Annotated in this window: 107 protein-coding genes, 4 tRNA genes, 1 pseudogene and 1 riboswitch (1 of these 113 cut by a window edge); of the genes and pseudogenes, 51 read left to right on the forward strand and 61 right to left on the reverse strand. The window is 70.4% G+C overall.

All coding sequences use genetic code 11. The features are described from left to right. Window positions 1–106 precede the first annotated feature (106 nt). Window positions 107–619 carry a hypothetical protein gene (locus HNR57_RS08550; RefSeq protein ID WP_184558474.1) on the forward strand — a complete coding sequence of 171 codons (513 nt, stop codon included), beginning with the start codon at window positions 107–109 and terminating at the stop codon, window positions 617–619. 43 nt (window positions 620–662) lie between these two features. Here HNR57_RS08550 and HNR57_RS08555 read toward each other — a convergent pair whose 3' ends face one another. Beyond that, window positions 663–1,532, reverse strand: a complete 870-nt coding sequence (locus HNR57_RS08555) for a spermidine synthase (RefSeq protein WP_184558476.1) — start codon at window positions 1,530–1,532, stop codon at window positions 663–665. Window positions 1,533–1,599: 67 nt separating this feature from the next. After that, window positions 1,600–1,995: a hypothetical protein gene (locus tag HNR57_RS08560; RefSeq protein WP_184558477.1), complete on the reverse strand. Its 396-nt coding sequence runs from the start codon at window positions 1,993–1,995 to the stop codon at window positions 1,600–1,602. Between the two features lie 298 nt (window positions 1,996–2,293). Here HNR57_RS08560 and HNR57_RS08565 point away from each other — a divergent pair, with 298 nt between their 5' ends. Further along, on the forward strand, window positions 2,294–3,745 hold the full coding sequence (locus tag HNR57_RS08565; protein WP_184558478.1) for an NsdA family TPR-like regulatory protein: 1,452 nt from the start codon (window positions 2,294–2,296) through the stop codon (window positions 3,743–3,745). Window positions 3,746–3,761: 16 nt separating this feature from the next. Here the strand turns inward: HNR57_RS08565 and HNR57_RS08570 are convergent, their stop codons facing one another. Next, on the reverse strand, window positions 3,762–4,379 hold the full coding sequence (locus tag HNR57_RS08570; RefSeq protein WP_184558479.1) for a histidine phosphatase family protein: 618 nt from the start codon (window positions 4,377–4,379) through the stop codon (window positions 3,762–3,764). 201 nt (window positions 4,380–4,580) lie between these two features. Here HNR57_RS08570 and HNR57_RS08575 point away from each other — a divergent pair, with 201 nt between their 5' ends. The 7 genes from HNR57_RS08575 to HNR57_RS08605 all read left to right on the forward strand — a co-directional run bounded on the left by HNR57_RS08575 (window position 4,581) and on the right by HNR57_RS08605 (window position 11,059). Further along, entirely contained in the window at window positions 4,581–5,534 is a 954-nt protein-coding gene (locus HNR57_RS08575) for a phosphatase PAP2 family protein (protein ID WP_184558480.1), read from the forward strand. Then, window positions 5,485–6,624 (forward strand): hypothetical protein, encoded by a 1,140-nt coding sequence (locus tag HNR57_RS08580; protein ID WP_184558481.1) that lies wholly within the window; start codon window positions 5,485–5,487, stop codon window positions 6,622–6,624. Before HNR57_RS08575 ends, HNR57_RS08580 begins: the two co-directional genes overlap by 50 nt. Further along, window positions 6,615–8,207, forward strand: coding sequence for an amino acid adenylation domain-containing protein (locus tag HNR57_RS08585; protein ID WP_184558482.1), 1,593 nt, complete (start codon window positions 6,615–6,617; stop codon window positions 8,205–8,207). Before HNR57_RS08580 ends, HNR57_RS08585 begins: the two co-directional genes overlap by 10 nt. Then, window positions 8,204–9,535, forward strand: coding sequence for an AAA family ATPase (locus HNR57_RS08590; RefSeq protein ID WP_184558484.1), 1,332 nt, complete (start codon window positions 8,204–8,206; stop codon window positions 9,533–9,535). The genes HNR57_RS08585 and HNR57_RS08590 overlap by 4 nt, the downstream gene beginning before the upstream one ends. 358 nt (window positions 9,536–9,893) lie before the next feature. Further along, window positions 9,894–10,262 (forward strand): DUF8844 domain-containing protein, encoded by a 369-nt coding sequence (locus HNR57_RS08595; RefSeq protein ID WP_184558486.1) that lies wholly within the window; start codon window positions 9,894–9,896, stop codon window positions 10,260–10,262. A gap of 136 nt (window positions 10,263–10,398) precedes the next feature. Next, window positions 10,399–10,995 (forward strand): bifunctional DNA primase/polymerase, encoded by a 597-nt coding sequence (locus tag HNR57_RS08600; protein ID WP_184558488.1) that lies wholly within the window; start codon window positions 10,399–10,401, stop codon window positions 10,993–10,995. After that, window positions 10,986–11,059 (forward strand) — tRNA-Lys (locus HNR57_RS08605). Before HNR57_RS08600 ends, HNR57_RS08605 begins: the two co-directional genes overlap by 10 nt. A gap of 88 nt (window positions 11,060–11,147) precedes the next feature. Here the strand turns inward: HNR57_RS08605 and HNR57_RS08610 are convergent. Beyond that, window positions 11,148–12,413: a M6 family metalloprotease domain-containing protein gene (locus tag HNR57_RS08610; RefSeq protein WP_184558897.1), complete on the reverse strand. Its 1,266-nt coding sequence runs from the start codon at window positions 12,411–12,413 to the stop codon at window positions 11,148–11,150. A gap of 307 nt (window positions 12,414–12,720) precedes the next feature. On the opposite strand from HNR57_RS08610, the gene HNR57_RS08615 reads away from it, so the two are divergent. After that, window positions 12,721–14,586, forward strand: coding sequence for a putative bifunctional diguanylate cyclase/phosphodiesterase (locus tag HNR57_RS08615; protein WP_184558490.1), 1,866 nt, complete (start codon window positions 12,721–12,723; stop codon window positions 14,584–14,586). Here HNR57_RS08615 and HNR57_RS08620 read toward each other — a convergent pair. From HNR57_RS08620 to HNR57_RS08635, 4 genes are all read right to left on the reverse strand, one after another. Continuing rightward, the gene (locus tag HNR57_RS08620) at window positions 14,556–15,653 is read right to left on the reverse strand and encodes an LLM class flavin-dependent oxidoreductase (protein WP_184558492.1); all 1,098 of its coding nucleotides are present in this window, start codon (window positions 15,651–15,653) and stop codon (window positions 14,556–14,558) included. The genes HNR57_RS08615 and HNR57_RS08620 overlap by 31 nt on opposite strands. Before the next feature lie 97 nt (window positions 15,654–15,750). Continuing rightward, a complete protein-coding gene (locus HNR57_RS08625; RefSeq protein ID WP_184558494.1) occupies window positions 15,751–16,020 on the reverse strand; it encodes a hypothetical protein in 270 nt (89 codons plus the stop codon). A gap of 491 nt (window positions 16,021–16,511) precedes the next feature. Then, window positions 16,512–17,243 (reverse strand): maleate cis-trans isomerase family protein, encoded by a 732-nt coding sequence (locus HNR57_RS08630; RefSeq protein ID WP_184558495.1) that lies wholly within the window; start codon window positions 17,241–17,243, stop codon window positions 16,512–16,514. Next, complete coding sequence (locus HNR57_RS08635; protein WP_184558497.1) at window positions 17,240–18,055, reverse strand: maleate cis-trans isomerase family protein; 816 nt, start codon at window positions 18,053–18,055, stop codon at window positions 17,240–17,242. Before HNR57_RS08635 ends, HNR57_RS08630 begins: the two co-directional genes overlap by 4 nt. Window positions 18,056–18,252: 197 nt before the next feature. On the opposite strand from HNR57_RS08635, the gene HNR57_RS08640 reads away from it, so the two are divergent. Both HNR57_RS08640 and HNR57_RS08645 read left to right on the forward strand, forming a co-directional pair. Next, window positions 18,253–19,200 (forward strand): D-2-hydroxyacid dehydrogenase, encoded by a 948-nt coding sequence (locus tag HNR57_RS08640; RefSeq protein WP_184558499.1) that lies wholly within the window; start codon window positions 18,253–18,255, stop codon window positions 19,198–19,200. A gap of 18 nt (window positions 19,201–19,218) precedes the next feature. Beyond that, window positions 19,219–20,631 (forward strand): amidase, encoded by a 1,413-nt coding sequence (locus HNR57_RS08645; protein ID WP_184558500.1) that lies wholly within the window; start codon window positions 19,219–19,221, stop codon window positions 20,629–20,631. Here the strand turns inward: HNR57_RS08645 and HNR57_RS08650 are convergent. Beyond that, window positions 20,612–21,106 (reverse strand): DUF3830 family protein, encoded by a 495-nt coding sequence (locus HNR57_RS08650; RefSeq protein ID WP_184558502.1) that lies wholly within the window; start codon window positions 21,104–21,106, stop codon window positions 20,612–20,614. The genes HNR57_RS08645 and HNR57_RS08650 overlap by 20 nt on opposite strands. A gap of 107 nt (window positions 21,107–21,213) precedes the next feature. Between HNR57_RS08650 and ehuB the strand changes: the two genes are divergently transcribed. The 6 genes from ehuB to HNR57_RS08680 all read left to right on the forward strand — a co-directional run bounded on the left by ehuB (window position 21,214) and on the right by HNR57_RS08680 (window position 25,448). Next, on the forward strand, window positions 21,214–22,155 hold the full coding sequence (gene ehuB / locus HNR57_RS08655; protein WP_246554328.1) for an ectoine/hydroxyectoine ABC transporter substrate-binding protein EhuB: 942 nt from the start codon (window positions 21,214–21,216) through the stop codon (window positions 22,153–22,155). Beyond that, on the forward strand, window positions 22,152–22,868 hold the full coding sequence (gene ehuC, locus HNR57_RS08660; protein ID WP_184558504.1) for an ectoine/hydroxyectoine ABC transporter permease subunit EhuC: 717 nt from the start codon (window positions 22,152–22,154) through the stop codon (window positions 22,866–22,868). The genes ehuB and ehuC overlap by 4 nt, the downstream gene beginning before the upstream one ends. Beyond that, entirely contained in the window at window positions 22,865–23,515 is a 651-nt protein-coding gene (ehuD, locus tag HNR57_RS08665; protein ID WP_184558506.1) for an ectoine/hydroxyectoine ABC transporter permease subunit EhuD, read from the forward strand. The genes ehuC and ehuD overlap by 4 nt, the downstream gene beginning before the upstream one ends. After that, window positions 23,505–24,302 carry an ectoine/hydroxyectoine ABC transporter ATP-binding protein EhuA gene (gene ehuA, locus HNR57_RS08670; protein WP_184558508.1) on the forward strand — a complete coding sequence of 266 codons (798 nt, stop codon included), beginning with the start codon at window positions 23,505–23,507 and terminating at the stop codon, window positions 24,300–24,302. The genes ehuD and ehuA overlap by 11 nt, the downstream gene beginning before the upstream one ends. 208 nt (window positions 24,303–24,510) lie before the next feature. Next, the gene (locus HNR57_RS08675) at window positions 24,511–25,269 is read left to right on the forward strand and encodes an IclR family transcriptional regulator (protein ID WP_184558510.1); all 759 of its coding nucleotides are present in this window, start codon (window positions 24,511–24,513) and stop codon (window positions 25,267–25,269) included. 105 nt (window positions 25,270–25,374) lie between these two features. Continuing rightward, a tRNA-Lys gene (locus HNR57_RS08680) sits at window positions 25,375–25,448 on the forward strand. Here HNR57_RS08680 and HNR57_RS08685 read toward each other — a convergent pair. From HNR57_RS08685 to HNR57_RS08705, 5 genes and pseudogenes are all read right to left on the reverse strand, one after another. Beyond that, window positions 25,414–27,080: pseudogene (locus HNR57_RS08685) on the reverse strand (long-chain-fatty-acid--CoA ligase). The gene HNR57_RS08680 and the pseudogene HNR57_RS08685 overlap by 35 nt on opposite strands. A 40-nt stretch (window positions 27,081–27,120) precedes the next feature. Further along, on the reverse strand, window positions 27,121–27,585 hold the full coding sequence (locus tag HNR57_RS08690) for a DUF3592 domain-containing protein (RefSeq protein WP_184558512.1): 465 nt from the start codon (window positions 27,583–27,585) through the stop codon (window positions 27,121–27,123). A gap of 105 nt (window positions 27,586–27,690) precedes the next feature. Beyond that, a complete protein-coding gene (locus tag HNR57_RS08695; RefSeq protein ID WP_184558514.1) occupies window positions 27,691–28,296 on the reverse strand; it encodes a lytic polysaccharide monooxygenase auxiliary activity family 9 protein in 606 nt (201 codons plus the stop codon). A 101-nt stretch (window positions 28,297–28,397) separates the two neighbouring features. Next, window positions 28,398–29,531 carry an SPFH domain-containing protein gene (locus HNR57_RS08700; protein ID WP_184558516.1) on the reverse strand — a complete coding sequence of 378 codons (1,134 nt, stop codon included), beginning with the start codon at window positions 29,529–29,531 and terminating at the stop codon, window positions 28,398–28,400. A gap of 86 nt (window positions 29,532–29,617) precedes the next feature. Further along, a complete protein-coding gene (locus tag HNR57_RS08705) occupies window positions 29,618–30,931 on the reverse strand; it encodes a peptidoglycan-binding protein (RefSeq protein ID WP_184558518.1) in 1,314 nt (437 codons plus the stop codon). Window positions 30,932–31,131: 200 nt separating this feature from the next. Between HNR57_RS08705 and HNR57_RS08710 the strand changes: the two genes are divergently transcribed. The 4 genes from HNR57_RS08710 (at window position 31,132) to glxA (ending at window position 36,269) form a co-directional block, all read left to right on the forward strand. Further along, window positions 31,132–31,205 (forward strand) — tRNA-Lys (locus HNR57_RS08710). 86 nt (window positions 31,206–31,291) lie between these two features. After that, window positions 31,292–32,005: a FadR/GntR family transcriptional regulator gene (locus HNR57_RS08715; protein ID WP_184558520.1), complete on the forward strand. Its 714-nt coding sequence runs from the start codon at window positions 31,292–31,294 to the stop codon at window positions 32,003–32,005. Window positions 32,006–32,331: 326 nt separating this feature from the next. Further along, window positions 32,332–34,332, forward strand: coding sequence for a glycosyltransferase family 2 protein (locus HNR57_RS08720; protein ID WP_184558522.1), 2,001 nt, complete (start codon window positions 32,332–32,334; stop codon window positions 34,330–34,332). Then, entirely contained in the window at window positions 34,329–36,269 is a 1,941-nt protein-coding gene (gene glxA / locus HNR57_RS08725; protein WP_184558524.1) for a radical copper oxidase GlxA, read from the forward strand. The genes HNR57_RS08720 and glxA overlap by 4 nt, the downstream gene beginning before the upstream one ends. A gap of 70 nt (window positions 36,270–36,339) precedes the next feature. On the opposite strand, the gene HNR57_RS08730 is transcribed toward glxA, so the two are convergent. The 7 genes from HNR57_RS08730 to HNR57_RS08760 all read right to left on the reverse strand — a co-directional run bounded on the left by HNR57_RS08730 (window position 36,340) and on the right by HNR57_RS08760 (window position 42,404). Beyond that, complete coding sequence (locus HNR57_RS08730; protein WP_184558526.1) at window positions 36,340–37,377, reverse strand: glycoside hydrolase family 6 protein; 1,038 nt, start codon at window positions 37,375–37,377, stop codon at window positions 36,340–36,342. A 346-nt stretch (window positions 37,378–37,723) separates the two neighbouring features. Continuing rightward, entirely contained in the window at window positions 37,724–38,401 is a 678-nt protein-coding gene (locus tag HNR57_RS08735) for a class F sortase (RefSeq protein ID WP_184558528.1), read from the reverse strand. Between the two features lie 2 nt (window positions 38,402–38,403). Then, window positions 38,404–39,108: a hypothetical protein gene (locus HNR57_RS08740; RefSeq protein WP_184558530.1), complete on the reverse strand. Its 705-nt coding sequence runs from the start codon at window positions 39,106–39,108 to the stop codon at window positions 38,404–38,406. Between the two features lie 120 nt (window positions 39,109–39,228). Beyond that, entirely contained in the window at window positions 39,229–40,008 is a 780-nt protein-coding gene (locus tag HNR57_RS08745; protein WP_184558532.1) for an HAD-IIA family hydrolase, read from the reverse strand. A 108-nt stretch (window positions 40,009–40,116) separates the two neighbouring features. Further along, on the reverse strand, window positions 40,117–40,893 hold the full coding sequence (locus HNR57_RS08750) for an LPXTG cell wall anchor domain-containing protein (RefSeq protein ID WP_184558534.1): 777 nt from the start codon (window positions 40,891–40,893) through the stop codon (window positions 40,117–40,119). A gap of 97 nt (window positions 40,894–40,990) precedes the next feature. Next, window positions 40,991–41,137, reverse strand: coding sequence for a hypothetical protein (locus HNR57_RS08755; protein ID WP_184558536.1), 147 nt, complete (start codon window positions 41,135–41,137; stop codon window positions 40,991–40,993). Between the two features lie 82 nt (window positions 41,138–41,219). Further along, entirely contained in the window at window positions 41,220–42,404 is a 1,185-nt protein-coding gene (locus HNR57_RS08760; RefSeq protein ID WP_184558903.1) for an ROK family transcriptional regulator, read from the reverse strand. 96 nt (window positions 42,405–42,500) lie between these two features. On the opposite strand from HNR57_RS08760, the gene HNR57_RS08765 reads away from it, so the two are divergent. The 3 genes from HNR57_RS08765 (at window position 42,501) to HNR57_RS08775 (ending at window position 45,042) form a co-directional block, all read left to right on the forward strand. Beyond that, on the forward strand, window positions 42,501–43,568 hold the full coding sequence (locus HNR57_RS08765) for a Gfo/Idh/MocA family oxidoreductase (protein ID WP_184558538.1): 1,068 nt from the start codon (window positions 42,501–42,503) through the stop codon (window positions 43,566–43,568). Then, entirely contained in the window at window positions 43,565–44,086 is a 522-nt protein-coding gene (locus HNR57_RS08770) for a heme-degrading domain-containing protein (protein WP_184558540.1), read from the forward strand. The genes HNR57_RS08765 and HNR57_RS08770 overlap by 4 nt, the downstream gene beginning before the upstream one ends. Window positions 44,087–44,175: 89 nt before the next feature. Continuing rightward, complete coding sequence (locus tag HNR57_RS08775) at window positions 44,176–45,042, forward strand: LLM class F420-dependent oxidoreductase (RefSeq protein WP_184558542.1); 867 nt, start codon at window positions 44,176–44,178, stop codon at window positions 45,040–45,042. Between the two features lie 37 nt (window positions 45,043–45,079). Here the strand turns inward: HNR57_RS08775 and HNR57_RS08780 are convergent, their stop codons facing one another. From HNR57_RS08780 to HNR57_RS08810, 7 genes are all read right to left on the reverse strand, one after another. Then, on the reverse strand, window positions 45,080–46,348 hold the full coding sequence (locus tag HNR57_RS08780) for a hypothetical protein (protein ID WP_184558544.1): 1,269 nt from the start codon (window positions 46,346–46,348) through the stop codon (window positions 45,080–45,082). Beyond that, the gene (locus HNR57_RS08785) at window positions 46,345–46,875 is read right to left on the reverse strand and encodes a hypothetical protein (RefSeq protein ID WP_184558547.1); all 531 of its coding nucleotides are present in this window, start codon (window positions 46,873–46,875) and stop codon (window positions 46,345–46,347) included. Before HNR57_RS08785 ends, HNR57_RS08780 begins: the two co-directional genes overlap by 4 nt. A 1-nt stretch (window position 46,876) precedes the next feature. Next, window positions 46,877–47,161, reverse strand: coding sequence for a hypothetical protein (locus HNR57_RS08790; protein ID WP_184558549.1), 285 nt, complete (start codon window positions 47,159–47,161; stop codon window positions 46,877–46,879). A gap of 347 nt (window positions 47,162–47,508) precedes the next feature. Then, complete coding sequence (locus tag HNR57_RS08795) at window positions 47,509–49,305, reverse strand: serine/threonine-protein kinase (protein WP_184558551.1); 1,797 nt, start codon at window positions 49,303–49,305, stop codon at window positions 47,509–47,511. A 330-nt stretch (window positions 49,306–49,635) separates the two neighbouring features. Further along, window positions 49,636–50,493: a fumarylacetoacetate hydrolase family protein gene (locus tag HNR57_RS08800; RefSeq protein WP_184558553.1), complete on the reverse strand. Its 858-nt coding sequence runs from the start codon at window positions 50,491–50,493 to the stop codon at window positions 49,636–49,638. A 141-nt stretch (window positions 50,494–50,634) separates the two neighbouring features. After that, on the reverse strand, window positions 50,635–51,345 hold the full coding sequence (locus HNR57_RS08805; RefSeq protein ID WP_184558555.1) for a YidC/Oxa1 family membrane protein insertase: 711 nt from the start codon (window positions 51,343–51,345) through the stop codon (window positions 50,635–50,637). A gap of 89 nt (window positions 51,346–51,434) precedes the next feature. Continuing rightward, window positions 51,435–51,746, reverse strand: a complete 312-nt coding sequence (locus tag HNR57_RS08810) for a DUF6412 domain-containing protein (RefSeq protein WP_184558557.1) — start codon at window positions 51,744–51,746, stop codon at window positions 51,435–51,437. Window positions 51,747–51,976: 230 nt separating this feature from the next. On the opposite strand from HNR57_RS08810, the gene HNR57_RS08815 reads away from it, so the two are divergent. From HNR57_RS08815 to HNR57_RS08835, 5 genes are all read left to right on the forward strand, one after another. Beyond that, the gene (locus HNR57_RS08815; RefSeq protein WP_184558559.1) at window positions 51,977–53,452 is read left to right on the forward strand and encodes a glycoside hydrolase; all 1,476 of its coding nucleotides are present in this window, start codon (window positions 51,977–51,979) and stop codon (window positions 53,450–53,452) included. Between the two features lie 124 nt (window positions 53,453–53,576). Next, window positions 53,577–54,593 carry an SEC-C domain-containing protein gene (locus tag HNR57_RS08820; RefSeq protein WP_184558564.1) on the forward strand — a complete coding sequence of 339 codons (1,017 nt, stop codon included), beginning with the start codon at window positions 53,577–53,579 and terminating at the stop codon, window positions 54,591–54,593. A 415-nt stretch (window positions 54,594–55,008) separates the two neighbouring features. Then, entirely contained in the window at window positions 55,009–55,410 is a 402-nt protein-coding gene (locus HNR57_RS08825) for a very short patch repair endonuclease (protein WP_184558905.1), read from the forward strand. Then, window positions 55,407–56,402 (forward strand): DNA cytosine methyltransferase, encoded by a 996-nt coding sequence (locus HNR57_RS08830; protein ID WP_184558565.1) that lies wholly within the window; start codon window positions 55,407–55,409, stop codon window positions 56,400–56,402. The genes HNR57_RS08825 and HNR57_RS08830 overlap by 4 nt, the downstream gene beginning before the upstream one ends. 11 nt (window positions 56,403–56,413) lie before the next feature. Continuing rightward, window positions 56,414–57,751, forward strand: a complete 1,338-nt coding sequence (locus HNR57_RS08835) for a DNA cytosine methyltransferase (RefSeq protein ID WP_184558566.1) — start codon at window positions 56,414–56,416, stop codon at window positions 57,749–57,751. A gap of 16 nt (window positions 57,752–57,767) precedes the next feature. Here the strand turns inward: HNR57_RS08835 and HNR57_RS08840 are convergent, their stop codons facing one another. Genes HNR57_RS08840 through HNR57_RS08850 form a run of 3 tightly spaced genes read right to left on the reverse strand, consistent with a single transcriptional unit; the run spans window position 57,768 to window position 61,785 of the window. Then, window positions 57,768–58,646 carry a DUF6339 family protein gene (locus HNR57_RS08840; protein WP_184558567.1) on the reverse strand — a complete coding sequence of 293 codons (879 nt, stop codon included), beginning with the start codon at window positions 58,644–58,646 and terminating at the stop codon, window positions 57,768–57,770. Further along, window positions 58,643–59,638 (reverse strand): hypothetical protein, encoded by a 996-nt coding sequence (locus tag HNR57_RS08845; protein ID WP_184558568.1) that lies wholly within the window; start codon window positions 59,636–59,638, stop codon window positions 58,643–58,645. Before HNR57_RS08845 ends, HNR57_RS08840 begins: the two co-directional genes overlap by 4 nt. A gap of 2 nt (window positions 59,639–59,640) precedes the next feature. Beyond that, a complete protein-coding gene (locus HNR57_RS08850; RefSeq protein ID WP_184558569.1) occupies window positions 59,641–61,785 on the reverse strand; it encodes a helix-turn-helix transcriptional regulator in 2,145 nt (714 codons plus the stop codon). A 521-nt stretch (window positions 61,786–62,306) separates the two neighbouring features. On the opposite strand from HNR57_RS08850, the gene HNR57_RS08855 reads away from it, so the two are divergent. The 5 genes from HNR57_RS08855 (at window position 62,307) to drmB (ending at window position 74,494) form a co-directional block, all read left to right on the forward strand. Then, window positions 62,307–62,510 (forward strand): hypothetical protein, encoded by a 204-nt coding sequence (locus HNR57_RS08855; RefSeq protein WP_184558570.1) that lies wholly within the window; start codon window positions 62,307–62,309, stop codon window positions 62,508–62,510. Between the two features lie 206 nt (window positions 62,511–62,716). After that, window positions 62,717–67,483, forward strand: coding sequence for a DEAD/DEAH box helicase (locus HNR57_RS08860; RefSeq protein WP_184558571.1), 4,767 nt, complete (start codon window positions 62,717–62,719; stop codon window positions 67,481–67,483). After that, entirely contained in the window at window positions 67,480–69,381 is a 1,902-nt protein-coding gene (locus HNR57_RS08865; protein ID WP_184558572.1) for a UvrD-helicase domain-containing protein, read from the forward strand. Before HNR57_RS08860 ends, HNR57_RS08865 begins: the two co-directional genes overlap by 4 nt. Then, the gene (locus HNR57_RS08870; RefSeq protein ID WP_184558574.1) at window positions 69,378–72,635 is read left to right on the forward strand and encodes a helicase-related protein; all 3,258 of its coding nucleotides are present in this window, start codon (window positions 69,378–69,380) and stop codon (window positions 72,633–72,635) included. The genes HNR57_RS08865 and HNR57_RS08870 overlap by 4 nt, the downstream gene beginning before the upstream one ends. After that, window positions 72,632–74,494: an MrfA Zn-binding domain-containing protein gene (gene drmB / locus HNR57_RS08875; RefSeq protein WP_184558576.1), complete on the forward strand. Its 1,863-nt coding sequence runs from the start codon at window positions 72,632–72,634 to the stop codon at window positions 74,492–74,494. Before HNR57_RS08870 ends, drmB begins: the two co-directional genes overlap by 4 nt. A 19-nt stretch (window positions 74,495–74,513) precedes the next feature. Here drmB and HNR57_RS08880 read toward each other — a convergent pair whose 3' ends face one another. Further along, window positions 74,514–75,179 (reverse strand): ATP-binding protein, encoded by a 666-nt coding sequence (locus tag HNR57_RS08880; RefSeq protein WP_184558578.1) that lies wholly within the window; start codon window positions 75,177–75,179, stop codon window positions 74,514–74,516. Window positions 75,180–75,377: 198 nt separating this feature from the next. On the opposite strand from HNR57_RS08880, the gene HNR57_RS08885 reads away from it, so the two are divergent. Beyond that, on the forward strand, window positions 75,378–76,223 hold the full coding sequence (locus tag HNR57_RS08885) for a helix-turn-helix domain-containing protein (RefSeq protein WP_184558580.1): 846 nt from the start codon (window positions 75,378–75,380) through the stop codon (window positions 76,221–76,223). A 35-nt stretch (window positions 76,224–76,258) separates the two neighbouring features. Next, window positions 76,259–76,438, forward strand: coding sequence for a DUF397 domain-containing protein (locus HNR57_RS39165; protein ID WP_313673232.1), 180 nt, complete (start codon window positions 76,259–76,261; stop codon window positions 76,436–76,438). 12 nt (window positions 76,439–76,450) lie between these two features. On the opposite strand, the gene HNR57_RS08895 is transcribed toward HNR57_RS39165, so the two are convergent. The 5 genes from HNR57_RS08895 to HNR57_RS08915 form a co-directional block, all read right to left on the reverse strand. Beyond that, window positions 76,451–76,795 carry a hypothetical protein gene (locus HNR57_RS08895; protein WP_184558582.1) on the reverse strand — a complete coding sequence of 115 codons (345 nt, stop codon included), beginning with the start codon at window positions 76,793–76,795 and terminating at the stop codon, window positions 76,451–76,453. A gap of 43 nt (window positions 76,796–76,838) precedes the next feature. Beyond that, window positions 76,839–77,213, reverse strand: coding sequence for a VOC family protein (locus HNR57_RS08900; RefSeq protein ID WP_184558584.1), 375 nt, complete (start codon window positions 77,211–77,213; stop codon window positions 76,839–76,841). Between the two features lie 72 nt (window positions 77,214–77,285). Then, on the reverse strand, window positions 77,286–77,771 hold the full coding sequence (locus HNR57_RS08905; protein WP_184558586.1) for a winged helix DNA-binding protein: 486 nt from the start codon (window positions 77,769–77,771) through the stop codon (window positions 77,286–77,288). A 95-nt stretch (window positions 77,772–77,866) separates the two neighbouring features. Further along, window positions 77,867–78,325, reverse strand: coding sequence for a DUF2267 domain-containing protein (locus HNR57_RS08910; RefSeq protein WP_184558588.1), 459 nt, complete (start codon window positions 78,323–78,325; stop codon window positions 77,867–77,869). A gap of 109 nt (window positions 78,326–78,434) precedes the next feature. After that, window positions 78,435–78,860, reverse strand: a complete 426-nt coding sequence (locus HNR57_RS08915; RefSeq protein ID WP_174569430.1) for an Hsp20/alpha crystallin family protein — start codon at window positions 78,858–78,860, stop codon at window positions 78,435–78,437. 163 nt (window positions 78,861–79,023) lie between these two features. On the opposite strand from HNR57_RS08915, the gene HNR57_RS08920 reads away from it, so the two are divergent. After that, window positions 79,024–79,335 carry a hypothetical protein gene (locus HNR57_RS08920; RefSeq protein ID WP_184558590.1) on the forward strand — a complete coding sequence of 104 codons (312 nt, stop codon included), beginning with the start codon at window positions 79,024–79,026 and terminating at the stop codon, window positions 79,333–79,335. Window positions 79,336–79,633: 298 nt separating this feature from the next. Beyond that, complete coding sequence (locus HNR57_RS08925; RefSeq protein WP_184558909.1) at window positions 79,634–81,049, forward strand: alginate lyase family protein; 1,416 nt, start codon at window positions 79,634–79,636, stop codon at window positions 81,047–81,049. A gap of 87 nt (window positions 81,050–81,136) precedes the next feature. Here HNR57_RS08925 and HNR57_RS08930 read toward each other — a convergent pair whose 3' ends face one another. Together HNR57_RS08930 and HNR57_RS08935 are read right to left on the reverse strand one after the other, a co-directional pair. Further along, window positions 81,137–82,657, reverse strand: a complete 1,521-nt coding sequence (locus tag HNR57_RS08930) for an MFS transporter (protein WP_184558592.1) — start codon at window positions 82,655–82,657, stop codon at window positions 81,137–81,139. Between the two features lie 66 nt (window positions 82,658–82,723). Beyond that, window positions 82,724–84,067 carry a DUF445 domain-containing protein gene (locus HNR57_RS08935; protein ID WP_221342317.1) on the reverse strand — a complete coding sequence of 448 codons (1,344 nt, stop codon included), beginning with the start codon at window positions 84,065–84,067 and terminating at the stop codon, window positions 82,724–82,726. Between the two features lie 194 nt (window positions 84,068–84,261). On the opposite strand from HNR57_RS08935, the gene HNR57_RS08940 reads away from it, so the two are divergent. Further along, window positions 84,262–85,593 carry an SGNH/GDSL hydrolase family protein gene (locus HNR57_RS08940; protein WP_184558596.1) on the forward strand — a complete coding sequence of 444 codons (1,332 nt, stop codon included), beginning with the start codon at window positions 84,262–84,264 and terminating at the stop codon, window positions 85,591–85,593. Between the two features lie 83 nt (window positions 85,594–85,676). On the opposite strand, the gene HNR57_RS08945 is transcribed toward HNR57_RS08940, so the two are convergent. From HNR57_RS08945 to HNR57_RS08960, 4 genes are read right to left on the reverse strand one after another with little or no spacing between them, the layout of a single operon-like run. Beyond that, a complete protein-coding gene (locus HNR57_RS08945) occupies window positions 85,677–86,402 on the reverse strand; it encodes a DUF1707 SHOCT-like domain-containing protein (protein ID WP_184558598.1) in 726 nt (241 codons plus the stop codon). A 33-nt stretch (window positions 86,403–86,435) separates the two neighbouring features. Next, on the reverse strand, window positions 86,436–87,437 hold the full coding sequence (locus tag HNR57_RS08950; RefSeq protein WP_184558599.1) for an ABC transporter ATP-binding protein: 1,002 nt from the start codon (window positions 87,435–87,437) through the stop codon (window positions 86,436–86,438). A gap of 1 nt (window position 87,438) precedes the next feature. After that, on the reverse strand, window positions 87,439–88,260 hold the full coding sequence (locus HNR57_RS08955; RefSeq protein WP_184558602.1) for an ABC transporter permease: 822 nt from the start codon (window positions 88,258–88,260) through the stop codon (window positions 87,439–87,441). Then, window positions 88,253–89,053, reverse strand: a complete 801-nt coding sequence (locus tag HNR57_RS08960; RefSeq protein WP_184558911.1) for an ABC transporter permease — start codon at window positions 89,051–89,053, stop codon at window positions 88,253–88,255. Before HNR57_RS08960 ends, HNR57_RS08955 begins: the two co-directional genes overlap by 8 nt. Window positions 89,054–89,532: 479 nt before the next feature. On the opposite strand from HNR57_RS08960, the gene HNR57_RS08965 reads away from it, so the two are divergent. Further along, complete coding sequence (locus HNR57_RS08965; protein ID WP_184558604.1) at window positions 89,533–91,947, forward strand: transglycosylase domain-containing protein; 2,415 nt, start codon at window positions 89,533–89,535, stop codon at window positions 91,945–91,947. A gap of 12 nt (window positions 91,948–91,959) precedes the next feature. Here HNR57_RS08965 and HNR57_RS08970 read toward each other — a convergent pair whose 3' ends face one another. The 3 genes from HNR57_RS08970 to HNR57_RS08980 all read right to left on the reverse strand — a co-directional run bounded on the left by HNR57_RS08970 (window position 91,960) and on the right by HNR57_RS08980 (window position 93,170). Beyond that, complete coding sequence (locus HNR57_RS08970) at window positions 91,960–92,280, reverse strand: DMT family transporter (RefSeq protein WP_031140108.1); 321 nt, start codon at window positions 92,278–92,280, stop codon at window positions 91,960–91,962. 34 nt (window positions 92,281–92,314) lie between these two features. Next, a riboswitch (guanidine-III (ykkC-III) riboswitch) is annotated at window positions 92,315–92,382 on the reverse strand. Between the two features lie 57 nt (window positions 92,383–92,439). Then, window positions 92,440–92,796, reverse strand: a complete 357-nt coding sequence (locus HNR57_RS08975; RefSeq protein ID WP_031140106.1) for a GroES family chaperonin — start codon at window positions 92,794–92,796, stop codon at window positions 92,440–92,442. Window positions 92,797–92,840: 44 nt separating this feature from the next. Further along, entirely contained in the window at window positions 92,841–93,170 is a 330-nt protein-coding gene (locus HNR57_RS08980) for a DUF3618 domain-containing protein (protein ID WP_184558606.1), read from the reverse strand. Between the two features lie 95 nt (window positions 93,171–93,265). Here HNR57_RS08980 and bcp point away from each other — a divergent pair, with 95 nt between their 5' ends. The 4 genes from bcp (at window position 93,266) to HNR57_RS09000 (ending at window position 95,126) form a co-directional block, all read left to right on the forward strand. Beyond that, on the forward strand, window positions 93,266–93,733 hold the full coding sequence (gene bcp / locus HNR57_RS08985; RefSeq protein ID WP_184558608.1) for a thioredoxin-dependent thiol peroxidase: 468 nt from the start codon (window positions 93,266–93,268) through the stop codon (window positions 93,731–93,733). A 154-nt stretch (window positions 93,734–93,887) separates the two neighbouring features. After that, entirely contained in the window at window positions 93,888–94,529 is a 642-nt protein-coding gene (locus HNR57_RS08990; protein WP_184558610.1) for an HNH endonuclease, read from the forward strand. Continuing rightward, window positions 94,526–95,023, forward strand: a complete 498-nt coding sequence (locus HNR57_RS08995; protein WP_184558612.1) for an HNH endonuclease signature motif containing protein — start codon at window positions 94,526–94,528, stop codon at window positions 95,021–95,023. The genes HNR57_RS08990 and HNR57_RS08995 overlap by 4 nt, the downstream gene beginning before the upstream one ends. Before the next feature lie 19 nt (window positions 95,024–95,042). After that, a tRNA-Leu gene (locus tag HNR57_RS09000) sits at window positions 95,043–95,126 on the forward strand. A gap of 47 nt (window positions 95,127–95,173) precedes the next feature. Here the strand turns inward: HNR57_RS09000 and rdgB are convergent. The 4 genes from rdgB to HNR57_RS09020 all read right to left on the reverse strand — a co-directional run bounded on the left by rdgB (window position 95,174) and on the right by HNR57_RS09020 (window position 97,536). Further along, window positions 95,174–95,776, reverse strand: coding sequence for an RdgB/HAM1 family non-canonical purine NTP pyrophosphatase (rdgB, locus tag HNR57_RS09005; RefSeq protein ID WP_184558614.1), 603 nt, complete (start codon window positions 95,774–95,776; stop codon window positions 95,174–95,176). A gap of 133 nt (window positions 95,777–95,909) precedes the next feature. Beyond that, complete coding sequence (locus HNR57_RS09010) at window positions 95,910–96,308, reverse strand: hypothetical protein (RefSeq protein ID WP_184558616.1); 399 nt, start codon at window positions 96,306–96,308, stop codon at window positions 95,910–95,912. Window positions 96,309–96,452: 144 nt separating this feature from the next. Beyond that, window positions 96,453–97,190, reverse strand: coding sequence for a ribonuclease PH (rph, locus tag HNR57_RS09015; protein WP_184558618.1), 738 nt, complete (start codon window positions 97,188–97,190; stop codon window positions 96,453–96,455). Window positions 97,191–97,302: 112 nt separating this feature from the next. Then, window positions 97,303–97,536, reverse strand: a complete 234-nt coding sequence (locus tag HNR57_RS09020; RefSeq protein ID WP_184558620.1) for a PTS sugar transporter subunit IIB — start codon at window positions 97,534–97,536, stop codon at window positions 97,303–97,305. Between the two features lie 161 nt (window positions 97,537–97,697). Between HNR57_RS09020 and HNR57_RS09025 the strand changes: the two genes are divergently transcribed. Both HNR57_RS09025 and HNR57_RS09030 read left to right on the forward strand, forming a co-directional pair. Beyond that, the gene (locus tag HNR57_RS09025; RefSeq protein ID WP_184558913.1) at window positions 97,698–99,011 is read left to right on the forward strand and encodes a PTS transporter subunit EIIC; all 1,314 of its coding nucleotides are present in this window, start codon (window positions 97,698–97,700) and stop codon (window positions 99,009–99,011) included. Window positions 99,012–99,188: 177 nt separating this feature from the next. Next, a complete protein-coding gene (locus tag HNR57_RS09030; protein WP_184558622.1) occupies window positions 99,189–100,451 on the forward strand; it encodes a PTS transporter subunit EIIC in 1,263 nt (420 codons plus the stop codon). A gap of 63 nt (window positions 100,452–100,514) precedes the next feature. On the opposite strand, the gene HNR57_RS09035 is transcribed toward HNR57_RS09030, so the two are convergent. Continuing rightward, window positions 100,515–101,267: an MBL fold metallo-hydrolase gene (locus HNR57_RS09035; protein WP_033308155.1), complete on the reverse strand. Its 753-nt coding sequence runs from the start codon at window positions 101,265–101,267 to the stop codon at window positions 100,515–100,517. 213 nt (window positions 101,268–101,480) lie between these two features. Here HNR57_RS09035 and HNR57_RS09040 point away from each other — a divergent pair, with 213 nt between their 5' ends. Beyond that, the gene (locus tag HNR57_RS09040; RefSeq protein ID WP_184558623.1) at window positions 101,481–101,930 is read left to right on the forward strand and encodes a type II toxin-antitoxin system PemK/MazF family toxin; all 450 of its coding nucleotides are present in this window, start codon (window positions 101,481–101,483) and stop codon (window positions 101,928–101,930) included. Window positions 101,931–101,991: 61 nt separating this feature from the next. Here the strand turns inward: HNR57_RS09040 and HNR57_RS09045 are convergent, their stop codons facing one another. The 7 genes from HNR57_RS09045 to clpS form a co-directional block, all read right to left on the reverse strand. After that, window positions 101,992–102,942 (reverse strand): PLP-dependent cysteine synthase family protein, encoded by a 951-nt coding sequence (locus HNR57_RS09045; protein ID WP_184558625.1) that lies wholly within the window; start codon window positions 102,940–102,942, stop codon window positions 101,992–101,994. Between the two features lie 6 nt (window positions 102,943–102,948). Beyond that, a complete protein-coding gene (locus HNR57_RS09050; protein WP_184558627.1) occupies window positions 102,949–103,227 on the reverse strand; it encodes a MoaD/ThiS family protein in 279 nt (92 codons plus the stop codon). Between the two features lie 116 nt (window positions 103,228–103,343). Further along, window positions 103,344–103,439 (reverse strand): putative leader peptide, encoded by a 96-nt coding sequence (locus HNR57_RS40550; RefSeq protein WP_311125941.1) that lies wholly within the window; start codon window positions 103,437–103,439, stop codon window positions 103,344–103,346. A 98-nt stretch (window positions 103,440–103,537) separates the two neighbouring features. After that, window positions 103,538–103,960, reverse strand: coding sequence for a M67 family metallopeptidase (locus tag HNR57_RS09055; RefSeq protein ID WP_031140077.1), 423 nt, complete (start codon window positions 103,958–103,960; stop codon window positions 103,538–103,540). A 130-nt stretch (window positions 103,961–104,090) separates the two neighbouring features. Further along, the gene (locus tag HNR57_RS09060) at window positions 104,091–105,518 is read right to left on the reverse strand and encodes an amino acid permease (RefSeq protein ID WP_033308160.1); all 1,428 of its coding nucleotides are present in this window, start codon (window positions 105,516–105,518) and stop codon (window positions 104,091–104,093) included. Window positions 105,519–105,882: 364 nt separating this feature from the next. Continuing rightward, the gene (locus HNR57_RS09065) at window positions 105,883–106,494 is read right to left on the reverse strand and encodes a DUF2017 domain-containing protein (RefSeq protein ID WP_184558629.1); all 612 of its coding nucleotides are present in this window, start codon (window positions 106,492–106,494) and stop codon (window positions 105,883–105,885) included. A 32-nt stretch (window positions 106,495–106,526) separates the two neighbouring features. Beyond that, a complete protein-coding gene (clpS, locus tag HNR57_RS09070) occupies window positions 106,527–106,844 on the reverse strand; it encodes an ATP-dependent Clp protease adapter ClpS (protein ID WP_184558632.1) in 318 nt (105 codons plus the stop codon). Between the two features lie 107 nt (window positions 106,845–106,951). Between clpS and HNR57_RS09075 the strand changes: the two genes are divergently transcribed. Both HNR57_RS09075 and HNR57_RS09080 read left to right on the forward strand, forming a co-directional pair. Further along, window positions 106,952–108,298 carry a nicotinate phosphoribosyltransferase gene (locus tag HNR57_RS09075; protein ID WP_184558634.1) on the forward strand — a complete coding sequence of 449 codons (1,347 nt, stop codon included), beginning with the start codon at window positions 106,952–106,954 and terminating at the stop codon, window positions 108,296–108,298. Window positions 108,299–108,409: 111 nt separating this feature from the next. Further along, complete coding sequence (locus tag HNR57_RS09080) at window positions 108,410–109,000, forward strand: isochorismatase family protein (protein ID WP_184558636.1); 591 nt, start codon at window positions 108,410–108,412, stop codon at window positions 108,998–109,000. A gap of 27 nt (window positions 109,001–109,027) precedes the next feature. On the opposite strand, the gene HNR57_RS09085 is transcribed toward HNR57_RS09080, so the two are convergent. Next, complete coding sequence (locus tag HNR57_RS09085) at window positions 109,028–109,372, reverse strand: hypothetical protein (protein WP_184558638.1); 345 nt, start codon at window positions 109,370–109,372, stop codon at window positions 109,028–109,030. A 122-nt stretch (window positions 109,373–109,494) separates the two neighbouring features. After that, complete coding sequence (locus HNR57_RS09090) at window positions 109,495–111,843, reverse strand: immune inhibitor A domain-containing protein (RefSeq protein ID WP_184558640.1); 2,349 nt, start codon at window positions 111,841–111,843, stop codon at window positions 109,495–109,497. Between the two features lie 427 nt (window positions 111,844–112,270). On the opposite strand from HNR57_RS09090, the gene HNR57_RS09095 reads away from it, so the two are divergent. Next, window positions 112,271–112,549 (forward strand): hypothetical protein, encoded by a 279-nt coding sequence (locus HNR57_RS09095; RefSeq protein ID WP_376772210.1) that lies wholly within the window; start codon window positions 112,271–112,273, stop codon window positions 112,547–112,549. A 33-nt stretch (window positions 112,550–112,582) separates the two neighbouring features. On the opposite strand, the gene HNR57_RS09100 is transcribed toward HNR57_RS09095, so the two are convergent. Further along, window positions 112,583–112,661 carry the 3' portion of an RDD family protein gene (locus HNR57_RS09100; protein ID WP_184558644.1) on the reverse strand. 608 nt of this gene lie beyond the right edge of the window, so only the last 79 of its 687 coding nucleotides appear in the window; its start codon lies off the right edge, out of view; it ends in the stop codon at window positions 112,583–112,585.

Genomic DNA, 112,661 nt, shown 5'->3' on the forward strand with positions numbered 1-112,661 from the left:
CAGCCGGGTACGGGCCTGTGGACAACTCCCCGGCTGGGGACAACGGACCACCGCACGAGCCGGTTTGCGGACAACGCGTGGGGCGCGTGAGGCAGTATGGCCCGCGATGCGCAGAGGACTCGTACACGTACTGGCTTGGCTGCTCGCCACGGGCGCGGCGGTCACGCTGTCGTGGTGGGGCGTCCACACGGTGATGGCGGGGACGGCCTACGATCCGCCGCGCGCTCTGCCCATCAAGGCCGCAGACGCGGCCACGCGGGAGCCGAAGGCGCCGGCCACACCGCCGGAGCGGACGCCTCCGCCGAAGCGGCGGGCGCCGAGCACGCCCCCGGCGTCCGCGTCCGGGAAACCGAGCCCCGCCCCCACGCCCTCGCCCCGCACCGCCCCCGCCGCCTCGGGCCGGGTGAAGAGCTACGACACCGACGGCGGCCGGGCGGTCTTCGATCTCGGGAAGACGTCCGCGTCGCTCGTTTCGGCGACGCCCGGGGCGGGTTGGTCGATGCAGGTGTGGAAGACGGAGTCGTGGATCCGCGTGGAGTTCTCCTCGGGTGCGGACCGGGTGTCGGTGTTCTGCACGTGGCACGACGGGCCGCCGCGGGTGGAGATCGGCACCTACTGAGTGCCGCGGGCGGCCATCGGCGCCTTGCGGGCGCCGTGGCCGGTCACCTGAACACCGAGGCCGGGGGCGCCGGCGACGCCACCGCCGCGATGTCCGTGACGGGCGCGGCCCCTCCGGTGAAGTCCGTGAGCGTCCTGCCGTGCTCGACCCGGGCGGGATGCGGGTCGGAGGCGGCGAGGCGGGTCAGCTCGGCGGTCGGCAGCGGGTGGTCGGAGGCGACCAGGACGGCGTTTCCGAAGCGCTTGCCGCGCAGCACCGCCGGATCCGCGACCAGCGCGAGCTGCCCGAAGCGGGCGGCGGCGGTGGCGATCTGGCCGCGCAGGTGGGTGAGCGGCGGCCCGTCGGCGAGGTTGGCGGCGTAGACACCGCCGGGCTTGAGGGCCCTGCGCACGTCGTCGAGGAATTCGGTCGAGGTCAGGTGCGCCGGTGTCCGGGCCCCGCTGAACACGTCGGTGATGACGAGGTCGGCCCAGCCGTCCGGCACTTTGGCGAGGCCCTCGCGGGCGTCGGTGGAGCGCACCCTGATGCGCGCGTTCGGATCCAGCGGCAGCTCTCGGCGGACCAGTTGGACGAGGGTGCCGTCCCGTTCGACGACCTGCTGGGTGGAGCGGGGCCGGGTGGCGGCGACGTAGCGGGCGAGGGTGAGGGCGCCGCCGCCGAGGTGCACAGCGTCCAGGGGCCGGCCGGGCGGGGCGACGAGGTCGATCACGTGCCCGAGGCGGCGCTGGTACTCGAAGGACAGGTATGCGGGGTCGTCCAGGTCGACGTGCGACTGCGGGGCTCCGTCGATCACCAGGGTCCAGGCCCGGGCCCGATCGCGGTCGGGTATCAGCTCGGCGAGCCCGCCGTCGACGCTCTCGACGACGGTCTCCGCACCGGCCTGTCTGCGCCGGCCGCCCCTGGACTTTCCCATGGGGTCATTATCGGGGTGGCCTGTTAAGCGGGGCGTACGCTCCCACGACCCGGCGCCCGGGGGCGCTTCAGCGGCAGCTGTCCGCCGCCTTGATCATCCGGGCGGCCTCCCCCAGGGCCTCGCGCAGCACCGCGGGGTCCGTCGCGAGGTCGGCCTCGCCCGGCGGCAGCAGCCAGTCCGGTCCCGCGCCGGGAGGTTCGGGCGCCAGGGGCAGTCCGCGTCCGTCGGTCTCCGTGCAGGTGCTCCCGGGCACGTCCCACGCGGCGGCCGTCCCCGGCGGCACCAGGAAGCCGAGGGTGTCGCCGCCGTCGTCGTGCAGCACGGGGCCCACCGCGTCCCCTGGCCCGCGCCGCAGGATGTCGACCGCCTCCAGCCCTTGCCGTGCCGGCACCGTCACCACATCGCAGCCGGCCGTCGGTGTGCCCGGCGGCGTACGAGGATCGTTGATCCGGCTGGTTCTCATCCCGGCCTCCACCACGAAAACCCCTGCTTGGACGAGCGGTCGGGAGTCGGGGGCCTCCCGGTCCGCACAGTTCAACGCGGAAGTCCGTCAAGGGCTACGCCGGAAGTCAGCCGCAAAGGATGGCACTTCATGGCAGATCACGGATGAGATATCCGGTTTGTAGCCAAACCCAGCGTGGCGACTCCATCACAGCAGGTACGTTCTTGCTCGCCGGACACGGGGTAGACGATACGGATACATCGCATCAAGTCGCCCCATGTTCGGCATGGTTCGACGGTTCGCACGGGAGGACCCGGCCATGGCGTCGTCATCGGTGACCTCGTCCCAACCCCACCGGCCGCCACGGCCGAACCTCGTCTTCCGGCGACTGCGCGGACAGCGCTCACCGGCCGAGTTCGCCGCGGCGATCCGCCGGGCCGGGCTCGAGATCGGCGAGCGGGTCAGCTGTGACGCGCGATACATCGGCCGGGTCGAGGCGGGCGAGATCCGCTGCCCCAACTACGCGTACGAACGGGTGTTCCTGCACATGTTCCCAGGCCGCACGCTCACAGACCTGGGGTTCGCGCCCCGCTCGTCGGTACGCGGACGCCGGGCGCGCGAAACCGAGGGCGCGCCCCTGACGCGCACCGCGAACCCGGCGAACGTCACGAGTGAGACCAGCGGGGCGGGCGAGCCGTATGAAACGCAGAACCCGTACGACCCGCACCACCCGCACGACACCTACGAGGAGAGCGACGTGCTACGTCGCGCGTTCATGACCGGCGGAGGCGCCACGGTGGCCGCCGCCTCACTGGGGCCTGTCGGCCTCGCCCTCGACGCCGCCGCGGCGCAGCGTCCGGTGCACCGCGCCGGGGCGAGCGACGCGGGCGCCCTGGAAGAAGCCGTCCGCCGGATCCGGCTGCTGGACGACCGGCACGGGGCCGACGGCCTCTACCGTCGAGCGGCCGCCCCGCTGCGCGCCGCCTACGCCCTGCTGGACGCCGGCGCGACCCGGCAGACGACGGCGGACCGGCTCTACTCGGGCGCCGGTGAACTGGCCATCTCCGTGGGCTGGCTGGCCCACGACTCCGGGCGCTTCGACGACGCCCGTTCGCACTACGCGGAGGCCCTCGCGACCGCCCGGATGACCGGTGACCCGGGCCTGGAGGCGCACGCCTTCTGCAACACGGCGTTCCTCGCGCGCGATGCGGGCCGGCCGCGCGAGGCGGTCCGGGCGGCCCAGGCCGCGCAGCGCGTCGCCCGGCCGCTGGGCTCGGCCCGGCTGATGTCGCTGCTCGCGCTGCGTGAGGCGGGCGGCTGGGCGGGGCTCGCCGACCGCGTCGGCTGCGAACAGGCACTGGCCCGGGCGCAGGCCTTCTTCGAGCGGGGCCCTTCGGACGCCGACCCCGAGTGGATGAGCTTCTACGGGGAGGCCGAACTCGAAGGCCTGGAGGCGCAGTGCTGGTCCACGCTCGGCGACTGGCCCCGGGCGGCGCGGCACGCGCGCCGGGCCGCCGCTCTGCAGGATCCGCACTTCACGCGGAACATCGCCCTCTACACCGCGGAGCTGGCGGACGACCTCGCGCGCGGGGGGCGGCCGGACGAGGCGGCGGTGGCGGGGATGCGGGTGCTGGATCTGCTGGAGGAGGTCCAGTCGTCCCGCGTGCAGACGATGCTGGCGGCGACGGCCCGGGTGCTGCTGCCGCACCGCAGGGCCTCCGGGGTGTCGGCGTTCCTGGAGAGGCACGCCTCGGCCCCGCGCATGACCTGAGGGGCTGTGGCGAACGTCACGCCTGCCGCGCGACTCCCGGCACGCCCAGGTGCCCCAGGTCGTTCCAGCTCTCGATCGCCGGCTCCCCGTAGGCCCATCCCAGCACCGACAGCGATGTGGGGTTCAGCCGTATCCGGGCCGCGAAGTCGATCGGGAGGCCCAGCCACCGCGCCCCGATGGAGCGCAGGATGTGCCCGTGGGCGAAGACCAGGACGTCGCGGTCCTCGGAGCGGGCCCAGGAGACCACTTCGTCGGCCCGGGCGGTGACCTCGGCGAGCGACTCCCCGCCCGGGACGCCGTCGCGCCATATCAGCCAGCCGGGCCGGATGGCCTGGATGTCCGCGGGGGTCATGCCCTCGTACGTGCCGTAGTCCCACTCCAGCAACGCGTCCCAGGAGCGGGCGCGGTCGCCGAAGCCGGCCAGTTCGCAGGTCTCACGCGCGCGTGCCAGCGGGCTGGTGCGGACCTCGACGCCGGCCAGACCGTCGTACGGCGCCCGGTGCAGGCGTTCGCCGAGCCGCTCGGCGCCGCGCCGGCCTTCCTCCAGGAGCGGCACGTCCGTCCTGCCCGTGTGCTTGCCGGACAGGGACCACTCGGTCTGTCCGTGGCGGGCCAGCAGGATGCGCGCGGCCATGGGGCTCCTTTCCGGAAGAACAACGCGAGAAGTACGACGTAAGGGGAACTCCTCCATCATCGCGCACGCCCCCCGCGGGCAACCCGGGGGGCGATCTCTGCGTCTTTGAGGGCCGAAGGCGCCCCCCGGGGCGCGGGTCCACACCGTAAAGTGGCACGGCCGAACGGGCTACGCGTGATGACGAAGGGGGAGGACGATCGGATGCAGCACACCGAGACACCGGGCACCGAGGCGGCCCCCGCGCCCAGGCTGCGCTGGTGGACCGAGCTGCCGCTGATCCTTCTGGTGTACGGGTTCTACTCGGCCGGCCGGCTCCTCGCCCGCGGTGACGTCTCCGGTGCCGTCGACCACGGTCTGGCGCTCCTGCGCTTCGAGAAGGCGCTGTACCTCAATTTCGAGCACCCGCTCAACCGCCTCTTCACGCGCGAGGCCTGGATAGGCATACCCGCCGACTTCTGGTACGCGTCGCTGCACTACCTGGTCACACCGGCGGTCCTGGTGTGGCTCTTCCGTTCCCGGGCCGTGCGCTACCGCGCCGCGCGCACCTGGCTCATGACGTCCACCCTCATCGGTCTGATCGGCTTCACCCTGCTGCCGACCTGCCCGCCCCGGCTCCTCGACGCGAGCCACGGCTTCGTGGACACGATGGCGCAGTACAGCTCGTACGGCTGGTGGGGCGGCGCCGCGAGCGCGCCGCGCGGCATGGGGGACATGACCAACCAGTACGCGGCGATGCCGAGTCTGCACGTGGGCTGGGCCCTGTGGTGCGGAGTGATGCTGTGGCGCTTCGGCGGTACGCGCATGACGAAGACGGCCGCCGTCGCCTACCCCCTGATCACGACGATCGTGGTCATGGGCACCGCCAACCACTACTTCCTCGACGCGGTGGCGGGCGCGGCCGTCATGGGTGCCGGACTGCTGCTGACCCCCGCCGTGATGCGCACCGCGGACCGCGTCAAGTCACGGTTCGTGCCGCGCGTCGCACCGGTCGCGGCGGACTCTTCCGCCGCGGGTTCCTCGATTGTCAGTGCCGGATGCCAGACTTCCGCGGGTGAGCGAATTCCACGGCAGCGCGAGTCGCGGTTCGAAGACGGAGCCGAGCCGGGTGCCTCTCCCAAGGACGCGGGGGACGGCGCTCCGGCAGCGGCTCGCTGAGCTGCGCGGGCCCGACGTACCCGCGAAGGCACTGGACGCGCGGGCCCTGGCGGCGCTGGCCGCCAACCCCGGTTGTGCGCGGCGCGCGATCCTCGACGGCGCCGGGGTGAACAAGACGGCCCTGGCGAGCGCGCTGGGTTCGCCGTCGGCGTTCGGGCAGTCGCAGTTCGCGCTCACCAGAGGCAACGCCTTCGAGGCGAAGGTCAAGGCCGACGGTGGCGCGGAGCTGCTGCGGCTGGTGCACGAGAAGCTCGACCGGTCCGCCGAGCCGCCCTCCGACGCGCGCGTGCCCGACCTGACGGCGACCGGCCCCCAGGGACGCACGGCCCGTACGGAGCTGGAGCTGCGCGAGGCCGCCGCGCATCCGGGCGCGTGGACGCTGCTCGACCATCCGATGCTCGCGCTGGACGTCGCGGGCTCCCCCGCGTTCCTGGAGCCGGACGCGGTGGTGGTGCATCCGGACGGCGGCTGGACGGTCGTGGAGATCAAGTCCTTCCCCCTGCTGGACGGTTCGGCGGACCCGGCGAAGGTCGGGGCGGCCGCCCGGCAGGCGGCGGTGTACGTGCTGGCCCTGGAGGAGGTCGCGGCACGTCTCGGCGCGGAGCGGGGCGGGGCGCCGGCCCCGCAGGTGCGGCACCGGGTCCTGCTGGTGTGCCCCCGGGACTTCTCCAACCTGCCGGCCGCGTCCGCCGTCGACATCCGCAAGCAGCGGGCGGTCACGGCCCGTCAGCTGGCCCGGCTGACCCGCATCGAGGACATCGCCGACGCGCTCCCCGAGGGCACCTGCTTCTCGCCCGAGCTGCCGGCCGAGGAACTGACGGCGGCCGTGGAGTCGGTCCCGGCGACGTACGCACCCGAGTGCCTGTCCGCGTGCGAACTGGCCTTCCACTGCCGGGCCCGGTCCCGCCAGGAGGGCGCGGTGACCACGCTCGGGCGTCCGGTCCGGGCGGAGCTGGGCGGGCTGACGACCGTGGAGCAGGTCCTCGCGGCCGCGCGCGGCGAGGCGGGCGATCCCGACGACCCGGCCGTGGCGGCCCTGCGGCGGGCGGCCGCCCTGCGCGCCGAGGCACTGGAGGCGGCGTGTCGCTGATCTCCACCCTGGCCCGCCTCGAAGCCGTCAGCACGGGCCGGGCCCAGCCCGCCGCCACCGTCCGGCACCGCCACCTCGGCGACCGCCCGCTGGTGTTCGTGCCGCTGATCACCGCCGGTGAGGCCGGTGCCCCGCTCGGCGCGCTGGTCGGCACCGACCGGGACGCGCCGCGCCTGCTGGCCGTCCCGCAGCCCCGCGACCGCGACCTGAGGTTCGCGTTCCTGGCCGAACTGGCCGACATCGTGCTGCCGTACGTGGACGGGTACGCCGAGACCGTGGAGGCCGCGGAGCGCACCGAGACCGACCCGGAGACCGGCAAGCGCGTCAAGGTCGAGGTCGATCTGTGCGCGGACGCGCCGCAGCTGATCGTGCCGAGCCGTGCCGGCATCGACCTGGTGCGGCTGCTCGGGCGCTCGATGCGGTTCCGGCGGACGGCCGAGCAGGACCCGGAGGCTCCCTATCCGGCGCCGCCCCGGGTACCGCTGCTCGGGCGGTGGCTGACGCACTTCGGGGAGCGGGCCCGGGTGCCCGGCTCCTCGCTGCTGCTGGCGATGACCGACGTGCTGGGCCGGCACTGGGTGACTGGGCAGTCCACCCTGGAGGACCAGCACCTGGGGGCGCTGCTCGCCTGGATCGACCCGCCGGAGGGCGTCACCGGCGCGGAGGCAGCGCTGCGGGCCGAGCTGGAGCGGGACGAGCAGGGCCAGCTGACGTGCCCGCCGGCCGGCCCGGCCACCGACCCGGCGTTCGACAACAAGCTGCTCGCCCCGGCCATCGAGCGCTACGACCGGGCCCGCACCGCCCTCGCCGCCGCGGAGGACGGTCTGGAGGCGGACGACCGGCTCGGTGCGCTGACCGCCGCCGAGCGGGAGATCCGCGACCTGGTGCTCAGCCGCACCCGGCCCACCTGGGACGCGGTCTGGCGGGGCCTGGACCTGCTGCGGGAGCTGCCCGAGGGGGCGCGGGTCGAGGAGCGGTGGACCCGCGACCGCTGGTCGTTCACCGGCCACCGCGACCGGGTGCTGGCCGGTGAGCCCCCGCAGCCGCGCCGCGACGACGCGGTCACCGCGGCGAACAAGCTCGCCACGCGCGAGCGCGAGCAGGCCCGGCTGGAGGCGCAGGAGGCCCTCGACGATCCGCTGGTGATGGCGGGCCGGCGGCTGTCCGGGGAGGCGTTCGCGGGTGAGGTCACCGATGTCGTGATGGCGTACAGCGACGGCAAGCGGCCGAGCCCGCGCCCCCTGGTCACGGTCCGCACGGACGACCGGCCGCAGCTCGGCGAGCGGACGAAGGTGTACCGGTCGCTGGGCGGGAAGCCGCAGTCGGCGGAGTTCGTGGCGGCCGAGGAGGACGGCGCGTGCGTCGTGCTGCGGGTCCTCGACAAGATGGGCCGCGGCAAGGAGCCCGAGCCGGGCTCGGTGCCGGAGAAGGGCGACCGGGTGTGCTTCACGCTCTTCGAGCACGAGCAGCGGGGCGGCGCGAAGCTGCCCGACCCGGAGGAGACGCCGTGGACGCACGGCGGTCCGCCCGGTGAGGCGGCCCTGGAGGCGGCCGACCCGGTGACCGAGGAGGATGTGCTGTGACCACGGTGTTCGACCCCTCGGCCGCCGCGGCGCAGGCCACCGACGCGATCCTGCGCGACACCCTGCACGGCACCGCGCGCGGGGTCGTCGTGGACTCCCCGCCGGGCGCGGGCAAGTCCACGCTGGTGGTCCGCGCGGCTCTGGAACTGGCGGAGGCGGGCCACCCGTTGATGGTGGTCGCGCAGACCAACGCCCAGGTCGACGATCTGGTCCTGCGGCTCGCCGAGAAGAACCCGGAGCTACCGGTGGGCCGGCTGCACAGCAGCGACGCCGACCCGTACGACAAGGCGCTCGACGGCCTGGAGAACGTACGCAAGTCGGCCAAGGCGGCCGACCTCGCCGGGCTGTCCGTGGTGATCTCGACGGCGGCGAAGTGGGCGCACGTCAAGGTCGACGAGCCGTGGCCGTACGCGATCGTCGACGAGGCGTACCAGATGCGCTCGGACGCGCTGCTCGCGGTGGCCGGGCTGTTCGAGCGGGCGCTGTTCGTGGGCGATCCGGGGCAGCTCGATCCGTTCGCGATCGTGGGCAGCGAGCAGTGGGCTGGCCTGGCGTACGATCCGTCGGCCTCGGCGGTGACGACGCTGCTCGCACACAACCCGGAGCTGCCCCAGCACCGCCTGCCGGTCTCCTGGCGGCTCCCGGCGTCGGCGGCGCCCCTGGTCTCGGACGCGTTCTACCCGTACACGCCGTTCCGCAGCGGCACCGGCCCCGGCGACCGGACCCTGGCCTTCGCTGTGCCGTCGGACGGCTCGGGCCCCGACCGGGTGATCGACGAGGCGGCCGCCTCCGGCTGGGGCCTGCTGGAGCTGCCCGCCCGGCACACGCCGCGCACGGACCCGGAGGCGGTGCGGGCGGTGGCGACGGTCGTACGGCGCCTGCTGGACCGGGCGGGTGCGGCGACCTCGGAGCTCCCGGCCCCCTCGCCCCTCACCGCCGACCGGATCGCCGTCGGCACGGCCCACCGGGACCAGGCGGCCGCGGTCCGCGCGGCCCTGGCCGGCCTGGGCGTCACCGACGTGGTCGTGGACACGGCGAACCGGCTGCAGGGCCGGGAGTACGACGTCACGGTGGTCCTCCACCCCCTTTCCGGCCGCCCCGACGCCACGGCCTTCCACCTGGAAACGGGCCGCCTCTGCGTCCTGGCCTCCCGCCACCGGCACGCCTGCATCGTGGTCTGCCGGGCGGGGGTGACCGACCTGCTGGACGACTATCCGTCGACGGAGCCGGTGCAACTGGGGACGGTGGTGAAGTTCCCGGACGGCTGGGAGGCGAACCACGCGGTGCTGGCACACCTGGCGGAACACCGAGTGACCTGGCGACCATGACCGGCACCACAAGCTGCGCCCTCCCCACCGCCGGCCGGAGGCCGGCACGCCGCCGGAGGCGGCCGATGAAAACAGCCCGGACGGCTGGGAGGCGAACCACGCGGTGCTGGCACACCTGGCGGAACACCGAGTGACCTGGCGACCATGACCGGCACCACGGGCTGCCCCCTCCCCACCGTGATCTGGCCGGAACACGGCGCCTCCCCGAAGCCGTGACGAACACCGGGTGGTGGGGCGGCCGTACCCACTACCGCGATGCCCACTTGCGCGCCCGCGAGACAATGGACGGTGGCCCACTCCACCTGGGAGTCCCCCGCCCGCGGGGGAGGGCCAGCGCGACGTACGAGGAGGAGAAGACATGGCGGAGCCCACGCCGCGTCGGAACGAACCGCGGCTACGCCCCGCGCCCCTGCTCTTCGAGCCCGCGGAGGCGGCCTCCGACCCTGAGCACTTCTTCGACCTCGAGTCGATCGACGACCCCCGGGCCCTGCTGGCCCGGGCGACGGAGCTGACGCTGGCGTTCCGGGCCGCGGCGGACCGGGCGGTGGAGTTCCAGGCGATGGCGGCGGCCCAGCTGGCCGACCCGCGGAGGTTCGACCGGCTGACGACGGCGGACATCGCCGAGCGGGCCGAGTGGACCGAGGACTACGCCAAGAAGATGGTCGAGTTCGGGCGGGATCTGATGCGGGGCGGCGCCGAGGGCCGGGGGCCCGGCGAGACCGAGTAGAACAAGCCCTTCCCGATACCCTTCCCGATCACCTGGCATATGCCAGGCGGGCAAGATACTCCCTCCCACCCCCTCCTGTCCCGTTTTCCCGCAACCCTCGGGAACCGGGCGCTCACGGCGGGTAGACCTGGGTGCCATGAGCAGCTCATGGAACGCCTCCGATGTCACCCCGCACGGGGCCGCCTGGCTCGCCTCGGCAGGAACGTATCCGCGAAGCACGCTCGCCCTGTGGGAGGAACGGCCGGACGCACCGGTCGTGCTGCCCTGCGGGGCCGTCTTCGACGTCGTCAGCGCTCCCGCGATGTTCGGCCGGCGGATGCTCGACCGGCTGTGGGACGACGGCCCGGGCTCGGGCCCGGTCGCGGAGTTCCGCGGGCGGATCCTGCTGTTCGCCGCCCCGGGGACGGCTCAGCGGCTCCCCGCGCTGCTGGAATGGGAGGAGTGGGGCGCGCGGGACCGCCGGGAAACCACCCGTACGGACGCGGTGCCGCTGCTGCTCTGCCACGGCACCGGCGACGCCGTGACCGTCCCCGCGCCCTCGGGGAGCGTCTCCCCCGTCCGCCGCTCGGCGTCCCGCTGGCTGGTCGCCCCCGACACCCGTCAGCCCTGGCTCCCCGGCCCCGAGGTACTGCTCTGGGCGGCCGTCCGGGCGGCCCGCTCAGCGGTTCGGATTTCGATTTTTCCTCCCGCCGACCAGGATGCTAAGGTCTACGACGTCAGCAGGCGCCGCTAGCTCAGTTGGTTAGAGCAGCTGACTCTTAATCAGCGGGTCCGGGGTTCGAGTCCCTGGCGGCGCACAGACGGTGAAAGGCCCCTCGCGAAAGCGAGGGGCCTTTCGCGTGCCCGCGGAACTCCGTACCACGGCACTCCGCGCCCCGAAACCCGTCAGCGCCCCACCGCGATCTTCACCGTCCACGCCCCGGAGACCGTGCGCCCCTCCACCTTCACCCGCACGTCCTCCCCCGGCACCGTGAAGCTCTCCCCGATGCCGATCGGTGCGTCCGCCAGGGGCGGGTAGACGGAGTCCTCCCAGCACGCGTCCGTACGCGGATGGGCGTCGATCACTTCGATGGGCCCGCCCCCGGACTGCGCCCCGTTCCGCACCCGGTACACGAGCACCCCCTGCCGGCACGTGGCCACGTCGTTGCCCACCGGCCCGCGCGCCTCCAAGGCGAGCACGCTGTCCGGCCCGGTCCGCACCACGGCGAGCTTGGCGCCCCGCCCGAGGCCGAAGGCCGGCGCCCCCGCGGTCCCCGTCGCCGGCACCCCCGGCCCCGCCGCCAGCGGCTCCAGGGTCAGCCGGGCGCGCCCGGCACCCTGCACGCACCGCACCTGCCGCAGATCCAGCCAGCCCAGCTTCCACTTGTGCCAGGCGAAGAGGTCCGGGGCGAGTCCGAACTGGCTGCCCATCAGGTCCCAGTCGCCGACGTGCGTGTCCCAGTCGCCCTTGCCGTCCGCGGGCCGGTGATACAGGTCGGGCAGGTCGAACACGTGCCCGGTCTCGTGGGCGAGGACGAGCCGGTCCGGCGGGTGCTGCTCGAACACCGTGACGATCCGCCGCAGGTCGGTGCCGTCGGCCCGCAGCGGGCTCGTCAGGTTCACCACTTTGGTCGCGTCGGAGTCCACGCCGGGCGCGTCCGGGTCGGCGACCAAGTACACGACGTCGTAGCGCGAGAAGTCCACCTGCGGGTCGGCCACGGAAAGGGCGTCGCGCAGGTAGGCGGACCGATGCCGGGGGCTCCAGTCGCGCCGTATGTCGTACGCGGTGGACGACTGCGGCATCTGGATCCAGTGCCGCATCGCGTGCGGGCGCAGGGTGAAACGGCCGTAGGAAGCACGTTCGAAGAAGCGGGTGGTGGCCGGGAAGTGGTCGGCGGTCAGCTCCTGCGGCGTGGTCAGCGGATGGGCGTCCGGGAAGGACAGGAAGACCATCACCGCGTCCAGGGTCCGGGCCGGACGCGGATAGGCGGCGTTCCAGGTGTCCAGGCCCTCCGAGTGGTGGGCGTCGGTCCGGGTCAGGGCGCAGGGCGCGGCCGAGTCTTGCTCGGCGGCCGAGAGGCCGGTGCCGAGGGAGGTGGCGGCGAGCGCCGACATGGTGGTGAACACGGCCGCGGTGCTGCGCAGTCGGGCGCGCGGAAACGGATGCGGCACGAGTACCTCCGGGTGAGGATCGCGGGACACCGCACCCAGCCTGTGGCGATTTGTCGTACTGCGCCCTGTTTGCCTGCACCGGTCGGGTGAAGGGGGCGAAAAATCGCGGAAGCCGACACCCCCGAAGCACTCACAGAACGTCACAACTGGTCGGCGGCCTGAAGAAGCCGTCCAGGCGCGTGCAGAAACGATCTGGCAGAAGGGCCGGTTGGCCGGGAAGACTGGACACCGGCTGGAAGGCCCACGGGCCAGCCTCTATGATCGGCACACTTTCCTGACCTTTCCTGCACGGACAGAGATCGAATACATGCGGGAGCGAGCGGTGAGCGGAACCTTCGAAAGGCCGGCGCCCGCGGCAGACCTGGACCGGCCGGTCGTCACAGAGAGTGAGATCGACACGTCTCCCCGTACCGAGCCCCCGTCCCGGCTGCCCTACCGCTCCGTCTTCGCGGCCGCCCCGCTCGCCATGGCCGTCGTGGACCGCGAGGGCACGGTCGTCAGCGCCAACGACTCGCTCGCCACGCTGCTCGGCGGCAGTCCGGACGGGCTCGCCGGGTCGGTCGCCGCCGACCTGGTCGACCTCACCTCCGACGCCCGCACCTGGCACGCCTACCGCGAGGTGCTGCGCGGACGGCAGTCCCGGCTGCGCTGCACGCGCCGGCTCAAGCACCCCGACGGGCGCTCGCTGTGGGTGCAGGTGACGGTCGCCCCGCTGTCGGCCGAGGACGACGGTGTGCTGCTGTCCGTCGCCGACATCAGTGCCCGCCGGGAACTCCAGGCCCGGCTGCGGCACTTGCAGATGCACGACCCGGTGACCCGGCTGCCCAACCGCACGCTGTTCTTCGAACGGCTGTCGGCCGCGCTGGAAGCGGAGTCGTACGAGCAGAGCGGCACGGGCCGGATCGGGCTGTGCTACCTGGACCTGGACGGCTTCAAGGCCATCAACGACACCCTCGGCCACCGCGTCGGCGACCGGCTGCTGGCCGCCGTCGCCGAGCGCCTCATGCGCTGCGCGGACGAGGCCGGCCACTCACGCACGAGCATCCCCCTGGTGGCCCGGCTCGGCGGGGACGAGTTCGCACTGCTCGTCGAGGACTCCACGGGCACCGAACAGCTGGCCGAACTGGCCGAGTCGGCGCTGCGCGCGATCCAGGACCCGTTCGACATCTCCGGCCAGCGGCTGTCGGTCTCGGCGTCGATCGGCGTCGTCGAGCGGCACGCGGCCGGCACCACCCCCACCGCGCTGATGCAGGCGGCGGACACGACGCTGTACTGGGCGAAGACCGACGGCAAGGCCCGCTGGACCCTGTTCGACCCGGAGCGCAACGCGCACCGCATGACCCGCCAGGCCCTCGCCTCCACGCTCCGGCCGGCCATCGAGCGGGGCGAGTTCCAGCTGGAGTACCAGCCGCTGGTCGGCATGGAGGACGACCGGCTGCACGGCGTCGAGGCGCTCGTCCGCTGGAACCATCCGCAGTTCGGCGTCCTGACGCCGAATCGGTTCATCGGACTTGCGGAGGAGGACGGTTCGATCGTCCCGCTGGGCCGCTGGGTGCTGCGCACGGCCTGTGAGCAGGCCCGCCGCTGGCAGCTGGACCACCCCGGCGAGCCGCCGATCTTCGTCAGCGTGAACGTGGCGGTACGTCAGGTCTGGGACTCCGACCTGGTGGCGGACGTCGCGGAAACCCTCGCCGGGACGGGTCTGGAACCGCACCTGCTCCAGCTGGAGCTCACGGAGTCGGCGGTGATGGGCTCGGCGGGCCGCCCGCTGCAGACCCTGAAGGCCCTCAGCGACATGGGCGTCCGCATCGCCATCGACGACTTCGGCACCGGCTACTCGAACCTCGCGTACCTGAGCCGGCTGCCGGTTTCGGTGCTGAAGCTGGACGGATCGTTCGTGCGCGGCTTCCAGTACGACGACCGCGACGCGGCCGCCCGCGCCAACCCGGCCGACGAGGTGGTCGTCGAGGCGATGATCCAGCTCGCGCACCGGCTCGGGCTGACCGTCACGGCCGAGTGCGTCGAGACCTCGGCCCAGGCGACCCGGCTGCGCAGCATCGGCTGCGACACCGGACAGGGCTGGCTTTACTCCCGCCCGGTGCCGCCGGACCGTATCTCCGAGCTGCTGGGCACGCCGGACGTTCAGGCGGAGGCGGGCGTCGGCAAGCCGTAGGCGTCGGCGATGAGTTCGTAGGAGCGCAGGCGGACGTCTCCGCCGTGCGCGTTGGCCGTGATCATCAGCTCGTCGGCGCCGGTGCGCTTGGCGAGGTCGTCCAGGCCGGAGCGGACCTCGTCCGGGGTGCCGTGGATGACGTTGGCGTTCCAGGAGTCGACGAAGTCGCGCTCCATGGGGCTGAACTCGTGGGCCTCCGCCTCCTCCGGGCTGGGCACGAGGCCGGGGCGCCCGGTGCGCAGCCGGACCATGCTGAGGGCGGCGGCCAGCACCTGCCGGCGGGCCTCCTTCTCCTCGTCGGCGGCGAGCGCGGAGACGCCGATGAGGGCGTACGGCTCGTCGAGCACGGCGGACGGCCGGAAGGACTCCCGGTACAGGTCCAGGGCCGGGACGGTGTTCTGCGCGGAGAAGTGGTGGGCGAAGGCGAAGGGCAGCCCCAGGGTCCCGGCCAGCCGGGCGCTGAAGCCGGAGGAGCCGAGCAGCCAGAGGGGCGGGCGGTGCGGGGACTGGACGCCGCCGGGGGACGTGGCCTGGACCGGGCCGGGGACCGCGTGGATGCGGCGGTAGGGGTGCCCGTCGGGGAAGTCGTCGTCGAGGAAGCGGGTCAGCTCGGCGAGCTGGTGGGGGAAGTCGTCGGCGCCTTCGTTCAGCCGTTCCGTTCGGCGCAGGGCGGCGGCGGTGGCGCCGTCCGTGCCCGGGGCGCGTCCGAGGCCGAGGTCGATCCGGCCCGGGGCCATGGCCTCCAGCGTCCCGAACTGCTCGGCGATCACGAGCGGCGCGTGGTTGGGCAGCATCACGCCGCCCGAGCCGAGGCGGATGCGGTCGGTGTGGGCGGCGAGGTGGGCCAGGATCACGGCCGGGGACGAGGAGGCCACGCCCGGCATCGAGTGGTGCTCGGCGACCCAGTAGCGGTGGAACCCGCGGCGCTCCGCGAGGCGGGCCAGGCCGACGCTGGTGCGCAGGGCGTCGGAGGCGGTGCGGCCGGCCCCCACGGTGACCAGGTCCAGTACGGAGAGGGGGACGGGGGCGCTGCCCTGTACTGCGCCGCGTATCTCGTCTGCCGCCACGGGGGGTGCCTCCTGCTGTGGGCCGTGTGCTGTCGTGCTGTCGTTCCGGCTCTAACAGGGGACTGTCTCCGGTTATTCCCCGGGGGCGCGACGAGGGTCAGGCGGCCCGCTCCCAATCGCTGCGCACGCTGTCGTGCGGAGGTGGGCGGTCGGCCTTCTCACGGGCTCGCAGAACGGTCCACGCGAGGGCTGATGCACAGACGAGCCACCAGGGCAGCGGCCACACGGGTCCCCACCAGCGGACCCGGGGATCGAGGAGGGCGTCCACGGCGGCGGAGACCATGGCCGCGGCCATGCTCCAGCACAGCAGGCGCCCGGCCAGCTGGACAGCGCTTGCAGAGAATCTGAACCGGCCCGGTTCGGCCATCGGGAGTCCTTCACGGCACGACTGGCTGCGGACGTGGTCAGTGTGCACGGAATGGACGACGGAGGGGGAACGCGCTTTCGGTCAATCCAAGGGGCGTGCGTGACGGCGGAGTTGAGCATTCCTCAGCTTTGGCCGGGGAGTTGAAGCGCTTTTGTCCCACTCTGCACCGAAGAAGGGGTGGGACCGATTCCGGCCCGCATGGAGGACGCATCCCCGGGCACGGCACCCCTCTCCAGCCGCACCGGGGCACTCGGACTCCATGACGACCGTCTGGGCGGCAGCCCGCCTGGCAGCCACCGCGCTGGGACTTCCTCCTGGCCATGGCCGTCGGGGCCGTCACCGGCGGAGCCGTCGGCTTCGAGTTCCCCTCGGTCCTTCGCCGTGGCCGCCGGGAACGGCCCCCGTCCCGCCGCCGCATCCACCGCCCCCGCCCCCGGAACGGAGGGCGTGAGCCGTGCCGGAAGCAGAGCTCACGCTGATGCCTCCGCGCCTCACACCTGGACGATCGGCTCCCGCGTGAACAGCGCTCCCAGTTCCGGTGCGTTCACCCGGCGGTCCGCCAGGCGCAGGCCCTCCCAGACCGTGACCTGGTTGGCGGTGAGGATGGGCTTGCCGAGTTCCTTCTCCAGGGCCGGGATGTGGGCCGCCGTGTGGAGGGCCGTGTCGGGGAGGAGGAGCGCCTCGGCGTCGGGGTGATCGGAGTTCCGGGCCAGGGCGAGGAGTTCACTCTCACCCCACGTGCCGACCTCGGCGGCCGTGATGATGCCGGAGCTGTTGACCGACACGACCTCCACCCCGGCCGCCCGGAGGAACTCCGCGAACAGCTGCGCCACGTCCTCCGGGTACGTCGCACCGATCGCGACCCTGCGTACCCCCAGCTCCCGCACCGCGTGCGCGAACGCGAAGGACGTGGACGACGCCGGCATGCCGGCCGTCTGCGCCAGGGCGCGGACCTGCTCCTGCGCGCCGTCCCAGCCGTAGACGAAGCTGCCGCTCGTGCAGGCCCACACCACGGCGTCCGCGCCGGCGTGCCGCAGCTCCTGGACTCCCGCCGCGAGCCGGACGGCGGAGCCCATCTCCAACAGCGCGTCCACCCGGTGCGCGTCCTCACCGATGTCGGTGTGCACCAGGTCCACCCGGATGTCGCTGCCCAGCAACTGCTCGATGCGCGGATAGTCGTCCTCGGCGGAGTGGCCCGGGTAGAGAAATCCCAGTGCTGTCATGTCCAGCCTTCCTGCTGCTGCTCTTCTTCCGGCAGTACGGGACCGGGGTCCGCCCCCGGCGCTGCGGGACCGGAACGCGCCGCCGGATTGATCAGCGCTTGGTACGGCCCCACCGCACGGGTACCCAGTCGGCGCAGTGCCGCCCACATCGTCACTTGGTTGGCCGAGATCACCGGGATGCGCAGCTCGGCCTCCAGCTGCGGGATCACGTCGTAGGTGGGCAGGTTGGTACAGCTGATGAACAGCGCGTCGGCGTCGTCGCGGACGGCCTTTCGGGCCATGTCCACGACCTCGCGGTAGGGGACCTTCCAGATGTGCCGGGTCAGCCCCATGAAGGCGCAGCCGGAGATCGTGACGCCGGCCTGGGCGACGTAGGCCTCCAGGGACCGCGTCACCGAGACCGTGTAGGGCGTCACCAGCGCCACCCGGCGTACGTCCAGCTCCACCAGGGCCTCCAGCAGTGCGCCGGAGGTGGTGATCGCCGGTACGGCACCGGCCCGGCTCATCGCCTCGCACATCGCCCGCTCGCCCATCATGCCGCCGACGAAACTGCCGGACGTGCAGGCGTAGGCCACGACCTCGGGGGCGATCGCGTTGAGGGTGCGGACCGCCTCGCTGAGCGTCTCGTGCTCACTGACCAGGCGGGCCAGGTCGAGACTCACCTCGACCGGCACGTAGGGCGTTCGTGTCATGTGCAGGGAGACCTCGTCCGGCACCCAGCGCCACAGCTCGCGGTCGAGTGCGAAGTCGAAGGGGGCGACGACGCCGACCCCGCGCTGCGGGCCGGGCCCGCCGAGAAATGAGACGTCCATGGCAGGCATCGGCCTCACGCTGGGCAACTAGTGTGCAACGGATCGTGGGAACGCCCGTGTTGACGACGGTAGGTTCGGGTGCGAGCGTGGTCAATCCGCCCGGATCACTCCCTGGTCAACACCGGGTTAACTCGTCGTCACCGGCGGCCGCAGCAAGGTCGGCCGGCCCCGCCGAACGGCTGGAGAAACGGCTGCTCATGCCCACCCCCACCCTTCTCGTCCTGGACGCCGAACCCCTCCCCCGCCTCGGCCGCCTCACCGGTCACGCCCGTATCGAACACACCGACGCGGCGGGGCTCGCCGCACGCCTCCCGCGTGCGGATGTACTCCTGGTGTGGGACTTCACCTCGCGCGCCGTGCGGGACGCCTGGCCGGGCGAGGGCCCGCGGCCACGCTGGGTGCACACGGCCAGCGCCGGTGTGGACCACCTGATGTGTCCGGAACTCGCCGCCTCGGACACGGTGGTGACGAACGCGCGCGGCATCTTCGACCAGCCGATCGCCGAGTACGTCGCGGCGCTGGTGCTGGCGATGGCCAAGGATCTGCCGCGGACGCTGCAGCTCCAGCGGGAACGGACCTGGCGGCACCGCGAGTCGCACAAGATCGCCGGGAGCCGGGCCGTGGTGGTCGGCTCCGGGCCGATCGGCCGGGCGATCGCGCACACACTGGGGGCGCTGGACATCACGACCGCGCTCGTGGGCCGTGCCGCGCGCTCCGGTGTGCACGGCCCGGAGGACCTGGACCGGCTGCTGGCCCGCGCCGACTGGGTGATCGCGGCAGCGCCGCTGACGGACGAGACGCGGGGCATGTTCGACGTCCGCCGCTTCGGCTTGATGCAGCCGTCCGCCCGGTTCGTCAACATCGGCCGCGGCCAGCTGGTCGTCGAGGACGCCCTCGCCGAGGCCCTGGCCAAACGCTGGATCGCGGGCGCCGCCCTGGACGTCTTCGAGGCCGAACCCCTGCCCTCCGAGAGCCCCTTGTGGCAGGCACCGGACCTGATCGTGTCCCCGCACATGAGCGGCGACACCATCGGCTGGCGCGACGAACTCGGAGCCCAGTTCGTGGAGCTGTACGAACAGTGGGCGGCCGGGGAGCCGCTGAAGAACGTGGTCGACAAGCAGCGTGGGTACGTACCTGGTCACTGACGTTCCTTGGAGGGGTGGATGACCGAGCTCACCGACCTGACCGCCGTACGGCTTCTCGACGGGTACCGCAAGGGCGAGTGGAGTCCCGTGGAGGCGACGCGGGCGGCGCTGGAGCGGGCCGAGGCGATCCAGCCGGAGGTGAACGCCTTCGTCCGGCTGACCGCCGAGGACGCGCTGGAGCGGGCCCGGGAGTCGGAGGAGCGATGGCGGCGCGGTGAGCCACGCGGGCTGATCGACGGGGTGCCGGTCACCGTCAAGGACATCCTGCTGCAGCGCGGCGCGCCGACCCTGCGCGGCTCGAAGGCGGTGGACCCGGCGGCCGGGCGCTGGGACGAGGACGCCCCCTCCGTGGCCCGGCTGCGGGAGCACGGGGCGGTCTTCCTCGGCAAGACGACGACCCCCGAGTACGGCTGGAAGGGTGTGACGGACTCGCCGCTCAGCGGTGTGACGCGCAACCCGCACGACCCGTCGCGCACCGCGGGCGGGTCGAGCGGCGGCAGCGCGGCTGCCGTGGCGCTCGGCGCGGGGCCGCTGTCGCTGGGCACGGACGGCGGCGGCAGTGTGCGCATCCCGGCGTCGTTCTGCGGGATCTTCGCGCTGAAGCCGACCTACGGGCGGGTGCCGCTCTACCCTGCGAGCGCGTTCGGCACGCTGGCGCACGTGGGTCCGATGACCCGGGACGCGGCGGACGCGGCGCTGCTGATGGATGTCATCGGCCACCCGGACTCGCGTGACTGGTCGGCGCTCGCCCCGCCGCCCGGGTCGTACACCGAGGGTCTGGCCGGCGGGGTGCGCGGGCTGCGGGTGGCGTACTCGCCGTCGCTGGGCGGGCAGGTGGCGGTGCAGCCGGCGGTCGCGCGGGCGGTGCGGCGGGCGGTGGAGCGGCTGGCGGAGCTCGGCGCGTACGTCACGGAGACCGACCCGGACCTGACCGACCCGGTGGAGGCCTTCCACACCCTGTGGTTCAGCGGGGCGGCCCGGGTGACCCAGCACCTCGGCCCGCCCCAGCGGGAGTTGCTCGACCCCGGCCTGCGCGAGATCTGCGCGCGGGGCGCCCGCTACTCGGCGCTGGACTACCTGGCCGCGGTGGACGTCCGGATGGATCTGGGCCGCCGGATGGGCCGGTTCCACGACACCTACGACCTGCTCGTCACGCCGACCCTGCCGCTCACGGCGTTCGAGGCGGGCGCGGAGGTGCCGAAGGGTTCCGGCCATCGGCGGTGGACGGGCTGGACCCCGTTCACCTACCCGTTCAACATGACGCAGCAGCCCGCGGCGAGCGTGCCGGTCGGCGCCGACGGGGACGGCCTGCCGATCGGTCTGCAGCTCGTGGCCGCCCGGCACCGGGACGATCTGGTGCTGCGGGCGGCACACGCGCTGTACGAGGCGGGGGCGGCCTTTGCCGGCCGGCCTACGCCCTCCGGAAGCTGAGCGTCTCCCCCGCCGCTCCCGACCTCCACAGGTCGTTGCACGCCTCGGCCATGGTCTCCAGGCCGTCGACGACCTGGCCCCAGACGATGCCGGGGACCCAGCCGACATCGCCGTTCAGCAGCAGGTTGTTGCGCTCGTAGAACAGGGCCAGGTCGACGAGCGTGGTCCCGGCGCGGACCTCGCGGTCGTAGCCGTAGGCCTTGGTCCCCAACTCCGCCCCGGCGAAGGTGAAATAGCAGAGATCGCCGGGAATCGGGGTGATGGTCGGGTTCTCCAGGGGTGGCTCGGTTGCGGCGAAGGGCGGGAAAAGGGCGTAGATCTCGTTGCGTGCGTACTTCGCGTGGTAGACGTCCCCGGCCAGCGGAAGGGAATCCCAGACGGCCGCGCAGGTGATGGGCGCGCGGTCGTCCAGGAGCCTGGCCGTGCAGGTCACGTCGCGCTTGACCAGCGAGACTTCGATGTAGCGATCAGCCATGCCCTCCATGGGAGTGCCCGCCGCCGCCCGGGTCAAGGGCGCACGGAGCAAGTGGGGGGCTTGAAAAGACCGGAATAACTCGGACGCGGTCGGGTAGCCGCGCGCCCATGGCTCCACCACAGAGAAGCCCACACAGAAGCACACTGCGAAGTCCCGGACTCATATCCCGGCCCGCGTCAGGGCCCACACGCCGGTCGCTGCTCGCGGGGGTGGCGGCGCTCGGCGCGCTGGGCGCCACCGGATGCAGCCGGGTCGCCACCGCCTCGGACGTCAAGGGCGGTGACCTGCTCGCCCGGCTCCGGGCGACGGGCGTCGTCCGCCTCGGCATCGCCGGTGAGATCCCGTTCGGGTTCATCGACACGAACGGCGAACTGACCGGTGAGGCACCGGAACTGGCCAAGGTGATCTTCAAGCGGCTCGGCGTCGACCGGGTGCAGCCCGTCCCGACCGAGTTCGGCTCGCTCATCCCGGGCCTGAACTCCCAGCAGTTCGACGTCGTGGCCGCCGGGATGTACGTCAATCCCGAGCGCTGCGAGCAGGTCATCTTCGCCGACCCCGACTACCAGATGCTCGACGCGTTCATCGTGCGCAAAGGCAACCCCAAGGGGCTGCACAGCTACAAGGACGTCGTCGGGAAGAAGGCGAAGTTCGCCACCGGGACCGGTTACGCCGAGATCCAGTACGCCGTCGAGGCGGGGTACAAGGAGAGCGAGATCCTGATCGTCCCGGACCAGGTGGCGGGCCTGAACGCCGTCGAGGCGGGCCGCGTTGACGTGTTCGCCGGTACGGCGCTCACCGTTCGCGAGGTGGTGAAGAAGTCCGCGAAGGCGGAGGCCACCGATCCGTTCAAGCCGATCGTCGGCGGCAAGCCGCACGTCGACGGGGGCGCCTTCGCCTTCCGGCCGACCGAGACCAATCTGCGCGACGCCTTCAACGTGGAGCTGCGCAAGCTCAAGAAGAGCGGCGAACTGTTCCGCATCCTCAAGCCGTTCGGTTTCACCGAGGCCGAGATGACGGATCTGACCGCGAAGGAGCTCTGCGGCGGATGACCTCGGGACTCTGGGAACTCGTACTCAAGGGCGTCTGGGTCACGGTCCAGCTGCTCGTCTGCAGCGCCCTGCTGGGCGCCGCGGTGTCCTTCGTCGTCGGCGTGGCGCGCACCCACCGGCTGTGGATCGTCCGCTTCCTCGCGGGCGTCTACACCGAGGTGTTCCGCGGCACGTCGGCGCTGGTGATGATCTTCTGGGTGTACTTCGTGCTGCCCGTCGCCTTCGGCTGGCAGCTGGTGCCGCTGTGGGCGGGCACCCTCGCGCTCGGCCTGACCTACGGGGCGTACGGCTCCGAGATCGTGCGCGGCGCGCTGAACGCGGTCGACCCGGCCCAGAAGGAGGGCGGAATCGCCCTCAGCTTCACCCCCTGGCAGCGGCTGCGGCTGATCCTGCTGCCGCAGGCGGTGCCGGAGATGATCCCGCCGTTCTCCAACCTGCTGGTCGAACTGCTCAAGGGCACCGCCCTGGTGTCGATCATGGGCATGGGTGACCTGGCGTTCAGCGGCAACCTGGTACGCCTCGCGCTCCAGGAGAGCGCGGAGATCTACACGATCGTGCTGCTGATCTACTTCGTGATCGCCTTCGTCCTGACGCGCGGCATGCGCGGCCTGGAGCACAAGCTCAAGGCCGGTACGGGCAAGCCGGTCGGCAGCACGCCCGACCAGGAGCTCGACCGTCCGCAGACCACCGGTGTGGGAGGTGCTGTCGCATGAAGTGGGACTGGAGCGCTGTCAGCGGCTTCATGCCGGACCTCTGGGCCGGTCTGCTGGTCACTCTGCAGATCCTCGTCCTCGGCTCGCTGATCTCGTTCGCGCTGGGCCTGGTGTGGGCGCTGCTGATGCGGGTGCCCTCGCGGTGGGTGACCTGGCCGGTCGGCGCGGTCACGGAGTTCGTCCGCAACACCCCGCTGCTGGTGCAGCTGTTCTTCCTCTTCTACGTGCTGCCCGAATGGGGCGTGACGTTCTCGGCGCTGACCACCGGTGTCTTCGCGATCGGGCTGCACTACTCGACGTACACGATGCAGGTCTACCGGGCCGGTATCGAGGCCGTGCCGGTCGGCCAGTGGGAGGCGGCGACGGCACTGAACCTGCCGCTGCGCCGGACGTGGATCGCGGTGATCCTGCCGCAGGCCGTGCGCCGGGTCGTCCCGGCTCTCGGCAACTACGTCATCTCGATGCTCAAGGACACGCCGCTGGTCATGGCGATCACCGTGCTGGAGATGCTCGGCCGGGCGCGCCTGTACTCGCAGGAGCACTTCCAGTTCACCGAGCCGCTGACGGTGATCGGCGTGGCCTTCATCGTCATTTCCTACCTGGCCTCCCTTGCCCTGCGAGCCCTGGAGCGACGCCTTGCCCACTGACACTCTCCCCAATCCCGGCACCGACCCCGAGAAGACCCCCGCCGGGAGCACCGGCGAGCTGATCCGGCTGGAGCAGGTCACCAAGCGGTTCGGGAGCAACACCGTCCTGGACCACCTGGACTTCTCGGTCGACGCCGGCAAGCACGTCACCCTGATCGGGCCGTCGGGATCGGGCAAGACCACGATCCTGCGGCTGCTGATGACCCTGCTCAAGCCCGACGAGGGCACGATCACGGTCGACGGGCAGCAGCTGTTCCCGGCCTCCGACAAGCAGGTCCGCGAGGTCCGCAAGAAGATCGGGATGGTGTTCCAGCAGTTCAACCTGTTCCCGAACATGACGGTGCTGCGGAACATCACCGAGGCGCCGGTCACCGTCCTCGGCTTGTCGAAGGACGAGGCGGTGGAACGGGCCAAGGGCCTGCTGGACATGGTGGGCCTGGCCGACAAGTGCGACGCGCACCCGGCCCAGCTCTCCGGCGGCCAGCAGCAGCGGGTGGCGATCGCCCGGGCGCTGGCGATGCGCCCGCAGGTGCTGCTCCTGGACGAGGTGACCTCCGCGCTCGACCCCGAGCTGGTCGCGGGAGTCCTCGACGTCCTCAGGGACATCGCCCGCTCCACCGACATCACGATGCTCTGTGTGACCCACGAGATGAATTTCGCCCGGGACATCTCCGACCAGGTCCTGATGTTCGATTCGGGCCGGATCATCGAGTCGGGCCCGCCGGAGAAAATCTTCAGCGACCCGGAGCTGGACCGGACACGGGAGTTCCTCAGCGCAGTCCTCTGACTACGGCCGGTGAACAGGCGGAACGCCCGTCCCCTCGCCCTGGGTGGGACTGGGGCATGCTTCTGGCATATGCCAGAGTGTCATTGCCCCAGTCCGGGGCCCCGGGAATCTTGTCAACCCCCGCTCCCCGCAAGCCCTTTGCCGGTTAACCTGGAAGAGGTTCACTGACCGGATTACGGCCCAACAGCAAGCGCAGGGGGAGACCACCGTGGCGCTGAAGCACGAGCCGACCACCCCGTACCACTCGGCCCAGGAAGCCCTGCGCGTCCTGGAGACGGTGGCGCGCGGTTCCAGCGGTGTCGCCGACGCCGAGATAGCCCGCCACACCGGCATCGCACCGGAGCGGCTGACCGCGCTCCTGCGCATGCTGCGCCGCGAAGGATACGTCGAGCAGATCACCGACGGCGCGTACGTCACGGGCGAGACCCTGGCCCGCCTCGGGTCCGCCCACCACCGCGAGCAGGCCCTGCGCGACAAGCTCCAGCGCACCCTCGACCGGCTGCGCGACTCGGTCGGCGCCGCCGTCTACATGAGCCGGTACGTCGACGGCGAGATCAGCATCACCCAGTACGCCGACAGCCCGGCCGCGCCCAAGGTCAACGAGTGGGTCGACTTCCGCTCCTCGGCCCACGCCACCGCCATCGGCAAGAGCCTGCTCACCCAGCTCGACCACGCCGGCCGCCGCGACCACCTCGCCCGGCACAAGATGGCCCGCCTCACCTCGCGCACCATCACCAGCGACCGGCTCCTGCTCTCCCGCCTGGAGGCCCAGCCGCCGACCGTGCCCGTCCTGGACCTCCAGGAGTACGCGGTCGGCACGGTCTGCGCGGCCGTCCCGATCACGGCAGGCTCCTCCGTCGGCTGCCTGGCCCTGTCCCTCCCGGTCGAACACGCGCACCGCCTGCGCCAGGCCGCGGACGCCCTCAACCGCAACGCGGCACCGGTGCTGCTCTCCATGGCGATCTAGGACGTGGCCCCCCGTGCCGGGTGGTCCGGAGCACCCCCCGGCATTGGGTATTATTTTCTCCGTCGCCCGCCGCGGAACATGATTCCGGCGGCAGGCGGGAGTCATGCGCCGCTAGCTCAGTTGGTTAGAGCAGCTGACTCTTAATCAGCGGGTCCGGGGTTCGAGTCCCTGGCGGCGCACGGATGAGGGGCCTCTCGTGGGAGCGAGGGGCCCCTCAGCGCGTTCCGGATATCCCCGGTGGCCAGCCTGCGGTAGGCGCACGCCCCCCGCGGCTGCCACCACACCGGATCCCCGCAGCTCAGGCCCTCTCTCCGCAGCTTCGCTCGCTGGATCTTGTTCGTCGCCGTCACCGGCATCCGCTCCACCACCCGGACGAACCGGGGCGCCATCTTCGTCCCGAGATCGGGCTGGGCGGCGAGGAACTCCGCGAAGGTCTCCGGATCGAACGAGCCGGCGATGGCCGCCATCACCTGGTCGCCGGTGACCGGGTCCGGTACGGCGTACACACAGACCGCCTCCGCCCCCTCGTAGCGGGCCAGGATGTTCTCGATCATCGCGGCGGCCAGGTTCTCGCCGTCGACGCGGAGGCGGTCGTCGGTGCGGCCGGCGAAGTAGAGGTAGCCGTCGGGGTCGCGGTAGAAGAGGTCGCCCGTCCAGTACCAGCCGGCCCTGCGGCGTTCCGCCTCCGCCCGGGGGTTGCGCCAGTAGCCCTCGAAGGGGCTGGGGCCCCGGTTCACGAGTTCGCCGATCGCCTCGTCCCCGTTGAGCAGGCGCCCCGCCCCGTCGAAGACGGCCGCCGGGCACTCCTCGCGGGTCTCCCGGTCGAGGACGACGAGCCCGGGTGCCGCCCTGCCGACGGCGCCCGGCGGTGTGCCAGGTGACCACGCGATCGCCGCCCCGCCTTCCGACGAGCCGTAGCCCTCCACCAGCCGCACCCCGAACCGCCGCTCGAAGGCAGCCGCGTCCACCGCGCCCGCCTCCGTGCCGAAGCCCAGGCGCAGGGGGTTGTCACGGTCGTCCGGCCGGGGACCGGTCGCCAGGACGTACTGGATCGCCCGGCCCACGTACGTGAAGTACGTCGCCCCGTACCGGCGTGCGTCCGCCAGGAACCCGGACGCCGAGAAGCGGCGGCGCAGCGCCACCGTCGCACCGGTCACCAGCGCGGGCGCCCAGTCGGCGATCACGGCGTTGCCGTGGAACAGCGGCATGCAGACGTAGTGGACGTCGTCCGCGGACAGGGCGAACTGGTCCGCCAGGGAGCGGCCGGCGGCCGCCAGACGGCCTTGGGAGCAGAGCGCGGCCTTGGGGGCGCCCGTCGAGCCGGAGGTGAAGTAGAGCAGGAAGCGGTCGCGCGGGGTGGCGCGGGAGGGGTCCGGGCGGGCGTCGGCGTAGGGGGTCAGGAGCTCGTGGTACTCCGCCGTGTCCGTCACCAGCAGGCGGACTCCCGGCAGGTCCAGGCCCGCCAGCAGCGGCAGGTGGGCCCGCTCGGTGATCAGGACGCGGCACTCGGTGTGGAGGATGTCGCGGGCGAGTTCGCCGCCGCGGCGGGTGGGGTTGACCCCGGCGACCGCCGCCCCGGCCAGGGCGGCCGCGCCCAGCCACAGCGGGAACTCGGGGGTGTTGTCGAGCAGCACCCCGAGGTGGGGTTCGCCGGCCGGCGCGAGGAGGTCCGTGAGCAGTGCCGCCCGGGCCGCGGCGCCCGCCGCCACCTCGTGGTGCGTCAGGGTCCGGTCCCCCCAGCGCAGGCCCGGGCGGTCGTCGCCCCACCGGGCGGTGATGAGTTCCGCGACCGTGTTCACCCTGGAGTCCATGGGCGCGCACGGTAGTTGACGTGCCGTCAGATGTGGAGCGCTACGGCTGCGGGAAGTCGCCCACGGCGGAGAACATCGCGTACGTCACCGCCATGAACCCGATGGCGAAGAGGATGAACGTGCCGAGGAAGGCGAGCAGGCACCCCGTGCCCGCGACGAGCTTTCCCCGCGCCGGGGGCCTGGCCGTGGCGTGCTCCGGGCGGTCAGCCGGGTAGTGCACGGTGACGATGTCGCCCTCGAGCGTCGTCCCCGGCCCGCCGTGCTCCTCGAAGCGGACGCCGCGGCCGTCGCGCGTGGTGAACTCGTACACGTGGTGCAGAGTGGTGCGCACCGAGCTGTCGCCGCCCCCACTCGTCGTGGTGTACGTCCGCAGACACCGGGCCTCGGCGGTCAGGCCGCTGCTCCAGGCGCGGCTGACCCGCACGGAGCGGCGGATCACCACGACCACGGCACAGGAAGCGACCGCGATCATGAGCGCGGGCACGATGTAGAACAAGGTTTCCATGAGCTCCCCCGAGGCCCTGGGCGGCCTTCGAGCGGCCAGCATGGGAGGAACCTACCCACGCCGGCCGCACCGGTGACTCAAGAGAACCTCAGAGGTACGTAAGGCTCAGAAGGTCACGTCCGAGCAGGCGTAGAACGCGTTGGCCGTGTCGGCGATCGTCCACACGGCCACGATGACGTGACGGCCGCTCAGCCCCGAGGGCAGCCTGCCGCTGTGGGAGAGGGTGGACGGCGGGCGCTGCCCGTTGTACGGCACGGTGAAGAACGGGGTGAGGTTGAGGTCGGACCGGGCCAGGTTGTGGTTCTGGTTCCAGCCCGGCTTGGTGATGTAGTACTTGAAGTCGGTCGTGGCGTGCATCGCGGTGAACTGCCAGCGGAACGTGTAGTTCTGGCCGCCCGTCACCCGGGTGGCGGGCCAGGCGCCGCCGGACGGTGTACGCGGAGCGCTGAGCTGGCCGAAGTGGCCGAGGCCGGCGTTGCAGATCTGCCCGTCGGCCGGGCCGGAGGCCGGGAAGCCCTTCGGGCCCTCGACGCTCTGCGGCTCCCACTGGATCGAGCCGCAGTTGGTCACGGTGCCGTTCTGGCAGAGCTTCTGCCGGCTGATGGGGAGGTCGGTGTAGCCGTGGCCGCTGGCGCCGCCGGAGGAGAGTACGAGGGCTCCGGTCGTGGCCAGTCCCACCGCGGCTGCGGACAACTTGGTCCTTGTACGCATGCTGCCGCTCCTGGAGAACGTGGGGGAAGTTCGGTGAGCCGTGCGTGTAGGTCTAGACCAAGTCTGAGATTATGGCCACTAGTTGAACATGTCCATACCAATCACGGAGCTGATTCTCCGCGGCCCGCGCAGAACGCCACCGTCAGGTCCTTCACCAGCGCCTTCCGCTCGTAGTCGTCGAGTTCGACCAGCCCCCGCACGGTCAGCCGGGTCACCGTGTCCTCCACCGAGTCCACGACCGAGGTGAGCAGGGTCGCCCGCTGCTGGGCGTCCAGCGCGGCCATCCGGCGGCGGTGCATCGCGGCGGCGACCTCGGGGGCGTACTCCACACGGACCGGCTGCACGGAGAACACCTCCAGGCCGACCGGGGCCGCGTCCGCCGCCACCAGCCGGGTCAGCGTCTCGGCCGCCGCGTCCCCGGCTCCCGTCGGCCCGCCCGGCCCGTCCACCGGCACCCGGGCCAGAGCCGCCTCGACGCACTCGCGCAGATACGTCTCGTGGTCCTCGACACCGAGCACGGCCCGGGCGGTGTCCCGCACCCGCCACACCACCAGGACCACCACCCGCAGCGCGACCCCGCCCCCGTCGGCCGCGGGCACGGGCTCGCTGCGCCAGTGCCGCAGCCGTACGTCCACCCGGCGGCGCAGCAGCAGCGGGTTGACCCACAGCAGGCCGGAGCGCCGGACGGTCCCCCGGTAGCGGCCGAACAGGTCCAGCACCCAGGCCCGCCCGGTCCGGCCCCGGGCCAGCCCGCCGAGCCCGAACAGCCCGAGCGCCCCGGCGCCCGCGTACGCCGCCCACTGCGTTAGACCGAGCCCGGCTCCGGCGATCGCGGGCAGCCGCAGCGCCTCGACCGCGAGCGGCGGCAGCACCCCGGCCCACCAGGAGGTGGCCACACACCCGGCCGCACCGCAGGCCCCGGCCAGGACACCGGCCGCGCCGGGCAGCACCCGCGCGGGCCGCTCCGCCAGGTCGGGATCGACCTGCGGCACCGGGCGTTTCGGGGTGACGGCCGGGCGCCCCAGGCGCGGCTGCTCCCCCGTGCCCTGCCTGCGGGCGACGACCGCCGGTTTCAGCGGCACCGTCACCGGGGCGGGGTCGTCGCGGAACAGCAGGTGGACGGGGATCTCGGTGGTGGCCTCGTTCTGGATCAGCCGGGCGGGCCGGGCGGGTCCGTCGGCCGGTCCGTCGGCCGGCCCGTCGGGCTCGGACGTGTGGGAAGTGGTCGTACTCATGCTTGCCTCCAGCCTCCGCGCCAGATGCGTCACAACAGTGGTCGGGTGAGGGACCGCCCGGAGAGGCCCGGGGGCTACCGAGGTCCTTACGAGAAGAGGCGCCGCCAGGTCTCCGGCCCCGGGTAGCCGTCCGCCGCGCCGCCCCGCCAGCCCTGGGTGCGCTGGAATGCCTCGACGGCACGCCGGTCCGCCTCCGTCCAGCGCGGTCCCGGGCCGACCCGGTAGAACCTGCCGAACCCCTTCCGCACGAGCTGCCTGCCCAGCTGGGTCACATAGGCGTTGTCCGCGCCGGGGCGGAACAGCGCCCGCCCCGGGTAGCCGGGGACGCCGTGCGAGGCGGGCGGCGGGCCGACCGCCCCGTCCCTCACGTCCTTGCCCGTGCCGTTGACCAGCAGCTCCCAGGTGTGCGGGCCGGGCAGGCCGTCGGCCTCCGCGCCCGTCCAGCCCTGGGCCTGCTGGAACGCCCGGGTCGCCCGGCGGTCGGCGTCGGTCCAGCGCGGCCCGGGGCCCGACGCGTACGAGCCGCCGGCCCCGCGCGCGACGAGCATCCGGCCGAGCTGTGTGACGTACTTGTTGTTCGCGCCGGGGCCGAAATACGCCGCTCCCGGGTACGGCGTGACGGCCGGGGCGCCCGGCTGGCCGCCGTCCTTCCCGGGGACCGGCTCCTGTGGGGTGACGCCCTTGTAGCGGTAGGGCACGTACCGGTCGGATTCGTTCCAGTAGGCGTACGGGGTGGACTGGCGGCGGGTGTGCGGGCGGGTCAGCTCGTAGGCGGTGTAGTGGGTGTGCGAGGCGTCCGTCCAGCCGCCGAAAATGGTGACGTGCGAACCGTTCGCGGGGTCGGACGCATTGTGGAACAGCAGAATGTCGCCCGGCTGGAGTTCTTCCTTGGAAATCCGCTCCCCGTACTGCGCGAGGCTGCCCGTCCATTCGTTTCCGGGAAGCCGCCAGGCCATCGAGACATAGCCGGAGCAGTCCTGCCGGTAACCGTCGGACCAGTAGGCGTTCATGCTGTACGGCACCTTCGCGGTGACCCAGGTCATGGCCCGGTTGATGATCTCCGTGCGGGTGATGGCGGTGGGCTTGGGGGCGACGGACGGCTTCACGGGCCCGCCGCCGAGGCCGTGCAGCGGGGCCGATCCGCCCTGGGGGTTCCCGGGCTCGTCACCTGTGGAAACGCCCGGCCGGTGGGGAGCGTGCTGGGCGGCCGCGGCCGGTACGGTGTGACCCGCTCCGAGTACGGCGGAGGCCACTGCGGCCAAGCCGACGGCCCGGTGCGCGGCCGGATGGGCGCTGGTCCGGCCGGACCAGGAATACGGCAGAGCACGGCGCCAGTGGACACATCCGGGGCAGTCGCAATCGCTCGCGGGGTCGATTTCCTCGAATACCGGAGACTCCATGCGATTCCCCTCACACTTCCGGCGGAAAATGCGGCGCCCGTGCACCGGAGGGCGCACGTCGTCAGTTTCGCAACTGTCATCCGCACGCGCATGCTGACGGTCCGAATGATGTACGCGGGCGCCTTGCCGGCCCTCTCCCGGCCCCGGGCCGGGTGGTCCGGAGCACCTCCGCACGTCCTGTAGAGTTACGACGTCAGCAGGCGCCGCTAGCTCAGTTGGTTAGAGCAGCTGACTCTTAATCAGCGGGTCCGGGGTTCGAGTCCCTGGCGGCGCACCGACCGGAAGGCCCTTCGCGGAAGCGGGGGGCCTTTTGTATGCCTGTGCACAGCCTGCCGCGGTCTGGCCGGATACCCTCTGGCCATGGCAGCGCGTGACCTACAGGAGCGGATCAAGAAGCTCATCATCGACCGCCGGCTGGCCTCCGGGGCCCCGCTGCCGACCGAGCCCGAGCTGATGGAGTACCTCGGCGCGAGCCGGAACTCGGTGCGGGAGGCACTGAAGGCGCTCCAGGCGATGGGCATCGTGGAGATCCGGCACGGCTTCGGCACCTACGTCGGCCCGATGTCCCTGGCCCCGATGATCGAGGGCCTCGCCTTCCGCACGGTCGCCGGGCACTACCGGGGCGAGGACTCCCTGCTGCAGCTGCTGGAGCTGAGGGAGGCGGTGGAGACGGGCCTGGTGTCCCGGCTCGCCGGCCGGATGCCGGAAGCGGACCTCGTTGAACTGGACGCGCTCGTCGACCGTATGGAAGAGCAGGCCGCGCAGGGAGCCGGCCTCGCCGAGACCGACCGGGCCTTCCACGCCACCCTCTACCGGGGGCTGGACAACGTGCTGCTGTGCGAGGTCCTGGAGGCGTTCTGGGACGCCTTCCACCGGGTCCGCACGGACCTCGGGGGCGAGCCGCAGGACCCGAAGGTGACCTGCCGGCAGCACCGGGAGATCCTCGACGCGGTGCGGTCCGGCGACTCGATGCGGGCGGAGGGGACCATAAGAGAACACTTCGGCAACATCCGCGCCCGCTTGTCCACAACGGCCCCACAGGGTCCCCACACACGTCACAATGAACGCGTTTGACCGGTAACCGCCGTGTTTCGCATCTTGCGATCATGATGAACGCCGTAGAACCCTGGTCATCTGGTTTTACAAGATGCTGCGGGTTCGCGGCAGTTGGGGGGCTTAAGGGCCGGTTGCAGGCTGAGCGGGGGTAGGGGCCCGCGTTCAGGAACCGATGCCGAGGGGGGCATCATGCAACCGGAAGGTCGCGTTGCCGTGTCTATAGGGTGTGGATGACGTGGTGACCGCGATCCACCACTGATACGTCTGTGAAGGTCGAGGGGGACCTGGAGCAGACGGTAAGAAGCTACGAAACACGCGGCTGTCCGCGTGTGGGGGGATGACTCATGACGTCGAGGCCCACGGGTGCCCGGCAGGACCACGACCCGTCCCAGACCACCCAGCTCAGGGTGCCAGGACACCGGATGAGCACAACGGGAACGTTCCGGCGGATCAAGAAGACCCTGCCGAGGTACGACTACGAGCACTACAGCCGGCTCGCGGGTCCCCTCACCCAGCCGGATCCGGGCAAGCCGTACAAGGTGCAGTACCGCTCGCTCATCTCGCAGGAACCGCACCGCATCCGCGTCGCCCTGATGCTGGCCGCCGCCCCGGTGCTGTCCCTGGTGCTGCTGTTCTGGCTCCTCCAGCCCGAGCACTGGACCGAGCGCGACTACCCGGCCTTCGACTGGCTGCCCGCGCTCGACATGGTCATGCTCGTCTCGATCGGCCTGATCGAGTTCTTCCGCTGCATGAACGTGCTGTCGAACGCGCACGCCACCCTGGTGGCCCGCGACCCGATCCCGGTGGTGCCGGAGACCGGCACCAGAGTGGCCTTCCTCACCTCCTTCGTGCCCGGCAAGGAGCCGCTGGAGATGGTGACGAAGACCCTGGAGGCGGCCGTCAAGATCCGCCACCGGGGCCTGATGCACGTGTGGCTGCTCGACGAGGGCGACGACCCGGACGTGAAGGCGGTCTGCGAGCGCCTCGGTGTGCACCACTTCTCCCGCAAGGGCGTCGCGAAGTGGAACCAGCCCAAGGGCCCGCACCGCGCCAAGACCAAGCACGGCAACTACAACGCCTGGCTCGAGGCGCACGGCGACGACTACGACTTCTTCGCCTCGGTCGACACCGACCACATTCCGCTGCCCAACTACCTGGAGCGGATGCTCGGCTTCTTCCGCGACCCGGACGTCGGTTTCGTCATCGGCCCGCAGGTCTACGGCAATTACGACAACCCCATCACCAAGGCCGCCGAGTCGCAGCAGTTCCTCTTCCACGCGCTGATCCAGCGCGCCGGCAACCGCTACGGCTCCCCCATGTTCGTCGGCACCTCCAACGCCGTGCGCATCAAGGCGCTGAAGCAGATCGGCGGTCTGTACGACTCGATCACCGAGGACATGGCGACCGGCTTCGAGATGCACCGCCACAAGAACCCGGCGACGGGGAAGAAGTGGCGCTCGGTGTACACGCCGGACGTGCTCGCGGTCGGTGAGGGCCCCAGCGCCTGGACGGACTTCTTCACCCAGCAGATGCGCTGGTCGCGAGGGACGTACGAGACGATCATCGGGCAGTACTGGAAGGGCTGGTACTCGCTGCCGCCGAGCAAGCTCTTCAACTACACGATGATGATCATCTTCTACCCGATGTCGGCCCTCAACTGGATCCTGGCGGCGCTGAGCTGCTGCCTGTTCCTGGGCCTGGGCGCCTCGGGTGTGAACATCGACCCGGCCGTGTGGCTGATGCTCTACGGCAACGCCTCCGCGCTGCAGATCGGTCTCTACGTCTGGAACCGCCGCCACAACGTCTCGCCGCACGAGCCGGAGGGCTCCGGTGGTGTGGCCGGCATGGTGATGTCCGCGCTGTCGGCGCCGCTGTACGCGAAGGCGCTGATCGACTCCGTGCTGCGGCGCAAGAGCAAGTTCGTGGTCACCCCCAAGGGCGACTCGGCGAGCCCGGACCGCTGGTTCGGCACGTTCCGCTACCACTGGTACTTCATCGCGATCTTCGGTGGCTCGATCGCCGCCGGCTTCGTCTACGGCCACTCCCACCCCGCGATGATCATCTGGGCCACGTTCGCGCTGCTGATCACCGCCTCGCCGATGTTCGCCTGGCGCTGGCAGCTGCGGCAGGACGCGAAGAAGCCCGCCGCCCATGCCGCGGGACAGCCGCAGGACCCTGCCGGGCCGAACCGGACGCAGCCGCTGCCCATCCCGCAGCAGCCGTCGGGTCACACCCCGCAGCAGAAGCCCACGTGGGCCGCAACCCCGGGCGCACACGGGGAGGTCGGGGGAACCGACCAGACCATGCAGATCGCCCTTGGTGGACTTGGGGGACGTAAGGAATGAACGACCGTGCAGGCCGCCGCCGGGCCCGTCGACTCGCGATCGGCACGGCGGTGGTACTCGCGCTGGCCGGGATGAACGGGCCGTGGCTCTACCGCTTCAGCACCGAGAAATACCACCAGTACAAAATCAACAAGCCGGAGTACAAGGCCGCCAACGGCAAGTGGGAGATCATCGATTTCCCCGAGGAGTACCGGCAGAACACCATCCACGCGGCGCTGCTGCGCACCGGCAAGGTGCTGCTCGTCGCGGGGTCGGGCAACGACCAGGACAACTTCGACGCGAAGAAGTTCGACACCCGGATCTGGGACCCGGTCAAGGGCACCATCAAGAAGGTCCCCACACCGGCCGACCTGTTCTGCACCGGCCACACCCAGCTCGCCAACGGCAACCTGCTGATCGCGGGCGGTACCAAGCGCTACGAGAAGCTCAAGGGTGACGTCACCAAGGCCGGCGGCCTGATGATCGTCCACAACGAGAACCCGGACGAGCCGATCACGCTGCCCGCCGGCACGAGGTTCACGGGCAAGCAGAACGGCAAGACCTTCATATCGAAGGACCCGGTGCTGGTGCCGCGCGCGAAGAAGGTCTTCGACAAGGCGACCGGCAAGTTCCTGCGCAACGACCCCGGTCTCGGCCGGATCTACGTCGAGGCGCAGAAGCGGGGCAAGAAGCACGAGACGGGCACGCAGGACAACTACCGCGTGCACGGCCTGAAGGGCGCCGACGCCAAGAACACCTACGGCATCGCGCAGAAGCTCGCCCTCGACAAGAAGGACTTCCAGGGCATCCGGGACGCCTTCGAGTTCGATCCCGTGGCCGAGAAGTACATCAAGGTCGACCCGATGAAGGAGGCCCGCTGGTACCCGACGCTCACCACCCTGAGCGACGGGAAGATCCTCAGCGTCTCCGGCCTCGACGACATAGGCCAGCTGGTCCCGGGCAAGAACGAGATCTTCGACCCGAAGACCAAGAAGTGGACCTACACCGACAAGGTCCGGCAGTTCCCGACCTACCCGGCGCTGTTCCTCATGCAGAACGGCAAGGTCTTCTACTCGGGGTCCAACGCGGGCTACGGGCCGGACGACGTGGGCCGCGAGCCGGGCGTGTGGGACGTGGACACCAACAAGTTCACGAAGATCCCGGGTCTGAGCGACCCCACGCTGATGGAGACGTCGGGCACGGTGCTGCTGCCGCCGGCGCAGGACGAGAAGTACATGGTGGTCGGCGGCGGTGGCGTCGGCGAATCCGAGGAGTCCAGCGAGAAGACGCGGATCGTCGACCTGAAGAAGGCGAACCCGCGCTTCGAGGACGGCCCGTCCATGGACAAGGGCACGCGCTACCCGAACGCCTCGGTGCTGCCCGACGACAGCGTGCTGATCTCCGGCGGTTCGGAGGACTACCGCGGCCGCGGTGACTCCAACATCTTCGAGGCGCGGCTCTACGACACGGAGAAGAACGAGCTCAAGCGGGTCGCCGACCCGCTCGTGGGCCGCAACTACCACTCCGGGTCGATCCTGCTGCCCGACGGGCGCGTGATGTTCTTCGGCTCCGACTCGCTCTACGCCGACGCGGCCAACACCAAGCCGGGCGAGTTCGAGCAGCGCATCGAGATCTACACGCCGCCGTACCTCTACGGGGACGGGGACCGGCCCTCGCTGTCGGGCGGCCCGCAGACCATCGAGCGCGGCGGGACGGGGACGTTCACCTCGTCGGACGCCTCCAGGGTCAAGAAGGTCCGGCTGATCCGGCCGAGCGCCGCCACGCACGTCACCGACGTCGACCAGCGGTCGATCGCCCTGGACTTCAAGGCGTCCGGCGGCAAGCTGACCGTGACCGTGCCGGAGAACCGGAACCTGGTCCAGGCGGGCTGGTACATGATGTTCGTGACGGACGCCGACGGGACCCCGAGCAAGGCGCAGTGGGTCAAGGTGCCCTGACAGGCAACCGGAAAGGGGCGCTCTCCGCGAGGAGAGCGCCCCTTTCCCATGGGCCGGTGAGGACCGGTCGTCAGCCGGTGGCCTTCGCCAGCTTCAGGGCGTAGTCCGCCCACCACTGGCCCGCCTTGGGTCCGCCCTTGCACTCACCGTCCGACTCGCCCGGCCGCTTCACCCACAGGTACGCGTCGACCAACGGGTCCGCCGTCTTCGTCGTCGGGGTCTCCCCCAGGGAGCGGCCCGGCGGGTTGCACCAGCGCTCGTCGGGCTTGCCGTCGGTGTAGGGGCCCTTGCCGTTGCGGCTGGTGTCGATGACGAAGTGCTTGCCGCCGACCTTGGCGGAGAGCCGCTTGCCGTAGGCGATGGAGTCCTCGGTGGAGTAGAAGTTGGAGACGTTGACCGAGAAGCCGTCGGCCTGTGCGATGCCCGCGCGGTTCAGCGGTTCGAAGATCTGGTCGGGGTTCTGCCAGCCGGCGTTGCCCGCGTCGAGGTAGACCTTCGTGTTCTTCAGGGACTTCAGCTTGGTGACGGCGCCCTTGAGGAGGTCGTAGCGCTCCTCGTGGAACTGCTCGGGCGTGCAGCCGTCGACGAGGTGGAGCAGCGCGTCCGGTTCCAGGACGACGGTGGCGGGCCGGTCTCCGATGCCGGCGGCCACGCCGTCGACCCAGTCGCGGTAGGCGTCGCCGTCGGCGGCACCGCCCTGCGAGTACTGGCCGCAGTCGCGGTGCGGGATGTTGTAGAGGACCAGCAGGGCCGTGCGGCCGGCCTTGTCTGCGGCTTCGGTGAAGCCCCGGGTCTGCTGCTGCGGATCGTCCGGGCCGACCCATTCGGCGACCGGCTGCTCGGCGATCTTGCGGATCTGCTCGGCTTCCTGCTTCTTGCCCGACTTCTCCAGGTCGGCGACCTGCTGGGCCGCGGTCCCGTCCGGATTTACCCAGAACGGGGCTTTTTCCTTGGGCTGTTGGGTGATCCCGGCGCCCGCGTCGGCGGGCTCGTCCGTTCCGTCTCCTCCGTCGGAGGAGGAACACCCCGTCATCAGCAGTGCCGCCCCCAGCACCACTGCGGACATCCGCCTCCCGGCGGACACCCCGGCCCCCCTGCTGCCGTACATCCAACTCCCCCTTGGGTGCAGCGTGACAAGTCTCAATCCTGACATACGTCCCGTGGCACCCACGAGGCGAACCCCACCTGCGCGGATGACGCAGCGCCACCGTGCCGGGACTTGGCGTTATCCGACCCCTAGGCCGGGACGGCCCTTTGGTTCTAGAGTCTTCTCAGCACGTGCCCGGCCTTCGGCCAGAGATTCACCCACCGTGGCTCCCGTGGCCTCCCGCGCAGCTCGCCGGGTTACTCCCGCAGCCCGTGCGCGCGCGGTCGAGGACCGGCCCGGTCGGCGGCTTCAGGGGGAGCGGGTCGTCGACCGGGTTGGGTGGCCGCAGCGGGCCCCGCCGCGGCCGTCAGAGTCCGGTTCCCGTCAGATACGCCGAGACGACCACGTTCGCCGTGTAGCTGCGGGTCGTACGGTCGAAGCTGCCGCCGCAGGTGACCAGCCGGAGTTCGGCCCGCCCCGACTCGCGGGGCCCGTAGGCCTGGTGGGCGTCGAAGCGGTCGCGGGTGAGGACCTGGACGGACTCGACGGTGAACTCCGCCACCTTGGCGTCGGCCCGCAGCACCCGGATCGTCTGGCCGGGCCGCATGGCACTGACCTTGTAGAAGACGGCGGGCCGGGCGTCGGTGTCGACATGCCCGACCATCAGCGCGGTGCCGGGCGCCCCGGGCGCGACCCCGCCGGCGTACCAGCCGACCACGCCCGGCTGGTCGTACGGCGGCGGGTCGAGCGCCCCTTGGGCGTCGAGGCCGCGTGCCACCACGGGGGCCTGGACGCCGAGCCCGGGGATGTCGACGCGCTGCGGCAGCGCGTCCCCCAGCGGGCGGTGCTCCGGCGGCAGCTTGATGTCCGGGGGCCGGCCGGCCGCCGCCATGTCGCCCGTGGCGGGGGCGGAGATGCCGTGCCGCATCTCGGTGACCTCGCGGCCCCACAGCCACAGCCCGAGCAGCAGCACGACCCAGGCCATACCGGTCAGCAGGCGGCCGGTGCCGGAGAAGCGTCCCTCCATGTGATCGCGATCCCGCATGGTCAGTCCGTCCCGCGGCCCCGGCGGACACCGCGCCGCAGCACGACGATCACCGCGGCGGCCACACCCGCGAGCACCAGTCCGGTCATCCCCTGCGCGGCACCGGGACCGGCGCCGCGCTCCTCGGCGGCGATGAGCTCGGCGGCACCGCCACCGCCCGCCCGGACGGGGGCGACGGGCGAGGCCGGCGCACCGGGCCGGTGAGAGGGGAACGCCTCCGGGTCACCGCCGGGAGCGGAGGGCTGCCCGCCCCCTTCCGGCGCGGGCTGCTGTCCGCCCTTGTCGGGCGCGGGCTGATGTCCGACGTCACCGTGTGCGGGCTGCTGCCCACCGGCCGGCACGGGGAGCGATGCGGCCCCGGGCCGCGCCGCCTCGCCGTCCCGGACGGTGAGGGTGCCGGTCCGCGTCGTGGTCCCGCAGGTGACCCGCACGGCGTACGAACCCGCCTCGATCGTGGAGCGGACGCGGCTCTCACCGGCGAGCTCGCCCGCTCCGGTGACGGTGAGCCGGGCGTTCGCGACGAACGCGGCCGAGGCGGCCGTGGCCGTTCGCTGGGCGCAGCCGGTCACGTGGAGTGTGACGTCACTGCCGGGGGCGGGGATCGCCGGGGTCGCCGAGACGCTCCCCTCGTCCGCCGCGTACGCCGCCGGGGCGAGGGCGACGGCGGCCAAGACGCTCGTACAGACAGTGACTCTCAGGGAACCCATCGTGAACCTCCAGATGCCTGGAGCCTCCCCCGCGCGGTGGGCCGCCGCATCCTCAGGGACGCGGCGGCTGCTCCGTACGGGTGACGACGGGTTTGAGCCCCCGGGTGCCTCCGCCCGGGCTCAGACCCGGTCGACGAGGTCCGCGATCGAGTCCACGACCTGTGACGGCCGGTACGGGAAGTCCTCGACCTGCTCGGGCCGGGTCAGCCCGGTGAGCACCAGGAACGTCTGCATCCCGGCCTCCATGCCGGCCAGCACGTCGGTGTCCATGCGGTCGCCGATCATCGCGCTGGTCTCGGAATGCGCCCCGATGGCGTTCAGCCCGGTCCGCATCATCAGCGGGTTCGGCTTGCCCGCGAAATACGGCTTCTTGCCGGTCGCCTGGGTGATCAGGGCGGCCACCGCGCCGGTCGCGGGCAGCGGCCCCTCGGTGGAGGGGCCCGTCTCGTCCGGGTTGGTGCAGATGAACCGGGCGCCGCCGAGGATGAGCCGCACCGCCTTGGTCATGGCCTCGAAGGAGTACGTGCGGGTCTCTCCGAGGACGACGTAGTCCGGCTCGTGGTCGGTGAGGATGTAGCCGATGTCGTGCAGCGCGGTGGTCAGGCCGGCTTCGCCGATGACGTACGCCGAGCCGCCCGGCCGCTGGTCGTCCAGGAACTGGGCGGTGGCCAGGGCCGAGGTCCAGATGCTCTCGATCGGCACCTCCAGGCCCATGCGGCGCAGCCGGGCGTGCAGGTCGCGCGGGGTGTACATCGAGTTGTTGGTGAGGACCAGGAAGGGCCTCCCGGACTCGCGCAGCTTCTTCAGGAAGGCGTCGGCGCCGGGGATCGGTACGCCCTCGTGGATGAGCACACCGTCCATGTCGGTGAGCCACGACTCGATGGGCTTGCGGTCTGCCATGTGCGGGATCTCCTGCCGTACGCGGTCCAGCCTGCGACCCAGCCTAGACAGTGGCGGGATCTTGCGGAATGGCCCGCGTGCGGCGTCCCGACTGGCGGGACGTCCTGATCAGCGACGGCGGCGGGCGATGAGCAGTACGCCACCGCCGGTCAGCAGCAGGGCCGCCACGGCGGCGACCTGCGTGCCGGTGCCCGTCCGGGCCAGTTCCTCCGCGAAGGGGAACCGGTCCTCGCGGGGCGGTACGGAGGCATCGGGGTCGGGGTCGGGGTCGGTCCGGGGTTCCTTACCCGGGTCGGTGCCGGTCCCCCCGTCACCGCCGTCGATCGCGAACCGGTAGTCGTTCGACTGCCCGACCCAGTCGCCGTCGTCGTCGTGCCGCTGCACCACCGCGGCGTTGGCCGTGACGCCGTTGGGCACGGCGTCCGAGGTGAGGGAGAGCCGCACCTTCACGGTGACGGTGTCGCCCGGTGCGACGGTGAACCCGGCGAAGCCGCCCTCCGCGTCGGCGAACGCCCCGACGAGCTCGTCCTCGCCGGTCTTCTCGAAGCGCACGGGGTGGGCGTTCTCCCCCTCGAAGAACTCCAGGCGGGGCTGGGACGGCTCCAGCGCCCGCTTGTCGTCGACGAGTACGACGACGGGGTGGATGCCGGAGCAGGTCCGGTCGGTCGTGTTGGTCAGGTCGACGGACCAGGTTCCGAACCCGCCGCCGGCCGTGTAGGAGTCCGGTCCGCCGTGGATGCGGGTGGTGAGCGGGAAGGTGTGGTCGTCGGGCGCGGCGCAGGCGGGCGCCGGGGCGTCCGCGTGCGCCGGATGAGCACCGGGGAGCAGGGCGGCGGCCGCCGCTGCCGCCGCCAGGCAGAGGTGAGCGGGCGTGCAGAGTCGCATGATGATGTGACATTCCGACGGGCGAGGGCCGTGAGACGGCGCGGGCGCTAACCATCCCCGAACGGCGGCGCGAATCCGCCCGGTCGGCGGACACCCTCTACCGGCGCCCGAGGGCTTTCGCGCGGGTGTGGGCCCAGCCCGCGAGGAGGACGCCGACGGCGGTGAGGCCCGCGTAGGTCACCAGCAGCGGGACGAAATCTGCCCGGCCGGGACCGCCGGGCATCGATCGTCGGCGTCCGGACATCAGCCGAGCACCGCGACCTGAGACCGGCACCGGCTCCTGCTCAGCCAGCGCATCCTGCCCGAGCCGCTCCCCACCCCGCGTTTCAGACGCCCCCACGCCCGAACACCGGTCCCAGCACCAGCTCGGCCGCCCCCACTGCCACGGCCCCGCCGCCTCCGGCCGCGACGCGCACCGGTACGGCGTCCTGGCCCGTGCGCCGGGCCCAGGCCGCCAGCACCGCGCCGACCCCGTCCGTGAAGGCCTCCGGTGCCGCCGCCACCGTCCGGCCGCCGAGCAGGAGGACGTCGATGTCGAGCAGCCCCACGAGGTTCGCCGCCCCGGCCCCCAGGACCCGTGCCGCCTCCCGCAGATCACCGCGGGCGACCGCACCGAGGCACAGGGCCTCGACACAGCCCCGGTTCCCGCAGGTGCAGGGCGGGCCGTCGAGCTGGATCACCTGGTGGCCGAACTCCCCGGCCCCGGTCCTGGCACCCCGGTGCAGGCTGCCGCCGATGACCAGTCCGGCCCCCAGTCCCGTGCCGAGGTGCAGGTAGGCGAAGGAGCCGCCCTCGCCCCCAGCGGCCAGGCCCACCGCGGCCGCGTTGGTGTCCTTGTCGACCACGACCGGCACGCCGAGCCGCTCCGCCAGCGCCTCCCGCAGCGGAAAGCCGTCCCACTCGGGAAACCCGGTCACCCGGTGCAGCACCCCCCGGGCGTGATCGAGCGGGCCGGGCAGCGCGACCCCGACACCCAGCAGGGCGGGACCGAGCCGCGCCGGGCCCGGCAGGGAACCGCCCCCGACCGCCCCCGGTCGGGAGTCCCGATCCGCCCCGGCCGCCGTCACCCCCGTCACCGTCTCCCGCACCGCTCCCAGCACAGCCCCCGCCCCCGCCCCCAGGTCCAGCGCGGCCCGCCGCTCCCCCACCACCGTGCCCCGCAGGTCCACGAGCACGGCCCGGACCTCGTCCCGGTCCAGGTGGACGCCGACCGCGTGCCCGGCTTCCGGCACCAGGCGGAGCACCGTACGCGGCTTGCCCCCGGTCGACGCCCGGCGTCCCGCCTCCGCCGCGAGGCCGTCCTCCCGCAGGCGTGCCGTGATCTTGCTGACCGCCTGGGGGGTGAGCCCGGTGCGCTCGGCGAGTTCGAGCCGGCTGATGCCCTCGTCCCCGGCCGTCCGCAGCAGGTCGAGCACCAGCGCGGCGTTGTGGCTGCGCAGGGCGAGCAGGTTCACCCCGCCACCACCCGGCCCGACCGGACCCGCCGTGCCCGCGCCTCCGGCCCCGCGCATGCCGCCCACTCCGCCCGTACGGTCGTCCGCCCTGTTCACGCCCCCCATTGTCCCCGGCGCTTGCACTTTGGCAACAGCGTTGCGAAAGTGGGTGCCATGACTGGCACACCCCTCCGCGTCGGCCTCGTCGGCTACGGCCTCGCCGGCTCCGTCTTCCACGCACCGCTGATCGCCGCCACGGAGGGCCTCGCCCTCGACACGGTGGTCACCTCGAACCCGGAACGGCGGCAGCAGGCCCGCGCCGAGTTCCCGGACGTACGCCTCGCCGCCACACCGGACGAGCTGTTCGCCCGGGCCGCCGAGCTGGACCTGATCGTCGTGGCGTCCCCGAACAAGACGCACGTGCCGCTCGCGACGACCGCGCTGAAGGCCGGCCTGCCGGTCGTCGTCGACAAGCCCGTCGCCGGCACCGCGGCCGAGGCCCGCGAGCTGGCCGCCCTGGCCGAGGAGCGCGAGCTGCTCCTCTCCGTCTTCCAGAACCGCCGCTGGGACAACGACTTCCTCACCCTGCGCAAGCTGCTGTCCGAGGGCGAGCTGGGCGACGTCTGGCGGTTCGAGTCCCGCTTCGAGCGCTGGCGTCCGAAGCCGAAGGGCGGCTGGCGCGAGTCCGGCGACCCCGCAGAGATCGGAGGTCTGCTCTACGACCTCGGCAGCCATGTCGTGGACCAGGCCCTGGTCCTCTTCGGCCCGGCGGCCTCCGTCTACGCGGAGACGGACATCCGCCGCCCGGGCGCCGAGACGGACGACGACACGTTCATCGCCATCACGCACACCGGCGGCGTCCGCTCCCACCTCTACGTCTCCGCGACGACCGCCCAGCTCGGCCCCCGCTTCCGCGTCCTGGGCTCCACCGCCGGTTACGTCAAGTACGGCCTCGACCCGCAGGAGGCGGCGCTCCGGGACGGCCTGCGTCCCGGCCCCGGCTGGGGTGCGGAGCCCGAGTCGCTGTGGGGCCGCGTCGGCTCCGGCGAGTCCCCGGTCACCGGTGGCGGCCGCTGCGAACCCACCCTCCCGGGCGACTACCCGGCTTACTATGCGGCCGTGGCGAAGGCCCTGCTGGAGGGCGCGCCGAACCCGGTGACCGCGCGGGAGGCGGCCGCCGCCCTGGACGTACTGGAGGCCGCCCGTCGTTCGGCCCGCGAGAAGGTGACGGTGACGCTGTGACCCACAAGAGCAACCCCTCCCACAGCCAGGGGCTCACCCCGAAGTTCCACCCCGAGCTCACCCCGAGCCTGGAGGAGCTGGAGAAGCAGGAACGCCACCTGGTGTTCCGCCAGTTCACGCACGACGACGCCTGGGCGCTCGGCTCGCTCCTCGTGGAGCTGGCCCGGGAGCGGCAGGCCCCGGTCGCCATCGACATCCACCGCACCGGCCAGCAGCTCTTCCACGCGGCCCTGCCGGGCTCCACCCCGGACAACGACGCCTGGATCGCCCGCAAGCGCCGAGTCGTCGAGCGTTACGGCTCCGCCTCCTACCTGGTGGGCGCCCGCTTCCGCGCCAAGGGCAGCACGTTCGAGGAGTCCTCGCGCCTCGACCCCGACACCTACGCGGCCCATGGCGGCTCGTTCCCGATCACCGTCGAGGGCGTGGGCGTCATCGGCGCGGTGACGGTGTCCGGGCTGCCGCAACTCCAGGACCACCGGCTGGTGGTGGAGGCCCTGGAGCGGTTCCTGGACCGCTGACTCCGATCCCGGAATGAGCGGGGACCCCCTCCGGTTGGCACCTGCGTAAGCGTGATCGAACGCGCCGCCCACCGGAGGGACCCCACCCCATGACCACCCCCCTGAAGGAGACCGTCGGCCGGTACGGCATCTGGAGCGTAGGCCTGCGCTCGGAGGACCCGGACCGGCGCGGCGAACTCGCCGAGGCCGCCGCCGAACTGGAGGAACTCGGCTACGGCGCCGTCTGGCTGGGCGGCAACAGCTCCGCCGCCAACGCCGCCCCGCTGATCGAGGCGACCTCGACGCTCACGGTCGGCACCAGCATCCAGAGCATCTGGCAGCACGAGCCGGACGCCGCCGCCACGGCCTTCGCGGAACTGGAGAAGGCCCATCCCGGGCGTTTCCTGCTGGGTCTCGGGGTGAGCCACGCCAAGCGGGTGGAGCAGTACGCCCGGCCCTACTCGGCGCTGGTCGGCCACCTCGACGGCCTGGACGCCGCCGGAGTTCCGGCGGACCGCCGTCTCCTGGCCGCCCTGGGCCCGAAGTCGCTGCGGCTGGCCCGCGACCGGGCGGCGGGCTCGATCCCGTACCTGGTCACTCCGGAACACACGGCGCACGCCCGCGAGATCCTGGGCGAAGCCCCGCTGCTCGCGCCGGAGCTGGGTGTCGTCCCGGAGACGGACCCGGCCCGCGCCCGCGCCCTGGCCCGCGAGTTCCTGGAGATCTACCTCCCCCTGCCGAACTACACCAACAACTTCCTCCGGCACGGCTTCACCGAGGACGACCTGAAGGACGGCGGCAGCGACCGCCTGGTCGACGCGCTGTTCGCCTGGGGCGACGACACGGCGATCCGCACGAAGATCGACGCCTTCTTCGAGGCGGGCGCGGACCACATCGCCCTCCAGGTCCTGACCGGCGAGCCCCGCGACGCCCTCCCGAGGAAGGCGTGGCGCGACCTGGCGGCCCTGCTCGCCTGAGCCGTCTTCCCTCAAGGGCACTCCGGCAGGGCTCGGTTCAGATCAGGGCCCTGGCGGTCAGAACGGCCGAGCACACCGCGGCGCCGGCCGGCCACAGCAGCCACCTGCGGCGGCCGTCGGCGACAGCGGCGGCGACCAGGACCTCCGCGATGGCGGCCATGGCGGCCGCCGCGCCCAGATACACGCCGCGGCTGCTGGCCAGCTCAGCGAAGGACACCTGGCGCTTCTGCTCCTTCCGAAGGTCCGACAGGTGTCCGGGATCCTCGGCCAGCATCGTCGCCGTCGCGGCGTCGACGCGGTCGGCGCGCCTGGGAGGACGCCCCATGTACTCGGCGATCTCACGCACCCGCTCCGCGGCCCGGGTCTCGACCGCGGCCACCACGCGCTCGTGCCGTGCCTGACCGGGTGTGATCCCGGTTTCCAGCGAGGCGCGTTCGCGGGCCATCGCCCGCAGCTCGGTGAGCTCTGCCGTTCGCCGGCCCTCTGCGAGGAATGCCGTGCGCTGACCGAGGGCCAGAGCAGCGGTACCCAGCTGGGTGGCCTTGCGGGCCGCCTCCGCCTGGGCCCGCTGTTCGCCGCCGGCCGCGTAGACGGCGCTGAGAGGGAGCACCATCAGCAGGACGACGACGAACAGCTGGAGCAGCGGGGCGAGGCGGCTCTCCCCGGAGCGCGTGAGGGCCGGCTGAGGGAGGAGCTGCACATTCCTGATCACACGCCGGCGGTCCGGCCCCGGTGGTCTGCGCAGGGCGCGCGGCCGCAGCACGTTCGCGGCGGCCACCCCGGCGATGACGGCCGCGACGGCGAGCACGGCGAAGCCGAGTCCCCAGATGACCCATGTGTCCCCGGACCGCATCGTCGCCTCCGGCGCGAGGCCGTAGCGCCCTGGCTTGTCCCTTTGCAGGTCGGCGAGTCGGCGGGGCAGGTCGTAGCCGAGTTCCCGGTGCCGGTAGGCGTCGTGCAGGGGGCTCCCTGAACGGGCGGTGCTGCGCAGGGCGAACGCGGTCTGGGCGGCGATCTCGTACTCCGACGCGGCGGTCCTTCCCTCGTGGCGGACCGGTCTGAGCGCGTCGGCGCGCGCCGAGGCCGCGGCCACCTCGAACGCCAGGCGCGCGTCCTCCGCGTAGACCGTGCGCACATCGTCCAGCAGGGTCTCCTGACGCGTGATCTCCTGACGCACCGCGTCCTGGTACGTCCCGGAGGCCTCGCTGAACGCCAACGCGGACAGGAGGGTCGCCACGGTGATGACGGCGAGCAGGACGATCTGGACCCGGACGCGGAGGGCGAACCGCGAGGTCGACGGGTTCACGGCGACCGCCGCTCGTACGTGACCCTCAGCCCCTTCCGGTCGGTGAGAGCGAGGGCGTCGCCCGTCACCTCCCACGTGTGACGCTGAGGGGTGCGCGCGGCGGGCCTGGCCGAGTAGTCGCCTTCCGGATCGCCCGGGTCCCGGCGGGACGTCTCGGCTCTCCCGGGCGTCAGGACGAGCAGCGCCCCTCGGACCCGTGCCGTGCCTTCCGAGGTGTGAGTGACCTGGACGACGCCGTCCGGGGAGTCGTACGCGAGGACGCCCGTGAAGGTGTAGCCGCCGTCGGCCCGGAAGCGGTACGTGAGGCCGGCATCACTGTCCTTGGAGTCGCTCCGCCACGTCCCGACGAGGGCCTGGGGAAGCACCTGTTCAGGCGGATCGGCATGCGAGGTGCTCGGCGCCCGAGTGGGTGAGGCCGTACGGGGCGTGGGCCCTGGGCCGGGCGGTTCGCCTGGTGAGGCGCAGGCCGTGACGCCCATGAGCAGGGTGACGAGGAGCAGTGAGCGGAGGGCGCCGGTGGCAGCCATCTCAGCCACCGGCGATCTGGCGCACGTAGCTGATCCCGTCCAGCCTCAGGTTCTCGAACGTGTACCCGTAGCCGGCGTCGAATTCCTCGATCGACCAGTACTCGTACGGGATGGGGCCGCCTGGCACGTACAGGGTCATGGAGGTGCCTTCGACCACCGCTGAACCCTCCAGCACGAGGCCGTTGTTGTAGATGAGGCTCACATCGCCACCGCTGGAGAAGCGGATCTTGTCGAACCGGGCGGCGGTGCCGTCCCCGTCCCATTCGCCGACCAGTTCACCGGGCACGGAGCCCTCCGGCGCGACGAACGCCGATGACGGAGGGGGCTCCGGCGTGGTGGGAGAGGGCGGCGGCTCGGTGATGTCGTCGGTCGGTGGGGCGGAGGGCGACTCGGAGATGGTGCGACTCGGTTCGGTGGGGGGTGGGGGGCCGGGTGGAGTCGTCTCCCCGGAACCGGCGGAACCCCCCGTACTCCCTGAACTCCCCGAGTCCCCGCACCCCGCGGCGACGGCCACCACCAGTACTGCTCCTGCGATTGCGCGCATGCCGCGCGCACGTAAGAACGTCATGAGCTGAGCCCTGTCTCTCGGGAGAGGGCGGGGACACTGCCCGCCCGGCGATGTGCGGGCCGTCTCTACTCGGCGACGACGAACCGGAGACGGCGCCGGGTCCTGGGCTGCCGCGGGCCCGGCCCTCGCCGGCGGCCGCGCAACTCCTGGACGACAGCCACGAGTACGGCCAGGCCCCAGACGACGGAGAACACGGACAGCTGGTCCTCCGCTCCGAAAGCCAGCCAGCTGACTCCCAGTCCGGCCAGCGTGATCCCGCAGGCCGCCAGGAGAGCCGAGTGCCGTCGGGTGCACAGCGTCCTGACCAGGCACAGGACGGCGAGGACGAGAACCGGAACGGCGAGGAAGGACATCGGCTCGTGCCCCGTGTAGTCCAGGGAGACCATGGCCGACGCGGGCTCGTACCCTCCGTCGTACCCCTCCTCGAACAGCCTGTGGCCGGAAGGGTCCTCGGGCAGTTCGTAGTAGTCCTTGTAGTAGGGGCCGTAGAAGTGGAGGGTGCCGTCGAAGTCGTCCTCGGAGGCGAAGGCGTAGTCGCTCTCCTCCACCGGCGCCCCGGCGGTGACACCGGCGGTGACCAGGGCACCGGCGCCCCACCACAGCAGGGTGGACGTCAGGGGAAGCCAGCGGAATGCGGCCAGTCCGAGAACCGCGATCAGGGCCGACGGCACGAGGTAGTCGCTCGACGGATCGAGGTCCTGGTGGCCGAGGACGACCACGGCCGAGACCACGAGCCCGAGCAGGGCCGTCGCGCGGTTCCCGGCGGGCAGTCGTCGGCGCCATCTGCGCGCGGACGGCTCAGCGGCGTCGGCCGGTTCGGGGCCGACGGCAGTCGCCGCGGAGGAGGCGGCGGTTGCCTGATCGCCGCGGCCGGCCGCCGCCTCGCCGGGCGCGGTGATGGGCGGCGGAGGCGTGGCAGCGGCCTGCTTCGGCACCGAGGCGGCCTGGGTCGGCTGTTCGGCCAGCATCGTCCGCCCCGGTCCCGCTTCCGACGGCGGCCGGGCGGGAGGCACCGGAGGCACCGTCGGGAGGGGGACTCTGATTCCCGAACGGGCCAGGGCCTGCTGCATCTCGGCCATGCCCGCGAAGCGCTGCTCCCGGTCCTTCGACAGCGCCCGTAGGACGACCTCGTCGACCGCCGCCGGGATCTGCGGCCGCAGCATGGACGGGGTGACGGGCTCCTTGCTGATGTGCTGGTGCATCACGGCGAACGGGGAGTCGCCGAGGAAGGGCGGGCGCCCCGTGAGCAGTTCGTACAGCAGGCAGCCCACGGAGTACTGATCGGAGCGGCCGTCGACCGCTCCTCCGGTCAGTTGCTCCGGTGACAGGTAGGCGGGGGTCCCGACCGTCATTCCGGTCGCGGTCAGGCGGGTGGTGGTCTCCGCCACCACCTTGGAGATCCCGAAGTCCAGGACCTTGACCCCGCCCTCGGAGGTGAGCATGACGTTGGAGGGCTTGATGTCCCGGTGCACCAGGCCCTGTCCGTGGCTGTGGGCCAGGGCCTCCGCGATTCCCCGGCCGACATCGAGAGCACGGTCGACCGTGAACGGCCCCTCGGCCAGCGCGTCCGCCACGGTGCGGCCGTCGATGAACTCCATGACGAGGAAGGGGGTCGTCTCGCCGTCCCGTACGTCCTCGCCCACGTCGTGCAGCACGGCGATGTTGCGGTGGCTGAGCGAGGCGATGGTGCGGGCCTCCCTGCGGAACCGGACCCGGAACTCCTCGTGCCTGGTCAGCTCCGGCGGCAGGACCTTCACGGCGACGACCCGGCCGAGTTCCCGGTCGGTGGCGCGCCAGACCTGGCCCATGCCGCCACGTCCTGCTTCTTCGATCAGCTCGTACCGCTCCGCAAGTACCCGCACGGTGCCCCCCGTTCAGCGTCAGGGTGCGAGACCGGCGCAACAGCCCTCTTCCGGAGCGCGCCTTGCTTCCGTTCACCCGACCGCCAACCGTACTGGCTGATTTCCGCACATCGAGCGGTATGAGAGTCCGAATAGGAGCGCGCGTTTCCCACGCGCTCCTATCGCGCTCAACTGCGCTGGGGGCGCACTTCACCCTGCTGTGCACGCGCCGTGCGCCGTCCGGAAAGGGCCGGAGAGGGACCCGCCGGCCGGACCGGAAAAAGGGGGGCGAGCCGAGCTGTCCGAAGTCGCCGGTGAAAGGGGCGACGCCCCTCGCGCAGGACCGGCCGCTCAGGCGTCCTTGAACTCCTGCCGCTGCCGCCCGAGCCCCTCGATCTCCAGCTCCACGACATCCCCGGCCCGCAGGAACGGCTTCGGCTCGGGCGCGCCCAGTGCCACCCCGGCCGGCGTCCCGGTGTTGATCACATCGCCCGGGTACAGCGTCATGAACTGGCTGAGGTACCGCACGACCTCTCCCACCGGGAAGATCTGCTCGGCCGTCGTCCCGTCCTGCTTGAGCTCCCCGTTGACCCAGAGTTTCAGGGACAGGTCCTGCGGATCGCGCACCTCGTCCGCCGTCACGAGCCACGGCCCCAGCGGATTGAACGTCTCGCAGTTCTTGCCCTTGTCCCAGGTCCCGCCGCGCTCGATCTGGAACTCCCGCTCGGACACGTCGTGCGCCACGGCGTACCCGGCGACATGGGCCAGCGCCTCCTCCGTGGACCCGAGGTACCTGGCCGTACGTCCGATGACGACGGCCAGTTCGACCTCCCAGTCGGTCTTGAGGGACCGGCGCGGCACGAGGACGGTGTCGTCGGGCCCGACGACGGTGTCCGGTGCCTTCATGAAGAGGACCGGCTCCGCGGGCGGCTCGGCGCCGGTCTCGCGCGCGTGGTCGTGGTAGTTCAGCCCGATGCAGACGATCTTGCCGATCCGCGCCAGCGGCGGCCCGATCCGCAGCCCGGTGGCATCCAGAGCGGGCAGGTCACCGGCGTCCGCGGCGGCCCGGACCCGGCCGAGTGCCTCCTCGTCGGCGAGCAGCGCGCCGTCGATGTCCGCGACGACGCCCGACAGGTCCCGCAGGGTCCCCTCGGCGTCGAGCAGCGCGGGCCGCTCCGCCCCCGCCGTACCGACTCGCAGCAGCTTCATGATCAGTCTCCCTCGATCGCGGGCGCCCGGCCGATGCGCGCGACCCGGATGCGGCGGGACAGCCATCGGAGGACTGGTCGATCCTCCAAGCTGGGCGTGCACTCCGCAATACCCCGTTCACGTGCTGGACCGGCCGCCGGGTCACCGGTACAGCACGGCCCGCTCGACGGCGCTCCATGTCGTACTGGTCACGATGTACAGCGCTGCGGCCAGCGGTACGACGGCCACGGTGACCAGCGTGAAGAACGACATGAACGGCATCACCTTCGTCACCGCCCCCAGTCCCGGCAGTTGCTCCCCGCCGCCGGCCTGGGCAACCGGGTTGGCGGCCATCATGCGCTTGCTGAGCCGGTAGCTGAACGCGGCGACGCAGGCCACGACCACGAACAGCCCGGCGTAGACGAGCCCCGCCCCGCTGAGGACACCCCCGTGGAGCGCGTCCGCCCACCGCTCCCCGAGCGGCGCCGCGAACAGCTGGTGGCCGAGCAGCCCGTTGGCCTCGCCGCCGATCGTCTCGCTGGAGAACAGGTGGTAGAGCAGGAAGAACGCGGGGATCTGGAGCATCCCGGGCAGGCAGCCGGCCAGCGGCGACACCTTCTCCTCGGCGTGCAGCTCCAGCACGGCCTTCTGGAGCTTCTCGGGGTTCTTGCCGTGCCTCTTCCGCAGCTCGGCGATCTTCGGCTGGAGCGCGGTCCTCGCCTTCTGGCCGCGCGCGGCGGCCCGGGACAGGGGGTGGACGAGGAGTCGTACGAGCGCGGTGAACAGGACGATCGCCGCGGCGGCGGCCGAGGCGCCGAACAGCGGCTGGAGCAGGTCGGCAAGGTGCTCGACCAGGCTGGCGAAGACGGACATGGGTGAGCCCTCCGGGGGTCTCGTCGTGCCGGAAATGGGTCATGGCGGCATGACGACCCGCGCGGGGTCACTCAGGTGTGGATGCGCCCCTACGCGACGGTCGCCCGGAGGGCGTGACCGGGTGCCCGGGGCCGGGTGCGCCCCCGGGCGTCGGGGTCGCGCTGGGGCAGGAAGGCCGTACGCCGGTCCCGGTCGCGGATGGCCGTACGCACCCGCGTGCGCGGCACGGTGGGCGCGCAGCGGGAGGCGGCGACGGCGCAGAGCGCGAGGGCGGCCGAGGCCGCGGTGGTCGCGGCGAGGGCGACGGTGGCGGAGAGGCTGCCGGTGTCGAGCAGCGCCACTTCGACGAGCAGGAAGAGCAGCGCGAGGGCGGGACGCAGCGTCGCCCAGCTCCGGTTCATCGCCGCCCCCTCTCTCGTCAACTCGTACGTGTGTATGCCCTGTCGTCCGTTATACAGGATCATCCTCCCGCCCGGATCCTCCACTTCGTACACGGGTTTGAGAAAGGTTCGTCAGAACTCTCGACAACCCACCCGTCACACCCGATGCTTCTCGTCACCAACCACGGGGACACCCCTGTGACGCCGGGCCGGGGACCGGCGTCTGCCCCCATCTCCCTTACGGAGGAGCCGTGATCCGACGCAGAAGTCTGCTGGCCGCAGCAGGCGGAACGTTCCTCGGCAGCGCCCTGGCGACGGGCACCGCGCACGCGGACGCCACCATCGCCGTCAACCCGTCGACGACGTACGGCACCTGGGAGGGCTGGGGCACCTCCCTCGCCTGGTGGGCCAACGTCTTCGGCGCCCGGGACGACTTCGCCGACCTGTTCTTCACCACCAAGTCCGTCACGTACAACGGCCGCTCCCTCCCCGGCCTGGGGCTCAACATCGCCCGCTACAACCTCGGCGCGTGCAGCTGGAACAGCGTCGGCGGCGAGACGATGGTGAAGTCGCCCAACATCCCCGCCTTCAAGCAGATCGAGGGCTTCTGGCAGGACTGGAACAACGAGGACCCGACCTCCTCGGCGTGGAAGTGGACGGCGGACGCCAACCAGCGCGCGATGCTGGTGAAGGCGACGCAGCGCGGCGCGATCACCGAGCTCTTCGCCAACTCCCCGATGTGGTGGATGTGCAGCAACCACAACCCCTCGGGCGCGGCGGGCGGCGGCAACAACCTCCAGACCTGGAACTACCGTCAGCACGCCTCGCACTTGGCGGCGACGGCGTTGTACGCGAAGTCGAACTGGGGCGTGAACTTCGCGACGGTCGACCCCTTCAACGAGCCGGCCTCCACCTGGTGGACCGCGACCGGCACCCAGGAGGGCTGCCACATGGACCCCGCGGTCCAGGCGGCGGTCCTCCCCTACATGCGCAGCGAGCTGGACAAGCGCGGTCTCACTGGGCTGCGCATAGCCGCCTCGGACGAGACGAACTACGACACGGCCCGCTCCACCTGGTCGTCCTTCAACTCGACGACCAAGGGCCTGGTCTCCCAGGTCAACGTGCACGGCTACCAGGGCTCGGGCGGCCGCCGCGACCTCCTCTACACGGACGTGGTGACCACCTCCCGCAAGAAGCTGTGGAACTCCGAGACGGGCGACAGCGACGGCACGGGCCTGACCATGGCCTCGAACCTCTGCCTCGACTTCCGCTGGCTGCACCCCACGGCCTGGTGCTACTGGCAGGTCATGGACCCGTCGTCGGGCTGGGCGATGATCGCCTACGACGCGAACACCCTGCAGCCCACCACCGTCCAGACCAAGCACTATGTGATGGCCCAGTTCAGCCGCCACATCCGCCCCGGCATGACGATCCTGGACACGGGCGTCGACTACGCGGTGGCGGCGTACGACGCGGCGGCCCGCCGCCTGGTGATCGTCGCGGTGAACACCTCCACCTCCGCCCAGACCCTCACCTTCGACCTCTCCCGCTTCTCGACGGTCACGGGCGGCTCCGGAGGCCTCGTCCCCCGCTGGAACACGGTCACGACGGGCGGCGGAGACCTCTACACCCCCCGCTCCGACATCCGCCTGTCCGGCAAATCCGTAAGCGTCCCCTTCGCTGCCAAATCAGTCCAAACCCTCCAGATAGACGGTGTGACGCTGTAAGTCCGCGGCGGCGGTTCGGGGCGAACCGTGAAGCCTGGGTGGCGGGCATGGGAAGTCGGGAGGCCGGGTGGTCTGGCCTGCGCATCTCTCACGCTCGTCACCTCCCGGCAGTACGGTGTCCCCCATGCGCCCCGACACGCCTGCCGAAAACGTCGACCACACCGCCGAGGCGGCACGCCTGGAGCGAACCGCCGGCCTGTATCCCGAGGACGCCGAGGCCCTGCTGCTGCGGGCAGCGGCCCATCTGGAACTCTCCGGCGACCGCCCCACCGCGACCACGCTGTACGACCGCCTGCTGTCCTCCCCCGACGGCCTGGAGAACCCCCACCTGGTACGGGCGCTCAAGGCCTCCAACCTCTGGGAGTACGGCCACGAGGCCGAGGCCCGCGCGATCATCGAGGGCGTCCGGATGGCGTCCCCCGGGGACCCGGCGCCCTGGGTGATCGTGGCGGAGTCCCTGGAATCCCACGACGAACTGGAAGCGGCCCACGACACCTTCACCGAGGCCGTACGCCGCCTCCTGACGGACGTAGCCGAGCCCCCCTACGCCACCCACCCCCTCCTCTTCGGCCGCCACCGCGTACGGCGCATGCTCGGAAAGTCCCACGACGAGTGGGACGCCCTCGCGGACACCGTCCACTCCCTCCCGATCACCCTGGACGAACTTCACGACCCCAAGCGCGTGTGGTCCCTGGGCTCGGAGAACCCGGCGGAACTGGAGGCGGAGATCCTCCGCCTCCGAGCGGAACTGGGCGCCTACCGGGAGGCCCTCTCCCGCCCCTTCCCGGTAGCGGTCCTGCACTGGCCGGCGACGGAACTCACGGAACTCCTGGAGGCGTACCCGACCCTCGCGTCGGAGTACCCGACCCACGAGGAACACCTCGCGACCATAGAGACGGCCCTGCGCGAACTGTCCTCCTCCGGCACCCCGAACCTGGGCATCGTCACCGGCACGGTCCCCTCCTACGAGGCCTTCGCCGCCTCGGAACTCTCCTCCCCCGGCGACACGACCCTCCTCCCCCAGTACGCGACGACACTGGCGGCGAGGGGGAGAGCGGTGGCTTGGCCGCCGCAACAGGGGGCGGCTTGCTGGTGCGGGTCGGGGACGGCGTATGGGCAGTGCCACGGCAGCACTGCCTGATCCCCGACTCCACGACCCCCGGTAGCTCGCCGCTGAGCCAACCCGGCGTGCGCGGACCCGCTGACGCGCCCGTCACGCCGGGCACCTGCGCAGCACGCTGCGGCGCTCCCCACCCTGGCCCCCGCTTACCCGGGCTGCCCGCTCGCTTCACTCCTGGGCTGGAGCGCCCTTGAGGTGGGGCGTGGAGGCACGACAATGACAAGAAGCGGGCGGCCCGACAGCGCGAAAACGATCAGCTTGCGTCGAAGGCCCTTCGTATGTCAGCGGCTACTGCTAGAACTGACCGCATCGCCATGAGTGATCGGTGCGGATCAGCTCATGCGTGGAAGCATCGATCATCGACCGTGACGACATGCATGCGTGAGGCTCGACAGTGAACAGCATGACGCCCTCGTCTCCTGGCGTCTCGGCCCGCATGAGCAGGCAGGCGAGCAAGGACACGGCCGTCGAGCTGGCCGTGCGGCGGCTGCTGCACGCGGCAGGGCTGCGGTACCGCGTGGAGTACCCCGTGCCGGGCCTGCCGAGACGGCGTATCGACGTGGCGTTCCCCAGGGCCAAGGTCGCGGTCCTCATCGACGGCTGCTTCTGGCACGGCTGTCCTCAGCACGCCACTCGCCCGAAGGCCAACGCGGAGTGGTGGCGCACGAAGCTGGAACGGAACATGGCCCGTGACCGAGAGACGACGGAACGTTTGCTTGCAGCGGGGTGGACAGTGCTGCGGTTCTGGGAGCACGAAGCTCCCGAAGGAGTGGCTGTACAGGTGGCGGCAGCCGTGCAGCGACGTCGGCCGGAACGGACAAGAGGGAAAAACAAGTGAGCGGACTCACCTTTGTGGATGTGTGCTCCGGGGCGGGGGGACTTGCTCTCGGTCTGGAGCGAGCGGGGTTCATGCCGCGCCTTCTGCTGGACGACGACACTTCTGCCGTCACGACCCTGAGGACCAATCGGCCTCGCTGGAACGTTTTGCACACCGACCTGCTGGACTTCGACCCGGCTGAGCACCCGGTGAGCTACGACGTGGATCTACTCGCGGCGGGCCTGCCACGGGTGAAGTCGAGTGCGACCGCCGCTCGGGAGGATTCGGGTGTGGAGGAGCGGCTGTTGGAAGCCGCTGTGTACCTCGTACATGCGATCAGACCTCGGGCTGTGCTCATCGAGAACGTTCCTGGGCTCGCTGACGCGGACGAGTATCAGCCGTTCCGTGACTTCGCCCGGGCCGAACTGGCGCACTTAGGGTACGAATTCAGCTGGTTCGTCTTGAACGCTGCCGATTTCGGCGTTCCGCAAAGCCGCAAGCAGGGTGTCCTCGTGGCCGTCGAACGGAATCGTGCCCAAGCGTTCCGACCGCCCACGCCGACCGTGCTGGAGCCGACAACGGTCGGCGCCACTCTGGGGCCGTCCATGGCCTCGCGCGGTTGGCAGGACGCCACGCGTTGGGCCGCCCAAGCCGATCAACCGGCTCCGACACTGGTCGGAGGGTCGAAGAACCGGGGCGGCGCCGATCTGGGACCGACCGGAGCCAAGCGTAAGTGGGCGACCATGGGCGTCAACGCTCACACGCTGGGCGACATGGTTCCCGGCCCTGAGTTCGTATGGGATCCCGAACTCGGCAGGGAAAACATGGTGAAGATCACGGTTGAACAGGCGGCGCTACTGCAGGGGTTTCCCGATTCCTGGGAAATCGCCGGGCTAAAGACCGCCCGCTACCGCCAGATAGGGCACGCGACCCCGCCGCCCGTCGGAGAGGCGCTGGGACGGGCCTTTGCCGAAGCGCTGGACGGCGAGCAGGCAGTGTCCGCGGCCGGCTAGACTTCCGCCACATGACCAGCGCGGCGCCACACCAGTCCATCCTCGACAAGCCCTTTGTCCTTGATCTCTTCGCGGGGCCCGGAGGGCTGGATGTCGCCGGGCAGGCGCTCGACATCCCGAGTCTCGGCATCGAGTGGGACAAGAGTGCCTGTCTGACGCGGTACGCTGCCGGGCTGGACACCCTCCACGCCGATGTGAGCGCGGTACGCCGGGAAGCGTTCGAATCCTTGCCGCCGGAGATCAACGTGCTTGCCGGTGGCCCACCGTGTCAGACGTACTCAGTGGCCGGGGGCGGCGCCGGTCGCAAGGCCCTGGAGGAAGTCAAGCGCTACATCGAGCGACTCATGGCGGGCGACTCCGACGAGGAGATCGACAAGGAGCTGAAGAAGCTCAGCGATCCACGCACCGCGTTGGTCCTCGAACCCCTCCGGTACGCGATCCAGGCGACCAGGAGCCCGAACCGCGGCAACCGACCGTACGACGTCATCGTTCTGGAACAGGTCCCCGCGGTCGAGGCGCTCTGGCATCACTATGCCTTGGTGCTGGAAAACACCGGCCTCCCCAACGGCACCAAGTACAAGGTCGTCGTCGACGTCCTCGACACCGAAACCTACGGAGTGCCGCAGACACGGTCCCGAGCCGTGCTGATAGCTCGTCGTGAGGAACTTGGTGAGCCCGAGCTGCCCGCACCGACCCACCGCGCCTACGAGGCGAAGGAGTGGAATCGCGCGAACGCCAAAATCTCAGCTCAGGTCCATCAGCCGACCCTTGACGAGGAGAGCGCCCCGGAACCTCAGGAAGGCCGAGGGGAGGACGATGAACTGGAGCACTGGATGTCGATGGGCAAGGCATTGACCGGCCGCAAAACCCCCTTTCTCGTCCGCTCGAACTACGGCAGCTCCGGACACCCGGGGCGCCGCGGCGTACGAACCGACCGACAGCCCGCCGCCACCGTCACCGGCCGCATCTCTCGCTTCGTGGTCTTCGAACACCTCGATGAGGACATCGTCTACGAGGGCCCCCGCTTCAGCATGAACGAGGCGGGGATGCTGCAGAGTTTTCCGCCGGACTACCCCTGGTCCGGTACGGCACAGGCCCAGCAAGTGGGCAATGCCGTACCACCCCTGTTCGGTGCACACCTGCTGAGCGCCGCGCTCGGTCTTCCCGCGCCGGCCCCTGACGCAATGAGGACACCGTGGACGCCGGCCACGGAGGAGCAGCGCGCAAAGCTACGGAGCCAGGGTTGCGGGGCAGCCGACGACTGCACCGCCCGCTGCCCGCGCCCCGAGGGCCAGACACCGCCCCGCTCGACCTCACGCACGCGCAAGAAGAAGGCGGCTCCTCAGTAGCTCAGGGGCCCCCGGATCAGTCCTCGCTCTTCCTGCCCCGGACCGGCGCGGTCTCGAACAGGTCGGCGAAGTAGGCGGTGAGCGCGGTCACGGACTCCTCCGGGACGGGGTCCTCGTCCGGCCCCTCCGGGAGTACATGTCGTGCGACCGGGGGCGCCGTTTCCGCCTCTGCGATCCATTTCCGCAGAGGGACAGGATCGCGAGGCTGGTCCGCTGCGAGGGCGTCATAAGTCAGGGTCGCTCCCGCCGTATTGATCGCCACGCTGAGGCCGTTGATCTCGCGACCGGTGGTGACCCGCCCGTTCTTCAGAAGACGGACAAGTGCCTGGGCCGTGGGACGATGATCGATCAGCTCCATACGCAGAACGGTGTGGATGAGGTCCTGGTTTCCGCAGGCGACCTCGACGGGCTCGTAGTCCGGCCCGTTTCGGAAGAGTTCAGCCGCCCACCACAGACGGGAGAAGCACTGGCGGTCCGCCGGGCCCCGGAAGCGGTCCGCGGCGACGCGCCTTTCGGGCCTGTTCGCCGTCGCCTCCGGCAGGTGACGCCAAACGACGTAGTCCGGGGCCACCGCCAGGGCGATGTGATTCCACAGACGCTTGTCCGCCGCTTCTCGCCGCGTCAGGCGCAGCGTGGCATGAAGCCGTGGCGCGAGCCACGCGTCGGCACGGGTACGGTCCGCACAGAACTCGAACATGGCATCGTCCACCAGACTTCGGATCGGCTCGACCGACCACCTGGCGTCGTCCTCGGGGAGCGGCTCGACGACCTTGGCGAGTTCGATGCCGCCATGCACCTGTTCGCCCTTGAGCAGCTCCTCGCTGAGGAACGGATCGACGGCCGAAGTGGCGAGAAGCGCCAAGCGCTCCGGTACGTGGTTCGGCTGCGTGATCACTTCTCACTCTCTCGGTTCATCTGTTCCAGACTGCGGATGGCATAGGCAAGCGCCTTGGTGGCGTCGGCACGACGGGCCGCCGCATAGTGGATGCGGGTCTGCAGCTCCACCCAGCCCGAGTCGCCGGTGCGCCGGCGATGGACCTGTCGCAGGGCCTCCTCGACGTGGACACCGGGAATCACGTCCGGGAGCATCTCCCGAAGAACATCGCCCTGCCAGTCGGTCGGGAAGACCGGGCCGCCCCCGGGTTCCACCTCCAGATCGCCGATGGCACCGTGGAACACCGCCGTCCAGACATCGGTGGCCATCTGAGCGACCAAAAGGTCACGCACCTTGCTGTCCAGTCCTGAGCCGCTGCTGTCCAACAACCCGAGGACCCCCTCGACGTCGGTGTTCACGAACACCGTGGGAACCCGGGCCGAAGTGTCCACGATCCAGGGGACGTCGGCGTAGGCGTGCAGCCACTCCCTGGCGCTCCTGCTGAACGAGGCCTTCTGCACGTCCAGTTGGAGTCCACGGACCGGATCCTCGGACACCGTGTCGATGATCCAGTTCCGGTCGGTCTCGGCAATCGATCGTCCCCGCACTCCGTCGACCGTCCCGACGGCGTGCACGGCGAGGGAGGCCCGACCCAAGTGGTTGTCACGGAGGACCTCCAGGGAGCCCGACCAGTCGCGACCGTCCGCCGTTTCACGTGTGAGGTCGGTGGAAGTGCGGACGTTGGTCTCGCCGTCCGTCAGCACGGCGAGAACGCGCAGGTCGGACCAGGCCGCGTCCGGCGCGTCCGCCCCGGGCGGCAGCGTGGCCGATAGGCCGATCGTGGCGCTCACCCAGTCGCTGTGCCCCGCGATGCCGAGTGCAACAGCCTGCTGTTGGGTGGAGTACGCGGTTGTCTCCAGCTGGTCGCGGGTTCCGTCCGAGAGCTTGAGGGAGACCGAGGTCACCCTGAGCGTGACCGGCCGGTTGAGCCTCTTGTACGGGTAGATCTTCACCGTCACTCCCCCTTGCCGGCACGGAGTTCCAGGACGAGGCGGGTGAGCGTGGTCCTGACGGGGTGGCTGGTGACATCGGTGGATCCTCGGAACTTCGCGCGACGTGTGCCCGGCGCGAAGCGAAGGGTGCCGTCCTCCACCTCGCAGCCCTCGACGGCCGCGAGTTCTGCCCAGTCCAGCTTCGGGCGGCCCCCGGAGCGCACATCCAGCTGGGCGACCGGCACCATCGGGACGACCTCGTCGCCGCGCGGAATGCTCACTTCCGCAGTGATCTGCCACTCCCCACTGTCGCCGATCGTCGCGTCGAGCCCGTCCAGTACCGGAACCACCGGCCCGGAGGGCGCCTTGGCCTTGGGCCTCGTCTTCACGGTCAACGCCTTGCGCAGGGCCTCACCGCCTTCGCGGCTGCCGCGCTTGGGCCGTGCCACGAGTTCCCTGACCGCATTGTTGACCTCGGTGGTCAGCATGTTGATCCGCCGGTAGGCGGAGGGCGACCAGCGCAGGGTGAGCTCCTCCGTCTGCCCCCAGCGGTCGTGCTCAGGCGGTTCCGCCGCACGCAGGAATTCCTCGACCTCCTCGGCGAAGGGCGCCGATTCCCCGGCAGCCTCCCCCACCAGTAGCACAGCCTGGAACGGGTTGATCCCGAGCGGCAGGTTCGCAACCCCGGCCCTTTTGACGGTCATGCGGTTGCCACGCAGCGAGTGCACCTGGTTCTTCGGTGTGTCCTTGTCATTGTCGGCTTCGGTGACCAACAGGACCGCTTGGTGTATTCCGAGCGTCCCCCTCGCGCCCCCGGACAGCGGCAGCTTCAGCGGCACGCTCCGCGCCGCCACCTGCCCGGCCTCGGTGAGTCGATCCACGGTGGTGCCTTCGTAGTGCGCCCGTAGGGCACGCGTCCGGGAGGGCTGCTCGGCAGACGGGTCCACCTGCTCCTCCGGTACAACCACGTCACCGTTACGCAGCGTACGAACAGAGACCTCGAGAAGGGGAAGCCTGCTTCCACCACCGGTCATGGCGGCCCAGAAGTCACGCCCCAGCGCCTCGACCAGGCGGCGGTGCATCTTGCGGATGTCGCGCGTGTCCTCGCCGCCCTCCTCATCCACGGTCTCGTCGTCGGCATCGGACGACTTGTCCTCGAGGCTGGCCACGTCGTGCGCGCCGACGATGAGGAAGGAAGTGCCGGGTTCGTCACTTTCACGGGTCAGGTGCAGGCGAGCCACTGTCTCTTCGTCCGCCCACCAGGAGCGCGCAACGCTGGCGCCGGGCGAATCAGGGTCGGGGCGCCCGAACCAGGCGGGGCCCGCGTACGGCTCGCCGTCGACTTCGCGCCAAGGCAGTTCGAGACGGCCGATGACTCGTCGCTCTGTACGCCCCTCGTGGGGCTCGGACAGCGTGGAGTTGATGAGCACGAGGCCGAGAGCGCTGGTGGCCCACAGCGTCGCCTTGCCCAAGCCGTACGACCCGCCCGCGCCGTGCCCGGACTTGAGGCTTTCCAGCTGACGCCTGACCACGGCGGCGAACTTGCCGTCCGCGTAGTCGTCACCGATGAGCCCGGAAGCGTTGTAGTCGTCGACCCGCAGCAGGACCAAGCGGCCCTTCTCATACATGTCGCGCACCCCGGCGTCCACGACACGACCGACCTTCTGGTTGCCTGCGATCTCCGAGACGGCGGAGTAGTGCGGGAAGAGATCGTTCCAGAGGATCGCCTCGCGGAAGGCGTCCAGGTCCTGGCCGGTCAGCTCATGCAGGGTGTATCGGACTCGGACCGGGCGGCCGTTCTCCGTCAGTCGCTCGTCGAGGCTGTTCTGGCAGGTCTCGCGCGCGAGGACCTGCACATCCGCGTCGAAGGCGAATGCCGCGGCATTGCCGAGGTCACGACCACCGTCGGGGTAGCCGGGACGGTGATACCAGGTGACCGGCAGGCCGGCCTGGGTGTCGGTGGTGCGGGTGTGCACCGTACCGAGGTCCGTGCCGAGTGCCCTGGCGATGTTCGCCATGACCGTCGGGCGAGGAGTCGACCTTCCGGTGATCCACGCGGAGACGGCGGCTCGAGTGACCTCGACCTCCTTGGCCAGTTCGGCCTGCGTCTTCCCCGCGAGTTTGAGCTGACGGGCCAACCAGGGCCCGAACTCCTCACCTGTCTCCACGTGCCACCTGCTCTTCCCCTAGGAGCCGCTTGCGACTCGCAGGCGACTGACCGGAGGTTAATTTGACACGCTGGACACTGTCAACCAAAAGTTAATCGGCCTCGGACACCTGGACGACTGACACCGACGGGTCGAGTTGCCCGGTTTAGACCTCATTTGTGCCAATTCCGCAAGAGGAGCGAGCAACTCCCCACCTGCGAGGGGGAGTTGGGGTTGACCCCACCATCGACATTCGATTAATATGAGCATTGGCGAAAAGTTTCGCCCCGCTTGCGAACCCGATTGAAGTTCGGGGGTCGGGCGGCAGGTCACACCTCTGCCCAAAACCAATATCGGGGTGAAGTCCACAGGCGTAGCCCAACCTCACACAAGCAGCTTCTCGTCGAAAACAAGGCACTGGCCACCCAGACCGGTAGCCTGCTAGCCTAATTTCAGGGAAACGTTTTACCCAAGATAAATTTTCCACGAGGGGTCAATTGTGCCTTTATACACCCCTGTGCGACACGACAGGGGGACCTGACATGGACGAGTACTACGGCTACGACTTGGATTCTTTCCGTGGCCTGAGCACGCTCAACTCCGACATCGCACAGGGGTTTATTGAACCCAAGGCAGCAGCGGACCTCTTGAGGGGCCACCCGTGCGAAGATGAATTCTTGGAAAGATTCCCTGAGCTGAGGCACTGCATTCAGGAACCTCCTGACGACGACACTTCTTCAACCTGACCTGACCTCCGCAAGGCCGCCCCGAGAGGTCGGAGACCCTTCGACGCATGCTCTTGACGCCTACGAGCGGAAGCATGTAGAGGCGTCGACGCTGTGTACACCTCCGGCAGCACTCGAAAAACCATGGGCCGGCTGCATGAAGTCAGCAGCCGGCCCATCACGCACACTTTCACCAGAATCTTTGACACCTCAGGAGTGCAGGACCAGTGTCGTCGTCTTCGTTCTCTCCGGTAATTCAAACCGTCATCGAGCAGTCTTCGCGCGTCCTGCAAACGTATGCCGTGGATCCCGGCCTCGTGGCCGAACACGCTAATGGAGAGCGCCGCATCACCCAGGGCGGATATGGTGATCGCCAGCTCTTCGAACTCGTCCAGAACGCGGCCGACGAAATCGCCGACGAGCCTGGCGGGAGAGTGCACGTCGTCCTCACAGAAACCCATCTGTACTGCGCGAACGAAGGAAATCCAGTCACCCCTGAGGGCGCGGAAACCATTCTTCGGATGAGCATGTCGAAGAAGCGCGGAGGACAGATCGGAAGGTTCGGTGTCGGCGTGAAATCCGTCCTCGTCGTGACAGACACGCCTGCATTCTTCAGCAGCACCGGAAGTTTCGGATTCGACCGCGTCTGGTCGTACGAGCAGATCAAGTCCGTTTCGGGTGTGACTGCGCGCTACGGCTCGGAGTTCGACGCTCCCGTCCTGCGCATGGCCCGCCCGCTCGACATGCAGGTCGAACGGGCTTCTGATGACGTCCTTGACGAGCTGCTGACCTGGGCGACCACGGTCGTTCGCCTGCCCCTGCTCCCCAAGGCCGATGACCGGCTGGGCCGGGACATGCACGGCGGTCGTGCCAAGGACCACGGCGAGCCCCGTGACGAGTTCCCGGTCGGCTTCCAGCTCTTCTCGCCGCATGTCGCGAAGGTCGTGCTGGAGGACCGCCGGCCCCGACCTGTGGCCCGCCGCGTACTGACCGCTCAGCAGGACGGAGATCTGCACACCGTTGTCGAGGAGCGGACCGGGAAGGCCGTTGCCACCGAACGGTGGCGGGTGTTCACCACCAGCCACGAGCCCGGCCCCGCGGCCCGCGCGGACGCCGGTGAGCTGCATGACCGGCTCTCGCTCGAACTCGCCTGGGGTGTGCCCGCGTTGGAGAAGGACGCGGAGAGCGGCCTGTACATCAGCCCGCGGTCTCGCGGTCGCGGCAAGTTCTGGTCCTTTTTCCCGACCAAGTATGAGATGTCGCTGAGCGGCATCCTCAACGGGGCCTGGAAGACCAACGAGGACAGGCAGAACCTGCTCGACTCCTCGCCCTTCAACCAGGAGATGATCAGGGTGTCGGCCAGGCTGGTCGTCGGCTCTCTCCCCGCCCTCACCCCCGCCGAGGACCCGGCCGCCTATCTCCCCCTGCTGCCCGGCCGTGTGAAGGAGGCGATCAGCTGGGCCGACGAGTTCCTGACTCGGGAGATCTGGGACCGCGTTGCGGACAGTCCGTCGTTGCCCGACCAGGACGGCGTCCTGCGCGTCCCGACCGAGCTGCGGGTCCACCCTCGGCTCGACAGGGACCTGAAGAAGCTGTCCACTTGGCTCGGGATGTGGCATGAGTGCCCCGGGCGCCCCTCGAACTGGCTGCACCCGAGCGTCGAGGCGGACTCCCTGCGTTCCGGGAAGGTCGAGCACATCCTTGCGGCGGCCGGGCACGGGCGAACCGACGTCCGCGAATGGCTGGAGGCGCTGGTCGGGAGCGGCACCGCGGAAGCGTCGGCCGTAGCCATCCGCATCCTCGCGGACATGATCAAGGTCCGCTCCCCTTACGCCGATGAGGCGCGCAAGGCCCGCATCGTACTGACCGAGGAGCACGGTCTCGTCGCCCCCGTGCACGGCAAGGTGTTCCGCCGCGTCGATCAGGGCGGACTGCGCGAGTCCCTGGTGTACGTGGTCGACCAACTCGCCCAGGATCCGTCGCTGATGCACGCACTCAGCGTCCTGGGCATTCGGGAGGCCGATGTCGAGGGCCGGTTCTTCAGCGTTCTCGACCAGGGCTTCGACCACTACAGCCAGTCGGACTGGGAGCGGTTCTGGGAGTTGTTCCGCCAGGCCGGGGCCCATCGAGTGGCTCACAAAGTCCTGGAACGGGTGCCCACGCCGCGCTCGACGCTTTGCGTGCGGACTGCCGACGGCCGGTTCCGACCGATAGAGAACTGCATGCTGCCGGGTGTCGTGGTGGACGCGATGCGCGATCCGAGCATCGCCGTCGACATGGCATTCCACTCCGACGACACTCACTTCTTCTCACAGGTCGGCCTGCGGGAGCGACCGTCCGGTGGCGTGCAGCCCAAGGCGGACGAGGCCTGGTTCGAGGAGTACCGCGCAGCCGTCCACTCCGCCTACCTGCGCAGTCTGGACACCCGCGCCCCCCGTCCGGCACTGAACCGGATGAAGGTCGAGGGCGCCGCGATCGGTGGCCCGCTCCACCTCTTCCGTGGCCTCTCGGAGGAGTCGCGCGCGGCCTTCCTGAAGGTGGTGCCCGATGACGCGGTGGTGGACAACTGGACGCGCCAGTTCGGCGCGCAGACCAGCACCCGGCAGGCGGTGGCCTCGCCGATCCGGTGGATGCTGAGGAAGTACGGCACGGTCGCCACCTCGCAGGGGATCAAGCGGCTGGCGGAGGCCGTCGGCCCTCAGCTCGCTGCTTACCGTGACGTCCTGCCGGTCGCCGACATCTCCCCGGAGAAGGCCCGCAAGCTTCGGCTCCCGACCACAGTCGACGAGGTGCCCGCAGACCGCTGGGACGCGCTCCTCGACGAGGTGTCCCGTAGCGAGGACGACTCCTTCGTCGGCGCCACCTACGTGATGCTGACTCGCTTCGGTGCTGACTTTCCCGAGGACTCCCTGACCCGTTGTCGGATCGGCGACACCTGGGACACCCGCCCCGACGACGAAATCACCCTCGCCGTCAACGCCGCCGAGTACCGGGCACTCCGTGCCGAGCACCTTCCGGCGCTGCTCGTGCCGAGCGCCGAGGACGCCGAGCTGATGGTCGAGAAGTGGGGCATGCTCCGCTACGCCGATGTGATCAGCCGGGAGACCCGCGAGGTGGCCGAAGGGGATCCTGTGCCGCTCGTCGAGCTGTACCCGGCCCTCCGCCAGCGTCTGAACAGCGGGAACCGCTACAGCCTGGTGCAGCGCTGCACCGAGCTGGAGGAGATCACTCGCACGCCCAATGGCACCCACGCCACCCCCCTCAAGGCGGTCAGTCAGAACGGCCTCGTCAAGGTCCGGGTCCCGCTGAACCCCGAGCCGATGCTGATCCTGATCGACCACGAACTCGGGCTCGGTCTCGGAGCGGCCGGGTGCCGGGCCGTCCTGGAACACCAGGACCGCATGGCGCGGGACAGCGCAATGAAGGCCGCGCAGAAGGCCGTACGCGACGCCGAGGACGTAGTCGCCAAGATCGAGCTGCTGATCGGAGCGGAGGCACTGCGCGCCGGGCTCCCTGAGGGATTGATGGAGGCCGAGCTGCAGGCGAACGACGGCGCGGAGCCGTCCGGGCGCCGGATCGCGCAGATGGCCTTCAACGCGCACGGCGACGGGGTACTCCAGCAGCACGCCCGGGACATCCAGGCGCGCTTCCCCAACGCTCCGGTCGGCTACACGGGTTCGTCGGCCGCCATCGCCTTCGTCTCGGAGCTGAAGCTGCCTGTCGCGTTCGCCGGTTCCAGGACCCCGTCCCCGCCTGCATTCGAGACGGTCGAGGGCCCTCGGGACTTCCCGAGCCTTCACGACTACCAGGAGGACCTGGTCCGGAACATCTCCACCATGCTCGACCGGCTGGCTCCGCAACGCGGCATGCTGTCCCTGCCCACGGGCGCCGGCAAGACCCGTGTCACCGCCGAGGCCGTGATCCGCTGGGTCAAGCGCTTCGGCGACCTCAAAGGTCCCCTGCTCTGGATCGCGCAGACCGAGGAATTGTGCGAACAGGCCGTCCAGAGCTGGAAGTTCGTCTGGAGCAAGGTCGGCGCGGAGCGACCGCTCACCATCAGCCGGCTGTGGAGCACCAACGAGGTCGGAAACGTCGTCGACCACCCCCACTTGGTGGTCGCGACCGATGCCAAGCTGGAGCGGTGCCTTGGCAACGACCAGTACGCCTGGCTGCGACAGGCCGCGCTGGTGATCGTGGACGAGGCTCATACCGCCATCTCCAAGCGGTACACCGAGGTCCTGGGCCAGTTGGGACTCACCCAGTACGAGACCGGGCGCCATCTGCTCGGTCTGACGGCGACCCCGTTCCGCAACACCAACGAGGAGGAGACCCGCCGGCTGGTCAACCGCTTCGGCAACCGGCGTCTCGACGAGGGTGTCTTCCCGTCCGGCGATCCGTACCGGGACCTGCAGGAGTGGGGAATGCTCGCCCAGGTGGAGCACCGCACCCTGAAGGGCGGCCAGATCGAGCTGACCCGGGACGAGAAGACCCACGCCGACCGCATGGCGATGCTTTCTCGCTCCGCCGAGCAGCGGCTCGCCGACGACCACCAGCGAAGCCGCCGCATCGTCGACGAGGTGGCCGCTCTGCCTGAGGACTGGCCGACGCTGCTCTTCGCCACCTCGGTGGACCACGCCAAGTACCTGGCAGCCATGCTCAACGACCGCGGTATTCGATCCGCCGCCGTCGACTCGACAACCAGCGCCCAGGACCGTCGCACCCGCATCGAGAATTTCCGAACCGGCCGCATCCGTGTGCTCACCAACTACGGTGTTCTCACCCAGGGCTTCGACGCGCCGGCCACTCGTGCCGTCGTCGTGGCCAGGCCGGTCTACAGCACCAACGTGTACCAGCAGATGATCGGTCGCGGCCTGCGCGGACCCCGGAACGGCGGCAAGGACAGCTGCCTGATCCTCAACGTCAGCGACAACATCGAGAACTTCGACACCCAGCTCGCCTTCACCCAGTTCGAGCACCTCTGGAGCCGTTCGTGATCGACGCCTACCTCGACAGCCCTCCGCTCACCGAGGAGCAGCGGGCCGTGGTCGAGCAGCGCTGGGACGCCCGCGTCCTGGTGACCGCCGGCGCGGGGGCCGGCAAGACCCACACGCTGGTGCGCCGGCTCGACGCGCTGTGCGCGAACGAGGACCCCGAGGAGGCACTGGAGGCCTCCGAGATTCTGGTACTCACCTTCTCCCGGGCGGCAGCCCGGGAGCTGCGGGAGCGAATCACCCGGCATGGTGAGCGCGCCCGTCGGGTGCGGGCACAGACCTTCGACGCCTGGGCCTATGGGTTGCTGCGGCAGTCGTATCCGGACAAGGATTGGAGTGCGGTCTCCTTCCTGGAACGGATCGAGGCCGCTGCCGGTGCGGTCGAGAAGGGGGCGCTGGAGGCGGGTGACGCCGTGCCCCCCGCGCACGTGGTCATCGACGAGGTGCAGGACCTGCTGGGCGACCGCCGAGAGCTCGTGGAGACGCTGCTCGATCGCTATCAGGAGAGCTGCGGCTTCACCGTGGTCGGTGACGCCGCACAGTCCGTCTACGGCTTTCAGATCGTTGACCTGACCGAACGCGCCGATGAGACAGGCCGGTTCTTCGACTGGCTCCGCGCTTCCTACCCGGACGACCTCGTCGAACTCCGCCTCACCAAGAACTTCCGGGCGGTCACCCCGGAGGCCCGGATCGCACTGGCCCACGGGCAGCGCCTCCAAAACGTCTCGGATGCCGACGAGGCTGCCGCCCTCTACGAAGAGATGCGCGAGTTGCTCCTCGATCCGGCGAACGGGATGGGGGCCTTCACCGACCCGTTCGTCCTCGACGGACTGCGCGACTTCCCTGACACCTGCGCGATTCTCACCCGTGACAACCAGCAGGCCCTCGTCGTCTCGGAGCTGCTTCACGAGCACGGCGTGGAACATCGGCTGCGGCGCCCGCTGGAGGACCATCCGGTCCCGTACTGGGTAGCCGAGCTGTTGCGCCGCACCGAGTCCGCGACGCTCTCCGAGGACCGGTTCCGGTCGCTGCTCGCGGAGATACCCCTGCCGTACGAGCCGAACCCGGATGCGGTGTGGGCCGTGTTGCGTCGGGCCGCGCGAGGCCCGGGGCGAGGCGTTCTCGACCTGGATCGGCTGCGTCGCCTGGTTGCCGACGGCCGTTTCCCGGACGAGCTGGCCGATCCGGAGACGGCACGCATCGTGGTCTCCACGGTGCACCGGGCCAAGGGGCTGGAGTTCGACCGGGTGATCGTCCTCGCCCCGCCGACCGTCGCGGAGTTGCGGCAGCAGTTCAAGGAGGAACTGGACCTGCCGGCCGAGGCCCGCGCCCTGTATGTGGCCCTGACACGTGCCCGTCACGACCTGTATCACGCGGATCGGCCCGATCTGCCGATCTTCAAGCGAGCCGGTGGCAGGAAGAACGGCCGCAGGTTCCTGGGCGGCTGGAGACAGTACGACCGCTATGGGATCGTCGGCGAGTCCGGTGACGTATGCGCGGACAGCCCTCCCGGCCACGAGCCCGACGCCTTGGCGACCCAGACCTACCTTCTGGAACACGTCGCCCCCAGCCACGAGGTCGTGTTGCGCAGGCGGCACGACCTGCCGCTCGGCGAGTGGCAGAGCCCGCCGTACGCCCTGCTGCACAACGGTCGGGAGATCGGCGAAGTCTCGGAGCGGTTCCGGCAGGAGCTGTTCCAGGTGCAGAAGGTGAACCGCGGGTGGGACCCCTGGTGGCCCGACGAGATCCACGGGCTCCGGGTCGACATCGTGGAGTCCGTCGCGGGCAGCACTGCCGCCGGCGCCAACGCCGGCCTCGGTGACCGAGGTGTATGGATAGCGCCCCGCATCACCGGAATCGGAAGGTACCGACGGGCGGACGACGAGGAGCAGCGCGCATGAGCGACACGGAGAACCGGCACGCCGAGCACTACCGGGTTCGGGACGAGGAGCTGCTGGTCGGCCTACGCCGCGAGCTTTTCGGCCCTGCGCGGGAAGCCGCTCCGGAGGACCGACAGGAGGTCCTTGCCCAGGACGCCCCGATCGACCGCTACCTGACCGGTGTCATCTACCCGAGGTCGGCGGACGACCAAGCCGAGCAGAGAATGCTCGAGGACGAGGCGGAGCACGAGGGTCTGGACACGACCCCGCTGCGGACACGCGACAACATGGAGGAGTCCGGGACCGCGCAGGAGGTCGGGGCCGCCGGTTCCCGCCGGCCCTCCTCCATGGGGCTCACCTTCGCGATCGACCCGGACATAAGCGATTCCGTCGTGATCAGTGCCCGGGCCGCCGCCTACCGGCCCACGGACGCGGACGGCAACCCGGTCCCCGCGCGTCGGGCCGAGGCCCGCACGACCTCCGACCAGCAGGAGCACTGGCGCCGTGAAGAACTCACGCTGCCGGACACCACTGTGGACGTGACCACGCCTGCACCCGACCTGCGATTCGAGTTGGCCGACGGAGTGGCGCTGCGCGTCAACGTCCGACGGCCCGACGCGAGGCTGGGCACGGTGACCGTCACGGTGACCCTGGTCAACACACACAAGGTCGGCGAGCGGGAGCTGCAGGACGCATTTTCCCTGTTCCAGTGCGGGCTCGTCGTCCGCGCGTCCGACGGATCCAGCGCCTTCGTCGAGCGTCCCGCTCCTGACCTCGCGCACGACCCAGAGGTGGCCACCAGCCGTCTGCTGCACCGCCACGCCCCGACCTTTGCCGTCGGGCACGGCTGCGCCGCCGAGTGGGATTGGACGCCTCCGCCGATCGGTATGACGGACTCCCGGAGGGCCGGCGTGTCCGAGGTGCGAAGCGAGTTCGTGCCGACCGTGGAGGTGCTGCTCACCGACTCCAACCCGGATATCGACAGCTCCGCTCTGTCCATGCTCAGTCTGGCGGAGCGCCCGGACACGGAGGTCGTCGTCGCGCTGGAAGCGCTCGCCATCGGCTACGAGCGGTGGATCGACCGCAAGCAGGCCGAGGCCGACGCCCTGATCGGTGGCGCGTACGAGAAGGCCGCCCGCGACCAGGTCGAGGCCTGCCGCGAAGCGCTGGGCCGGATCCACGAGGGCATCGCCCTTCTTCGTACCAAGCCCGACCTGATGCGGGCCTTCCGACTGGCCAACCGGGCCATGGCCGACCAGCGGGCCCGCAGCGTCTGGGTGAAGAGCGACCGCCATGGCTCCCCCGAGCCGGACAAGGGCCGCTGGCGGCCGTTCCAGATCGCATTCGTCCTGCTCTGCCTGGCCGGCATCGACGACCCCGAGCACCGCGACCGGGAGGTCTCGGACCTCCTGTGGTTCCCCACCGGCGGTGGCAAGACCGAGGCGTATCTCGGGCTGATCGCGCTCACCTCCTTCCTGCGCCGGATCCGGCTCCGTGAGGACGGCGGCGGTGTCACCGTCCTGATGCGGTACACGCTGCGCCTGCTGACCCTCCAGCAGTTCGAGCGCGCCACGATCCTGCTCTGCGCGATGGAACGGATTCGTCTCGGCAACCCGTCGGAGCTGGGCTGCGAACCGTTCTCCCTCGGCATGTGGGTCGGTGAATCCGCCACCCCTAACAAGCTGAAGGACGCGAACGAGCAACTGGCAGAACTCCACAAGGACCTCGACAAGCGCCTGGCGACCAAGAACCCGGTTCAGCTGCATGCCTGCCCCTGGTGCGGCACCCGCCTGGACGCCCGCGCGTACGAGGTCGACGAGGATGCCAAGCGCATGTACGTTCGCTGCCCGGGCGCAGGCTGCGACTTCGCGGACGGTCTGCCTGTCCACCTGATCGACGAGGCGGTGTACGACGCCCGGCCGACGCTGGTCATCGCCACCGTCGACAAATTTGCGTCCATGCCGTGGCGTCCGGCCACCGCCGCCCTGTTCAACCGGGACGACCCGAGCGACCGCACGCCGCCGCCGGAGCTGATCGTCCAGGACGAACTCCACCTCATCTCCGGGCCGCTGGGGACGCTCACCGGTCTCTACGAGACGGCCGTCGACGAGCTCGCCGGTCGCCCGAAAGTGATCGCTTCGACGGCGACCATCCGTCGCGCCGCCGACCAGGGCCGCAGTCTCTTCGACCGCGAGGTCCGCCAGTTCCCGCCCGCGGGCCTGGATTCCCGGGACTCCTGGTTCGCCGTGGAGACCCCGCCCGAGGAGAAGGCGAGCCGACGTTACGTGGGCCTCCTCGCCCCCGGCACCAGCCAGTCCACGCTGCTCATCCGCACCTACGCGACTCTGCTGCACCGGGCGAAGCAGGCGAAGACCTCGGACGACGTTCGGGACGCCTACTGGAGCCTCGTCGGCTATTTCAACAGCCTCCGGCTGCTCTCCGCGGCCGAACTCCAGGTCCATGACGACGTCGTGGCGTATCTGGAACTGCTCGCCGCACGCGAGGAAACCACCGTGCGTTCCATCGCCAACTATTCGGAGCTGACCAGTCGCATCGACGCCAGCGAGATCCCGGCCCGCCTCAAGGGCATCGAGCGGGCATTGCCCGACCCGGATGTCGTGGACGTCCTCCTGGCCACCAACATGATCGCCGTCGGCGTCGATGTGGACCGGCTCGGCCTGATGGCCGTGATGGGCCAGCCGCAGACCACCGCCGAGTACATCCAGGCCACCAGCCGCGTCGGCCGCGCCCACCCAGGTCTGGTCTCCGTGATGCTCAACGCGACCCGCTCGCGCGACCGCTCCCACTACGAGAACTTCCTGCACTTCCACTCGGCGCTCTACCGCGAGGTCGAGTCGACATCCGTCACACCCTTCTCCGCCCGCGCCCGCGAGCGAGGACTGCACGCGGTGATCGTCGCGTTGACCCGGATCATGTTCCCGGAGGCTCGACCCAACGAAGCCGCGGGCATGGTGGAGTCGTACGCGCACCGCATCCGCGACGAGATCAAGCCCGTCCTCCTCGACCGTGTCCGCGCTGTCACCCCAGAGGAGGCCGACGCCGTCTCCCGGGCCTTCGACGAGTTCCTTGAGTGGTGGTGCGACGAAGCCGACATCCACAACGGTCTGCTCTTCGAACCGAAGAAAGGAAGGCGCATCCCTTCGCTTCTTCAGCCGTACGGCGACGAGGCCGAGAACGCCGAGGCCTGGCCCACTCTGTGGAGCCTGCGCGACGTCGATGCCGAGTCCGCCCTGTTCATGGAGGCCACCCGATGACCCCGCCCCCCGCGCGCCGTCGCCGTTCCGGTGTGAACGGATCGGTGCCCGCCCACAACCTCCCGCGTCGCGGTGCGGTCCGTCGCGCCCAGGCCATCACTACGTATGGCGTAGGTTCGCTGATCGCGGTGGACCATGAGTCCTTCGTCGTCTCCGGCCTGAACAAAGCCGATGAGCACTGGAGCACGGACGAGGCGCCGCGCATCTACGAACGTCGCCTCGCTCGCATCCTGAAGGTCGAGCACTTCCGGCTGCCGCCTGCGTCCGACGAGTACAGCAAGGATGGCATCCGAGTCCGCCGCTTCCCCCTCATGCATTCCTGCCCCGAGTGCAACGAGTTGCGCCGCCACCGCGAGTTCAACCCTCCGTCCGGCAGAAGCATCTGCGGCACCTGCGAGGCGGACCTGGTCCCCTCCCGCTTCGTGATCGCCTGCGAGGTCGGCCACCTCGACGAGTTCCCGTACTGGCATTGGGTCCACCGCGCCGCAGGACGCGGCACGACAACCGCCGGCCAGTGTGGCGGCACGCTCAGGCTGCGCACGTCCGGCCGTAGTTCCTCGCTGCGCTCGATCCTCGTGTCGTGCAGCTGCGGAGTGCCAGAAGTGTCGATGGAGGGTTCCTTCCGCAAGAGCGCGCTCAAGGACCTCGGTCTGCGTTGCCGGGGCACCCGGCCGTGGCTCGGTACCTCCGTCCCGGCGGAGTCCTGCAGCCGCACTCCACGCACCCTCCAGCGTGGTTCCTCCGCCGTCTGGCAGCCGGTGCTGAAGTCTGCGCTGTCCATCCCGCCGTGGAGTGACGGACGGGCGGACTTGCTTGCTCCGTACTGGGATCGGCTTCGTGAACTGGACAGTCGAGCAGAGGTTGAGGATCGCCTCAAATTTGTCTTCGGTGACGACATCCCGGTGCCCATCGACGAGGTGATGGCGCTCCTCGCCGCGGAACGCGAGGAGGACCCCGCAGGCGACGAGGTTCGCTCTTTCGACCACCGCTACCGTGCCTTGCGGAGCAAGGAGTACGAGCGCCTCCGCGCCGGCAACGACGAGCGCGAGCGCTCCCGCAACGAGCAGTTCATCTGCGAGACTCCGCTCACCTCCCCAGCCGCGCTCGACGGCACCGGCGTCACAGGGCCCATGCTGGTCAAGAAGCTCCGCGAGGTCCGCGCACTCAAGGCGTTCACCCGACTCGCCGACCCCAACTCGGCCACCGAGTCTTACGAAAGCGCCCTTTCCGAGACTCGCCTCAACTGGCTACCCGCCATGGAGGTACGCGGCGAAGGCGTCTTCCTCCGCCTTGCGGAGGATCGGCTCACCGCATGGGAGAAGCTCACCGCTGTGATCGACCGCGCCGAGCGTGTTCGTGGCGCCCACCGGCGCCTGATGGAGCAGTGGGCCTCCGATCCCACCCAGGTCCAGCCCTCCCCCGCTACCCCCCGCATGATGCTGCTGCACACCCTGGCCCACGTGCTGATCAACGAGTGGAGCCTGGACGCCGGCTACCCAGCCGCCGCCCTCCGCGAACGCCTCTACGCCGACGAGGAAATGGCGGGGTTGCTCGTCTACACCGCCACGAGCGACTCCGCGGGAAGTCTCGGCGGCCTGGTTGCCCAGGGAGAGCCCGAGAAGCTGGCACCCGCGATCCGGTCGGCGGTCCGCAGGGCCTCCTGGTGCTCTGCCGACCCTTTGTGCATCGAAACCGAAGCCTCCGGCACCGGTGGGACGAACCTCGCCGCCTGCCATGCCTGCGTGATGCTCCCGGAGACGAGTTGTGAGCACAACAACATCCTGCTCGACCGCGCCCTGCTGGTCGGAACCCCGGAGGACCCGAGTATGGGCTTCTTCGCGGAGGTACTGCAGCACTGACAACTGACCGAAGGAAGCTTCACTCGCCTTGACGCAAGGCGGCGTACTCGGCCCCGAAACGCATCTGCGCCCGGTCGAGCACGTCGTCTGCGTCTCGGCCGTGGGCTCGGAACCAGTGGAGAAGGTCAGTGATCGCTGCGATCACCGTCTCTTCCGCCACGGTCGAGGTCAATCTGCTTGCCCCCGCTCTGTGCCCTGGCTCCGCAGCGGCGACGTAGTGACGTAGAAGGGCCTCGGCCCGCATCAAGCTGAGGGGTTCCACATGGCCGTCGGCGGTGGTGAGCCGTGTCGTCAGCTCGCACCACGTGACCTTGCGATCCGGGCATAGCAACACACCCCAGCGGTCGGCGACGGCGTCCACGAGAGCCATCCCTCGCCCCTCCTCGGACTCCATGCTCGCGTCGCGGAGGGTGGGCAGGGCGTGGGTGTCCGTGTCGTGCACCTCAATGCGCAGGTGCCTGCCCCTCATCGAGACAGCCAGCGTGGCAGGGGTGCCGGGTCCCACGTGAGTGATGACGTTGGACACCAGCTCGCTGACGCACAGTTGGGCTTCGTCGACCACGTGTTGCAATCCCCAGGCCCCCAGGTGCAGCCGCAAGATCCGGCGCAGGGCCGCCACTTCCGCGGGTTCGGCTGTGAAGGCGATGTCCCATGGTTTGCGTCGCACGCAAGCTTCCTGACTCACGCGGACCCCTTTCGTTGCAGTTGGCACCGCATCGGCAGCGCAACGTCACGGATGTTCACGGTGAGTTGCGTTGGTGACCAGAGTGCTGGGTACACATCCCGTTCTGCAATGTGCAGGAAGGGATTCCCACTTCCGAGTGATTGGCAAGCCCACCCCTTGGCGCGAGACTGAACGCTCGCTATTGGAAAGAGGGTTGAGATGGCCGGATCACCCACGGCACGCCGACGGCGCCTCTCGATCGAGCTGAAGAAACTCCGCGAGAAGAGCTCCCTCACCTGCGCCCAGGTCGGCGAGGCCCTCGATTGGGGCGGCTCCAAGGTCAACCGGATGGAGACCGGCAGCGGACGCGTCCAGCCCTCGGACATCGACGCCCTGTGCCGCTTCTACGACACGAGTAACGAGCTGCGTGAGTTCCTCAAGTCACTCGCCCGGCAGGCGAAAGTGCGTGGTTGGTGGCAGGTCCACGGCGCCGGTGTGCCCGAGTGGTTCAACATCTACATCGGCCTTGAGCAGGACGCCTCAACCTTCCGCCAGTACCAATGCGAGGTCGTACCCGGGCTCATGCAGACCGAGGTGTACGCCTCCGAGCTGCACAAGGTTGGGGCCCATATGTCCGTGGAGGACATCGCGAAGGCGGTACGCGTGCGCATGGAGCGCCAAGCCATGTTGCGACAGGCCGATGCTCCGGACGCCTGGTTCATCGTGAACGAGGGCGCGCTGCGTCACGTCATCGGTGATCGTGCCTTGATGCGGGAGCAGTTGGAGCGCGTTCGAGAGACAGCCGATCTGCCGACCGTGACCGTACAGGTCCTTCCCTTCGACTCAGGGACCTGTCCGTCCACCGGGTCATTCACCATGCTGGGCTTTCCGGCCCCGGAGGATCCGAACATCGTGTACAGGGACGGCATTACTGATGCCGTGTACCTAGAGGGCGAGCATCATGTACGTGAGTACACGAGGGCATTCGACGGGCTGCGAGCGGCAGCCCTGAGTCCTCAGCGCTCGGCCGTGTTGATCGAGTCGATCTTGAAGGATTACGCGTAGTGATATCGCCTGAGTCCGACGCCAGCAGCCGTCTCGTGTGGTTCCGGTCGTCCTACAGCAACGGTGCCGGAGGCGAGTGCCTGGAGTGCGCGCTCACGAGTCATGGCGCTCTTGTTCGGGACTCGAAGAGAGTGGAGGCGAATGTGGTCGCTGTCAGCGGCGATGCATGGCGCTTCTTCATCCAGCCCATGAAGTGCGTCAGCGTGAAGCCCTGACCGGGACGGGACCTAGCGCAGCCCCTTCTCGAACCGATACTGCTGCACCAGTTCCTCCCACTCCCCGGCCTCGCCCTCGCTCACAGCGACGGTCCGCGTCCCGCCCACCAGCGTGCACACCTGGTCCGCTGCCTGCGTGGCCCGGCCACTGGACGCATACACGCCCAGGACCAGGGCGGTGGAGGCGTCGTCGTCCCCGTCGGTGAGGGTGAAGCTCCAGGGGATCTCGCACGGTGGGGCGTGGTCGGGGTCCAGGCACAGGAGGCGTTCGATCGGGAGCTGGAGTGCGAGGGCCTCTTGTGAGGTCGGGTAGCCGTGGATGCGGATCTCGTACACCGTTGGTTCGTCTTCCACCATTGGCACTCGCCCTTGCTGGTTCAAAGCTCAGCCGCGCCTCCAGTCAGCCCAGCTCCCCCGGTTCGATACAGAACTCGTTGCCCTCCGGGTCCGTCATCACGACCCAGCCGCGGCCGTTCGGGAGGGTGCGGTCCATGTGGACCCGGGCGCCCAGGGACACGGCTCGTTCGACCTCCTCGGCGCGGGTGCGGCCGGTGGGGCCCAAGTCGAAGTGGATGCGGTTCTTCGCCGTCTTGGCCTCCTCGACTCTGACGAAGAGGAGACCGGGCACTCCGTCCGGGAGTTCGACCAGGACCTCGTCGTCGCCGGGCTTGTCGATGTCGGAGATCGGGTGGCCCAGGAACTCGGACCAGAAGCGGGCCAGTTCGTAGGGCTCGCCCGTGCAGTCGAAGGTGATGTGGCGGATGGTCGGGTTCAACGGCCGTCTCCCTCAGGGGTGTTCTGCGAGGTGCGCTTCGCAGCATGCGTGGGGAGGCCGGGGCCTGTCGAACTATTTGGGGTTCTCGGGGAGGTTCCCGTTGCCGCCCAGGTTGGCGACCATGCGGCGCAGGACGTTGATCGTCGTGATGAAGTCGGCCTGGCTGATGCCGTCGTGGGTGCGGTGGTGGACGCGGATGTTGCGCTCCCGGGCCCGGAGGCGGCCGGCCTCGCCCTCCTCGGTGAGGGTCATGGCGCCCGTCGCGTCCTGGGTGAGCCAGCCTCGGGCGATGAGGTCGTCGTAGACCGCGTCGAAGTCGGTGTTCTGGTCGTCGTAGGGGGTCAGGCGGTCGGTGAGGGTCGCGCGGGTCCAGTGGCCGCGGGCGCCGGAGGCGTGGTTCAGGGTCCACCAGTGGGGCTGGGTGAGGTTCTCCACAGCCAGTTGGCCGCGGATCGCCCCCACCACCCTGCGGCAGGCCTCGCCGGTCCAGGCGCCGATCGGCTGGGCGGCCAGTTCCTCCGGGGAGTAGTCCTTGAGGTTCTCGGCCTGTGCGCTCATGCGGTCGACGTAGGACCTCAAGCGAACTTGAGGTCAAGGAATGGCCACCCCTGCGCCACTAAGGGTGGCCGCCTTGCGCGCTGCGCTGCGCGGGCCTACGACGCCGGCGTCAGGTCCGCCCTGCCGAACAGGAGGGCGTAACCCGCGGGGAGCTGGGCCAGGATGCGGGTGACCAGGTCGTCGCCGACGAGGGGCGGCAGGGTGCCGAGGACCGAGCTGACGTCCCAGCGGGCCGTGGCGGACGTGGCTCCGGGGGTGCGTGAGGCGACCTCGTCGACGAATCGCGCGGCCGTGAGCCGGTGCGTGGCCGGGATCTGGGCGGCGATCAGCCGGGCGGCCTCGGCGGGCAGGGCACGGGCGAGGTCGACCCGTTCGTCGCCGGTGACGTGGGTGCCGAGGGCGGCCAGCACGGTACGGGTGACCTGTTCCGCCTTCGCCCGGGTGGGGTAGAGGCCCGTTTCGCGGACCGCTTCGATCAGCTGGGGCCAGCCGTTGTCGTCGGCGGCGTGAGGGGCGCGGCTGGTCGTCACACGGGGCACCGTCGTCGTGCTCATGTGTGGGGTTTTCCTCCGAGTGCGTGAGTGAGCGTGAGAGTGAGGGGGGCCGTGTCGCGCCGCCGGGATCGTGCCGGCGGCGCGACGTACCTCTGGGCGGTGCGGTGGGTCAGCCGCTGAGCTGCCTGCGGGTGTCGCCGCCCGAGATCTGGATGCGGCGGGGCTTGGCCTGCTCGGCCACCGGGATGCGCAGGGTCAGGACGCCGGCCTCGTAGGAGGCGTCGATGCGCTCCGTGTCGAGTGTGTCGCCGAGGAAGAGCTGGCGCGTGAAGGTGCCGGTGGGACGTTCGGCGACGAGCGGTTCCGCGCCCTCGGGGGCGGGGGACCTGCGCTCGGCTCGTACGTTGAGGACGTTGCGCTCGACGTCCAGTTCGATCGTCTCGGGGTCGATGCCGGGGAGGTCGAAGTGGACGAAGAAGTCGTCCCCGGAGCGGTAGGCGTCCATCGCCATGGCCGACGGGCGGGTGGCGGCGGGGCCGAAGACCTGCTGGGTGAGCCGGTCGAGTTCACGGAAGGGGTCCGTGCGCATGAGCATCACGGGTCACTCCTCTCTTCAGGTGCTGGCTGCGATGCCCTACGGGTCCTGCGTCTTCTTATATAGCTCGGAGGAGGAAACTTGACAAGCCTGGGCTCAGGTTCGGGTTCCCGGGAGCCTCCGGGCTAGCCTCAAGATCCCCAGCAGGACGCAGGAGGCAGGTATGGCGAAGGTTTCGAGTGCGGTGGTCGCCGCGAGCGGGCTCGTGGGCGGGTACGGCGTGGCCCGCTGGACCAGGCAGCGGCCGCTCGGCGGGGTCGTGCTGGCCGCGGCCGGGGTGGCGGCGGCGCGGCAGTGGCGGCAGCAGGCCGGTGGGGTGGCCGCCGGGGCGTTGTCGGCCGCGTATGTCGCCGCCTTCGCCGGGTCTCATCCGCTGGCGAAGAAGGTGGGCGCCTGGCCTGCCGTGTTCGGGGTGGCGGGGGCCGTGGGGCTGGCGTCGTGGGCGGTCGCGGACCGGCGGCGCCGCAGCGAGTAGGCGAGAGCGGCGCGTAGGCGACAGCAAAGAACCCGGCCCTGAATCCCAGGGCCGGGTTCTTGTCGGAGCGCCGGGCAGGCCTTGCACCTGCATTTCCCCACAGGAAGTGGGGCGTCTTTCCTTGGACCACCAACGCACTGTCCGCCGACCGGAGTTCCGGCGACTGGACGCAGATCAACTATAGCGCAGTTTCTGTTATCGCCTGCACCGTCAGGCCGTCCCCTCACCGTCCCCCGCAAGTACGCGACTTACGACGCTGAGGTACGACGACGTGACACGACAGATCAGCCGCCGGAGCATGGTGAAGGCAGCGGGCATCGGTATCGGCATCGGTGCGACCGCGACTGCGTTCGCCACACCGGCCGGCGCCGCCGACGCCCCCCTCACTCACCCCGGGCTGCTGCATACCCGTGCCGATCTGGGCCGTATGGCGGCCAAGGTGAAGGCGGGTGCCAGACCGTACGCCGCCGGGTTCGCCAAGCTCACCGCCAACCGGCATGCGCAGAGCGGGTGGCGGCCGAATCCGCAGGCGATCGTGTACCGGGGGTCGGGTACGCCCGAGAACTACCGGATCCTCTACAACGACATCCACGCCGCGTACCAGAACGCCCTGCGCTTTCACGTGAGCGGCGAGGAGGCGCACGCCGACACCGCCGTGGCGATCCTCAACGCCTGGTCGGGGAAGCTGACCAGGCTGGAGGGCAGTGCCGACCGGTTCCTGGCGGCGGGGTTGTACGGCTACCAGTTCGCGAATGCCGCCGAACTCGTGCGGGGGCACGGGGACTTCGACCTGGGCCGGGCGCAGGAGCTGATGCGGAACGTCTTCCATCCGCTGAGCGACGACTTCCTGACCAGGCACAACAACGCCGTCGTCACCAACTACTGGCCCAACTGGGACCTGACGGCCATCGCGTGTGTGCTCGCGACCGGGATCTTCTGCGACGAACGGGCCGTGGTCGAGCGGGCCGTGGAGTACTTCAAGCACGGGGACGGCATGGGGTCGGTACGGCACGCCATTCCCGTCGTCCACGAGGGCGGACTCGGCGAGTGGGTCGAGGCGGGGCGGGACCAAGGGCACGCGCTGCTCGGGGTCGGGCTGATGGGCACGGTGTGCGAGATGGCGTGGAACCAGGGGATCGATCTGTACGGGTACGACGACAGCCGGTTCCTGAAGGGCGCACAGTACGTGGCCAAGTGGAGCCTGGGCGGGGATGTTCCGTATACGGCCAACACGCGGAGGAAGGGGGCGATCGGGGGATGGTCGGGGAGCGAGACCGCGTCCGATGTCGCGGGCGTGGATCCGACGATGACCCGGCCCATCTGGGCGATGATCGCCAACCACTACACCAAGCGGCGGGGGCTGCCGGCGTCCTACCTCACGCGGGCGGCCGCCAAGGCCGCGCCCGAGGGCGGGGGCGGGGACTACGGGCCCAACAGCGGGGGGTTCGACCAGCTGGGGTTCGGGACGCTGGCGTTCACCCGGGACCGGGTGGAGGAGCCGGTCGGGGGCCCTTCGCCGTCGTCCGGTGGGTCACGGGATGCCGGGGGTGTCCGGCCGCATGCTTCGGCGTCTCCGGCCGTCGGGGGTGATCTCGCCGCGACCGGGTCCGGGGATGCGGCGGGATGGGCCGCGGCGGCGGGGATCGGCGCGGTGGCGGGCGGTCTGCTGTTGCTGCGGAAGCGTGACCGGGGGCGTCGGGGGGCGGCCGAGTAGCGCGGTCGGAGCATGTGGGCCGGCCCTGCCTTTGTTTCTCCTTCCGTTCGCGGCCCGCATGCTCCGATCGCGCCCCGGCCACCAGACCTACGCCGTCGTCGTCCGAGCCCCCTCCGCCCCGAGGCCGCCCTTGGACGCGCTGTCCGTGCCCCCGCTGTCCGCCGCCGTCAGCGGCTTCGCGATGTCCTCCAGGGAGCGGCGTTCCGCCTTCACCGCGAGGAGGGCCGCGACCAGGCCCGCCAGGCACATCAGCGTCGCGCCGATCGAGAAGGCGAGGACCGTGTCGCCGACGACGCCGGATTCCGTGAGCTTGGCGAAGAGGAGCGGGCCGCTGATGCCGCCCGCTGCCGTGCCGATGGCGTAGAAGAACGCGATCGACATGGCGCGGGTCTCCATGGGGAAGACCTCGGAGACGGTCAGGTAGGCACTGGACGCGCCGGCCGAGGCGAAGAACAGGACCGCGCACCAGCACGCCGTCATCGTGGCCGCGCTCAGGGAGCCCTGGTCGAAGAGCCAGGCCGTGCCGAAGAGGAGCAGGCCGGACAGGATGTACGTGCCGGAGATCATGATGCGGCGGCCGACCGTGTCGAAGAGCTTGCCGAGCAGCAGCGGGCCGAAGAAGTTGCCGAGTGCGATGACCGCGAAGTAGTAGCCGGTGTTGCCGCTCGGGACGTCGAAGAACGTCGTCAGGATCGCGCCGAAGCCGAAGGTGATCGCGTTGTAGAGGAACGCCTGGCCGATGAAGAGGGAGAAGCCCAGGATGGCGCGGCGGCGGTAGGCGGAGAAGACTGTGCGGCCGATCTCGATGAATGAGACGCTGCGGCGCTGGTGGATGGTGATCTCGCCCTCGGGGCGCGGCAGCGGCTCACCCCTCTCCTCCTCGATCTTGCGTTCGATGGAGGAGACGATGCGTTCCGCTTCGCCGTCGCGGCCGTGGATCAGCAGCCAGCGCGGGCTTTCGGGGACGTGCCGGCGCACGAGGAGGATCACCAGGGCGAGGACCGCGCCGAGGGCGAAGGTGAGGCGCCAGCCGACGTTCGCCGCGAAGATGTCGGTGTCCAGCGCGACGATCGACAGCAGCGAGCCGAAGACGGCGCCCAGCCAGAAGCTGCCGTTGATCATCAGGTCGGTACGGCCTCGGTACTCCTTGGGGATCAGCTCGTCGATCGCGGAGTTGATCGCCGCGTACTCGCCGCCGATGCCGAAGCCGGTGAGGAACCGGAAGAGGAAGAACCACCAGGTGTCGAAGGAGATCGCGGTGAGGGCCGTCGCTCCCAGGTAGACCGCCAGGGTGATCATGAAGAGTTTTTTGCGGCCCCACTTGTCCGTCAGGCGGCCCCAGAACAGCGCGCCCAGGCAGGCGCCCGCCACGTACAGGGCGGCCGCCATGCCGGTGACCTCGCCGGAGGTGATGGGCAGACCGCTGCCCGGTTCCGACAGGCGGCTGGCGATGTTGCCGACGACGGTGACTTCGAGTCCGTCGAGGATCCACACGGTGCCGAGACCGATGACGATCGTCCAGTGCCAGCGCGACCACGGGAGGCGGTCGAGGCGGGCGGGGATGTCGGTCGTCACGGTTCGGCCGGTCTCGGCCTGCGCGGTGGTCATGGGCTCCCTCCACATTCGAGCGAACCCGGGTCGAGTGCCCTGAGCGCCTTTTCTCACGCCCCGGCTTTACGCCCCCAGCGCGCGGGAGACCGTGTAGATCAGCAGGCCGGCCAGGGAGCCGACGACCGTGCCGTTGATGCGGATGAACTGCAGGTCGCGGCCGATGTTGGCCTCGATCTTCTTCGTGGTGTGCTCGGCGTCCCAGCTCGCCACCGTGTCCGTGATCAGGGAGGTGATCTCCTTGCGGTAGGTGGTGACGACGTAGACGGCCGCGTCCTCCACCCACTGGTCGACCTTGTCCTGCACTTTGCGCTCGGCCGCCATCCGGGAGCCCAGCGACAGCAGGGACGCCCGCACGCGCAGCCGCAGTTCGCTGCGCTCGTCCTCGGCGGCGGCGACGATCATGGATCGTACGGCCGTCCAGGCGCTGGCGATGAGGTCCTGGACCTCGCCGCGGCCCAGCACCTCGCCCTTGAGCCGCTCGATGCGGGCGCGGGTGTCGGTGTCGGACTGGAGGTCGGAGGCGAAGTCGGTGAGGAACCGGTCGAGGGCGCCGCGGGCGGGGTGGCCGGGCATGTCGCGCATCTCGGTGGCGAAGCGCAGCAGCTCCCGGTAGACCCGCTCGCCGACCTTGCGGTCGACGAACTTGGGCGTCCAGCCGGGGGCGCCGCCCTCCACGGCGTCCATCACCTCGTCGCGGTGCAGCACCAGCCAGTCGTGGGCGCGGGTGACGACGAGGTCGACGACCCGTTTGTGGCCGCCGTCGGCGACGACCTTCTCCAGCATCTTGCCGATGCCGGGCCCGATCTCCTGGGCGTTGGCCCGGCGCGTGATGGCCTCGCCGACCACGGCCTGGACGTCGGAGTCGCGCAGGACCGTCAGCGCGCCGCGCAGGGCGGTGGACAGCTCGGCGGTGACCCGGTCGGCGTGTTCGGGGACCGCGAGCCAGGCGCCGAGGCGGCTGCCGATGCCGACGGCGCGCAGCCGCTGCCGTACGACGTCCTCGGAGAGGAAGTTCTCGCCGACGAACTCGCCCAGGGAGACGCCGAGCTGGTCCTTCTTGGTGGGGATGATCGCGGTGTGCGGGATGGGGATGCCGAGGGGGTGCCGGAAGAGGGCCGTGACGGCGAACCAGTCGGCCAGCGCGCCGACCATGCCCGCCTCGGCGGCCGCGGCGACATAGCCCGCCCAGGGGCCGGCGCCGGAGTTCTGCGCCCACTTGGCGAGGACGTAGACCAGGGCGACGAACAACAGGAGACCGGTGGCGGTGAGCTTCATCTGCCGCACGCCGCGCTGTTTCTCCTCGTCCGCCGGGCTGAAGGTCGTCATCGTACGGTTCACCGCGCCACCGGGGCGGGCATGCTGCCCTCCGGTACCGGCGCCCTTTTCTGCCGTTTTAATCCGTTCCATCCGCTCCACCCGCTTGGTGATCCCGCACACATTGTCCCTTCCTGACCGACTCCTGGAACGGAACTGAAGTTCCCGGCGTCTGTCGGGAGGGGGTATTGCCACGGGGTCCTGTGAGCTCCCCCCGGCCCATGCCGCATCATGGGCACATCAGATCGGAGCCTTGGGCTCCCATCGCCCGAGGAGAACTGAAGAGCATGACCCGAGGACGTGGCTACGCCCTCCTGGCCCTGGTCGTCGCAGCGATCGTGGCCCTTTCCACCGCCATATACGTCGGCGTGGCGTCCGACGACGGCCCGCGCAACCGGGACGCCCTCGGCGACGGCCGCTCCCCCAACTCCGCCGCCCCCGCCTCCACCGGCACCTGGGTCGGCACCTGGTCCACGTCCCCCTCCGCCGCCGAACCCGGCACCGAGACGACCGGCATGGCCGACCGTTCGGTACGCAACGTCGTCCACACCAGCGTCGGCGGTACGGGTGCCCGCGTGACGCTGTCCAATCTCTACGGCCAGTCGCCGCTGAACATCACGCGGGCGACGATCGCCGTGTCCGCGGGCAGCGGTACGGCGTCGGCCCTCGCGGACACCATGCGGCAGCTGACCTTCGGCGGCGGGCCCACGGTCGTCATCCCGCCCGGCCGGCAGGTCATGAGCGACGCGGTGCGGGTCGTCGTCCCGCACGACTCCGACGTCCTGATCACCACCTACACCCCGACCAGCTCCGGCCCGGTGACCTACCACCGGCACGCCCGGCAGACCTCCTACGTCGCCCAGGGCGACCAGACCCAGGACGCGACCGGCACGCCGTACACCGAGCGGACCGGCTCGTGGCGGTACCTGACCGCGCTGGACGTGCTGAGCAACGAGTCCGACGGCACGATCGTCGCCCTCGGCGACTCGCTGACCGACGGCATCACCTCCACGCCGGACACCAACAGCCGGTGGACCGACGTGCTCGCCGACCGGCTGCGCGCGGAGATCGCGGCCGGGCGGGACCTGCCCCGCTACAGCGTGGTCAACCAGGGCATCAGCGGCAACCAGGTCCTCGCCGACGGGCTGGGCCGCCCCGCGGACAACCCCAGCGGGCTGAACCGCTTCGGGCGGGACGTCATGGAGCGGACGAACGTCAAGGTCGTCGTCATCGACCTCGGCGTCAACGACATCCTGCGCAACCCGCGGCTCGCCGACCCGAACGCGATCCTGAACGGCCTGCGCACGATGGTCGGACAGGCCCACGCGCGCGGGGTGAAGGTCGTCGGCGCGACCCTGATGCCGTTCTACGGGCACCGCGGGTACACGGAGGCCCGCGAGGCGGTGCGCCAGACGATCAACGCGGAGATCCGCGCCGGGCGGGTGTACGACGCCGTGGCCGACTTCGACCAGGCGCTGCGCGACCCGTACGACCCGCGGCGGCTGCGGGCCGACTACGACTCCGGGGATCACCTGCACCCCAGCGACAAGGGGTACGCGCGGATGGCGGAGTCCTTCGACCTGGAGACGCTGAAGGGGTCGGCTCCGGCGGAGCTGTAGTCCCGTCTCCACCCCTCCCGTGCCCGCTGCCTGCCCGCAGGCGGCGGGCACCCGGCTGCCGGGGCTCAGGGCCCGGGCCCGGCTCAGTGCTCCCAGTGGGAGTCCCGCCGGCGGGGCTCGTCCAGCTCCCGCCGCCCCGCCTTGCGCTCCAGCTTCTCCTGGCGGCGCTCCTCGCGGATCCGCAGCTTCTCCGCCCGGGTCAGCTTCCGCTGGACCCCGACGCCGCCCCAGAACGCGAAGCCCGTGACGACGACCCGCGGCGCGCCCGGCTCACCCGGCACCCCCTCCTCGCGGTGGTCGAAACCGCCCATGACGCCGATGCCGCGCACGACGACCTCGACCCCGGGCGGCACGATCACGTCCACCCCGCCCATGATCGCGATCGCGTTGACCTCGACCTCGCGGTCCGCGAAGTTCGCCTCGCGCAGGTCGATCTCCCCGCCGCCCCAGAAGGCGAGGCAGGTGAACCGCCGGGGCATCGTCCAGCGCCCCTTGCGCTGGAAGCCGGACATCACGGCGACGGCCCACGTGGAGGACCCCTCGCCGCCCACGATCCGCCCGGACCAGTCCGGGCCGGCCGCCGGGTCCTTCGTCAGGGACACCGCCGGGACCGGCGCGCCCGCGGCCGGCAGGTCCCGGGTGATCGGCGCCAGTTCCCCGTAGGTGCGTGCCTTGTACGTCGCGTCGAGCCGCTCCTCGAACTCCTCCATGTCGAGGCGCCCCTCCGCGAGGGCGTCCCGCAGGATCTCGGCGACCCGTTCACGGTCGGCGTCGGAGGCACGGAGGTCCGGGACGGCGTCGTCGGTCATACACAGCAGCCTACGAGTTCACCCCGCCGGGGGCTACGAGATCGCCCGCTCGGCCTGGTCCGCGTACATCTTCGCGATCACCGCCTCGATGTCCGGCTCCCGCACCGACAGGTCCACCAGCGGGTAGTCGGCCGCGATCCGCGCCACGAGCGGCGCCGCCGACTCCCCCGCCGGGAACGCCAGCCACTGCCGCGGACCGTCCACCCGGACGACCCGCGCCGGCGCCGGCGCCTCGATCGGCGGCAGCTCCCGCTCCAGGTCCACCACAAGGGTCCGTTCGCTCTCCCCTGCCTCGTGCAGCCCGGTGAGCGAGCCGTCGTACAACAGGCGCCCGTGGTCGATGACCATCACCCGCTTGCACAACTGCTCGATGTCCTGCAGATCGTGCGTGGTCAGCAGCACCGTCGTGCCGCGCTCGGCGTTCAACTCCCGCAGGAACTCCCGCACCCTGGACTTCGACACGATGTCCAGCCCGATGGTCGGCTCGTCGAGGTACAGCACCTCCGGATCGTGCAGCAGCGCCGCCACGATGTCACCGCGCATCCGCTGCCCGAGGGAGAGCTGACGCACCGGCACGTCCAGCAGGTCGCCGAGATCGAGGAGTTCGACCAGACGGCCGAGGTTCTCCCGGTAACGGGCGTCCGGGATCCGGTACATGCGGTGCATCAGCCGGTAGGAGGCGAGCAGCGGCAGGTCCCACCACAGGGTCGTGCGCTGCCCGAACACCACGCCGATGCGGTGCGCGAGCCGCGTCCGCTGACGGGAGGGATCGATACCGGCCACCCTGAGCCGGCCCGCGCTGGGCGTGAGGATGCCCGTCAGCATCTTGATCGTGGTGGACTTTCCGGCGCCGTTGGGCCCGATGTAGCCGACCATCTCGCCGCGCTCCACCCGGAAGGAGATCGAGTCGACGGCCCGCACCTGCCGCCGCTCCCGCTTCATGAAACCGGTCTTCTTGCGTACGTCGAAGACCTTCTCGACGCCGTCGAGTTCGATGAACCCGCCGTCCGAGAACCCGCTTTCCGACCCGGTCAACTCAACTCCCTGTACTCCGGTACGAACGAAGCCCCGTCCGCCACGCCATCCCGGCCAGCCCGCAGCAGACGACCGCCACCAGCGGCGAGGCGAACGCCGTCCACCCGGGCAGCCCGACCGGATACGGCCGCCCCAGCACGTGGGCGGCGGGCACCCAGTTGACGAAGGCCAGCGGCAGCATGAAGGTCACGCCCCGCACCAGGTCCTTGCCGAACACCGTCGGCGGATACTGCAACAGCGTCGTCCCGCCGTAGGTGAACGCGTTCTGCACCTCGGCGGCGTCCTGGGCATAGATCTGGAAGGCCGCTCCCGCCACGAACACCGCCGAGAAGATCGCCGCGCCGCTGACCACCATCACCGGCACCAGCAGCACCTTGGGCGCACTCCAGTCGACGTCCACCGACACCAGCGCCCAGCCCAGCGCCACCACGCCCTGCGTGACCCGGCCCAGCCGCCGCAGCGCGAACCGGTCGGCCCCGACCTGGGCGAGCACCGGTGCCGGACGCACCAGCAGCGTGTCGAACGAGCCGTCACGCATCCGGGCGCCCAGGACGTCCATCGAGCCGAGCGCCAGGTCGGCGATCCCGAACGACGTCACGGACAGCCCGTACAGGAAGGCGACCTCGGGCAGCGACCAGCCGCCCAGCGAGTCCACCTGCGAGAACATCAGCAGGATCCCCACGAAGTCCAGGCCGGTCACCGTCAGGTTCCCGAACACCGTGACGACGAAGGAGGTCCGGTAGGTCATGCTCGACCGGATCCACATCCCGGCGATCAGCCGGTAGGCCCGCAGCCCCTCGGCCAGGGCACCGCGCTCAGCCACCCTGCACCACCACCCGCCGCGTCGCGGCCGACTGCAGCAGCCGCCCCGCCGCCAGCAGCGCCACCGCCCACGCCGCCTGGAAGGCGAACGCCCTGAGCGGGTCGGTCTCCCCCATCAGCACGTCCGCCGGCATCTGGATCTGCGCCGCCCACGGCAGCACCCGCACCACCTCGCCGAGCACGCCCGGGAAGGCGTTGAGCGGCAGCACCATGCCGGAGAAGAAGACGCCCGTGACCATCAGGACCTGGCTGACGCCCATGCCGTCCATCAGCCAGAACACACTCAGCGCCGCCAGGTAGCGGATCGCGAAACTCACGACCGTGGCCAGCAGCAGCGTCACCACGAAAGCCGCCCACGGGGCCACGTCCGTCGGCAGCGCCATCGGGAAGAAGACCGCGCCGAACACGAACGGGACCACCCCCCGCCCCAGCATCTGGAACAGTGCCCGCCCCACGTCCCCCGCCAGCCACCACAGCTGGAGATCGGCCGGGCGGTACAGATCGACGGCGATCTCACCGGTGCGGATGCGCTCCATCAGGTCCTTCTCGGCGCCGCCGCCCTGGATCGCGAGCGTCGCGTAGAGGCACTGCCCCAGCCAGACGTAGGTCACGGCCTGCGCCTGGTCGTACCCCCCGAGGTGCGGTTTCTCGTGCCACAGCGCCAGATACGTGTAGACGAGGATGACGCCGAAGACGGTGTTGGTGAACACCCCGGCCACGGTGGCCGCCCGGTATGTCGCGTACCGCCGGAAGCCCCCCGCCGCGACGGCCGCGTACAACCGTCCCGAGCCCACATCCACAGCCCTCCTCGCCGCCCGGCACCGAAGCGCAGGAGCCTAGTGCTCCGACGAACGGGCGTGCCACGCAATTTCGGGGAGCGGCGGGGGTGCCGCGGGGCGGGTGCGCACCGGCCCAGACGGTACGATCCGTTGCGTCCGCGTGGGCCGAGGCGCCCGTGGCCAGGGCGAGCGGCGTGGCGGCGGTGCCGGCCGGGCGGAGCGTACGAGCCGTCGCGATCCACGGCCGTGTCCCCCTTCGGGCGAATGTCGCGCAGGCGAGATCACGATTCGGGCAGGCGTGCGGCGCAGCATGTTTCGCCCCGTGCCCGCCCGCGCACCCGCCCGCACGCGGCCCGCCTCACCACACGGCACACGACACGGCCCTCGATCAGGGAACTGATCAACGGATGGGACAGTCTTCATCACAGGGGCGCAAGAGCGAGCAGAGACGTACGGGAACGACGTACGACGCGAAACAGGAGTCCGTGCACGACATGAGTGACGAGCCTCAGCCGCAGCAGCCGAATCCGGGCTGGGCAGCGAGCCAGCCGCAGGCGCACGCCGACGGCGACCCGGGCACGCCCGCGGCCACGGCGGCCGGGAAACCGAAGCGGACCGGCTGGCGCCGGGCCATCCCGACCTGGCGCATGACGCTCGGCGGCTTCGTCATCGTCGTCCTGCTGCTGGTCGGCGGATTCTTCCTGGGCTACTCCCTCGTGAAGATCCCTCCGGCCAACGCGCTCGCCACCAAGCAGGCCAACGTCTACCTCTACGCGGACGGCTCCGTGATCGCCCGCGACGGCGAGGTCAACCGGGAGAACGTCACCCTCCCGCAGATCTCCAAGGACGCCCGGTACGCGATCCTGGCCGCCGAGGACCGCGACTTCTACACCGAGTCCGCCGTCGACCCCAAGGCCATGGTCCGCGCCGCCTGGAACACCGCCCTCGGCAAGGGCAAGCAGTCCGGCTCCACGATCACCCAGCAGTACGTGAAGAACTACTACCTGCGCCAGGAACAGACCGTCACGCGCAAGGCCAAGGAGTTCTTCATCGCGATCAAGCTGGACCGCGAGGTCAGCAAGGACCACATCCTGGAGGGCTACCTCAACACCAGCTACTTCGGCCGCAACGCCTACGGCATCCAGGCCGCCGCCCAGGCCTACTACGGCATGGACGCCAAGGACCTCGACCCGGCCCGCTCCGCCTACCTCGCCGCGCTCGTCAACGCCCCCAGCCAGTACGACGTGGTCGCCCACCCGGAGAACCGCAAGGCCGCCGAGTCCCGCTGGAACTACGTCCTGGACGGCATGGTCAAGAAAGGCTGGCTCAGCGAGTCGAAGCGCGCCGGCATGAAGTTCCCCATGCCGAAGGAGTCCACCCTCTCCACCGGCATGTCCGGGCAGCGCGGCTACATCGTCCGGATCGTCAAGGACTACCTCACCCAGAACAAGATCATCGACGAGGGCAAGCTCGACGCCGGCGGCTACCGCATCACGACCACCCTGCAGAAGGGCAAGCAGGACGCGTTCGTGAAGGCCGTCAACGACAAGCTCATGTCCAAGCTCGACAAGAAGAACAACAAGGTCGACACCTACGTCCGCGCCGGCGGCGCCTCCGTCGACCCCAAGACCGGCAAGGTCGTGGCGATGTACAACGGCATCGACTACGTCAAGCAGTACACCCCGAACGCCACCCGCAGGGACTTCCAGGTCGGCTCCACCTTCAAGCCCTTCGTGTTCACCTCGGCCGTCGAGAACCACTCGGAGACCCAGGACGGCCGCGTCATCACCCCGAACACCATCTACGACGGCACCAACAAGCGCTCCGTCCAGGGCTGGACCGGCGACCCCTACGCCCCCGAGAACGAGGACCAGCGCTCCTACGGCGACATCACCGTCACCGAGGCCACCGACAGCTCCGTGAACTCGGTGTACGCGCAGATGGCCGCCGACGTCGGCCCCGCGAAGGTCAAGCAGACCGCGATCGACCTGGGCGTCCCCGAGACCACCCCCGACCTCGCCGACGGCCCCGCCATCGCGCTCGGCACCGCCACCGCCAGCGTCCTCGACATGGCGGAGGCCTACGCCACGCTCGCCAACCACGGGCGGCACGGCACCTACACGATCGTCGAGAAGGTCACCAAGGGGGGCACGCCCATCGACCTGCCCGAGCGGCGCACCCGGCAGGCCGTGAGCCGCGAGGCCGCCGACACCACCACCTCCATGCTGCGCAGCGTCGTCCAGAACGGCACGGCCTCCGCCGCGCAGGCCGCGGGCCGCCCCGTCGCCGGCAAGACCGGCACCGCCGAGGAGGACACGGCGGCCTGGTTCGCGGGCTACACCCCCGACCTCGCCACCGTCGTCTCCGTCATGGGCCAGGACCCGGTCACCGCCGCCCACAAGTCGCTCTACGGCGCCATGGGCCTGCCGCGCGTCAACGGCGGCGGGGCGCCCGCGGAGATCTGGACGCAGTTCACCCAGGACGCCCTCAAGGGCAAGCCCGTCAAGGAGTTCGACCTCAGGCTCCAGCCCGGCTCCGACGTCTCGCAGGCCCCCAGCAGCGAGGCCCCGGCCGACCCGACCACCGGCGGCACCACCGACGGCGGCACGACCACCGGCGCCGAGGAAACCGGCACCCAGACCCCCGAGCAGAGCCCCAGCGCCCCCGAGGGGCAGACCGAGGGCCAGACCGACGGCGGCACCACCGACGGCACCACCGGCGGCGAGTCCCCCACCGGCGGCGGCACAGCGGACGGCGGCACGAGCGACGGCGGTACGACGGACGGCGGTACGGCCGACGGCGGCACCACGGAGGGCGGTGGCGGCGGCGACGCGAGCGACGGCGGCCAGACGGGCGGCCCGACCGGCCCCGGCTGGGGCGTGGTCCCGCAGGGCGCCCGCCGCGAGTAGCACGACGACGGCTCAGTGACCGCTGGTCGCCTTCAGCCCCACCACGGCGACCAGCAGCAGGCACACGAAGAAGATCCGGGCGGCGGTCGCCGGCTCACCCAGCACCGCCATTCCGAACACCGCCGCCCCGGCCGCACCGATCCCCACCCACACGCCGTAGGCGGTACCGATGGGAAGGGTCTTGGCGGCCTGCGACAGCAGCAGCATGCTGGCGACGATGCCGGCGCCGGTGAGCACGCTGGGCAGCGGACGCGTGAAGCCGTCGGTGTACTTCATGCCGACGGACCACCCCACCTCCAGCAGACCGGCGACGACGAGCAGAACCCAGGCCATGACGGGCACCTCCGGGACACGGGCTGACGGTGTCGGTGCGTCGTCTTTGCCTTGATCCCGGTACGGCGCGTCTCGTCGGGGGTCCCTCCAACGTAGCAAAGCGGCACGACACGGCGAAGGGGCCGGTGACGGTGGTCAGCGGCCCCTTCGTCATGGGTCCTAGAGGTACAGGCCCGTCGAGTCCTCGGCGCCCTCGAACCGGTCCGCGGCCACGGCGTGCAGATCACGCTCGCGCATCAGCACGTACGCGATCCCCCGCACCTCGACCTCGGCGCGGTCCTCCGGGTCGAACAGCACCCGGTCGCCCGCCTCCACCGTCCGCACGTTCTGCCCCACCGCGACGACCTCGGCCCACGCCAGCCGCCGGCCCACCGCCGCCGTGGCGGGGATCAGGATGCCGCCGCCGGAACGCCGCTCGCCCTCGCTGGTGTCCTGCCGCACGAGTACGCGGTCGTGCAGCATCCGGATCGGCAGCTTGTCCGGATGGGTACTGTGCTCGTTTCTCTTGGCGCTCACGCCCTGAAACCTACCTGTCTTCCCCGCAAACGTACGCAGTCGGGTCAGCCCTTGCGCCGCCGCGTGCTGAACGCGAGCAGCCCGACCACGCCCACGACGACGAGCGCGACGGGCACGACACGCTCCAGCCGGGGCGCCCCGTCCTCGTCCACGAACCGGGCGCGCACATCGGTGACGGCCCGGTTCACCCCCACGTATGCCCGTCCGAGGGTGTGATCAATGTTGGAAGCGACCTTGGCCTTGGCATCCCCGACGATCGTCTTGGGGTGCACGCGCACCCCGATCTCGTCGAGGGTCTCGGCCAAGGTCGCGCGGCGGCGCCTGATGTCCGCCTCGATCTGCGCCGGGGTCCTGGAGTCCGCCGTGTCCGCCACCGTGTCGCCTCCGAAGTCGGTGTGAAGCCTGTACAGGACAGTCTGTCAGCTCCACGGGTCATCACACTGTCAGCACCCCCGGTTACGCTGGCCAGATGAGCGAGCGACTCCAGCCGGGGGACGTGGCCCCCGCCTTCACCCTGCCCGACGCCGACGGCACCGAGGTGTCCCTGTCGGACCACAAGGGCCGCAAGGTCATCGTGTACTTCTACCCGGCCGCCCTCACGCCCGGCTGCACGAAGCAGGCCTGCGACTTCACGGACAACCTGGAGCTGCTGGCGGGCGCGGGCTACGACGTCATCGGCATCTCCCCCGACAAGCCGGAGAAGCTGGCCAAGTTCCGCGACAAGGAGTCCCTGAGGGTCACCCTGCTGGCCGACCCGGACAAGCAGGTCCTGGAGTCCTACGGCGCCTTCGGCGAGAAGAAGCTCTACGGCAAGACGGTCGTCGGCGTCATCCGCTCCACGATCGTCGTGGACGAGGAGGGCAAGGTCGAACGCGCCCTGTACAACGTCAAGGCCACGGGCCACGTCGCCAAGATCATCAAGGATCTGGGGGTCTGAGGGCCCGCTGATCGTCCGAGAGCGGCTCGTACCGGAGAGGCCCGGTACGAGCCGTTTCGCATTCCGCCCGCATTCCGGGCGTGACCGTCCGATAAACGGTTCGTTACTCCGTGCGAGGTCACGAACGGGTGGTCGGGGACGGAGGGGCGGTTCGGTGGGGGCCAGTGCATACACCAGGGAGCGGCTGGAAGAGGCGGCTCGGGGGGCCGGGTCGTTGCCGGAGGCGTTGGAGAGGCTGGGGGTGGATCCGCGGAGTTCTACGCGGCGGTACGTGTCCCAGCGGATGAGGAAGCTCGGCGTGGACGTGGCGCACTTCGAACGTGAGGGGGTGCGGTGGACGAGGGATGTCCTTGAGCGGGCGGTCGCGGCGTCGACGAACATGTGCGAGGTGCTGCGGCATCTCGGGCTCGAAGTGGTGGGCGGACATCACACGCACATCAGCCGCCGCATCACGGCGTACGGCATCGACACATCGCACTTCAAGGTGCCGACTCGGCGTGGGAAACCCTGGCGTCCGCGAACCCCGGAGGCCTTCCTCGTCGAGCAACCGGCCGATGGCGCCCGGCGCGTTCCGGGCGACCGCCTCAAGTGGGCGATGGCGTCCTCAGGAATAGCGGAGCGATGCGCCCTGTGCGGCACGGAGGCGGTATGGCGGGGCCGCCCGCTCCCCCTGGAGGTCGATCACGTCGACGGCAACTGGAGGAACAACCGCATCGAGAACCTTCGACTCCTCTGCCCCAACTACCATTCGACCACGGACAGTTACCGAGGGCGCGGCAAGAGGCATGCCTCATGAGCAGCGGGCGGGCCCGGCCCACGCCTGGGCAACTGCGCGCCGCGGTCGCCGAGTCCGTCTCCCTCGCCGAGGTACTCCGTCGCCTGAAGCGCCCGGACAGCGGCACGCAACGCGCGCACCTGCGTCACTGGATCGCCGAGGACCAGCTCACCACGGAGCACTTCCTGGGCCAGGCCCACCAGCGGGGAAAACGCCGGCCGGCATCGGCCAGACGCCCGGAGGACGTCCTGGTCAAGCATGACGGCGGGCGCCGCACACGGACCGTTGTGCTACGCCGGGCGCTCCGTGAGATGGGCGTGCCCGAGGCGTGCGCCGACTGCGGCGTCGGCCCCGAGTGGCTCGGCAAGCCCATGACGCTTGAGGTGGATCACATCAACGGGGACTGGAGCGACGACCGGCTGGAGAACCTGCGGCTGCTGTGTCCCAACTGCCATGCGGTGACGAGCACCTGGTGCAGAGGCGGCAGACGTTCCTCGCAGCCGCGCAGCACCTGACCGGTACGATGTCCTGGATGCGGCCGTGGCGGAATTGGCCTACGCGCAACACTTAGGATGTTGTGGGAGAAATCCCTTGAGGGTTCGAGTCCCTCCGGCCGCACGCCTTTGAATCGATGGCCCACCCGGTGTACCGGGTGGGCCTCGTCGTCAGCCCAACAGCTCCCGCACCACCGGCACCAGCGCCCGGAACGCCTTCCCCCGGTGGCTGATCGCGTTCTTCTCCTGGGGGGTCAGTTCCGCGCAGGTCCGGTGCTCGCCGTCCGGCTGGAGGATCGGGTCGTAGCCGAAGCCGCCCGTGCCCGTCGGCTCGTGGCGCAGGACGCCCCTCAGCTGCCCTTCGACCACACGCTCCGTGCCGTCGGGCAGGGCCAGGGCCGCCGCGCAGGCGAAGTGGGCGCCGCGGTGCTCGTCGGCGATGTCCGAGAGTTGGGCGAGGAGGAGGTCCAGGTTGGCCTTGTCGTCGCCGTGGCTGCCGGCCCAGCGGGCGGAGAAGATGCCGGGGGCGCCGTTGAGGACGTCGACGCAGAGGCCCGAATCGTCGGCGATGGCCGGGAGGCCCGTCGCCCGGGCCAGGGCGTGGGCCTTGAGGAGGGCGTTCTCGGCGAACGTCACCCCGGTTTCCTTGACGTCCGGGATGTCCGGGTAGGCGTCGGCGCCGACGAGTTCGTGGGGCAGCCCGGCTTCGGCGAGGATCGCGCGAAGTTCGGTGATCTTCCCGGCGTTACGGGTGGCGAGGATCAGGCGACTCATGCCCCCAGTATTGCCGGGGCAGGATCGTGCCCCGGCAGGGGCGCGGGGAACTGCGCGATCAGCCCCCACGCGCCCGCACGCGCCCACCGGCAGAAACCCGGCACACGAGAAGCCCGGCCCAGCCGGCGCAGCGCTATGGCGTGCAGACCTTCGTCAGTTCGCCCGCCGCGTCCGTGACCGGGCTGATGTCGGGCGTCTCGTCGCCGTTCTTGATCGACGTGCGGACGTTGTCGACCGCCTTGTTGAGGTCGTCGACGGCCTTGCTGACATCCGCGTTGTCGGTCTTGTCGCCGATCTTGCCGAGGTTCTCGTCGATGGAGTCCAGGGACTCGTCGAGTTGCGTCGGGTCGTTCGCCGCGCTGTCGACCGCCTGCTGGAGTTCCGTGACGCTGTCGGCGATGGCGTCGGCGGTCTGGACGCAGTCCAGCGCCTTGTCGACGGCGGCGCAGCCGGTGGTGAGTCCGGCGGTCAGCGCGACGGCCGCCAGGGTGGCGGCGACGGCTGCGGTGCGGCGTCGGCGGCTCGCGGCCATGGAGCGGTCCCTCTCGTTCGGCGGGGCCGGTCGGGCCCGCGTGGCTGGCCGGGCGCACAGGGATGAGCCGTACGCCCGTACTCCTTCAGACGCGAGTGTGCTCGGCTCGGTTGCCCGTGCCGAGCACCCGTCTTGGTGTGCCCTTTACTTTTCGAGGACGGCGTCGAGTGCGGTGCGCTGGTGGGCGGCGAGTTCGGCGCAGCCGGCGACGGCGAGGTCGAGGAGGGCGTTCAGTTCGTCGCGGGCGAAGGGTTCGGCTTCGGCGGTGCCCTGGACCTCGACGAAGCGGCCGTCGCCGGTGCAGACGACGTTCATGTCGGTGTCGGCCTTGACGTCTTCCTCGTAGCGCAGGTCGAGGAGGGGGACGCCGCCGACGATGCCGACGGAGACGGCGGAGACGGTGCCGGTGAGGGGCTTGCGGCCGGCCTTGATGAGCTTCTTGCCCTGGGCCCAGGCGATGGCGTCGGCGAGTGCGACGTAGGCGCCGGTGATGGCCGCGGTGCGGGTGCCGCCGTCGGCCTGGAGGACGTCGCAGTCGAGGACGATGGTGTTCTCGCCGAGGGCCTTGTAGTCGATGACGGCGCGCAGGGAGCGGCCGATGAGGCGGCTGATCTCGTGGGTGCGGCCGCCGATGCGGCCCTTGACGGACTCGCGGTCGCCGCGGGTGTTGGTGGCGCGGGGCAGCATGGAGTACTCGGCGGTGACCCAGCCTTCGCCGCTGCCCTTGCGCCAGCGCGGGACGCCTTCGGTGACGGAGGCGGTGCAGAGGACTTTGGTGTCGCCGAAGGAGACGAGGACGGAGCCTTCGGCGTGCTTGCTCCAGCCGCGCTCGATGGTGATGGGGCGGAGCTGCTGGGGGGTGCGGCCGTCGATTCGAGACATGCGGCTGAGCCTATCCGTACGTGCGGAAGGGGCCCTTCCCGCGGTGGGAGGGGCCCCGGTGGTGCGCTGGGGGTGTCAGAGGGCGAAGCCCGGGACGGACGATCCCCGGTCTTCACATCATGTCTTCGATCTCCGCTGCGACGGGGTCGGCGTCGGTGCCGATGACGACCTGGATCGCGGTGCCCATCTTGACGACGCCGTGGGCGCCGGCGGCCTTCAGGGCGGTTTCGTCGACCTTGGAGGGGTCCACGACCTCGGTGCGCAGGCGGGTGATGCAGCCTTCGACCTCTTCGATGTTGTCGATGCCGCCGAGCCCGGCAACGATCTTCTCAGCCTTGCTGGCCATGTTCGTTCTCCCTGATCCGAACCGCTTTGTCGCAGTAACCCACAGTTGGCCCATCTTCGCGAGCGGCCCTGTCGTGTGTGCCCAAGGATGGCGTCACGTTGGCGCAACCGTCGAACGACTGGTCTACACCACAAACCCGCCTCTCGACAAAGGGGACCGGAATGAGTGCCGACAGTCCTGGCGGTGCCGGGGCCGCCGTGAGCCCTGCCCGTGTTCGCTGGAACCGGCTGTTCCAGGGGTTGCAGAAGATGGGCCGCAGTCTGCAGTTGCCGATCGCGGTGCTGCCGGCGGCGGGGATCCTCAACCGACTGGGGCAGCCGGATGTGTTCGGGGACGACGGGCTTGGCTGGACGAACGTCTCGAAGGTGATGGTCGGGGCGGGCAGTGCGCTGCTGGACGGTTCGCTGGGACTGCCTCTGCTGTTCTGTGTGGGCGTTGCGATCGGGATGGCGAAGAAGTCGGACGGTTCGACGGCGCTGGCGGCGGTGGCCGGGTTCCTCGTGTACTGGACGGTGCTGCGGCAGTTTCCGGAGGACTGTCCGGAGGGGTCGGTGGCGGTGCCGAACGTCGGGTGTCAGGTGACCGACGGGGACCAGGAGGTGACGGCGTTCGCGTTCCAGAATCCGGGGGTGTTCGGCGGGATCGTGATGGGGCTGCTGGCGGCGTTCTTCTGGGCGCGGTTCCACCGGACGCGGCTGGTGGACTGGCTGGGGTTCTTCAACGGGCGGCGGCTGGTGCCGATCATCATGGCGTTCGTGGCGATCGCGTTCGCGGCGCTGTGTCTGTGGGTGTGGCCGCCGGTCGGTGACGCGCTGGAGAGTTTCAGCGACTGGATGGACGGGCTGGACGCGTGGGGTGCGGGCGTGTTCGGGGTGGCGAACCGGGCGTTGCTGGTGGTGGGGCTGCACCAGTTCCTGAACGTGCCCATCTGGTTCCAGTTCGGCTCGTTCACGAAGCCGGACGGGACGGTGGTGCACGGTGACATCAACATGTTCCTGGCGGGGGATCCGGATGCCGGCCAGTTCACCTCGGGGTTCTTCCCGATCATGATGTTCGCGCTGCCGGCGGCGGCGCTGGCGATCACGCACTGTGCGCGGCCGGACCGGCGCAAGGAGGTCGGTGGCCTGATGCTGTCGGTGGCGCTGACGTCGTTCGTCACGGGCATCACGGAGCCGATCGAGTACTCGTTCCTGTTCGTCGCGCCGGCGCTGTACGTGGTGCACGCGCTGCTGACGGGGGTGTCGATGGCGGTGACGTGGGGGCTGGGCGTGCACGACGGGTTCAGCTTCTCGGCGGGGCTGATCGACTACGTCATCAACTGGAATCTGGCGACGAGGCCGTGGCTGATCATTCCGATCGGGCTGGGTTTCGCGTTCCTCTACTACGTGATCTTCCGGTTCGCGATCACGAAGTTCGACCTGAGGACTCCGGGGCGCGAGCCCGCGGAGGAGGTCGAGGACAGCGCCAAGGCGTGATCGTCGCAGTGGGTGGAATTGGCGGGTTCCACTCGTTCGGCCTACCGTGCTACAACTGGTCTACACCACTCACTGGTGGAGGTCGCGCGGTGATGACCGCGTTCCCCTTTCTTTGAGACGCCGCCGTCCCCCGTGCGCATTCTTCCTGGGCGGCGCCGTGCCCCCTGGAGGAAGTTCATGTCCACAGACACCGCCGCGCCCGCGAGCCCGAAGAAGGGCTCGGCCGTGATGGCCGTCATGCAGCGGATCGGCCGCAGCCTGATGCTGCCCGTCGCGGTACTGCCCGCCGCCGCCCTGCTGGTCCGGCTGGGCAACACCGACATGCTCGGGCGTGAGTCGTTCCCCGAGTTCATCACCAAGATCGCGGGCTTCATGGCGGCCGGCGGCAACGCGATCCTCGACAACATGGCGCTGCTGTTCGCCGTGGGCATCGCGATCGGCTTCGCCAAGAAGTCGGACGGCTCCACCGCCCTGGCGGCCGTCGTCGGCTACCTGGTCTTCAAGAACGTGCTGGCCACGTTCACCGACAAGAACCTGCCCCAGGTGGCGAAGGTCGTCGACGGCAAGATCGTCATGACCGACGCGCCGGTGGACGCAAAGGTGCTCGGCGGTGTCGTCATGGGTCTCGTGGTGGCCCTGCTCTACCAGCGGTTCTACCGCACCAAGCTGCCCGACTGGGCGGGCTTCTTCGGCGGGCGGCGCCTGGTTCCGATCCTGTCGGCCTTCGCGGGCCTGGTGATCGGCATCGTCTTCGGTTACATCTGGCCGGTCCTCGGCACGGCGCTGCACAACTTCGGTGAGTGGCTGGTCGGTTCCGGTGCGGTCGGCGCGGGCATCTTCGGTGTCGCCAACCGCGCGCTGATCCCGATCGGCATGCACCACCTGCTGAACTCCTTCCCCTGGTTCCAGGCCGGCACCTACGAGGGCAAGAGCGGCGACATCGCCCGGTTCCTGGCGGGTGACCCGAGCGCCGGGCAGTTCATGACCGGCTTCTTCCCGATCATGATGTTCGCCCTGCCGGCCGCGTGCCTGGCGATCGTGCACTGCGCACGGCCCGAGCGCCGCAAGATCGTCGGCGGCATGATGCTGTCGCTCGCGCTGACCTCGTTCGTCACGGGCGTCACCGAACCGATCGAGTTCACCTTCATGTTCATCGCCCCGGTGCTCTACGCGATCCACGCCGTGCTCACCGGTGTCTCGATGGCGCTGACCTGGGCCCTGGGCATGAAGGACGGCTTCGGCTTCTCGGCCGGCGCGGTGGACTTCTTCCTCAACCTGGGCATCGCGACCAACCCGTGGGGCCTGGCCCTGGTCGGTCTGTGCTTCGCGGCGGTCTACTACGTGGTGTTCCGCTTCGCGATCACCAAGTTCAACCTGCCGACGCCGGGCCGTGAGTCCGACGAGGAACTCGCCGAGTTGCAGAAGGCCGAGGCCAAGTAGGCCCGCGCCACGCAGAAGGCCCCGGAACCCGAGCGGGTTCCGGGGCCTTCGCGCGTGCCGACGCTAGATCTCGTACGTCTGCCGGGGCGCGGCGAGGTCCACCGGACCGTCGTACACCTCGCGGGCGTCGGCGAGGTTGACCTGCGGGTCCGTCCACGGCGGTACGTGGGTGAGGACCAGGCGGCGGGCTCCGGCCCGGGCCGCCGTCTCACCCGCCTCGCGGCCGTTGAGGTGCAGGTCGGGGATGTTCTCCTTGCCGTGCGTGAAGGCCGCCTCGCACAGGAACAGGTCGGCGTCCCGGGCGAGTTCGTCCAGCGCCGGGCTCACGCCGGTGTCGCCGGAGTACGTCAGGACCTTGCCGCCGTGCTCGATCCGGATGCCGTAGGCCTCCACGGGGTGGGCCACCCGCTCGGTGTGCACCGTGAACGGGCCGATCTCGAAGGTGGACGGCTTGACCGTGTGGAAGTCGAAGACCTCGCTCATGGAAGAGGCGGAGGGGGTGTCCGCGTAGGCGGTGGTCAGCCGGTGTTCCGTGCCTTCGGGGCCGAAGACGGGGAGTGGATCGCAGCGGCCGCCGTCGTGGCGGTAGTAGCGCGCGACGAAGTACGCGCACATGTCGATGCAGTGGTCGGCGTGCAGATGGCTGAGGAAGATCGCGTCGAGGTCGTAGAGACCGCAGTGGCGCTGCAGCTCGCCCAGGGCACCGTTGCCCATGTCGAGAAGCAGCCGGAAGCCGTCGGCCTCGACGAGGTAGCTCGAGCAGGCCGATTCCGCGGACGGGAACGACCCCGAGCAGCCGACGACGGTGAGCTTCATGAAGCAGAAACCTCCGCTGGCGGGATAAGTCTGAGAGGGGCGTCGGGGGTCGTGCGGTCCGTCGAGCGTAAGGCGCAAAACCTCCGTTAGCTCCTCCACAAAGGCCTGTTGTGGGCGAACTCACCTGTGGTGTCACCGGTTCGGCTGGCACGGCCGGCAGGTGATCCTCATGAGGGGGGCGCGCGGCAGGGGCGGCGCCGGTAACGTCTCAGTATGGACACGTCCTGGTGGCTGGCGCTCGCCGCGGTGGTACTGCTCGCGCTCGTCGCCACGCTCGTCGACGGCTGGGGCCGGGGGCGGCGGCCGTCTGCCCGGCGGGTCCGTACGGCGGCACCGGCCGCCGCGCCGGGAGGCCGGCCGCAGCCGGCGGAGATCTGGTGGGCGGACGTGCCCTACGAGGACGAGACCCGCACCAAGGACCGTCCCTGCCTGGTGCTGGCGGTGCGCGGGGAGCGGGCGACGGTCGCGAAGATCACCACCCGCTTCCGGGGCGAGCACACCGGGGTGATCCCGCTGCCCCCGGGCTCGGTGGGTGACGTGCGGGCCCGTGCGAGTTTCCTGGAGACGGACGAGCTGCGGGAGGTCCCGGTGTGGGGCTTCCGGCGGCGGGTCGGTGTGGTGGATCCGGCACTGTGGGACCGGGTGCGGTACCTGGCGGGCTGAGCAACCGGAAAGGGCTGGAGTCATGGACTCCAGCCCTCTGTGTGTGGGTTCTCGCCGTCGGCTATGCCCAGAGCTGGCCCTGGAGCGTGTCGATGGCCTCCTCCGTGGTGGCCGCCGTGTAGACGCCGGTCGAGAGGTACTTCCAGCCGCCGTCGGCGACGACGAAGACGATGTCGGCGGGCTCCCCAGCCTTGACGGCCTTCTTGCCGACGCCGATCGCGGCGTGCAGCGCGGCGCCCGTGGAAACGCCGGCGAAGATGCCCTCCTGCTGGAGCAGCTCGCGGGTGCGGGTGACCGCGTCCGCTGAGCCGACGGAGAAGCGGCTGGTGAGGACGGAGGCGTCGTACAGCTCGGGGACGAAGCCCTCGTCGAGGTTGCGCAGGCCGTAGACCAGGTCGTCGTAGCGCGGTTCGGCCGCGACGATCTGGACGTCCGGCTTGTGCTCGCGCAGGAAGCGGCCGACGCCCATGAGGGTGCCGGTGGTGCCGAGGCCGGCCACGAAGTGCGTGACGGACGGCAGGTCGGCGAGGATCTCGGGGCCGGTCGTGGCGTAGTGGGCGCCCGCGTTGTCCGGGTTGCCGTACTGGTAGAGCATCACCCAGTCCGGGTGCTCGGCCGAGAGCTCCTTGGCGACGCGCACGGCGGTGTTGGAGCCGCCCGCCGCCGGGGAGGAGATGATCTCCGCGCCCCACATGCCCAGCAGGTCCCGGCGTTCCTGCGAGGTGTTCTCCGGCATCACGCAGACGATGCGGTAGCCCTTGAGCTTCGCCGCCATGGCCAGGGAGATGCCGGTGTTGCCCGACGTCGGCTCCAGGATGGTGCAGCCCGGCGTCAGGCGGCCGTCCTTCTCCGCCTGCTCGATCATGTGCAGGGCCGGACGGTCCTTGACCGACCCCGTCGGGTTGCGGTCCTCCAGCTTCGCCCAGATGCGGACGTCGGCCGACGGCGACAGCCGCGGCAGGCGCACCAGGGGGGTGTTGCCGACCGCGGCCAGGGGGGAGTCGTAGCGCATCGGTGATCAGACCATGCCGCCGGCCACGGCCGGCAGGATCGTGACGTTGTCGCCGTCCGACAGCTTGGTGTTGATGCCGTCGAGGAAGCGGACGTCCTCGTCGTTCAGGTAGACGTTGACGAAGCGGCGCAGCTGGTCGCCTTCCACGATGCGGGCGCGGATCCCGGCGTGCCGGGTCTCGAGGTCGGTGAACAGGTCGGCGAGGGTGTCACCGCTGCCCTCCACCGCCTTCTGACCGTCGGTGTACGTGCGGAGGATGGTCGGGATGCGGACCTCGATGGCCATGGCTTCAGGGCTCCTGTCGGGAGTAGTCGGTCGGGGCGCGCGGCAGCGCAGGAACGGCGGGGTGGTGCGTGTGTGCGGCGCCGCGGCTCACGGCCGTACGGCGGCAGGGACCTGCGTCAACAGATGGCGCTGGCGAGCCTGCACAGGTCGACGTGCAGCCGCGCCACGAGCAGCTCGCCCGGCGTCTTGTCGCTCACGTCGTGGAAAACCATGGGCTCATCGTATCGATTCCCGGTCCGGGTACTGGAATGTGATCCCACATGGCGGACGTTTTCGGGCCGGGGAGTGAGACCGTGCTGCTCAGGCGTCCTCAGTATGCCTCGACGACCTGGACCTCCTCCTCCGTGACCTCGCCCTCGACGATCCGGAAGGAGCGGAACTGGAACTCGCCGGCGCCGTCGGTGTCGGCGGTGGAGACGAGGACGTAGTGGGCGCCGGGCTCGTTGGCGTAGGAGATGTCGGTGCGCGAGGGGTAGGCCTCGGTCGCGGTGTGGGAGTGGTAGATGACCACCGGCTCCTCGTCGCGGTCGTCCATCTCGCGGTAGAGCTTGAGCAGGTCGCCGGAGTCGAACTCGTAGAACGTGGGCGACATGGCCGCGTTCAGCATGGGGATGAAGCGCTCGGGGCGGTCCGAGCCCGCCGGGCCGGCGACGACGCCGCACGCCTCGTCGGGGTGGTCCTTGCGCGCGTGGGCGACGATCTGGTCGACGAGGGCCTGGGTGATGGTCAGCATGCTCGTCAGGATAAGCAGAAGGGCCGTTCCGTACCGAGGGTTGGTACGGAACGGCCCATATGCCGGACGCCCTGAGCGGCAGCCGCAGGGGGTGCCACGAGTACTCCCTGCGGCTGGACGTCCTGGTTGGTCAGCCGACCTTCTCGAACTCCGCGTCGCCGCGGCGCTCGGTGAGCTGCGGGTTGCGGCGCTTGAGGACCGCCCAGCCGACGCCGAGGGCGACGGCCCAGCCGGCCGCGACGTACAGGCAGACCCGCGCGTCCTTGTCGTACGCGATCATGCAGGTCACGCCGATGAGGAAGAGCAGCGCGACCCAGCTGAAGAGCGCACCGCCGGGAGCGGGGAAGGACGAGGCGCGCAGCCGGCCCGCGTCGACCGCGGAGCGGTAGCGGATGTGGCTGACGAGGATCATCATCCAGGTCCAGATGCCGGCCGCGGTGGCGACGGAGGTGACGTAGAGGAACGCCTTCTCCGGGACGACGTAGTTCAGGACGACGCCGATGCCCATGAGCGCGACGGAGACGGTGATGCCGACGGCGGGCGTCTTGCGGGCGTTGAGCTTGCCGAACGCCTGCGGCGCCTCGCTGTTGGAGGCCAGGTCGCGCAGCATCCGGCCGGTGGAGTACATGCCCGAGTTGCAGGACGACAGGGCCGCGGTGAGCACCACGAAGTTCACGATGCCCGCAGCGAGCGGGATGCCGATCTTGCCGAAGGCGTGCACGAACGGGCTCTCGCCGGCGGAGAACTCGGTCCACTTGACCACGGAGAGGATCACCAGCAGGGCGCCGACGTAGAAGACGATGATGCGCCAGGGCAGGGTGTTGATGGCCTTGGGCAGGGTCTTCTCGGGGTTCTCGGACTCGCCCGCGGTGACGCCGACGAGCTCGACGGCGAGGTAGGCGAACATGACGCCCTGGAGCGTCATCAGGCTGGAGCCGATGCCGTTCGGGAAGAAGCCGTCGTGCGCCCAGAGGTTGGAGACGGTGGCGGTGTCACCGGCGTCGGAGAAGCCGAGGGTGAGCACGCCGAGGCCGATGACGATCATGCCGATGATGGCCGTGACCTTGATCATCGAGAACCAGAACTCGACCTCGCCGAAGATCTTGACGGAGATCAGGTTGACGCCGAAGAGCACCACCAGGAAGACCAGCGCGCTGACCCACTGGGGGATCTCCGGGAACCAGAAGTGGATGTAGATCGCGGCGGCCGTGAGTTCGGCCATGCCGGTGACCACCCACATGAGCCAGTACGTCCAGCCCGTGACGAAGCCGAAGAACGGGCCGAGGAACTCACGGGCGTACTCGGCGAAGGAGCCGGAGACGGGCCGGTAGAGGAGCAGCTCGCCCAGGGCCCGCATGATGAAGAAGATCACGACACCCGCGAGGGCGTACATGAGGATGATGCTGGGGCCGGCCTTGGCGATGTTCGCTCCGGCGCCCATGAACAGGCCGACGCCGATGGCGCCGCCGATCGCGATCATCTGGACTTGACGGCTGCCGAGGCCGCGCTCGTACCCCTCTTCGGGCACGTTTTCCGTGTCGACCTGCGCAGAGGTCATGTGTGGTGCGCCTTTCTCCATGCCGACCCGGGCCCTCGTCGGCCTCGGATCGGGTTTCGATCCCCCCGGAATGATGGAGCTGAGCGGGCCCGCGAGCCCGCTCGTGCCTGGCCGGCGGTTGCCGGCTCGGTGGCGCACCCGGCCGAACATTCGGGTGGTGTTCTGCCGGGCGGTCGTGAAGATTTATCACGGCCGCAACATTGATCACAGGGGTGGGATGTGGCGCACCGCACAGGGAAAAGCGGACAAAACGCTTTCGAGGGGGCCATAGAAGGCGGGTGCGGTGACGGGATCGTTATCCGGATTTGAGTGTCCTCTGAGCGAACACCCTTCGGTCACCCGACGGTCACAAAACCTGCACTGATCAGGCCATAAGGGTTCCGACCAGCGTCTCCTGGAGTCCACCCAGCCACAGGTAGGCCATCACCATCGGCTTGCGCGGGTCCTCGTCCGGGAGGCGGTAGAGGAGGTCGGTGTCCTCGTCGTCGGTGATCTCCAGCCGCGAGCCGATCGCGAGCCGCAGGTCGTTCAGGGCGCCCAGCCACTGCTGGGACTCCGCTGGCGACAGCTTCAGCACCGCGCCGCCCTCGCCGGCCGAGGCCGAGGCCGAGGCGAGCGCGTCGAGGGAGCGGATGATCGCGAGCGCGTTGTCCCGCTTCCCGGCCCGCAGGTCGTTCTCGGTGTAGCGCCGGAACTCCGCGGAGTACGCCTTCTGCTCCTCGGCGTCCCGCGGCGAGGCCGGCTGCTCGGGGTCGCTGTAGGCGTCGGGGAAGAGCCGCCTCAGGACCGGGTCGGTGGGCGGCTCGCTGGGTCCTTCGGCGAACAGATCGGCGAGCGGGTCGCCGCTGTCCTCGGCGGGGCCGGGGCCGATGAGCTCCAGGAGCTGGACGGCCAGCGACCGGATGATGGAGATCTCGACGTCGTCGAGGGCGACGGCCGCGCCGCCGCCGGGGAGCGGTTCGAAGGTTCCGGGCATGAACGCCTTTTCGCTGCTGGGCGGGGTGCTGGCTACTTGCGGTCCTGCTGGAGGGTGGCCCACAGGCCGTAGCCGTGCATGGCCTGCACGTCGCGTTCCATCTCCTCGCGGCTGCCGCTGGAGACGACCGCCCGGCCCTTGTGGTGGACGTCGAGCATGAGCTTGGTGGCCTTGTGCTTGGAGTAGCCGAAGTACGACTGGAAGACGTACGTCACGTAGCTCATGAGGTTGACCGGGTCGTTGTGGACGATGGTGACCCACGGGACGTCCGGCTCGGGTACGGCGAAGACCTCCTCCGCCGACTCGGTGCGTTCGATCTCCAGGGGCGCGGGTGACGTCACACTGCCCATGCTGCCACCCGAGGGGGGTGGTCGCACAAACGGGCCTGGCCGCAAGGCGATCGCATCTCCCGGGACTGCAATCGTCAGATTGACGAAATGGGGGTACGCTCGCCACCATGAACACAGCGGACCTTGGGCTGCCGGTGGATGTTCCCTCGACGGCGCTCTTCACGGACCAGTACGAGCTGACGATGCTGCGGGCCGCCCTCACGGCGGGCACGGCCGAGCGGCGAAGCGTGTTCGAGGTCTTCACCCGGCGGCTGCCGAACGGGCGCCGCTACGGCGTCGTGGGCGGCACCGGCCGGGTGCTGGACGCGGTGGAGAACTTCCGCTTCGACACGGCCGTGCTGAACTTCCTGCGGGAGCGGGAGATCGTCGACGAGGAGACCCTGGACTGGCTCGCCGGCTACCGGTTCCGCGGCGACATCTGGGGCTACCCCGAGGGCGAGGTGTACTTCCCGGGCTCGCCGATCATGCGGGTCGAGGGCACCTTCGCCGAGTGCGTGCTGCTGGAGACCGTGATCCTGTCGATCCTCAACCACGACTCGGCGATCGCCGCCGCGGCCTCGCGGATGTCGGCGGCCGCGGGAGACCGGCCGCTGATCGAGATGGGCGCCCGGCGCACGCACGAGCTGGCGGCGGTGGCGGCCTCCCGGGCCGCGTACGTCGGCGGCTTCGCGACCACCTCCGACCTGGCCGCCGGGTTCCGCTACGGGATCCCCACGGTCGGCACCTCCGCGCACGCCTTCACCCTGCTGCACGACAGCGAGCGGGACGCCTTCCAGGCCCAGGTGAACACGCTGGGCCGGGGCACCACCCTGCTGGTGGACACCTACGACGTCGCCGAGGCGGTCCGCACGGCCGTCGAGGTCGCCGGGACCGAGCTGGGCGCGGTCCGCATCGACTCCGGCGACCTGCTGCTGGTGGCGCACCGGGTGCGGCAGCAGCTCGACGAGCTGGGCGCGACCGGTACGAAGATCGTGGTGACGTCGGACCTGGACGAGTACGCGATCGCCTCCCTGGCGGCGGCCCCGGTGGACGCCTACGGCGTCGGGACGCAGCTGGTGACCGGCTCCGGCCACCCCACCTCCTCGATGGTCTACAAGCTGGTCGCGCGGGCCGAGTCCGCGGGCCCGAAGGCGCCGCTGGTGCCGGTGGCGAAGAAGTCCAGCAGCGGCAAGACGTCGATCGGGGGACGCAAGTGGGCCGCGCGGCGGCTGGACTCCTACGGGGTCGCCGAGGCCGAGGTGATCGGCACCGGGCCGGTGCCGGCCGGGCTCGCGGACCGGCAGTTGCTGGTGGAGCTGGTCAAGGGCGGCGAGGTGGTGGCGCGCGAGCCGCTGGACGCGGCGCGCGAGCGGCACACGAGGGCGCGCGCGGCTCTCCCGATGTCGGCCACGCAGCTCTCGCGCGGGGAGCCCGTCCTGCCCACGGAGTACCTGCACGAGACCTCGGGTAGCTAGGGGGTGTGCCGTGACGCCGACCCGTACCCCCTCCCGTCCGCTCCCGTCTGTCAATAGGCTCGGTGGTTCACCGGCCGGGCTTGCCGACCTCATAGCCGAAGGACACCGACCATGCGCCGCGCCTTGATCGTCGTCGATGTGCAGAACGACTTCTGTGAGGGGGGCAGCCTCGCGGTGGCCGGCGGGGCCGATGTGGCCGCCGCCGTCACGGAGCTGATCGGGCAGGCGGCCGGGTCCGGCTACCAGCACGTCGTGGCCACCCGCGACCACCACATCGCCCCCGGCGGCCACTTCTCCGCGAACCCGGACTACGCCCGCTCCTGGCCCGCGCACTGCGTCGCCGGTACCGAGGGGGTCGGCTTCCACCCGAACTTCGCCCCCGCCGTCGCCTCCGGCTCGATCGACGCGGTGTTCGACAAGGGGGCGTATTCGGCGGCGTACAGCGGTTTCGAGGGCACGGACGAGAACGGCACGCCCCTGGCCGACTGGCTGCGCTCGCGCGAGGTCACCGAGGTCGACGTGGTCGGCATCGCCACCGACCACTGCGTTCGCGCCACGGCCCTCGACGCCGCCCGGGAGGGTTTCCGTACGCAGGTCCTGCTGGACCTGACGGCCGGGGTGGCCCAGGAGAGCACCGAGCGGGCCCTGGAGGAGCTGCGCCAGGCGGGCGTGGAGCTGTCGGGCAAGCCGGTCGTGCAGTAGCCCCGCGGCTCCGGCGGGCTCCCGGGCTCAGGTCTGGGCCGTCGGGCGCCTCAGGAGCGCTCTGATCGGACGCCACAGTTCCTGGACCAGGTCCGGGCTCGACGCGACACCGTTGTCGGGGGCCGTGCGCCATATCAGCCCGTCGGGGTGGTGCAGGACCGCCGTGATCTCGTCAGGGGTCGGCGGGGCGGCGTTGCCGCGCAGGTAGACCGACCGCAGACCGAGGTTGCGGAGCCTGGTCAGGGCCCGCGCACGGTTCACGGAGTGGACGAGGACACGGACGGCGCCGGGGCCGTCGACGGCGGGGCTGGGCAGATTCAGTGCCACCACCACCGTTCCGTTCGGCAGCTTGCAGAAGCCTCCTGCGGCCATGCGCTCATCCCCCCGTGTCGGTCGGTGTCAATAAGAGAGCCACAGGACGCACCTAAACACGGATCGGCGGTGACCCGCCAGGGGGTCACCGCCGATCATGCTCTGACCTGCAAGGATGCGGATTACCTACCCGCGGCGCCGACCTCCAGCTCGATCGTCGAGCCGTCCTTGGCTTCCTTGAGGATCTTGATCTTCGTGTTGGTGTCAGTGATCTTGACACCCGCGGTCGGGTTCGACTCGTCGTAGTAGTCGTTCTTCCGGTCGTTGAAGACCGAGACGCCCTTCGAGCCCGGGATGTACTTCGCCACGTCCGCCTTGTGCAGCGTCATGCCGTCGGTGCGGTAGAGGCTGAACGGCGAGTCGTAGGCCTGGATGCGGTTGCGCATCAGCATGCCGTCGGCCCACTTCAGCGCGTCCGGGTGCGAGTCGATCGGCAGGACCAGACCGGTGCCCTTGTGCTGGCTGGTGTTGTTGTCCGCCTGGGAGGTGTCCCACTTCCAGATCAGCAGGCCGTTCTGGTACGCGTAGTGCTCCACCCAGTCCGGGCGCGCCGTGAAGCCGAAGTTGTACGGGCCGACCTTGAGGGTCTTGTCGTACGACACGTACTGCCGGTTCTCGGCGATGTAGTACTGCGCGTAGTCCTTGGTGAAGGACGCGCCGATGCGGGAGAAGCCGGTGGCCTTCCACGCGGCGTCCGCGCTCTCGGCGTTGTCGGAGAAGACGGGGGCGCCGTCGGCGGTCACCGTGATCGCGTCGGCCGCGAAGCCCTTCTGGGCCACGCCGCCGTCGGTCTGGTAGCGGAAGCGCAGGTCGATCTTCTTGCCGGCGTAGGCGTCCAGCGAGAAGGCGAGCTTCTTGTAGCCGTCGATGGTGCCGGTCAGAGCCGGCTTGTCGCTGCCGTCGCGCGGGATCGGCTGGCCGTCCACCGTGCCGTCGAGGGCGGTCCAGTTGGCGCCGCCGTCGGTCGAGACCTCGGTGTAGAGGTAGTCGTAGTTGGCCTCGATCTCGTACCAGCCGTCGAGGCCGAGCTGGGCCTTGGACTTGCCGGTGAGGTCGACCGACCGCGTCAGGGTGTTCTTGAGGTTGTCACCGCTGCCGCTCCACCACTGGGTCTTGCCCTCGGCGGGGGTGACGATCTCGGTGGTGACCGCCTTCTTGGGCAGGTCGACGACCAGGGCCTGCTTGTGCTTGGTGTTGTACTCCGCCACGCCCAGCTTGTGCCAGGAGTTGACGCCGGCCTTGGCCTTGTCGTAGTTCAGCCAGCCGAGCTGCATCTTGTCCCAGGCGGTCATGTCGCCGGGCAGGTCACCGATCTCGTTCTTGCCCTTGCCGAGCCAGGAACCGGACGACATCAGCGTCCAGAAGCCGGTGGAGTTCTCGCCGCCCGCGGTGTCGTAGTGGTCGGGCAGGCCGAGGTCGTGGCCGTACTCGTGGGCGTAGACGCCGAGTCCGCCGTTCTCCGGCTGGACGGTGTAGTCGCCGACCCAGATGCCGGTGTCGCCGATCTTCGCGCCGCCGAGCTTGTTGTTCTCGGGGCCGGTGGCGCCGGCGTCGGTGCCGAAGGCGTACCAGCGGTGCGCCCAGATCGCGTCGGTGCCCTGGGCGCCGCCGCCCGCGGACTCGTCCTCGCCCGCGTGCACGATCTGGAAGTGGTCGATGTAGCCGTCGGGCTCGTTGAAGTCGCCGTCGCCGTCGAAGTCGTAGCGGTCCCACTCGTCGAAGCGCGCGACGTCCGCCTTGATCTGCGCGTCGGTCCTCCCCGCTGCCTTCTGCTGGGAGACCCAGGCGTTCAGACCGTCGCTGACGACGTTCCACACACTCGGGCAGTTGGTGTCGCCGCAGGCGTTGTTGCCGTAGCGCGCCTCGTTGTAGGGGACCTTGACCCAGTCGGAGACCTCGCCCTCGACCGAGTAGCGGCCCGAGGACTGCTTCTCGTAGTACGTCTTGACGGAGTCGACGCCCTTGCCGGAACCGAAGTACAGGTCCTGGAAGTAGTCCCGGTCGTAGTCGGCCCGCCAGGCCGTGGAGTTGTCCTTCTTGCGGTCGGGCTTGGGTATCGCGTTGTGCAGCGGGCCCGGGGTGCCGCCGTAGCGGCTGTCGACCTGGTCGCCGAACTCGACCAGGATCGTGAAGATCTTGTCGGTCTTCTCGCGGCCGAGCTCGACGTACTTGGCGTCGCCCTTCTTGCTCTTGAGCTGGACGACCTTCGAGCCCTCGCGGTTCTTGACCTTGCTCTTGCCCGAGAGGACCTGGTTCAGGGCCTCCTGGCGCTGGGCGTCCTGCGTCTTGCTCAGCGGGCCTTCGAGGTCGTGCTCGTCGTGGTGGCGTTCCGCCGGGTCGTGCCGGTCCACGGTGGTGGGCCGGGGAGCCGGGGCGTCGTCGGCCACCGCGTAGGTCGAGGCGGTGGCGGTGGCCGCCGCGAGCGCCACGCTTATGGCGGCCGCTCTGAACGTCCAGGGTCTACTGGTCACTTGAGATCCTCCCCCGCGTCCGGGCGCGCGGCAGGCAGGGTCCCGGTCATGGAAATCCGCGCGCGCGTGATCAACGCGTGTAGTCAAGTGACGACATTTGACTAGAGGTTTAGAAGAAAAGACAGACCTTGACTTGCACAAGTCAAGTGCACTATGCGGAGGTGAGGTTCGTTTTACGGACAACCAAACGGTTGCCCCGAGCGGCTCCCCTGGGCCTCCCCTCCGGCCGGGCGGGCGCGTGCATATGTCCACTAGGTGGACGTCATGACTCCGTGCGCCCCCTGTGCACCGCCCTTGTTGATTAGGTCACGCTTACCGCCGGTTCCGGTCGGGCACCCTGCCGGTGAGAATGTCGGATGGCAGAACGCCCGGAAACCGGCGCAATGCCAGGCCGACAACGCCGTGGACCCCCACTCTCGAGGACATGATGGCCATGCCCCGTCCGACTGCCGCACAGCTCGCCTACGGTTCGTGCACCGTGATCTTCTCGACCTTCGCCATGCTGCTGCTGTCTGGGACGAGTTCGGGTGCGGGGATCGCGGTCATCGCCGTCGCGGCGCTCGTCCTCGGGCTGCTGGTCGCCATGACGGTGCCGGCGTCCGGGAAGCGCCCTGCCGCGGTGCACCAGCCCTCGCCCCGGGAACCGGTACGGGCCTCGGTCCCGGCACCCGCCCCGGAACCGGTACGCGAACGGGCGGCCTCCTGACCGCCCGCTGCACCCCGTTGATGGTTCTGCGCCTCAATCGGTGCTGACCACGACCGTTTTGGCCGCCTTGTCGTGCAGGCCCTGCTTGTAGGGCCGGTCGAAGAAGCTCCAG

Source organism: Streptomyces paradoxus, from assembly GCF_014202475.1.
In the GTDB taxonomy this organism is placed as follows: Bacteria; Actinomycetota; Actinomycetes; order Streptomycetales; family Streptomycetaceae; genus Streptomyces; species Streptomyces paradoxus.

Coding starts and splice junctions, on each gene's coding strand:
- HNR57_RS08550 (WP_184558474.1), top strand. CDS start 107: ATGCGCAGAGGACTCGTACACGTACTGGCTTGGCTGCTCGCCACGGGC.
- HNR57_RS08555 (WP_184558476.1), bottom strand. CDS start 1,532: ATGGGAAAGTCCAGGGGCGGCCGGCGCAGACAGGCCGGTGCGGAGACC.
- HNR57_RS08560 (WP_184558477.1), bottom strand. CDS start 1,995: ATGAGAACCAGCCGGATCAACGATCCTCGTACGCCGCCGGGCACACCG.
- HNR57_RS08565 (WP_184558478.1), top strand. CDS start 2,294: ATGGCGTCGTCATCGGTGACCTCGTCCCAACCCCACCGGCCGCCACGG.
- HNR57_RS08570 (WP_184558479.1), bottom strand. CDS start 4,379: ATGGCCGCGCGCATCCTGCTGGCCCGCCACGGACAGACCGAGTGGTCC.
- HNR57_RS08575 (WP_184558480.1), top strand. CDS start 4,581: ATGCAGCACACCGAGACACCGGGCACCGAGGCGGCCCCCGCGCCCAGG.
- HNR57_RS08595 (WP_184558486.1), top strand. CDS start 9,894: ATGGCGGAGCCCACGCCGCGTCGGAACGAACCGCGGCTACGCCCCGCG.
- HNR57_RS08600 (WP_184558488.1), top strand. CDS start 10,399: ATGAGCAGCTCATGGAACGCCTCCGATGTCACCCCGCACGGGGCCGCC.
- HNR57_RS08615 (WP_184558490.1), top strand. CDS start 12,721: ATGCGGGAGCGAGCGGTGAGCGGAACCTTCGAAAGGCCGGCGCCCGCG.
- HNR57_RS08625 (WP_184558494.1), bottom strand. CDS start 16,020: ATGGCCGAACCGGGCCGGTTCAGATTCTCTGCAAGCGCTGTCCAGCTG.
- HNR57_RS08630 (WP_184558495.1), bottom strand. CDS start 17,243: ATGACAGCACTGGGATTTCTCTACCCGGGCCACTCCGCCGAGGACGAC.
- HNR57_RS08635 (WP_184558497.1), bottom strand. CDS start 18,055: ATGGACGTCTCATTTCTCGGCGGGCCCGGCCCGCAGCGCGGGGTCGGC.
- HNR57_RS08640 (WP_184558499.1), top strand. CDS start 18,253: ATGCCCACCCCCACCCTTCTCGTCCTGGACGCCGAACCCCTCCCCCGC.
- HNR57_RS08645 (WP_184558500.1), top strand. CDS start 19,219: ATGACCGAGCTCACCGACCTGACCGCCGTACGGCTTCTCGACGGGTAC.
- HNR57_RS08650 (WP_184558502.1), bottom strand. CDS start 21,106: ATGGCTGATCGCTACATCGAAGTCTCGCTGGTCAAGCGCGACGTGACC.
- ehuB (WP_246554328.1), top strand. CDS start 21,214: ATGGCTCCACCACAGAGAAGCCCACACAGAAGCACACTGCGAAGTCCC.
- ehuC (WP_184558504.1), top strand. CDS start 22,152: ATGACCTCGGGACTCTGGGAACTCGTACTCAAGGGCGTCTGGGTCACG.
- ehuD (WP_184558506.1), top strand. CDS start 22,865: ATGAAGTGGGACTGGAGCGCTGTCAGCGGCTTCATGCCGGACCTCTGG.
- HNR57_RS08690 (WP_184558512.1), bottom strand. CDS start 27,585: ATGGAAACCTTGTTCTACATCGTGCCCGCGCTCATGATCGCGGTCGCT.
- HNR57_RS08695 (WP_184558514.1), bottom strand. CDS start 28,296: ATGCGTACAAGGACCAAGTTGTCCGCAGCCGCGGTGGGACTGGCCACG.
- HNR57_RS08700 (WP_184558516.1), bottom strand. CDS start 29,531: ATGAGTACGACCACTTCCCACACGTCCGAGCCCGACGGGCCGGCCGAC.
- HNR57_RS08705 (WP_184558518.1), bottom strand. CDS start 30,931: ATGGAGTCTCCGGTATTCGAGGAAATCGACCCCGCGAGCGATTGCGAC.
- HNR57_RS08715 (WP_184558520.1), top strand. CDS start 31,292: ATGGCAGCGCGTGACCTACAGGAGCGGATCAAGAAGCTCATCATCGAC.
- HNR57_RS08720 (WP_184558522.1), top strand. CDS start 32,332: ATGACGTCGAGGCCCACGGGTGCCCGGCAGGACCACGACCCGTCCCAG.
- glxA (WP_184558524.1), top strand. CDS start 34,329: ATGAACGACCGTGCAGGCCGCCGCCGGGCCCGTCGACTCGCGATCGGC.
- HNR57_RS08730 (WP_184558526.1), bottom strand. CDS start 37,377: ATGTACGGCAGCAGGGGGGCCGGGGTGTCCGCCGGGAGGCGGATGTCC.
- HNR57_RS08735 (WP_184558528.1), bottom strand. CDS start 38,401: ATGCGGGATCGCGATCACATGGAGGGACGCTTCTCCGGCACCGGCCGC.
- HNR57_RS08740 (WP_184558530.1), bottom strand. CDS start 39,108: ATGGGTTCCCTGAGAGTCACTGTCTGTACGAGCGTCTTGGCCGCCGTC.
- HNR57_RS08745 (WP_184558532.1), bottom strand. CDS start 40,008: ATGGCAGACCGCAAGCCCATCGAGTCGTGGCTCACCGACATGGACGGT.
- HNR57_RS08750 (WP_184558534.1), bottom strand. CDS start 40,893: ATGCGACTCTGCACGCCCGCTCACCTCTGCCTGGCGGCGGCAGCGGCG.
- HNR57_RS08755 (WP_184558536.1), bottom strand. CDS start 41,137: ATGTCCGGACGCCGACGATCGATGCCCGGCGGTCCCGGCCGGGCAGAT.
- HNR57_RS08760 (WP_184558903.1), bottom strand. CDS start 42,404: ATGCGCGGGGCCGGAGGCGCGGGCACGGCGGGTCCGGTCGGGCCGGGT.
- HNR57_RS08765 (WP_184558538.1), top strand. CDS start 42,501: ATGACTGGCACACCCCTCCGCGTCGGCCTCGTCGGCTACGGCCTCGCC.
- HNR57_RS08775 (WP_184558542.1), top strand. CDS start 44,176: ATGACCACCCCCCTGAAGGAGACCGTCGGCCGGTACGGCATCTGGAGC.
- HNR57_RS08785 (WP_184558547.1), bottom strand. CDS start 46,875: ATGGCTGCCACCGGCGCCCTCCGCTCACTGCTCCTCGTCACCCTGCTC.
- HNR57_RS08800 (WP_184558553.1), bottom strand. CDS start 50,493: ATGAAGCTGCTGCGAGTCGGTACGGCGGGGGCGGAGCGGCCCGCGCTG.
- HNR57_RS08805 (WP_184558555.1), bottom strand. CDS start 51,345: ATGTCCGTCTTCGCCAGCCTGGTCGAGCACCTTGCCGACCTGCTCCAG.
- HNR57_RS08810 (WP_184558557.1), bottom strand. CDS start 51,746: ATGAACCGGAGCTGGGCGACGCTGCGTCCCGCCCTCGCGCTGCTCTTC.
- HNR57_RS08820 (WP_184558564.1), top strand. CDS start 53,577: ATGCGCCCCGACACGCCTGCCGAAAACGTCGACCACACCGCCGAGGCG.
- HNR57_RS08825 (WP_184558905.1), top strand. CDS start 55,009: ATGAGCAGGCAGGCGAGCAAGGACACGGCCGTCGAGCTGGCCGTGCGG.
- HNR57_RS08835 (WP_184558566.1), top strand. CDS start 56,414: ATGACCAGCGCGGCGCCACACCAGTCCATCCTCGACAAGCCCTTTGTC.
- HNR57_RS08855 (WP_184558570.1), top strand. CDS start 62,307: ATGGACGAGTACTACGGCTACGACTTGGATTCTTTCCGTGGCCTGAGC.
- HNR57_RS08870 (WP_184558574.1), top strand. CDS start 69,378: ATGAGCGACACGGAGAACCGGCACGCCGAGCACTACCGGGTTCGGGAC.
- drmB (WP_184558576.1), top strand. CDS start 72,632: ATGACCCCGCCCCCCGCGCGCCGTCGCCGTTCCGGTGTGAACGGATCG.
- HNR57_RS08885 (WP_184558580.1), top strand. CDS start 75,378: ATGGCCGGATCACCCACGGCACGCCGACGGCGCCTCTCGATCGAGCTG.
- HNR57_RS08895 (WP_184558582.1), bottom strand. CDS start 76,795: ATGGTGGAAGACGAACCAACGGTGTACGAGATCCGCATCCACGGCTAC.
- HNR57_RS08905 (WP_184558586.1), bottom strand. CDS start 77,771: ATGAGCGCACAGGCCGAGAACCTCAAGGACTACTCCCCGGAGGAACTG.
- HNR57_RS08910 (WP_184558588.1), bottom strand. CDS start 78,325: ATGAGCACGACGACGGTGCCCCGTGTGACGACCAGCCGCGCCCCTCAC.
- HNR57_RS08915 (WP_174569430.1), bottom strand. CDS start 78,860: ATGCTCATGCGCACGGACCCCTTCCGTGAACTCGACCGGCTCACCCAG.
- HNR57_RS08920 (WP_184558590.1), top strand. CDS start 79,024: ATGGCGAAGGTTTCGAGTGCGGTGGTCGCCGCGAGCGGGCTCGTGGGC.
- HNR57_RS08925 (WP_184558909.1), top strand. CDS start 79,634: ATGGTGAAGGCAGCGGGCATCGGTATCGGCATCGGTGCGACCGCGACT.
- HNR57_RS08930 (WP_184558592.1), bottom strand. CDS start 82,657: ATGACCACCGCGCAGGCCGAGACCGGCCGAACCGTGACGACCGACATC.
- HNR57_RS08935 (WP_221342317.1), bottom strand. CDS start 84,067: ATGGAACGGATTAAAACGGCAGAAAAGGGCGCCGGTACCGGAGGGCAG.
- HNR57_RS08940 (WP_184558596.1), top strand. CDS start 84,262: ATGACCCGAGGACGTGGCTACGCCCTCCTGGCCCTGGTCGTCGCAGCG.
- HNR57_RS08945 (WP_184558598.1), bottom strand. CDS start 86,402: ATGACCGACGACGCCGTCCCGGACCTCCGTGCCTCCGACGCCGACCGT.
- HNR57_RS08965 (WP_184558604.1), top strand. CDS start 89,533: ATGAGTGACGAGCCTCAGCCGCAGCAGCCGAATCCGGGCTGGGCAGCG.
- HNR57_RS08970 (WP_031140108.1), bottom strand. CDS start 92,280: ATGGCCTGGGTTCTGCTCGTCGTCGCCGGTCTGCTGGAGGTGGGGTGG.
- bcp (WP_184558608.1), top strand. CDS start 93,266: ATGAGCGAGCGACTCCAGCCGGGGGACGTGGCCCCCGCCTTCACCCTG.
- HNR57_RS08995 (WP_184558612.1), top strand. CDS start 94,526: ATGAGCAGCGGGCGGGCCCGGCCCACGCCTGGGCAACTGCGCGCCGCG.
- rdgB (WP_184558614.1), bottom strand. CDS start 95,776: ATGAGTCGCCTGATCCTCGCCACCCGTAACGCCGGGAAGATCACCGAA.
- HNR57_RS09010 (WP_184558616.1), bottom strand. CDS start 96,308: ATGGCCGCGAGCCGCCGACGCCGCACCGCAGCCGTCGCCGCCACCCTG.
- rph (WP_184558618.1), bottom strand. CDS start 97,190: ATGTCTCGAATCGACGGCCGCACCCCCCAGCAGCTCCGCCCCATCACC.
- HNR57_RS09020 (WP_184558620.1), bottom strand. CDS start 97,536: ATGGCCAGCAAGGCTGAGAAGATCGTTGCCGGGCTCGGCGGCATCGAC.
- HNR57_RS09025 (WP_184558913.1), top strand. CDS start 97,698: ATGAGTGCCGACAGTCCTGGCGGTGCCGGGGCCGCCGTGAGCCCTGCC.
- HNR57_RS09030 (WP_184558622.1), top strand. CDS start 99,189: ATGTCCACAGACACCGCCGCGCCCGCGAGCCCGAAGAAGGGCTCGGCC.
- HNR57_RS09035 (WP_033308155.1), bottom strand. CDS start 101,267: ATGAAGCTCACCGTCGTCGGCTGCTCGGGGTCGTTCCCGTCCGCGGAA.
- HNR57_RS09040 (WP_184558623.1), top strand. CDS start 101,481: ATGGACACGTCCTGGTGGCTGGCGCTCGCCGCGGTGGTACTGCTCGCG.
- HNR57_RS09045 (WP_184558625.1), bottom strand. CDS start 102,942: ATGCGCTACGACTCCCCCCTGGCCGCGGTCGGCAACACCCCCCTGGTG.
- HNR57_RS09050 (WP_184558627.1), bottom strand. CDS start 103,227: ATGGCCATCGAGGTCCGCATCCCGACCATCCTCCGCACGTACACCGAC.
- HNR57_RS40550 (WP_311125941.1), bottom strand. CDS start 103,439: ATGGTTTTCCACGACGTGAGCGACAAGACGCCGGGCGAGCTGCTCGTG.
- HNR57_RS09055 (WP_031140077.1), bottom strand. CDS start 103,960: ATGCTGACCATCACCCAGGCCCTCGTCGACCAGATCGTCGCCCACGCG.
- HNR57_RS09060 (WP_033308160.1), bottom strand. CDS start 105,518: ATGACCTCTGCGCAGGTCGACACGGAAAACGTGCCCGAAGAGGGGTAC.
- HNR57_RS09065 (WP_184558629.1), bottom strand. CDS start 106,494: ATGCCCGGAACCTTCGAACCGCTCCCCGGCGGCGGCGCGGCCGTCGCC.
- clpS (WP_184558632.1), bottom strand. CDS start 106,844: ATGGGCAGTGTGACGTCACCCGCGCCCCTGGAGATCGAACGCACCGAG.
- HNR57_RS09075 (WP_184558634.1), top strand. CDS start 106,952: ATGAACACAGCGGACCTTGGGCTGCCGGTGGATGTTCCCTCGACGGCG.
- HNR57_RS09080 (WP_184558636.1), top strand. CDS start 108,410: ATGCGCCGCGCCTTGATCGTCGTCGATGTGCAGAACGACTTCTGTGAG.
- HNR57_RS09085 (WP_184558638.1), bottom strand. CDS start 109,372: ATGGCCGCAGGAGGCTTCTGCAAGCTGCCGAACGGAACGGTGGTGGTG.
- HNR57_RS09095 (WP_376772210.1), top strand. CDS start 112,271: ATGGCCATGCCCCGTCCGACTGCCGCACAGCTCGCCTACGGTTCGTGC.